This window comes from Aeromonas sp. R9-2, assembly GCF_040908025.1.
GTDB lineage: Bacteria > Pseudomonadota > Gammaproteobacteria > Enterobacterales > Aeromonadaceae > Aeromonas > Aeromonas veronii.
This window is the reverse complement of record NZ_JBFOCX010000024.1, coordinates 1-115,343: the sequence shown is the minus strand read 5'-3', so window position 1 is coordinate 115,343 and position 115,343 is coordinate 1. Positions and strand designations below refer to the sequence as shown.

Annotated in this window: 106 protein-coding genes, 2 tRNA genes and 1 riboswitch (1 of these 109 running past the window's edge); of the genes, 48 read left to right on the top strand and 60 right to left on the bottom strand. The window is 59.1% G+C overall.

What is annotated here, in order from left to right; genetic code table 11:
* The 3 genes from recR to AB5Y71_RS09665 all read right to left on the bottom strand — a co-directional run.
* On the bottom strand, positions 1-514 hold the 5' portion of the coding sequence (gene recR, locus AB5Y71_RS09675; protein ID WP_139494219.1) for a recombination mediator RecR. The gene continues 89 nt to the left of window position 1, outside the view; 514 of the gene's 603 nt are visible here — the first part of the coding sequence; its start codon is at positions 512-514; its stop codon lies off the left edge, out of view.
* Between the two features lie 184 nt (positions 515-698).
* Positions 699-786: transfer RNA gene (locus tag AB5Y71_RS09670), tRNA-Ser, on the bottom strand.
* A 134-nt stretch (positions 787-920) separates the two neighbouring features.
* Entirely contained in the window at positions 921-1,376 is a 456-nt protein-coding gene (locus AB5Y71_RS09665) for a YbjN domain-containing protein (protein WP_005337119.1), read from the bottom strand.
* Between the two features lie 157 nt (positions 1,377-1,533).
* On the opposite strand from AB5Y71_RS09665, the gene AB5Y71_RS09660 reads away from it, so the two are divergent.
* Positions 1,534-2,871, top strand: coding sequence for a flavohemoglobin expression-modulating QEGLA motif protein (locus tag AB5Y71_RS09660; protein WP_307896662.1), 1,338 nt, complete (start codon positions 1,534-1,536; stop codon positions 2,869-2,871).
* 80 nt (positions 2,872-2,951) lie between these two features.
* Here AB5Y71_RS09660 and AB5Y71_RS09655 read toward each other — a convergent pair whose 3' ends face one another.
* Positions 2,952-3,533, bottom strand: coding sequence for a thymidine kinase (locus AB5Y71_RS09655; RefSeq protein ID WP_368171465.1), 582 nt, complete (start codon positions 3,531-3,533; stop codon positions 2,952-2,954).
* A 91-nt stretch (positions 3,534-3,624) separates the two neighbouring features.
* Positions 3,625-5,205 (bottom strand): Na+/H+ antiporter NhaC family protein, encoded by a 1,581-nt coding sequence (locus AB5Y71_RS09650; protein ID WP_005351177.1) that lies wholly within the window; start codon positions 5,203-5,205, stop codon positions 3,625-3,627.
* 88 nt (positions 5,206-5,293) lie between these two features.
* A riboswitch (Lysine riboswitch) is annotated at positions 5,294-5,465 on the bottom strand.
* A 302-nt stretch (positions 5,466-5,767) separates the two neighbouring features.
* On the opposite strand from AB5Y71_RS09650, the gene AB5Y71_RS09645 reads away from it, so the two are divergent.
* Positions 5,768-6,172, top strand: coding sequence for an H-NS family nucleoid-associated regulatory protein (locus AB5Y71_RS09645; RefSeq protein ID WP_338454985.1), 405 nt, complete (start codon positions 5,768-5,770; stop codon positions 6,170-6,172).
* 69 nt (positions 6,173-6,241) lie between these two features.
* Here the strand turns inward: AB5Y71_RS09645 and AB5Y71_RS09640 are convergent, their stop codons facing one another.
* The 5 genes from AB5Y71_RS09640 to AB5Y71_RS09620 all read right to left on the bottom strand — a co-directional run bounded on the left by AB5Y71_RS09640 (position 6,242) and on the right by AB5Y71_RS09620 (position 9,130).
* Entirely contained in the window at positions 6,242-6,817 is a 576-nt protein-coding gene (locus AB5Y71_RS09640; protein WP_368171464.1) for a cob(I)yrinic acid a,c-diamide adenosyltransferase, read from the bottom strand.
* A complete protein-coding gene (locus tag AB5Y71_RS09635) occupies positions 6,814-7,044 on the bottom strand; it encodes a DUF3820 family protein (protein ID WP_005337126.1) in 231 nt (76 codons plus the stop codon). The genes AB5Y71_RS09640 and AB5Y71_RS09635 overlap by 4 nt, the downstream gene beginning before the upstream one ends.
* Before the next feature lies 1 nt (position 7,045).
* Complete coding sequence (gene queE, locus AB5Y71_RS09630) at positions 7,046-7,717, bottom strand: 7-carboxy-7-deazaguanine synthase QueE (protein WP_019444695.1); 672 nt, start codon at positions 7,715-7,717, stop codon at positions 7,046-7,048.
* A gap of 61 nt (positions 7,718-7,778) precedes the next feature.
* Positions 7,779-8,486: a 7-cyano-7-deazaguanine synthase QueC gene (gene queC, locus AB5Y71_RS09625; RefSeq protein ID WP_042013218.1), complete on the bottom strand. Its 708-nt coding sequence runs from the start codon at positions 8,484-8,486 to the stop codon at positions 7,779-7,781.
* Positions 8,487-8,506: 20 nt separating this feature from the next.
* Complete coding sequence (locus AB5Y71_RS09620) at positions 8,507-9,130, bottom strand: tRNA-uridine aminocarboxypropyltransferase (RefSeq protein WP_307896659.1); 624 nt, start codon at positions 9,128-9,130, stop codon at positions 8,507-8,509.
* Here AB5Y71_RS09620 and rrtA point away from each other — a divergent pair.
* A complete protein-coding gene (rrtA, locus tag AB5Y71_RS09615) occupies positions 9,129-9,722 on the top strand; it encodes a rhombosortase (RefSeq protein WP_307896658.1) in 594 nt (197 codons plus the stop codon). The two genes, AB5Y71_RS09620 and rrtA, sit on opposite strands and share 2 nt — an antisense overlap.
* On the opposite strand, the gene pyrF is transcribed toward rrtA, so the two are convergent.
* From pyrF to cmk, 6 genes are all read right to left on the bottom strand, one after another.
* Complete coding sequence (gene pyrF / locus AB5Y71_RS09610) at positions 9,697-10,398, bottom strand: orotidine-5'-phosphate decarboxylase (protein WP_255910451.1); 702 nt, start codon at positions 10,396-10,398, stop codon at positions 9,697-9,699. The two genes, rrtA and pyrF, sit on opposite strands and share 26 nt — an antisense overlap.
* Before the next feature lie 18 nt (positions 10,399-10,416).
* Positions 10,417-11,583 carry a lipopolysaccharide assembly protein LapB gene (gene lapB, locus AB5Y71_RS09605; protein WP_307896656.1) on the bottom strand — a complete coding sequence of 389 codons (1,167 nt, stop codon included), beginning with the start codon at positions 11,581-11,583 and terminating at the stop codon, positions 10,417-10,419.
* Between the two features lie 9 nt (positions 11,584-11,592).
* Positions 11,593-11,877 (bottom strand): LapA family protein, encoded by a 285-nt coding sequence (locus AB5Y71_RS09600; RefSeq protein ID WP_005337143.1) that lies wholly within the window; start codon positions 11,875-11,877, stop codon positions 11,593-11,595.
* 158 nt (positions 11,878-12,035) lie between these two features.
* Positions 12,036-12,320 (bottom strand): integration host factor subunit beta, encoded by a 285-nt coding sequence (ihfB, locus tag AB5Y71_RS09595; protein WP_005337145.1) that lies wholly within the window; start codon positions 12,318-12,320, stop codon positions 12,036-12,038.
* Between the two features lie 92 nt (positions 12,321-12,412).
* Complete coding sequence (gene rpsA / locus AB5Y71_RS09590; RefSeq protein WP_005337148.1) at positions 12,413-14,083, bottom strand: 30S ribosomal protein S1; 1,671 nt, start codon at positions 14,081-14,083, stop codon at positions 12,413-12,415.
* A 94-nt stretch (positions 14,084-14,177) separates the two neighbouring features.
* On the bottom strand, positions 14,178-14,870 hold the full coding sequence (cmk, locus tag AB5Y71_RS09585; protein WP_019444698.1) for a (d)CMP kinase: 693 nt from the start codon (positions 14,868-14,870) through the stop codon (positions 14,178-14,180).
* 249 nt (positions 14,871-15,119) lie between these two features.
* Here cmk and ribA point away from each other — a divergent pair, with 249 nt between their 5' ends.
* Positions 15,120-15,713, top strand: a complete 594-nt coding sequence (ribA, locus tag AB5Y71_RS09580; RefSeq protein ID WP_005337152.1) for a GTP cyclohydrolase II — start codon at positions 15,120-15,122, stop codon at positions 15,711-15,713.
* A gap of 70 nt (positions 15,714-15,783) precedes the next feature.
* Here the strand turns inward: ribA and AB5Y71_RS09575 are convergent, their stop codons facing one another.
* Both AB5Y71_RS09575 and AB5Y71_RS09570 read right to left on the bottom strand, forming a co-directional pair.
* Positions 15,784-16,740 (bottom strand): LysR substrate-binding domain-containing protein, encoded by a 957-nt coding sequence (locus AB5Y71_RS09575; RefSeq protein WP_368171463.1) that lies wholly within the window; start codon positions 16,738-16,740, stop codon positions 15,784-15,786.
* A gap of 63 nt (positions 16,741-16,803) precedes the next feature.
* Entirely contained in the window at positions 16,804-17,679 is an 876-nt protein-coding gene (locus AB5Y71_RS09570) for a LysR family transcriptional regulator (protein ID WP_005337156.1), read from the bottom strand.
* A gap of 95 nt (positions 17,680-17,774) precedes the next feature.
* Here AB5Y71_RS09570 and AB5Y71_RS09565 point away from each other — a divergent pair, with 95 nt between their 5' ends.
* Positions 17,775-18,998, top strand: a complete 1,224-nt coding sequence (locus AB5Y71_RS09565) for an MFS transporter (protein WP_236292618.1) — start codon at positions 17,775-17,777, stop codon at positions 18,996-18,998.
* A 145-nt stretch (positions 18,999-19,143) separates the two neighbouring features.
* Here AB5Y71_RS09565 and AB5Y71_RS09560 read toward each other — a convergent pair whose 3' ends face one another.
* The 5 genes from AB5Y71_RS09560 to AB5Y71_RS09540 form a co-directional block, all read right to left on the bottom strand.
* The gene (locus AB5Y71_RS09560; protein WP_236292620.1) at positions 19,144-19,698 is read right to left on the bottom strand and encodes a VOC family protein; all 555 of its coding nucleotides are present in this window, start codon (positions 19,696-19,698) and stop codon (positions 19,144-19,146) included.
* Entirely contained in the window at positions 19,692-20,456 is a 765-nt protein-coding gene (locus AB5Y71_RS09555; protein WP_005337161.1) for a hypothetical protein, read from the bottom strand. The genes AB5Y71_RS09560 and AB5Y71_RS09555 overlap by 7 nt, the downstream gene beginning before the upstream one ends.
* A 191-nt stretch (positions 20,457-20,647) precedes the next feature.
* A complete protein-coding gene (gene nfsA, locus AB5Y71_RS09550; RefSeq protein ID WP_005351148.1) occupies positions 20,648-21,373 on the bottom strand; it encodes an oxygen-insensitive NADPH nitroreductase in 726 nt (241 codons plus the stop codon).
* Positions 21,374-21,444: 71 nt separating this feature from the next.
* Positions 21,445-23,010, bottom strand: coding sequence for an AbgT family transporter (locus tag AB5Y71_RS09545; protein ID WP_040069319.1), 1,566 nt, complete (start codon positions 23,008-23,010; stop codon positions 21,445-21,447).
* A gap of 143 nt (positions 23,011-23,153) precedes the next feature.
* Positions 23,154-25,106: a bifunctional diguanylate cyclase/phosphodiesterase gene (locus AB5Y71_RS09540; protein ID WP_013723827.1), complete on the bottom strand. Its 1,953-nt coding sequence runs from the start codon at positions 25,104-25,106 to the stop codon at positions 23,154-23,156.
* An 861-nt stretch (positions 25,107-25,967) separates the two neighbouring features.
* Between AB5Y71_RS09540 and AB5Y71_RS09535 the strand changes: the two genes are divergently transcribed.
* Genes AB5Y71_RS09535 through AB5Y71_RS09525 form a run of 3 tightly spaced genes read left to right on the top strand, consistent with a single transcriptional unit; the run spans position 25,968 to position 28,423 of the window.
* Positions 25,968-26,906, top strand: a complete 939-nt coding sequence (locus AB5Y71_RS09535) for a LysR family transcriptional regulator (protein ID WP_005337171.1) — start codon at positions 25,968-25,970, stop codon at positions 26,904-26,906.
* Positions 26,907-26,960: 54 nt separating this feature from the next.
* Positions 26,961-27,983, top strand: coding sequence for a response regulator (locus AB5Y71_RS09530; protein ID WP_335819690.1), 1,023 nt, complete (start codon positions 26,961-26,963; stop codon positions 27,981-27,983).
* 8 nt (positions 27,984-27,991) lie between these two features.
* Entirely contained in the window at positions 27,992-28,423 is a 432-nt protein-coding gene (locus AB5Y71_RS09525) for a hypothetical protein (protein WP_346211972.1), read from the top strand.
* Between the two features lie 89 nt (positions 28,424-28,512).
* On the opposite strand, the gene ltaE is transcribed toward AB5Y71_RS09525, so the two are convergent.
* From ltaE to AB5Y71_RS09510, 3 genes are all read right to left on the bottom strand, one after another.
* The gene (gene ltaE, locus AB5Y71_RS09520) at positions 28,513-29,532 is read right to left on the bottom strand and encodes a low-specificity L-threonine aldolase (RefSeq protein WP_069527969.1); all 1,020 of its coding nucleotides are present in this window, start codon (positions 29,530-29,532) and stop codon (positions 28,513-28,515) included.
* A 112-nt stretch (positions 29,533-29,644) separates the two neighbouring features.
* On the bottom strand, positions 29,645-30,346 hold the full coding sequence (locus tag AB5Y71_RS09515; RefSeq protein WP_307896650.1) for a short-chain dehydrogenase: 702 nt from the start codon (positions 30,344-30,346) through the stop codon (positions 29,645-29,647).
* An 87-nt stretch (positions 30,347-30,433) separates the two neighbouring features.
* Positions 30,434-30,841, bottom strand: a complete 408-nt coding sequence (locus AB5Y71_RS09510; protein WP_005351138.1) for a helix-turn-helix transcriptional regulator — start codon at positions 30,839-30,841, stop codon at positions 30,434-30,436.
* A gap of 147 nt (positions 30,842-30,988) precedes the next feature.
* Here AB5Y71_RS09510 and AB5Y71_RS09505 point away from each other — a divergent pair, with 147 nt between their 5' ends.
* Positions 30,989-31,888: an aldo/keto reductase family oxidoreductase gene (locus AB5Y71_RS09505; protein WP_368171462.1), complete on the top strand. Its 900-nt coding sequence runs from the start codon at positions 30,989-30,991 to the stop codon at positions 31,886-31,888.
* Between the two features lie 71 nt (positions 31,889-31,959).
* Here the strand turns inward: AB5Y71_RS09505 and AB5Y71_RS09500 are convergent, their stop codons facing one another.
* Positions 31,960-32,241, bottom strand: a complete 282-nt coding sequence (locus tag AB5Y71_RS09500; protein ID WP_005337180.1) for an RNA-binding protein — start codon at positions 32,239-32,241, stop codon at positions 31,960-31,962.
* A gap of 216 nt (positions 32,242-32,457) precedes the next feature.
* Positions 32,458-33,000 carry a hypothetical protein gene (locus AB5Y71_RS09495; RefSeq protein WP_058057416.1) on the bottom strand — a complete coding sequence of 181 codons (543 nt, stop codon included), beginning with the start codon at positions 32,998-33,000 and terminating at the stop codon, positions 32,458-32,460.
* A gap of 106 nt (positions 33,001-33,106) precedes the next feature.
* Here AB5Y71_RS09495 and AB5Y71_RS09490 point away from each other — a divergent pair, with 106 nt between their 5' ends.
* The 32 genes from AB5Y71_RS09490 to AB5Y71_RS09335 all read left to right on the top strand — a co-directional run bounded on the left by AB5Y71_RS09490 (position 33,107) and on the right by AB5Y71_RS09335 (position 70,022).
* Complete coding sequence (locus AB5Y71_RS09490) at positions 33,107-33,877, top strand: amino acid ABC transporter ATP-binding protein (RefSeq protein ID WP_368171461.1); 771 nt, start codon at positions 33,107-33,109, stop codon at positions 33,875-33,877.
* On the top strand, positions 33,870-34,667 hold the full coding sequence (locus tag AB5Y71_RS09485; protein ID WP_368171460.1) for an amino acid ABC transporter permease: 798 nt from the start codon (positions 33,870-33,872) through the stop codon (positions 34,665-34,667). Before AB5Y71_RS09490 ends, AB5Y71_RS09485 begins: the two co-directional genes overlap by 8 nt.
* A 2-nt stretch (positions 34,668-34,669) precedes the next feature.
* Entirely contained in the window at positions 34,670-35,491 is an 822-nt protein-coding gene (locus AB5Y71_RS09480; RefSeq protein WP_368171459.1) for a transporter substrate-binding domain-containing protein, read from the top strand.
* Positions 35,491-36,396 (top strand): amino acid ABC transporter permease, encoded by a 906-nt coding sequence (locus AB5Y71_RS09475; RefSeq protein ID WP_206876978.1) that lies wholly within the window; start codon positions 35,491-35,493, stop codon positions 36,394-36,396. Before AB5Y71_RS09480 ends, AB5Y71_RS09475 begins: the two co-directional genes overlap by 1 nt.
* On the top strand, positions 36,390-37,127 hold the full coding sequence (gene mepA / locus AB5Y71_RS09470; protein WP_123172884.1) for a penicillin-insensitive murein endopeptidase: 738 nt from the start codon (positions 36,390-36,392) through the stop codon (positions 37,125-37,127). The genes AB5Y71_RS09475 and mepA overlap by 7 nt, the downstream gene beginning before the upstream one ends.
* An 85-nt stretch (positions 37,128-37,212) precedes the next feature.
* Positions 37,213-37,803: a LemA family protein gene (locus AB5Y71_RS09465; protein WP_005346564.1), complete on the top strand. Its 591-nt coding sequence runs from the start codon at positions 37,213-37,215 to the stop codon at positions 37,801-37,803.
* Positions 37,800-38,525 (top strand): YgcG family protein, encoded by a 726-nt coding sequence (locus AB5Y71_RS09460; RefSeq protein WP_368171458.1) that lies wholly within the window; start codon positions 37,800-37,802, stop codon positions 38,523-38,525. Before AB5Y71_RS09465 ends, AB5Y71_RS09460 begins: the two co-directional genes overlap by 4 nt.
* A gap of 20 nt (positions 38,526-38,545) precedes the next feature.
* Entirely contained in the window at positions 38,546-39,163 is a 618-nt protein-coding gene (locus AB5Y71_RS09455) for a TPM domain-containing protein (protein ID WP_005337196.1), read from the top strand.
* A gap of 145 nt (positions 39,164-39,308) precedes the next feature.
* A tRNA-Ser gene (locus AB5Y71_RS09450) sits at positions 39,309-39,396 on the top strand.
* A 387-nt stretch (positions 39,397-39,783) separates the two neighbouring features.
* Complete coding sequence (locus AB5Y71_RS09445) at positions 39,784-40,542, top strand: flagellar motor protein (RefSeq protein ID WP_042056089.1); 759 nt, start codon at positions 39,784-39,786, stop codon at positions 40,540-40,542.
* Entirely contained in the window at positions 40,520-41,395 is an 876-nt protein-coding gene (locus AB5Y71_RS09440; protein ID WP_194496089.1) for a flagellar motor protein MotB, read from the top strand. The genes AB5Y71_RS09445 and AB5Y71_RS09440 overlap by 23 nt, the downstream gene beginning before the upstream one ends.
* 155 nt (positions 41,396-41,550) lie before the next feature.
* A complete protein-coding gene (locus AB5Y71_RS09435) occupies positions 41,551-43,689 on the top strand; it encodes a TonB-dependent hemoglobin/transferrin/lactoferrin family receptor (protein ID WP_307896645.1) in 2,139 nt (712 codons plus the stop codon).
* Positions 43,689-45,695, top strand: a complete 2,007-nt coding sequence (locus AB5Y71_RS09430; RefSeq protein ID WP_368171457.1) for a prolyl oligopeptidase family serine peptidase — start codon at positions 43,689-43,691, stop codon at positions 45,693-45,695. Before AB5Y71_RS09435 ends, AB5Y71_RS09430 begins: the two co-directional genes overlap by 1 nt.
* Positions 45,692-48,139 (top strand): proprotein convertase P-domain-containing protein, encoded by a 2,448-nt coding sequence (locus AB5Y71_RS09425; protein ID WP_368171456.1) that lies wholly within the window; start codon positions 45,692-45,694, stop codon positions 48,137-48,139. The genes AB5Y71_RS09430 and AB5Y71_RS09425 overlap by 4 nt, the downstream gene beginning before the upstream one ends.
* A 59-nt stretch (positions 48,140-48,198) precedes the next feature.
* Positions 48,199-49,638, top strand: a complete 1,440-nt coding sequence (locus AB5Y71_RS09420; protein WP_368171455.1) for a DUF1566 domain-containing protein — start codon at positions 48,199-48,201, stop codon at positions 49,636-49,638.
* Positions 49,639-49,651: 13 nt separating this feature from the next.
* The gene (locus tag AB5Y71_RS09415) at positions 49,652-50,221 is read left to right on the top strand and encodes a DUF1566 domain-containing protein (RefSeq protein ID WP_005351118.1); all 570 of its coding nucleotides are present in this window, start codon (positions 49,652-49,654) and stop codon (positions 50,219-50,221) included.
* A gap of 380 nt (positions 50,222-50,601) precedes the next feature.
* Positions 50,602-51,006 carry an NADH-quinone oxidoreductase subunit A gene (locus tag AB5Y71_RS09410; RefSeq protein WP_005344919.1) on the top strand — a complete coding sequence of 135 codons (405 nt, stop codon included), beginning with the start codon at positions 50,602-50,604 and terminating at the stop codon, positions 51,004-51,006.
* A 29-nt stretch (positions 51,007-51,035) separates the two neighbouring features.
* On the top strand, positions 51,036-51,710 hold the full coding sequence (locus AB5Y71_RS09405; RefSeq protein ID WP_005344917.1) for an NADH-quinone oxidoreductase subunit B family protein: 675 nt from the start codon (positions 51,036-51,038) through the stop codon (positions 51,708-51,710).
* A gap of 2 nt (positions 51,711-51,712) precedes the next feature.
* On the top strand, positions 51,713-53,518 hold the full coding sequence (gene nuoC / locus AB5Y71_RS09400) for an NADH-quinone oxidoreductase subunit C/D (protein ID WP_307896641.1): 1,806 nt from the start codon (positions 51,713-51,715) through the stop codon (positions 53,516-53,518).
* Positions 53,519-53,598: 80 nt separating this feature from the next.
* Complete coding sequence (nuoE, locus tag AB5Y71_RS09395) at positions 53,599-54,141, top strand: NADH-quinone oxidoreductase subunit NuoE (RefSeq protein ID WP_236563533.1); 543 nt, start codon at positions 53,599-53,601, stop codon at positions 54,139-54,141.
* Entirely contained in the window at positions 54,138-55,523 is a 1,386-nt protein-coding gene (gene nuoF, locus AB5Y71_RS09390; RefSeq protein WP_368171454.1) for an NADH-quinone oxidoreductase subunit NuoF, read from the top strand. Before nuoE ends, nuoF begins: the two co-directional genes overlap by 4 nt.
* Positions 55,524-55,564: 41 nt before the next feature.
* Entirely contained in the window at positions 55,565-58,321 is a 2,757-nt protein-coding gene (nuoG, locus tag AB5Y71_RS09385; RefSeq protein WP_368171453.1) for an NADH-quinone oxidoreductase subunit NuoG, read from the top strand.
* Positions 58,318-59,286: an NADH-quinone oxidoreductase subunit NuoH gene (gene nuoH / locus AB5Y71_RS09380; protein WP_005337244.1), complete on the top strand. Its 969-nt coding sequence runs from the start codon at positions 58,318-58,320 to the stop codon at positions 59,284-59,286. Before nuoG ends, nuoH begins: the two co-directional genes overlap by 4 nt.
* 10 nt (positions 59,287-59,296) lie before the next feature.
* Positions 59,297-59,839, top strand: coding sequence for an NADH-quinone oxidoreductase subunit NuoI (gene nuoI / locus AB5Y71_RS09375; protein ID WP_368171452.1), 543 nt, complete (start codon positions 59,297-59,299; stop codon positions 59,837-59,839).
* Positions 59,840-59,849: 10 nt separating this feature from the next.
* Entirely contained in the window at positions 59,850-60,401 is a 552-nt protein-coding gene (gene nuoJ / locus AB5Y71_RS09370; protein ID WP_005359828.1) for an NADH-quinone oxidoreductase subunit J, read from the top strand.
* Positions 60,398-60,706, top strand: coding sequence for an NADH-quinone oxidoreductase subunit NuoK (nuoK, locus tag AB5Y71_RS09365; RefSeq protein WP_005337247.1), 309 nt, complete (start codon positions 60,398-60,400; stop codon positions 60,704-60,706). The genes nuoJ and nuoK overlap by 4 nt, the downstream gene beginning before the upstream one ends.
* The gene (nuoL, locus tag AB5Y71_RS09360) at positions 60,703-62,550 is read left to right on the top strand and encodes an NADH-quinone oxidoreductase subunit L (RefSeq protein WP_368171451.1); all 1,848 of its coding nucleotides are present in this window, start codon (positions 60,703-60,705) and stop codon (positions 62,548-62,550) included. The genes nuoK and nuoL overlap by 4 nt, the downstream gene beginning before the upstream one ends.
* Before the next feature lie 98 nt (positions 62,551-62,648).
* A complete protein-coding gene (gene nuoM, locus AB5Y71_RS09355) occupies positions 62,649-64,193 on the top strand; it encodes an NADH-quinone oxidoreductase subunit M (RefSeq protein WP_005337249.1) in 1,545 nt (514 codons plus the stop codon).
* A complete protein-coding gene (nuoN, locus tag AB5Y71_RS09350; RefSeq protein ID WP_368171450.1) occupies positions 64,190-65,653 on the top strand; it encodes an NADH-quinone oxidoreductase subunit NuoN in 1,464 nt (487 codons plus the stop codon). Before nuoM ends, nuoN begins: the two co-directional genes overlap by 4 nt.
* Before the next feature lie 232 nt (positions 65,654-65,885).
* Positions 65,886-67,022: an FIST signal transduction protein gene (locus AB5Y71_RS09345; RefSeq protein ID WP_058058433.1), complete on the top strand. Its 1,137-nt coding sequence runs from the start codon at positions 65,886-65,888 to the stop codon at positions 67,020-67,022.
* Complete coding sequence (locus tag AB5Y71_RS09340) at positions 67,019-68,476, top strand: HD domain-containing phosphohydrolase (protein ID WP_368171449.1); 1,458 nt, start codon at positions 67,019-67,021, stop codon at positions 68,474-68,476. The genes AB5Y71_RS09345 and AB5Y71_RS09340 overlap by 4 nt, the downstream gene beginning before the upstream one ends.
* Position 68,477: 1 nt before the next feature.
* The gene (locus AB5Y71_RS09335) at positions 68,478-70,022 is read left to right on the top strand and encodes an HD domain-containing phosphohydrolase (RefSeq protein WP_368171448.1); all 1,545 of its coding nucleotides are present in this window, start codon (positions 68,478-68,480) and stop codon (positions 70,020-70,022) included.
* Positions 70,023-70,086: 64 nt separating this feature from the next.
* On the opposite strand, the gene purL is transcribed toward AB5Y71_RS09335, so the two are convergent.
* Positions 70,087-74,010: a phosphoribosylformylglycinamidine synthase gene (gene purL, locus AB5Y71_RS09330; RefSeq protein ID WP_368171447.1), complete on the bottom strand. Its 3,924-nt coding sequence runs from the start codon at positions 74,008-74,010 to the stop codon at positions 70,087-70,089.
* Positions 74,011-74,159: 149 nt separating this feature from the next.
* Between purL and mltF the strand changes: the two genes are divergently transcribed.
* Positions 74,160-75,644, top strand: coding sequence for a membrane-bound lytic murein transglycosylase MltF (gene mltF / locus AB5Y71_RS09325; RefSeq protein WP_005344877.1), 1,485 nt, complete (start codon positions 74,160-74,162; stop codon positions 75,642-75,644).
* A gap of 373 nt (positions 75,645-76,017) precedes the next feature.
* Here mltF and AB5Y71_RS09320 read toward each other — a convergent pair whose 3' ends face one another.
* The 20 genes from AB5Y71_RS09320 to trmJ form a co-directional block, all read right to left on the bottom strand.
* Positions 76,018-76,242, bottom strand: a complete 225-nt coding sequence (locus AB5Y71_RS09320) for a zinc ribbon domain-containing protein (RefSeq protein ID WP_005344872.1) — start codon at positions 76,240-76,242, stop codon at positions 76,018-76,020.
* A 124-nt stretch (positions 76,243-76,366) separates the two neighbouring features.
* Positions 76,367-77,863, bottom strand: coding sequence for a ribosome biogenesis GTPase Der (der, locus tag AB5Y71_RS09315; protein WP_005333794.1), 1,497 nt, complete (start codon positions 77,861-77,863; stop codon positions 76,367-76,369).
* 74 nt (positions 77,864-77,937) lie between these two features.
* Complete coding sequence (bamB, locus tag AB5Y71_RS09310; RefSeq protein ID WP_005333796.1) at positions 77,938-79,122, bottom strand: outer membrane protein assembly factor BamB; 1,185 nt, start codon at positions 79,120-79,122, stop codon at positions 77,938-77,940.
* A complete protein-coding gene (locus AB5Y71_RS09305) occupies positions 79,115-79,765 on the bottom strand; it encodes a tetratricopeptide repeat protein (protein ID WP_021229680.1) in 651 nt (216 codons plus the stop codon). Before AB5Y71_RS09305 ends, bamB begins: the two co-directional genes overlap by 8 nt.
* A gap of 3 nt (positions 79,766-79,768) precedes the next feature.
* A complete protein-coding gene (gene hisS, locus AB5Y71_RS09300) occupies positions 79,769-81,046 on the bottom strand; it encodes a histidine--tRNA ligase (protein ID WP_005351051.1) in 1,278 nt (425 codons plus the stop codon).
* Between the two features lie 138 nt (positions 81,047-81,184).
* Positions 81,185-82,300, bottom strand: a complete 1,116-nt coding sequence (gene ispG / locus AB5Y71_RS09295) for a flavodoxin-dependent (E)-4-hydroxy-3-methylbut-2-enyl-diphosphate synthase (protein ID WP_005333801.1) — start codon at positions 82,298-82,300, stop codon at positions 81,185-81,187.
* 10 nt (positions 82,301-82,310) lie between these two features.
* The gene (rodZ, locus tag AB5Y71_RS09290; protein WP_368171446.1) at positions 82,311-83,279 is read right to left on the bottom strand and encodes a cytoskeleton protein RodZ; all 969 of its coding nucleotides are present in this window, start codon (positions 83,277-83,279) and stop codon (positions 82,311-82,313) included.
* Positions 83,269-84,060, bottom strand: coding sequence for a PilW family type IVa pilus biogenesis/stability lipoprotein TapF (gene tapF, locus AB5Y71_RS09285; protein WP_368171445.1), 792 nt, complete (start codon positions 84,058-84,060; stop codon positions 83,269-83,271). Before tapF ends, rodZ begins: the two co-directional genes overlap by 11 nt.
* 11 nt (positions 84,061-84,071) lie before the next feature.
* Positions 84,072-85,175, bottom strand: coding sequence for a bifunctional tRNA (adenosine(37)-C2)-methyltransferase TrmG/ribosomal RNA large subunit methyltransferase RlmN (locus tag AB5Y71_RS09280; RefSeq protein WP_005344856.1), 1,104 nt, complete (start codon positions 85,173-85,175; stop codon positions 84,072-84,074).
* Positions 85,176-85,342: 167 nt separating this feature from the next.
* Positions 85,343-85,771 (bottom strand): nucleoside-diphosphate kinase, encoded by a 429-nt coding sequence (gene ndk, locus AB5Y71_RS09275; protein ID WP_005333805.1) that lies wholly within the window; start codon positions 85,769-85,771, stop codon positions 85,343-85,345.
* Positions 85,772-86,038: 267 nt separating this feature from the next.
* Positions 86,039-87,322 carry an aminopeptidase PepB gene (gene pepB / locus AB5Y71_RS09270; RefSeq protein WP_368171444.1) on the bottom strand — a complete coding sequence of 428 codons (1,284 nt, stop codon included), beginning with the start codon at positions 87,320-87,322 and terminating at the stop codon, positions 86,039-86,041.
* Positions 87,319-88,623, bottom strand: coding sequence for an aminopeptidase PepB (gene pepB / locus AB5Y71_RS09265; RefSeq protein WP_368171443.1), 1,305 nt, complete (start codon positions 88,621-88,623; stop codon positions 87,319-87,321). Before pepB (AB5Y71_RS09265) ends, pepB (AB5Y71_RS09270) begins: the two co-directional genes overlap by 4 nt.
* 173 nt (positions 88,624-88,796) lie before the next feature.
* Entirely contained in the window at positions 88,797-89,135 is a 339-nt protein-coding gene (fdx, locus tag AB5Y71_RS09260) for an ISC system 2Fe-2S type ferredoxin (protein WP_005333808.1), read from the bottom strand.
* Between the two features lies 1 nt (position 89,136).
* Positions 89,137-90,984 (bottom strand): Fe-S protein assembly chaperone HscA, encoded by a 1,848-nt coding sequence (gene hscA / locus AB5Y71_RS09255; protein ID WP_307896628.1) that lies wholly within the window; start codon positions 90,982-90,984, stop codon positions 89,137-89,139.
* A gap of 28 nt (positions 90,985-91,012) precedes the next feature.
* The gene (gene hscB / locus AB5Y71_RS09250) at positions 91,013-91,531 is read right to left on the bottom strand and encodes a co-chaperone HscB (RefSeq protein WP_167569478.1); all 519 of its coding nucleotides are present in this window, start codon (positions 91,529-91,531) and stop codon (positions 91,013-91,015) included.
* A 118-nt stretch (positions 91,532-91,649) separates the two neighbouring features.
* Entirely contained in the window at positions 91,650-91,973 is a 324-nt protein-coding gene (iscA, locus tag AB5Y71_RS09245; protein ID WP_005333812.1) for an iron-sulfur cluster assembly protein IscA, read from the bottom strand.
* A gap of 15 nt (positions 91,974-91,988) precedes the next feature.
* On the bottom strand, positions 91,989-92,372 hold the full coding sequence (gene iscU / locus AB5Y71_RS09240; RefSeq protein WP_005333813.1) for a Fe-S cluster assembly scaffold IscU: 384 nt from the start codon (positions 92,370-92,372) through the stop codon (positions 91,989-91,991).
* Positions 92,373-92,413: 41 nt separating this feature from the next.
* Positions 92,414-93,628: an IscS subfamily cysteine desulfurase gene (locus tag AB5Y71_RS09235; RefSeq protein WP_021229687.1), complete on the bottom strand. Its 1,215-nt coding sequence runs from the start codon at positions 93,626-93,628 to the stop codon at positions 92,414-92,416.
* 53 nt (positions 93,629-93,681) lie between these two features.
* Positions 93,682-94,185 (bottom strand): Fe-S cluster assembly transcriptional regulator IscR, encoded by a 504-nt coding sequence (iscR, locus tag AB5Y71_RS09230; protein ID WP_026035025.1) that lies wholly within the window; start codon positions 94,183-94,185, stop codon positions 93,682-93,684.
* 92 nt (positions 94,186-94,277) lie between these two features.
* Positions 94,278-95,000: a tRNA (cytosine(32)/uridine(32)-2'-O)-methyltransferase TrmJ gene (gene trmJ, locus AB5Y71_RS09225; protein WP_005359790.1), complete on the bottom strand. Its 723-nt coding sequence runs from the start codon at positions 94,998-95,000 to the stop codon at positions 94,278-94,280.
* Between the two features lie 187 nt (positions 95,001-95,187).
* Between trmJ and AB5Y71_RS09220 the strand changes: the two genes are divergently transcribed.
* Positions 95,188-95,604 carry a hypothetical protein gene (locus tag AB5Y71_RS09220; RefSeq protein WP_307896626.1) on the top strand — a complete coding sequence of 139 codons (417 nt, stop codon included), beginning with the start codon at positions 95,188-95,190 and terminating at the stop codon, positions 95,602-95,604.
* On the opposite strand, the gene AB5Y71_RS09215 is transcribed toward AB5Y71_RS09220, so the two are convergent.
* A complete protein-coding gene (locus AB5Y71_RS09215) occupies positions 95,557-96,090 on the bottom strand; it encodes an SCP2 domain-containing protein (RefSeq protein WP_139746632.1) in 534 nt (177 codons plus the stop codon). The genes AB5Y71_RS09220 and AB5Y71_RS09215 overlap by 48 nt on opposite strands.
* Before the next feature lie 189 nt (positions 96,091-96,279).
* Between AB5Y71_RS09215 and AB5Y71_RS09210 the strand changes: the two genes are divergently transcribed.
* The gene (locus AB5Y71_RS09210; protein WP_307896625.1) at positions 96,280-97,275 is read left to right on the top strand and encodes a peptidase U32 family protein; all 996 of its coding nucleotides are present in this window, start codon (positions 96,280-96,282) and stop codon (positions 97,273-97,275) included.
* A gap of 11 nt (positions 97,276-97,286) precedes the next feature.
* Positions 97,287-98,159, top strand: a complete 873-nt coding sequence (locus tag AB5Y71_RS09205) for a U32 family peptidase (RefSeq protein ID WP_368171442.1) — start codon at positions 97,287-97,289, stop codon at positions 98,157-98,159.
* A gap of 65 nt (positions 98,160-98,224) precedes the next feature.
* Here AB5Y71_RS09205 and nlpI read toward each other — a convergent pair whose 3' ends face one another.
* The 7 genes from nlpI to queA all read right to left on the bottom strand — a co-directional run bounded on the left by nlpI (position 98,225) and on the right by queA (position 105,194).
* Positions 98,225-99,169, bottom strand: a complete 945-nt coding sequence (nlpI, locus tag AB5Y71_RS09200) for a lipoprotein NlpI (protein ID WP_005351017.1) — start codon at positions 99,167-99,169, stop codon at positions 98,225-98,227.
* A 90-nt stretch (positions 99,170-99,259) separates the two neighbouring features.
* Positions 99,260-99,628, bottom strand: coding sequence for a rhodanese-like domain-containing protein (locus AB5Y71_RS09195; RefSeq protein WP_005351016.1), 369 nt, complete (start codon positions 99,626-99,628; stop codon positions 99,260-99,262).
* An 84-nt stretch (positions 99,629-99,712) separates the two neighbouring features.
* Positions 99,713-100,660 carry a protein translocase subunit SecF gene (secF, locus tag AB5Y71_RS09190; protein WP_005337322.1) on the bottom strand — a complete coding sequence of 316 codons (948 nt, stop codon included), beginning with the start codon at positions 100,658-100,660 and terminating at the stop codon, positions 99,713-99,715.
* Between the two features lie 10 nt (positions 100,661-100,670).
* Complete coding sequence (secD, locus tag AB5Y71_RS09185) at positions 100,671-102,524, bottom strand: protein translocase subunit SecD (protein WP_005337324.1); 1,854 nt, start codon at positions 102,522-102,524, stop codon at positions 100,671-100,673.
* An 18-nt stretch (positions 102,525-102,542) separates the two neighbouring features.
* A complete protein-coding gene (gene yajC / locus AB5Y71_RS09180; protein WP_005337327.1) occupies positions 102,543-102,878 on the bottom strand; it encodes a preprotein translocase subunit YajC in 336 nt (111 codons plus the stop codon).
* Between the two features lie 52 nt (positions 102,879-102,930).
* Complete coding sequence (gene tgt, locus AB5Y71_RS09175; protein WP_368171441.1) at positions 102,931-104,067, bottom strand: tRNA guanosine(34) transglycosylase Tgt; 1,137 nt, start codon at positions 104,065-104,067, stop codon at positions 102,931-102,933.
* Between the two features lie 74 nt (positions 104,068-104,141).
* A complete protein-coding gene (gene queA, locus AB5Y71_RS09170) occupies positions 104,142-105,194 on the bottom strand; it encodes a tRNA preQ1(34) S-adenosylmethionine ribosyltransferase-isomerase QueA (RefSeq protein WP_005344678.1) in 1,053 nt (350 codons plus the stop codon).
* Between the two features lie 212 nt (positions 105,195-105,406).
* Here queA and AB5Y71_RS09165 point away from each other — a divergent pair, with 212 nt between their 5' ends.
* The 3 genes from AB5Y71_RS09165 (at position 105,407) to ahpF (ending at position 108,816) form a co-directional block, all read left to right on the top strand.
* Positions 105,407-105,853 carry a CBS domain-containing protein gene (locus AB5Y71_RS09165; protein WP_013723842.1) on the top strand — a complete coding sequence of 149 codons (447 nt, stop codon included), beginning with the start codon at positions 105,407-105,409 and terminating at the stop codon, positions 105,851-105,853.
* 692 nt (positions 105,854-106,545) lie between these two features.
* Positions 106,546-107,112, top strand: a complete 567-nt coding sequence (ahpC, locus tag AB5Y71_RS09160; RefSeq protein WP_005337335.1) for an alkyl hydroperoxide reductase subunit C — start codon at positions 106,546-106,548, stop codon at positions 107,110-107,112.
* Between the two features lie 123 nt (positions 107,113-107,235).
* On the top strand, positions 107,236-108,816 hold the full coding sequence (ahpF, locus tag AB5Y71_RS09155) for an alkyl hydroperoxide reductase subunit F (protein WP_368171440.1): 1,581 nt from the start codon (positions 107,236-107,238) through the stop codon (positions 108,814-108,816).
* A gap of 136 nt (positions 108,817-108,952) precedes the next feature.
* Here ahpF and AB5Y71_RS09150 read toward each other — a convergent pair whose 3' ends face one another.
* From AB5Y71_RS09150 to AB5Y71_RS09140, 3 genes are all read right to left on the bottom strand, one after another.
* Positions 108,953-109,669 (bottom strand): SIMPL domain-containing protein, encoded by a 717-nt coding sequence (locus AB5Y71_RS09150; RefSeq protein ID WP_323917248.1) that lies wholly within the window; start codon positions 109,667-109,669, stop codon positions 108,953-108,955.
* Positions 109,670-109,725: 56 nt separating this feature from the next.
* Positions 109,726-110,286 carry a hypothetical protein gene (locus AB5Y71_RS09145; protein ID WP_368171439.1) on the bottom strand — a complete coding sequence of 187 codons (561 nt, stop codon included), beginning with the start codon at positions 110,284-110,286 and terminating at the stop codon, positions 109,726-109,728.
* Between the two features lie 86 nt (positions 110,287-110,372).
* Positions 110,373-115,322: a DUF5801 repeats-in-toxin domain-containing protein gene (locus tag AB5Y71_RS09140; protein WP_368171438.1), complete on the bottom strand. Its 4,950-nt coding sequence runs from the start codon at positions 115,320-115,322 to the stop codon at positions 110,373-110,375.
* Positions 115,323-115,343: the final 21 nt, after the last annotated feature.

Below are 115,343 nucleotides of genomic sequence, written 5' to 3'. Positions count from 1 at the left end.
CGATGCGGCTCACCTCCACCCCTGCATGACGGGCCATATCGGCGATATACCAGGCGGTGGCATCTCCTTCAATGGTGGGGTTGGTGGCGAGGATCAGTTCGCTGATCGCCTCATCTTTCAAGCGGCGCTCCAGAATATCGAGTCCCAGCTCCTCCGGGCCGATACCGTCCAGCGGCGACAGATGGCCCATCAGCACAAAGTAGCGACCGGAAAACTGGCCGGTCTGCTCGATGGCGGCCACGTCCGCCGGACTCTCCACCACGCAGAGCAGACCGTTCTCTTCCCGCTTGGGATTGGCGCAAATATCGCAGCGATCGTTCTCGGTAAAGGTGCGGCAGTGGCTGCAGTGGCCAATCTCGGTCAGGGCGCGAGAGAGCAGTTGGGCCAACCGCAAGCCGCCGCTGCGCTCACGCTCGAGCAGGGTAAAAGCCATCCGCTGGGCAGACTTGGGCCCCACCCCCGGCAATACCTGCAGGGCTTTCATCATCTCATCGAGCAGGGGACTGAACTTCATAACACTCCTTACACGGGCCTGCCCCTCGCCACCACCAGGGCCACGACGGGTCAGCAAAACAGGATAACGCCATTGGCGCAGGACTATACCCGAGCCCGCCGTCCATCGCCATCGGCTTGCCTACAGCGCTCGCAAAAACGCGGATAGCAAAAAGCCCTGATGTTTCCATCAGGGCTTTGCAATGTGGCGGTGAGGGAGGGATTCGAACCCTCGATACGTTGCCGTATACACACTTTCCAGGCGTGCTCCTTCAGCCACTCGGACACCTCACCAAATTTTGGTCTGTGGTTTAACGTGTTCAGCCAACACGGTGTTCGCTACGCTGTTGCGCTGGAACGGGGCGTAATTTAGGGGAAAGCCCCGCCCGCGTCAACGGCTTTTTTCACCTGGCGAACCGTTCGAACACTTAATGCACAGATTCCGGTGCAACCTGGATTTCCGGCAGGTTGAGGAAGCCGGAACGTTCGCATTCGGCAACCAGTTCGTGGGTGGCAGCGATGGTGCTTTGCACGAACAGCAGGAACTGCTCGACGCTGAGTCCGGCCTTGGTAAAGACGGTGTGGCCGACCACCAGCCGCGGCAGGTTGTCATCGATGATATCGAGGAACACCTTGAGGGAGGGGTACTGCATATTGAGTCGGCCCAGTTCGGCAACCAGCGGCAGCATTGCGGAGGGGCGCACTTCCAGCTCGGAGGAGAACAGCAGGCCTTCCTCTTCCACGAAGATCCGGCTCTCCTGAATACCATCGACCGACTGCAAAGAGACAATGTGGATACCGTGACACTGGTCGCAGACATAGTGCTCGATACGAGCCTGTTGCAACCAACGCATTATCATTTCGGAGCTGGGGATATTCATCATTTCCACGACAAGATTGGGATCAAGGGGCGCAGTCTAAACCAATTTGCTATCAACAAAAAGCACGCCAACCCGATAACCCTGCGGCTCGCTTCTTTTTGGCAAGCGCTATGCATATACTCAGCCAAATCCACGATGACGCTTGCCCCACAGGGGGCCCATGACTATCCAAGAAAAGTATCGCCTTCATCTGAAATTACTCTCGGATGAGCTGCTCACCCTGCAAAAACCCATCCGCATTCTGGATGCCATCAAATGGCCACGCCATCTGCAGGATCGCTTTCTGGTAAGCGGTGGCAGGGAGCTGCCCGCTATCGACAGGCACTTCTATGATGCCCTCCCCCTCGGCTTCGATCCGCGCAACAAGTATCTGGAGCTCAAGGAGCTGCGGGACCGGATCCGCAGAAAACTGGGGCCACAGGACGATCTTGGCCGGATCCTGCAAGAGACGGTCGATCAGTACATGGTGGTGATCGAGATGCTGCGCCAGCGGGGCCAACCCGATTTTCAGCGTTACAGCCAGCTGCTTTATGGCTCTGCCAGCGATCACCTGCGCGGGGATCGCAAGACTCTCAAGGAGCTGGGCGCCCGCCTGTGCGATATCTTCTCCCTGCCCGGCGCCCGCCATCTGGTGCGCCCCTACCCCAAGGAGTTCGAAGGAGAAGCCGCGGTCGCCAAACTGCAGGGCAAGCTGTCGAGCTACTTCAGTGACGGCACTGTGCAGGTGAAGCTGAGCGATGGCATCGTCTCCGATGCCGCGGCTGGTGGCGACTACATCAAGCTCAACTCCCACGCCCGTTTCTCCGAGCTGGACTTGCAGGTACTGGAGGTACACGAGGGGTGGGTCCATGTCGGCACCACCCTCAACGGTCGCCAGCAGCCTTATGCCACCTGGCTGAGCGCCGGTTCACCGCGGATCACCGCCTGTCAGGAGGGGCTGGCCGTTCTGATAGAGACCCTCACCTTCAGCTCCTTTCCGGATCGGGCCAAGCGCATTTCCGATCGGGTGATGGCCATCGACATGGCCGAGCGCGGCGCCGATTTTATCGAGGTGTTTCAGCACTTCGTACAGCAGGGCACCAGCGAGCACGACGCCTACAAGATCACCCAGCGGGTCTTTCGTGGCGGCATGGTGGGCGGCGGCGCCTGCTTTACCAAGGATCTCTCCTACGTGCGTGGCTATGTGGAGACGGTCAACTTTATCCGCAGCGCCGTGCTGGAAGGGGTGCCCGAGATCCTGCCGATGCTGTTTGTCGGCAAGGTGACGCTGGATGACATTCCGGTGCTCTATCAGCACTATCTGGAGGGGCTGATCGCCGCTCCCCGCTATTTGCCGCCGATGTTTCGCGATCTCACCGGCCTCTATGTCTGGTTCGGCTTTGCCTCCGGCATGTCACTGGTCGATATAGGCCGGGTACAGCACCATTTTCGCCAGCTGTTTCAACGCCTGCCGGTGGCCGACCCCATCATTGCGCCGGTGGATATCGAGATCGACTGAACCACAGCGATACAAGTTGGGGAATATAAAAAGGGCGCCAGATTGGCGCCCTTCTCGACGATTCAAATATCGCAGCCGAATTACTTGTAGGCCTGACCTTCGAGATAGTGTTTGCGACAGAGCGACACATAGCGATCGTTGCCGCCGATCTCCACCTGTTCGCCATCACGCATCACCTGCCCCGCTTCGTTGACCCGGGAGTTCATGTGAGCCTTGTTGCCACACCAGCAGATACTCTTCAGCTCTTCAAACTTGTCGGCCAGACAGAGCAGATGGTAGGAACCGGGGAACAGCTCGCCGCGAAAATCGGTCTTGAGGCCATAGGCCATCACCGGAATATCCTGCTCATCGACGATCCGGGCCAGCTGGTAGACCTGCTCACGGGTCAGGAACTGGGCCTCGTCCACGATGAAAACATCGATATGTTTCTTCGCATGGCGCGCTTTCACCATTTCAAACAGATCGCAGCTGTCGCTGAACACGTCCACCTTCAGTTCAAGGCCAACCCGGGCACTGATCACCCCGACCCCGAAACGGTCATCGATGGCTGGCGTCATCGCCAGAGGATGCATGCCCCGCTCCAGATAGTTGAAGTGCGCCTGAATGAGCTGGGTGGATTTGCCTGAATTCATGGTGGCAAATTTGTAGTGCAGTGAAGCCATGATACTGTTCCGAAACTGAATTTATGGGGCGCATGCTAACCAAAGCCCCTGACAAAACCAAGGGGCCCGCGGGCCCCTTGCTCTATAAATGTTACGCGGTGGCCAACACTGGCCGCGCTTTGGCCTTTTTCAGGTGATAGCCGGTAAAGAGCACGAACCAGAGGGCACTGACACTGAAACCGGCCAGGCTGGAGTGCATCAAGCCCATCGCCAGGTAACCGATGGCCGCGCCGAAGGCGATGGCCAGTGCATAGGGCAGCTGGGTCATCACGTGATCGATGTGATGGCAACCGGCACCGGTGGCAGAGAGGATGCTGGTGCTGGAGATGGGTGAGCTGTGATCCCCGAACACCGAGCCAGCCAGTACCGCAGCCAGCATCGGCAGCATCAGGCTGATGTCGCTGGCGGCGGCCATGTCACCGGCCAGCGGCAGCATGATGCCGAAGGTACCCCAGCTGGTACCTGTGGCAAACGCCATGGCACAGGAGAGGATAAAGACCACGGCAGGCAGCACTTCGATCGGCAGGTTGCCGTTAGCCAGCGAAGCCAGGTACTTGCCGGTCTCCACATCACGCACCACAGCACCGATGGTCCAGGCGAACAGCAGGATGTTGATGGCCGGCAGCATGGCCATGACACCTTGCGGCGCGGCCTTGATCCAGTTCTTGGCTCCCAGCTTCAGGCGCATCGCCAGACCGATGGAGACCACCAGACTGCACAGGGCACCGTAGACCAGCGAAGAGCCGACGTTGGTATTTTCGAACGAACCGAGCACGCTGAACGGCAGCCCTTTCTCGCTCAGCACCGCAGCACCGGAATCGATCATGAAATAGATGGTGGCAGCGGTCAGGGTCAGGATCGGCAATACCATATCGATCATGCCGCCGTTGCTCTCTTCGGGGCTCTCCATATCCAGACCGATGGGGCGGCCCTTGGACTCATCCCACAGCTTGCCTTCCAGCGCCCACGCTTCGTGTTGACGCATCGGGCCGATATCCAGCTGACAGGCGATCACCACCAGCACCATGATCAGGGTGAAGACGGCGTAGAGGTTCATCGGGATCATCTCGACAAATGCCGCGATGGGGCTCTGTTCAGTCAGACCGTGTGCCGCCATGATGCCGCCAACCAGAGCGATGATATAGGCGCCCCAAGAGGAGATGGGCATCAGCACGCAGACCGGCGCCGCGGTGGAGTCCAGCAGATAGGCCAATTTGGCACGGGAGATCTGGAAGCGGTCGGTCACCGGACGGCAGATGGCCCCCACCGACAGGCTGTGGAAGAAGTCATCGATAAAGAAGGCAAACACCATCATGCCAGTCAGGGCTTTGGCGCCCTTGCGAGTCTTGGCACGACGCTCGGCCCACTCGGCAAAGGCACGGGTCGCCCCGGAGACGCTCATCAGGCTGATGAGGCCACCCAGCAGCAGCATAAACAGGATCATGTTGACGTTGTCACGATTGAGCGCGCCATCGACCCAGAAGATCTTGAGCACGGTATTCAACATGTAATGCAGGGATTCGAGGGGTGAAAACTGATTGAGCAGCAAACTGCCGGTGACGATGCCCACACCAAGGGACAGCAGCACGCGGCGGGTCATGATCGCCAGCGCGACAGCCAACAGGGGGGGAAGAACGGACCAACCGGAGTCGGCGAAATGACTAATGTCCATGATCTCTTTGCACCTAAAGATTACAGGTGGAGATCTACCGAGAGGATCTAAAGAAACAAAACCTATGGGGAGGTTATACTCCTCAGCCCCTTCAGGTAGCGCTCCATAGTGGATGACTATGGCAGTCCTGCACCTATTAGATGCAGAACCAGCAGCCCGGTATGATGGCCTGGCCACTTCGGCGCTGACTCCTTTCCTTGTGCATCACAGGCATCACCCTCCGCACAAATACTCATAGGCAGCGCGCCTCTACTTAAAGGTATTCGCCGCACATTTTATCGAGATGGCAACTTATAGCAAGTTTTTTGATTAAATAATCATAATAAACAGATCAAGGTCGGAAAATGGTAGTCAAATGATGCAACAACGCCAGCTTTGACGCTATTTTCACCTACTGCGGTTTCATTGGCATCCAATCACCAAGCCTATTGCTGGCCATATTAAATATCTGTATTGATGTTCCCCACGGATATAATATTTAACCCGGCTTGACTTATTTAAATCACCAAGCAAGAATCAGCTGGAACATAATATTTTTCTCTGACTCGACGTGGTAACTCCTATGAATGAATTTTTAAAGGTACTGCTTAATATCCGCAGTCTGCGTGCGACCTGCCGCGAGCTTTCTCTGGAACAACTGGAAGAGGCACTGGAAAAACTCTCTACTATCGTTGCTGAACGTCAGCAGGATGAAGCTGCCGAGCGTCAGGCCCGTGAAGAGCATCTGCGGAAAATTAACGAATATAGCGAAATGCTGAAAGCCGCCGGTATTGACCCGGCAGAATTGGTAAGCGCTGTCGCTACCCCCCCCGGCAAATCAGAAAAAGCCAAGCGGGCGCCACGTCCTGCCAAATATCGCTATCAGGATAATGGCGTAGAGAAAACCTGGACCGGCCAGGGCCGTATGCCTTCGGCTATTGCCAGCGCAGTGGCAGCAGGCAAATCACTGGAAGACTTTGCTATCTGATCTCAATCTCGTTGCTAATAAAAAACCTCGCCAAGGCGAGGTTTTTTATTGCCGCTTAAATGTGACATATCAGATAGCCGATTGCGGGCGTTCTGCTGCCTTGACCCACAGCACTTCACGATCCCCTGCTACGCAGATGAGATAGCGGGCAACGGTAAAGAACCAGTCACTCATCCGGTTCAGATAGGGCAGCACCTCGGGATTGACCCGCTCTTCCCGGCTCAATGTCAGCAGCAAGCGCTCGCAATGACGCACCAGAGTACGCACCACATGTGCTTGCGCCGCGGCACGGGAACCACCGGGCAATATAAATTGGCGCAGCGGTGGCAATGGCTCACTATAACGATCTATCTGCTGTTCAAGGCGAGTGGTCCAAGCGGCATTAACCTGCCAAATCGATTCATTCTGGGCGTCACTGGAGAATGCCAACTCCCCCCCCAGATCAAACAACTCCTGTTGCAACAGCTGTAAATCAGCCAATAAACCGATCTCTTGCGACGGCACGTCACAAATCAGCAAGCCAATATGGGAGTTGAGCTCATCGATATAACCGTAGGTCTCGACCCGCAAATGATCCTTTGGCAACTGGATACCATCGGCCAGCCGGGTCATGCCCTTATCGCCCTGCCTCGTATATATTCTCATACCGACATCCTGTTAATAATGGGAATAATCATGGACTCAAGTCCATTGAGTTTGATTTCGTAAGCCAACGCCAGCGTCTGGCCCAATTTACCCGCCGGAAAACCGCTGCGCGCCATCCACACCAGATAGGGCTCTGGAATATCGATGATACGCCGCCCCTGATATTTACCGTAAGGCATCTTGTTGGTCAGGGTCAGCAGTACCTGTTCGTCGGATAGCCAATCCATATTAATCGATATCCAGATATTTATGAGTCTGGATTGAGAGTCGCCAGTTACGCGCGATACAGGTATCCATCGCCAATTGGGTGGCCCTTGGCTTCTGGCTGATCGGCTGCAAGGCAATGACCACATCAGGGCGCAGGGTAGCAGTAGCGAGCAGCGTATCCAGCTCTTCAATATGGTGCTCGGTGGCCACCGGATGCTTGATCTCGTTGGCCCGCTCCAGCGCCGAGACCAGCACAGGCAGCCCCCCTTTCATGCCAATTTTGGGGGAGACGGTCACCCAGGTCTGCTCATGGGTCTTGATCTCGCTGGTGCCACTGGTTTCAATCTGCACCTGATAACCCGCCGCCAGCAGGGCTGACGAGAGTTCGTGCAGATCGTAGAGGCAGGGCTCGCCACCGGTGATCACCACATGGCGCGCCTGATAACCCAGGTCGGTAAAGCTCTTGATAATCTGCGCGGTGCTAAGTTGGCTCCAACAATCGGATTCGTTGGAGCGATCCAGCACCGCAGCCTTGCCCACTTCACGAGCCGGATCAACAACCCAGGTATGACGGGTATCGCACCAGGGGCAGCCCACCGGGCAACCCTGCAGGCGAACAAAGATGGCGGGCAGGCCGGTAAAGATGCCCTCCCCCTGGATGGTCTGGAAAATCTCGTTGATTGGGTAGTGCATCTCGATCACGGCTTGTTGCAAAAGTCGCGGATTATACCCCAAGCCACGGCAAGACGCAGGCTCACTCTGCGCTTTTCTCACCCAGCCCGGTTTTCTCAAACAGTCTGGCCATGATGCCCGCCTTGTCGGCCAGATAGTTGTTCAGGCCGCGACTGCGCAGTTCACACGCAGGACACGTGCCGCAACCGTCACCGGCAATGCCGTTGTAGCAGGTCAGGGTCTGCTGGCGCACCGTGTCGAGGTGACCATAGTGATCCGCCAGAGCCCAGGTCTCGGCCTTGTCGAGCCACATCAAGGGAGTTTCAAAACGGATGCCGCGATCCAACCCCAGCGACACCGCCTGATTGAGGGCCTTGACGAACTCGTCACGGCAATCGGGATAGCCGGAGAAGTCGGTCTCGCAGACACCGGTGATCACCGCTTCGGCGCCCACCTGATAGGCATAGATGGAAGCCAGGGTCAGGAACAGGATATTGCGACCCGGCACGAAGGTGTTGGGCAGGCCATTATCCTGCAGCTCGCAGCTGACCGGGATGTCGTCACGGGTCAGGGCAGAGACCGCCAGCTCATTGAGCAGCGTCACATCCATCACCTTGTGGGCGGCGATCCCTAGAGCACTGCCCAGACGACGCGCGGTGTCGATCTCTTCCCGATGGCGCTGGCCATAGTCGAAGGTGATGGCGTGCACTTCATCATACTGAGCCAATGCCTGTACCAGACAGGTGGTGCTGTCCTGACCGCCACTGAAAACCACGACTGCTTTTTTCATCTTGATAACTCCTTGAATTGTCACGCGCGGCGGCCTTCGGCAAAGTCCTGCCACTGGGTATTCAACCGGTTAAACAGGGTCAGCAAGGGCGCATAGTGCTCCGGCCTCCCCTCCCACCGGGACAAGAGGTGATAGCCCGCCTCTATGGTAGAGAGGGCATCGGGAAAGGGTTTCTTGCGAATGGCATATTGACCGGCAATGGCACCAATGCCGATGCGGGGCAAGCGGGCCAGTGCCGGGTTGCTCTGCAACATGCGATAGGCTTTGCGCCAGGTGCCGTCGAGCAAGATAAAGGCGATGGACATTTTGCCAGAGGGTTCACTCTCCCGCTGTTGGCGAAGATCGGTCAGCGAAATGGCATCCTCATCCGGCCAGAGTAGATAGCAGCGGCGGGAAGGCTCTGCGAGTAACCCATTGAGCCACTCATCGCGGGAAAAGTCCTCCCCCACATGGATCTCGCACTGTTGCAAAGAGGCCGCCAGCAGCGCCGCAGTCCCCTTGGGATGTGCCACCTCGTTGGGGTGCTGCAAGATGTAGAGGGGCGTGTGATTGTCAACCGGCACAATATAATCGCACAGGCAGGCTTTGAGGGCTCGGGTGCAACGTGTACAGTATCGACTGTTCTTGTCGTTGGACTGTTTCATGTTGTCAGACAAATCTGGATTGCTCTGGGTTATCACGCTCTCTCTCACCAGCTTGCTACTCTTCTTTACCGTTCCCAATCTTCAGCTCTCCTTCGATCGGCCCTTGATCGCCGGGGGCGAAGGGTGGCGGATCATAACAGGCAATCTGGCTCATACCAATCAGTGGCACCTGCTGCTCAATCTGGGCGGCCTCGCCATCCTCTATAGCCTGTTTCGCGACTATTTGGGTGGGGCTCGCCTGCCGCTGCTGATGTTGCTGCTCTGGTTGGCAGTGGGCTTGGGGATCTGGTGGTGGTGCCCGCAGACCCAGTGGTACATGGGGCTATCTGGCTCGCTGCATGGCCTGTTTGTCTGGGGGGCAATGCAGGATATTCGCCACGGACGCCGCACATCGGGCTGGCTACTGTTGGCAGGGATGGGGCTCAAGCTGGCGATGGACTTCTACAATGCAGGAGAGAGCCCGATATCCACCCTGATCAATGCCAGGGTACACATCGGCTCTCATCTTATCGGGGCCGGTGCAGGCCTGTTGCTCGGCCTGCACCGTGTATCACTGAGTGAGCCTGTTACGCACCAACCAGCTCGGCATTGATGCTGGCCAGCATGGCGGCCGGATCGGCAGCCTGCGTAATGGGGCGACCGATAACCAGATAATCGGACCCCGCCTCGACCGCCGCTTTCGGTGTCATCACCCGGCGCTGATCCCCGGCCGCTGAACCGGTCGGGCGAATACCCGGGGTCACCAGCTTGAACTCATCACCCAGCAAGGCTTTAAGCTCATGGGCCTCGTTGGCGGAACAGACCACCCCATCCAGACCGGATGTTTTGGTCAAGGTAGCCAGCCGGATCACCTGCTCGGCGGGGCTTACATCCAGACCAAGAGGGATCATGTCGGACTGCTCCATGCTGGTCAGCACGGTCACGCCGATAAGCAGGGGGGCCTTGTCACCATAAGGCAGAAGCGCCTCTTTGGCGGCACGCATCATCCGCTCACCACCACTGGCATGCACGTTGACCATCCAGACACCGAGCTCGGCACTGGCTGCCACGGCTTTGGCAACGGTATTGGGAATATCGTGAAACTTCAGATCCAGAAAGACATCGAATCCCTTGGCCACCAGCTGGCGTACAAACTGCGGGCCAAACAGGGTAAACATCTCCTTGCCTACCTTGAGACGGCACTGGGCCGGAGAGATACGTTCAACGAACGCTAAGGCATCTGCCTCGTGCTGATAATCCAGCGCTACCAGTACTTTGGGATCTTGCATCTCACATCCTATTGCTTGTTATTCACCGTCCAGACCGCGGATCGGCTTGATGGAACCCCACTGGCGACAAGACGGGCACTGCCAGAACAACGAGTGAGTGGCAAAGCCGCACTGCCGACACTTGTGGGTTGACTTGATTTTGATCTGCTCGCCGACCAGCTGTTGCAGCAGTTCGAGGCTCTCCTTGGCAGGCCCCTCTTCCGCACTGGCCAGCTGAAAACCCACCAGCTGGTAAAAACCTTTCATCGACGGATGACGACGCAGCTGACGCAACACGAGGGAACGGGCCTGGCTCAGGCCATCACGCTCTTCAACCAGCTTGGCAAGGGCCAGGGTCACGCTGACACCGGCGTGATCTTCCACTGCCTTCTCAAGCAGCGGGATCAACGCAGGCGTGCGGCCCAACTGCTGATAGCACTCGAGCAATTTGGGCATTGCCTCGGAGGCAAAGTCGATATCCTGCTCGAACACCCGCAGCAGCTCCTTGCTGGCCTGCTCATACTCCCCCTCAGCCATGGCGAGCTCAGCGAGGCGCAAACTGGCCCGGGCACATGCCGGATTGATATTGAGCGCCCGTTTGAGCTTGACCAGCCCCTCCCCTTTATTGCCCTCACGCAGCGCGATTTCGGCCTGTTCGCAATAGAAATGGGAGATGGGGTCGGCAAGCTTCTTGCCCTGGAATTTTTGCAGACGAACTGCCACATCGATGGCCTTGTCCCAATCCCGCAACTGCTGATGGATAATCAACAGCTGTGCCAGCGCCGTCTCTTCAAAATCGCTGTCGTCACACAGCTCATTCCAGAGCGCTTCCGCCCGGTCGAGCAGACCTGCAGCAAGAAAGTCGCGAGCCAGCTCCTGCAGAGCAAGCTGGCGCTGCTCTCGGGTCAGTTGGCGGGTTACCAGGTTCTGGTGGATCTTGATGGCACGATCGACCTCCCCACGCTGGCGAAACAGGTTGCCGAGGGAGAGGTGTGTTTCGATGGTTTCACTGTCCACCTCAAGCAGCTGGATAAAGAGATCCACCGCCTTGTCGGATTCATCGGACAGCAAATAGTTGAGGCCCGCCACATACTGGCGGGAAAACTGGTTACTCTGTTTTTGGGTGTCCTGGCGAACACTCCTGCGACCCATGTACCAACCATAACCGGCGGCGATGGGCAACAGCAGGAAAAGCAGTTCAAGCATTGAGGAACATTATTCCTTACCCGGTGACCGGGCCAGCTCCAACTCGCGGGATTGACGACGCATGGTGCGGTTGAGGGTGCGGTTTTGCATTTTCAGGCGCAGGAACAGCAGGCCGAATACCAGCCAGCCCAGCAAAAAGCCGCCAGCAAAGAAGAAGCCCAACAGCATGGCAAGTGAAAACTCACCCTGAGCGATCAGGTAATTGAACTGAACCAGCTGGCCATTTTGTGAGCCCAGCGCCAGGGTCAGAACAAACACCAGCACCAGCGGAATGAGGGCCAAAATACGCTTCATAAGAGCTCCCTGTCAGTATCTAATGAGAGGCTGATTATCCTTAAAATCGCAGGCAGACTCTAGAGTGAATGGGAAAAGAGTTTAAGAAACAAGACGATTGGCACAGGAATCGGCGCTAAAAACAAAAAAGGCATACCCGAGGTATGCCCATTTCTGCATTATTCAACGATGTTGACGCGCTCGCGCAACTCTTTACCAGGTTTGAAGTGCGGGACATATTTCCCGGTCAGTTCAACCTTGTCCCCAGTCTTGGGGTTGCGGCCCACACGGGGCGCACGATAGTGCAGTGAAAAACTGCCAAATCCGCGGATTTCAATCCGGTCGCCGTTTTGCAAGGTCGACGCCATCTGCTCAAGGATCTCCTTGATGGCGGCTTCGACATCCTTGGCCGGCATATGCATGCGGCTGGCTGCCAGTTGTTCGATGAGATCTGATTTGGTCATAACGTTAAATCTCCTTCCCCGATCACATGCAATATTCATTTTGCCAGGATAAAAAAGGGCGGCGCAATGCCGCCCTTTTCTTGCATCAAGGATTACTCACCCTTGGCGGCTTTGAACGCTTCCATCATAGCATTGCTGAACACAACTTCTTCTTGCTGGTTCAGGTTATCGATAGCAACACGCTCATCAGCCTCGTCCTTAGCACGGACAGACAGGCTTACGGTGCGGTTCTTACGATCAACGCCCATGAATTTAGCTTCAACTTCGTCACCAACAGACAGCACCAGAGTGGCGTCTTCTACACGGTCACGAGCAGCGTCGGAGGCACGCAGGTAGCCTTCTACGCCATCAGCCAGTTCGATAACGGCACCTTTGGCATCAACCTCGGTAACCTTACCTTTCACGATAGCACCTTTCTTGTTGTCAGCCAGGTACTTGTTGAACGGGTCTTCTTCGATCTGCTTGACACCCAGGGAGATGCGCTCACGCTCCGGATCCACTTGCAGAACAACGGCTTCGATCTCGTCGCCTTTCTTGAATTCACGCACGGCTTCTTCGCCCTGGTTGTTCCAGGAGATGTCAGACAGGTGAACCAGACCGTCGATGCCGCCATCCAGACCGATGAAGATACCGAAGTCAGTGATGGACTTGATCTTGCCGGAAACACGGTCGCCTTTGGCGTGAGTTTCGGCAAACAGCTGCCACGGGTTGGATTTGCACTGCTTCAGACCCAGGGAGATACGACGACGCTCTTCGTCGATGTCCAGAACCATCACATCAACCACGTCACCAACGTTAACAACTTTGGACGGGTGGATGTTCTTGTTGGTCCAATCCATCTCGGATACGTGTACCAGGCCTTCAACGCCTTCTTCGATTTCAACGAAGCAGCCGTAGTCGGTCAGGTTGGTCACGCGGCCAGACAGACGGGTGGTCTCCGGGTAACGCTTGGCGATAGCAACCCAGGGATCTTCGCCCAGCTGCTTCAGACCCAGGGATACACGGGTACGCTCGCGGTCGAACTTCAGAACCTTGACAGCGATCTCGTCGCCAACGTTGACGATTTCGGAAGGATGCTTAACGCGCTTCCACGCCATGTCGGTGATGTGCAGCAGGCCGTCAACACCGCCCAGATCTACGAATGCACCGTAGTCGGTCAGGTTCTTGACGATACCCTTAACTTCTTGACCTTCTTGCAGGTTAGCCAGCAGGCTTTCGCGCTCGGAGGTGTTCTCGGTCTCGATCACGGCACGACGGGAAACAACAACGTTGTTGCGCTTCTGGTCCAGCTTGATGACTTTGAACTCGAGTTCTTTGTTTTCCAGGTGAGCGGTGTCACGGATCGGACGCACGTCAACCAGAGAACCCGGCAGGAAGGCACGGATGCCGTTCAGTTCAACGGTGAAACCACCCTTGACCTTGCCGTTGATGATACCGATAACGGTAGCTTGCTCTTCGTAAGCCTTCTCAAGCTGCAGCCAGGCTTCGTGGCGCTTGGCTTTTTCGCGGGACAGCTTGGTTTCGCCGAAACCATCTTCGATAGAGTCCAGAGCCACGTCAACGGTGTCGCCGACGTTGATTTCCAGCTCGCCCATGGCGTTCTTGAATTCTTCAGCCGGGATAGCGGACTCGGATTTCAGACCGGCGTCAACCAGTACGAAACCGTTCTCGATAGCAACGACAGTACCCTTGACGATGGAACCTTGACGGGTTTCAACGGCGTTCAGGGACTCTTCAAAGAGTTGAGCAAAAGATTCGATCATTGTTTATGTCACAAATGAAACATCCACTTGCAATCCGGCACAAGCGGGGCTGTTTTAAATAATCTGCGCCATCCTTGGTGCAGACGACCGGATGTCAGCTTGCGCTGGCATCACCAAGTTGTTGCTCTGCATAGGCGAGTACTGTTGCCAGCACTTCATCTATGGTCATGGCGGTAGAGTCTACCACCAGAGCATCTTCTGCCGGTTTCAGGGGTGCAGTAGCGCGATTTCTGTCGCGATCGTCACGTTCCCGAATCTCGGTTAAAAGACGCTCAAAGTTAACATCAAAGCCCTTATCTTGCAACTGCTTATAGCGACGCTGGGCCCGTTCTTCGGCACTTGCGTCGAGGAAAATCTTCACCTCGGCCTCGGGGAAAACAACTGTGCCCATGTCACGACCATCGGCAATCAGACCCGGGGCCTGACGAAATGCCCGCTGACGGCGCAGCAAGGCTTCGCGCACCCGGGGGAAGGCGGCGATTTTACTGGCAGCATTACCCACTTCTTCGGTGCGGATGGTGCGGGAGACATCTTCCCCTTCCAGGATCACCTTGACCAGATCGCCCTCAACCTGAAATTGCACATCCAGATTGGCAGCCAGTGGCACCAGTGAGGCTTCACTGTCCAGCTCTACATCGTGATGCAGGGCGGCCAGGGACAACACCCGATAGATGGCGCCCGAGTCCAGCAAGTGCCAACCCAGCTTCTCAGCAAGCAGCTGACACAAGGTGCCTTTACCTGCACCACTGGGGCCATCAATTGTCATTACGGGGGCCATCTGAGGCATAACTTCTCTCCTGCACTGTGTTGCTCCCATCCCGAAGGGGTGGGTTAATGGGCGCCGATTATACCCGAATGTGGTGAGCCTGGCAGTCATCAATCCGCACAAAGGGCCAAAACCCCGCCGGACAGCTGTGCTTGTATCTCATTTGGAGATTTCATTAAGCAATGCAGGGACTTGTTCTTATGGTCGTTCCTGACAAGGCGCGCTAAACTGGCCCCCCTTTTTTGAGCCGTTAGTAGTAAGGAGCAACCTATGAGCAGCGTTACCCTCGTGGCCAAATCCAAATTGCCAACCCCCTGGGGCACCTTCACGCTGGTAGGTTTTCAGGAAACCGGCACAGGCAAAGATCACGCCGCACTGGTGATGGGCGACATTACCGGTGAAGAGCCCGTGCTGGGCCGGATCCACTCAGAGTGCCTGACCGGCGACGCCCTGTTCAGCCTGCGTTGTGACTGCGGTTTCCAGTTGCAAGCGGCCATGGAAAATATCGCCAAAGCCGGTCGTGGCGTGTTGCTGTATGTGCGTCAAGAGGGCCGTGGCATCGGCTTGCTCAACAAGATCCGCGCCTATCACCTGCAGGATCAGGGGGCCGATACCGTGGAAGCCAACGTGGCCCTTGGTTTCGCCGCCGATATGCGCGACTACACCATCTGCGCCGATATGCTCAAGCAGCTTGAGGTCAAGTCTCTCAAACTGATGACCAACAACCCGCGCAAGATGAAAGCGATGGAATCCTTCGGTATTCCGGTGGCCGAACGGGTACCGTTGCAGGAAGGGCGCAATCCCCACAACGAGTTCTATCTGTCGACCAAGGCCAACAAGCTGGATCATATGCTGAAGAAGTGAGCCTGCATTGACGAATGTCAGATAGTCAAACGCCTCCCGAACGGAGGCGTTTTTCTTGGGACGACCCTAGCTATCGCTGTGGTACGGTCAGATTGGCCAGCAGAGCTTCAAGCTCTTCGCCAGTGCGGGCAGCACAGTATTGTTCGACCCGCTCGCGGGTCAATTGCGGCGCGAGACGTTCAATCAGATTGTAGAGATAGCCGCATAAAAATGCCCCTCTGCGCAACCCGATAGCAGCTACACCGCCTGGTAGCCAGGGCGCCGTTTTGAGCACCAGATCCCCATCGCGCTGGGGCTCCCAGGCAAAGGTTGCCATCACCCCTATACCCATCCCTTGTCTGACATAGGTCTTGAGCACATCGCTGTCGCTCGCACAACAGGCGATCCGGCTCTCGGCATGAGCGCAATCAGTGACCTGAGTAGTGGAGAGAGCCCTTCCGTCAGTCACCATTGCAAACTCCACCAGCTCGGCCGGGGTCAGCGATGTCGCTTTGGCCAACGGATGATCCTTTGGCAACACCAAGCCCCGTTGCCACTGAAAACAGGGGAGCATGAGCAGATCGCTCCCCTCCTCCGGTTCATCCACCAGCAGCAGATCGGCAGCGCCATCATGCACGGCTGCGCGGCACTGCGCCGCACTCCCCTGCATCACAGTTACGGCAACTTTGGGAAAGCGGGCCATGAAGCCCTTGAGGATGGCGGGCAGAATATAACGGGCTTGCAGATGAGTAGCGGCAATGGTGAGGGTTCCCTGCTCCGGATGCACATGCTGCCTGGCCATTACCTTGATGGTGGCGACCTTGTCCAGCACCTCGGCGGCCACTTTGATCACATCCCGACCGATGGGAGTGATCTGGGTCAGGTGTTTACCGCTGCGCTCGAAGATCTGGATCCCCAGCTCATCCTCCAGCATCCGCACCTGTTTGCTGATCCCGGGCTGGGAGGTAAAGAGGCTCTCGGCGGTGGCCGACAGATTCAGCCTGTGGTTCGCCACCTCGACGATATAGCGCAATTGCTGCAGTTTCATGGTGTAGCCCTCAAGCGAACCCACCGTTAATAGTAACAAACTTTCAGCAATGACCCGCCGCCATCAGGCCGGGCGCTCCTTGAGTAGGAAATCACGCAAGGCACGGTTGGCCATGGAGAGCGGATCGCCACGCCGCCACGCCACACAGAGGTCGAGGTAGATGGGCGGGTCGAAGGGCACGCCACTCAGATCCGGCTCCTCTTCCAGCACCATCCGCAAGAAGGTTGTCACCGCAAAACCTTGCCGCACCACCGCCTTGAGCAGAGGGATAAGATTGCTCTCGAAGGCGATATCGGGTTCAACGCCAAGGCTCTGGGCCAGCGCCTCCATATGCTCCCGGTGATAAAAGCCGCGGCGAAACAGCGCCAGCTCCTGAGCAAAGAACTGCGAGAGGGTGACGGCTGGTTCACCGCGCAGGGGGTGATCGTCCCCCACCACCATCAACATCTCTTCACTCAGCAGATGTGCCCCCTCGATGGCGGGGGGGAGATCACTGGTGATGAGAATGGCCAGATCGAGGGAGCCATCCACCATCCGGCTGAGCAGCTCACGGGTGCCGGCCTCTTCGACCCGGATCTTGAGGCCGGGATAGCGATGCTTGAAGGCCATCAGACGAGGGGGGAAATAGTAGGAGCCCATCATATAGGGGATCCCGATCCGCACTTCCCCCCGCTCCAGCCCCTTGAGCTCGGCCATCTCGGCCTCGGCCTGATGCATCTGCAGCAACAGACGCTCGGCATGGCGACAGAGCACCTCTCCCTCTGGGGTGAGCCGTACCGCCCGGTCCTGCCGATCAAACAGCCGCAATTCGAGCTGCTGCTCCAGCTTGGCGATGGCCATGCTGATGGCCGGTTGTGCCACATGCAGACTGTTGGCTGCCTTGGTAAATGAGCCGGCATCCCTGACCGCCAGCAGATAGGTGAGCTGTTTCAGATCCATGTATCAATTCATCTTATGAGACGGATAACTTAAATATATTATATTTATAACAGAAAGGACTCTACCCTGACCAAAAGTAGTCAGGACAATACGCAATGATTGAAGTTGGCAGTCGCGAGTGGATACGTGCAACCCTGGCCCTCAGCTTGGGCTCTTTTCTGGTATTTCTGAACCTCTACCAGACCCATCCCCTGTTACCCCTGATTGCCGAGGTCTTCTCGGTCAACTCCCTCTCTGCCAGCTGGACCCTGGCAGGATGCACTGCTGGCCTCGCCGCCTCCCTGCTGATCTGCGCCAGACTGGCGGATCGCCATGGCCGTCGGCAGGTCATGCTGGGTACACTCACCCTGGCGATCCTGCTCTCACTGTTGATCCCGATGGTTGAGCAGTTTGGCACCCTGCTGCTGCTACGCATCCTGCAGGGCGCGCTGCTGGCAGGACTGCCCGCGACCGCGATTGCCTATATGGGGGAAGAGTTCAGCAAACGGGCGCTCCTCTCGGCGGTGGGGGTCTATATTGCCGCCAACTCCCTCGGTGGCATTGCCGGTCGGGTGGTCGGCGGTCTGTTGGCGGGCTGGTTTGGCGACTGGCAGCATACCTTTCTGGGGATTGGTGTGATCAGCCTGTCACTGCTGCCGCTGGTCTTCTGGCTGCTGCCCCATCAGACCCGCTTTGTGGCGAGCGCCCCCGTTCGCGGCCAATTTGCTCGCGCCTTGCAACAACACCTGACCAATCCCTTGCTGGTAGGGGCCTATCTGATTGGCGGCCTCAACTTTATGGTGTTTCTGAACCAGTTCAGCTACCTCACCTTCTTGCTGGCCAAGCCCCCCTTCTCCCTGCCCACCCAGTGGCTCGGCATGCTGTTTCTCACCTATCTCTCGGGGACGGTGGCCTCCTCCTTGAGCGGCCGCTTTGCCAACCGCTGGGGGGCACAACGGATGCTGCTAGTGGGGATCGCGCTGATGGCTATCGGCAGTCTGTGGCTGCTGCAGGGCAGTCTGCTCGGGATCCTGAGCGGCTTGCTGGTCTCCAGCTTCGGTTTTTTCCTGGCTCACGCCTGTGCCAGTGCCTGGGTAGGTCATCATGTCGAACACAACCGGGCCCTCGCCTCCTCCCTCTATCTGGTGGCCTACTATCTGGGGGCGAGTCTGGGGGGACTTTACCTGCACCCCTTCTGGGAGCAAGGCGAGCTGGGCGGTCTGGTCATGGGAATTGAACTGGTCCTCATCCTGACGGCAGGCTTGAGCCTCTGGCTCGGCCGTCTCAAGCAGCGAAGCCAATCGCCACTGCCCGCCCAGCAACCCCACCGACACGGGTAACAGGCTCAGCGCAAACAGGGTCACCCACGAGCAGATGGCGATCTCGCAACCCAGCACCGCCAGATAACAAAAGGGGTCACACCGGTGACCCCTTTTGCTGCGTTATTCAAGAGCCTGTCAGGCCCGCTCGGCATTGTGCGCAGGATCACTCCTGATCGAAATAATCCGCAGGCACCGCGACCACAGCGTCGGTCGCCACCTCTTCGGCGATCACCTCAGCCAGCGGGCGCAGATGAAACTTGATCTGGCCGGAAGGCAACATCAGGCCAATATCGGGGTTGCGGGTATCCTGCATGTTGCCGGTTTTGAATGGCAGCTCGGGATAGCACGCTACCAGATCTTGCAGTGAAGTGACCACCAGCTCGATATGTTCCAGCCCCGCCTGATGGACGCGACCCGGTTTCGGTGCAGCCAGCTCGATACAGGGTACCTGTACCTCACCAGCCAACAGCGGCTGATGCAACTGATAAGTGGCGATGGGACGTCCGCCAATCATACCCTCCACCAGCAAGGTACCTGCCTCAGCCAGCACAGCACATAGCGCGCGGTACTCCTGCAGGGTAGCCGCCCGATAACAGAGGTGATCGACCGTTGGCCGGGAAATTGTGACGCCACTGGCGGCCAGTTCGGCCAACAGCTGAGAAACAAATGGGGCCATTGGCCCCAGTGTGGAATCGAGTGGGTGGGACATGCTTACCATTTCTTCTTGGGTTGAAACAGGACATCAAGCTCGTCGGCTTCCTTGTCCTTGATGTTTTGCAGATCCTGCGCGCTGTTTTGCTGCTGCAGCTCTTCAAGCTCCTTGAGCCCCTGACGCATATCTTCTTCACGGGCCAGCAGATAGGGATCCTTGTCGCCCACGCTCGCCATGGCAGAGAGTCCCTTGGTATAGAGCTGGCGGCAAGTACCATATTGGCCCTGAATGCGGGCATCCATCGCCCGCTTGACCAGATTGGAGATGTTGATCTTGAGCTGCATCAGCTCAAGGCGGCGCTCTTCTTGGGCAAACCCCTGAGGGTCAATCTTGCCCTTGTTGTGCTCTACCCGCAGCACGGCCCGCATCTTCTTGACCAGCTGCAGCATCTGGATCGCCTGACGATCGGACTCCGGGGTCTTGAACTGACCCTCATCCTGCACGCTGTAGTTCTCCTGCACATTCTTGATCTGGGTCTGTACATCAACGATGCGCTGCTTGATCTGATTGTTCGGCATCACCTGGGCGATGGCGCGATAGGCATCGAGGATCCGGTGCTGCAACAGCAACACCATGTTCTTGGAGAAAGGCACCAGATTGACGTTCAGCAACACCTCTTCGGTCTCGTCAGCCACCGTCTTGTGTCTGGCAACGGCGTGACGCTTGTCCGCCTCTGCCTTCTGCTTATATTGCTGCACCACGTTATAGGCGATAACCAAAAACAGGAGTGCGCCAATAGACAGCAATACCAAAGTTAAAATCATAGGATGTCCAAACCCCTGTTCCTATCCAATTGCGTGATCCTACAACAGCTTACCCACTTAAGGTAGCCTGCAGATCCCCCCTTGCCCACGATTTGTCACCAAGCTGTGCCCCCGGTCTCAGGGAGAGATTGCAGGATCAGGGGATGATGACCATGACGGTCACCTCCCCATAGTATCGCCCATCAGCGCCATTACTTGAGGTTAAAGCCCCGCGATTGCAGGAATCCCAGCATGAAAGGGCGGGACTCCTTGCCCAGAATGGCGCGGATCTGTCCGCTCCAGGTCTGCTGCTTGTTATTGCTGCTGCGGGCCTGATAGTAGTCCGCGATCTGCTGATCGTACCGGGCCAGCAGGTCGCGATCCAGCTCGTGCTGGTAGCGCTCCTGATGCACCACCAATCCCCTGGGCAGACGGGGTTTCTGCTCCGGCTGCTGGGCAGGATGACCAAGGCAGAGGCCAAACAGCGGGATCACCTGATGGGGCAAGCCCAGCAGCTCGCTCACCTCGGCCGGATGGTTGCGAATGCCGCCGATATAGACCCCGCCCAGCCCCAGCGACTGGGCCGCCAGCAAGGCGTTTTGCGCCATCAGGGCGCCGTCGATGGCACCGATCAGCAACTGCTCCGCATAGCCGGTCTGGGCCTCGGGCACGATCTGGGTGTGGCGGTGGTAATCGGCGCAGAACACCAGAAACTCGGCCGCCTGCACCACATAGGGTTGATTGCCCGCCAGCATGGCCAACTGCTGACGCGCCTCGGGCTCGCAGACTCGCACAATACTGGTCACCTGCAAAAAGCTCGAGGTCGAGGCTGACTGGGCGGCGGCGAGTATGGCATCCAGCTGCTGCGGTGCGATCGGCTCGGCAGTGAACTGACGAATGGAGCGATGGGAAAGGATAAGATCGATGGTCTGATTCATGGCACCTCCAAAATGAGGTAACACCATAGCGAAAAAAACGAGGGAGCCCAAGGCTCCCTCGCACACCCAGCTTAAGGGGCCGGATAGACGTAAGGGGCTTGCAACCCGAGCGGGAAGCCGAGCGCCCAGTAGAGCAGCAGGAAAATCGTCCAGCTCACCAGGAAGGCCAGCGAGTACGGCAGCATCATGGAGACCAGGGTACCGATCCCGGTGCTCTTCACATACTGCTGGCAATAGACCACCACCAGCGGGAAGAAGACCATCAGCGGGGTAATGATATTGGAAGCAGAGTCCCCGACCCGATAGGCCGCCTGGGTCAGCTCGGGGGAGATCCCCACCGCCATCAGCATGGGTACCAGGATCGGGCTGATCAGCGCCCACTTGGCGGAGGCCGAGCCGACTACCAGATTGACGGTGGCGGTGAGCAGGATCATCCCGACGATAGTCACCTCACCGGGCAGCGCCAGCGCATGGAGCACTTCGGCACCAGAGAGGGCCAGCAGGGTGCCCAGATTGGAGTCACCAAACGCCTTGATAAAGAGCGCGCAGAAGAAGGCCATCACCATGTAGGAGCCCATCTTGTTCATGGTGGCCGACATGGCATCGATCACATCCTTGCCACTCTTGAAGCTGCCTGCGACAAAGCCGTAGACAATCCCGGGCAGGATAAAGAGCAGGAAGATGAGCGGCACTATGGACTTCATCACCGGTGCGGCGAAGGTGGTCAGGGAGCCATCGGCAGCACGCAGCGGTGAATCGCTCGGGGAGAGCGCCAGCGCCAGCAGCACGATAGCCGCCAGCATGGCAAACCCGGCCCAGTTGAAGGCCCGGCTCTCTTGCGCGCTGTAGCGCCCCATCTCGTCGGCACTCTCCAGATCCTCGTTGAGCGCCACATGCTTGAGGCGCGGCTCCACCACCTTTTCGGTGACGAACCAGCCGACGCAGATGATCAGCAACGAAGAGGCACCGGTAAAGATGATGTTGCACAGGGTGTTGACCATGTAGTCAGGATCGAGCAACTGAGCGGCGGACTGGGTAAAACCCTGCAGCAGCGCATCCCCGCCGGAGGGCAGGAAGTTGGCGGCAAAACCGCCGGAGACACCGGCAAAGGCAGCTGCGATCCCCGCCAGCGGATGGCGTCCGGCAGCGTGGAAGATGATGCCACCGATGGGGATCACCAGCACATAACCCGCATCTGCGGCGGTGTGGCTGACGATCGCCACCAGGATCAGCATGGGAGTGAGAAAACGGGCAGGCGTCACTTTCAGCAACTTTTTCAGACCGGTATTGATAAAACCGGACTGCTCGGCCACCCCGACCCCGAGCATGGCCACCAGCACGATCCCCAGCGGGGCAAAGCCGGTAAAGGTGGTCACCATGGTGGAGAGAAACTCGGCCAGACCGGCACCGGTCAGCAGGTTGTTGACCACTACCGCCTCCCCGGTACGGGGATTGACCAGATCAAACTGGAATTGTGACAACACCCAGGAGCCGACCCAGACGATCAGCAAGGCGTAGAGGAACAGCATGGCGGGGTCGGGTAATTTGTTCCCGGCTTTCTCGACGCCATTGAGGAAACGGTTCAGCCAACCTTTGGGAGGGCTGGCCGGACGGTCATTGACAGCAGCATGACTCATTATTGCGATACTCCTTTCCCTAGAAACGAGGTCGCATGCTAGCAATTCCAGCCAATCCGTCTCATGACCGATCGCAAAAGAATGATTAATTTTGATTAAATATTGCGGAATAAAATCCCAAGTTGTGGCCTAACGCACACTTGTTACTCTGCCATCACGGCATCTAGCAGTGGATAACGCCCAACCTGGCACTCCACCACGAAACCGCTCGCCTCGACTTGCGCCACAGTCAGCGGCTTGCTGAACAGATATCCCTGGAACACATGGCACCCCTGGGTCTGCAGTGCGGCCAGCTCGTGGGGCTCCTCCACCCCTTCCGCCATGATCCCCAATCCCAAATTGGTGGCCATGGCTGCAGTCGCCCGGATCACCGGCAAGTTGAGGCCGACCACGAAGGAGCGATCCAGCTTGATGTTGTTGATCGGCAACCGGTTGAGATAGGCCAGCGAGGAGTAGCCGGTACCGAAATCATCGATGGCAATCTTGATCCCCTGTTCGCTCAAATCGTCGAGAATGCCGAGGCACCCCTTCATATCGAGCATCAGCACGGTTTCGGTCAGCTCCAGCGTCAACAGGGAGGCATCCACCCCGTGCAGCTCCAGCTGCTGGCGAACTTGCCCGGGCAGCGCCGACGAGAGCTGGAAACCGGAGAGGTTGACGGAGACCGGCACCCGCTGATGGAAGCGCTTCTGCCAGCTGGCTACCTGTGCCAGCGCGGTGGAGAGCACCCAGCTGCCGATCTCGCGGATCAGCCCCATCTCTTCGGCCAGCGGGATAAATTCCACCGGCGAGACATGGCCGAGCACCGGGTTGTACCAGCGCAGCAGTGCCTCGTAACCGATCAGACGCCGTTTGGCGGCATCGACCTGCGGCTGGTAACAGAGGCTCAGCTCCTGACGGCCGATGGCCTTGGCCAGAAACTGTTTGAGATTGAGCTTGCGCTGCAGGGTCTGCTGCATGCTGGGGGTGAAACGCTGCCAGCGCAGCCGCCCCATCTGCTTGGCCTGATACATGGCCATATCGGCACGGGTGATGAGGTTGTCCCCGTCATCCGCATCATCGGGATAGATGGCGATACCGATACTGCCGCCGATGGTCACCTCCGGCAGCCCGCTCAGTTGCAGCGGCTTGGTCATCTGGGAGAGCATCTGATCGGCCACCTCTTGCGCCCGATCCCCCTGATTGCCCAGCGGCACCAGTGCTGTGAATTCATCGCCACCTAGGCGAGCCAGCTCCACATCCCGCGGGCAAATCTGTTTGAGGCGACCGGCGACCCGCTCCAGCAGGCGATCTCCCGCCTTGTGGCCGTAGTTGTCGTTGACCAGCTTGAAGTTGTCCAGATCCATGAACACCAGCGCGAAACGCTCCCCCAGCCCGCAATAGGCCTCAAGGGATTTCATCAAGCCATACCGATTGAGCAGGCCGGTCAGGGAGTCGTGCCAGGCAAGGTGGCGATGCTCCAGCTCTTCGAGTTTGCGATCGGTAATATCGCGCATGGTGAGCAGAATGCGGGCCCCCTGCTGGATATAGCGGAACTGATACTGGAACCAGCGCATCCCCTTGAGGGTACGGCACTCCCCCTCGGTCACCACTTCATCGAGACGGGAGAGCTTCTGGTAGAAGCTGTCATCATTGCCGGAGAAAACCTGGGAGAGCTTGGCGATCTGGTGGCCGAAACACATTTCGAAGTGATAGTTGCCACTCTCGAATACACCATGGCTATCGAACAGGCAGGCAAGGGTATCGCCGGTTGCCAGCGAGGACTCCTGATAGAGGGTATCGGAGTCGAGCACCGCTTCGGTCATCATCATCAGCCGGCCAGCCAGTTGAATACCGGAGAGGCGCAGATAGATCTGCTTCTTGACCCCCTTTGGGGAGAGGGTCCACCACTCGTTGTAACTACGCCCCTGCTGAAAATCACCCAGATAGCGCTGCAGCAGCAGATCGATGGCGGTTGCCATATCGGCAGAGAAGTCGCGGGAGCAGAGTTCGTCGAGAGACGTCGCCTCCCACACGGAGAGCGCGGCGCTGTTTGCCCAGAAAATATGGTGATGCTCGATGTCATAAACCCAGATCGGGGTATGCAGAACATCCATCGTCTTCAGTAACCGTTCGTCAAGCGTATTCATCTGGTCAAGGTCATTCATGCTGGATGGTCACTGGTTAACCGGAAAACAGATCTGGCAAACCGCTAGCTGCAGAATGCAAGGTGCAAATACCTCTCGGCCATTATCCCTTTTCACATAGCCAAGAGCGGACAAAACTATTTCAGATATCAACAACAGGGCAGCCTGTGCGGCAATACTACAAAGGACTCAGCCAAGGACCCTGTTAATCCAGGCAAATCATATAGTCGATTTTTAACTTTTTTCCCCAGTAAAAACAAGCACTAAGAGCTATCCACTCGAGACCTTGAAAGATCAATTGCATATTTGCCGCGATAAATTTGTTATTAACATTTAAATCAATGGTGGAAATAGTCATCACTCTCTGTCACAAAGCTTCCATTAATTAACCAAGCGGATGGATAAACAGCCAAAAAAACGCCAAAACGGACAAAAATAGTTCACTAAGGCGGAATTGATATACCCCAAATTCATTTTTCAACAGGCAATGAGCAAAACCCGAATATATGATCTGCATCACATTGACTGGGGATGGCAAACCACCCCGGCTGAGCACGCAGAGCAACCCTGCGTACTTCCATCAGGTTGCAATATCGGCCTTCGCCTGCGGTTATAGCGGAACACATCAGGGAATATGGCAAACATCACTGCCGCAGTACCATTTGGCATCGTGCCGAAATAATCACCAGCTCGGGGAAACTGAGATGACGGGCGGGTGGATAACTGGTATCAACAGAAATCGAATCCAGATCAATTAAACGCTGAATTACCCTTGCCAACCCGGAACGCTCTTTTTATGGTTGCCCCCTTGTTACACCCAGAACAGCGTTTATGAAGCACATCGAAGAGTTCTACCTGTTCGTCAAGGTGGTGCAAGAGGGAGGATTCTCCCACGCTGCAGCCGCACTGGGCATGCCAACAGGCACCATCAGTCGACGCATTTCCCAGCTGGAAGAGCAACTGGGTTGCTCCCTGCTACATCGCTCTACCCGCAAGCTCCGCCTTACCGATGATGGCCTCAGATACTATGAACGTCTCTGCACGCCACTCGCGCAAATCGAGCAGGCCACCAGCGAGATCCAGGGTCAAGAGGCCGATATCACCGGGCTTATCCGGATAGCTGCGCCCATCGCACTCTCCAACACCATCCTCATCGATATGCTGGCCGAATTCGGGCTGCACTATCCCGAGGTACAGTTCGATATCACCCAGACTAATGATCACCAGCACCTGTTCGACAATGATCGGGATCTGGTGTTCTTCAACGGTGAGCTGCCCCAGTCGCTGCCAAATGCGATCTGTCTCGGTCATATCGAGTACGGCCTGTTTGCCTCACCACTCTATTTGACCAAGAAAGGCACCCCCTCCCATCCCAACCAGCTGGAAGAGCACGATCTCATCTACTGCTGGCCTCACCAGCACTGGCAGCTGACCGACAAGGATGGCCAGAGCGTCTGCATCAAACGCAGCGCCAAACTGACCGTCAACCAGACCCAGGCCGCGGTACGCGCAGCCCGACGTCATCTGGGGATCGTCAACGCCCCACTGCATTATCTGAGCAGCTTCCTCCATGACGAGCAGCTGGTGCCGGTACTGACCGACTGGCAAACCGGCAATCGCCCCTTCTACATGTTGTGTTGCCAGCACCAGTTCGCTCCGTTGCGTGTTAAGATGTTCGTTGAATTCGTTGAAAAATACTCAGCACGCTATCGCAATCGGCAGTGGGACAATCAATTTTCACAAGGTGATAGCCTCACCCATTGCATCTGACCGTTAGCGGGCCACACTTATAGCATCCCTTGCCAACAGAGCCTGCCTAACGCCATGAATGTATTGATATGTGATGACTCCGGGTTCGCCCGCAAACAGCTGGCGCGGGCGCTCCCGGCCGACTGGAAAGTCGATTTGCACTACGCAGCCAATGGTCTCGAAGGGATCGAACAGGTGCTGATGGGTCATGGCGATCTCATCTTCCTCGATCTGACCATGCCGGAAATGGACGGTTACGGCGTACTGGAGACCCTCCAACGGGAGGGTCTGCGCAACAAGGTGATCGTGGTCTCCGGGGATATCCAGCCAGAGGCCTATCAACGGGTCATGGGGCTGGGGGCGCTCGATTTCATCAAGAAACCCGCGGCCCCCGAGACCCTGCTCGCCCTGCTCAAAAAGCATGATTTCTGGAGTGCCGCCCCGAGCGGTCAACCAAGCACCCCCGAGCAGCTGACAAGCGGCGTGGTAGCCGATGCAGGCGTCAAGATCACCCCCGAAATCCGCGATGTCTATCAGGAGCTGGCCAACGTCTCCATGGGTCAGGCGGCCGACTTGCTGGCTCGTCTGCTCAACGCCTTCGTGGTACTGCCTATCCCCAACGTCAACGTACTGGAAGTATCAGAGTTGCATATGGCCCTCTCGGCCGCTGCGGATTCAGATACCCTCTCCGCCGTCTGTCAGGGGTTTATCGGAGCGGGGATCGCCGGTGAAGCGCTGATCCTGTTCCATGACTCCAGCTTCAAAGATTTGGCCAAGCTGATGAACCATCAGGGGACGCTGGATCGCACCGCCGAACTGGAGCTGTTGATGGATACCGCCAACGTGCTGATCGGCGCCTTCCTGCGCGGCTACGCCAACCAGCTCGACACCCCCTTCAGTCAGGGCCACCCGGTGGTGCTCGGCCAGCACAGACCCATCAACGAGCTGATCAACACTAACAAGAGTCGCTGGCGCCGCACGCTCGCCATCGAGATCAACTACCGGATCCAGGATTACGCGGTGCAGTGTGATCTGCTGCTGCTGTTTACCGAAGATTCCATCGCCACCATGAACAACAAAATCATGCACATGCTCTAGGAGTGACTATGGAAATCCGTGAATTTCATTGGTTGATGAACATAGTCCAGAACCTGGACGTAGGCCTGGTAGTGCTCGACAAGGAGTACAAGGTACAGGTGTGGAACGGCTTTATGGAGAGCCACAGCGGCCGACTGGCCAGTGACGTGCGCGATGGCGTACTGTTCGAGCTCTTCCCCGATGTGGACAGAACCTGGTTCGAGCGCAAGGCCAACATGGTCTTCAAGCTCAACAACCGCGCCTTCAGCACCTGGGAGCAGAAGCCCTATCTGCTGCGTTTCTCCAACTATCGCCCCATTACCGGCTCGGCCCCCCATATGTTCCAGAACCTGACGCTGGTGCCACTGGCCGATTTCGGCGGTCAGGTGACCCACATCGCGGTGATGATCTACGACGCCACCGATGAGGCCATGCTGATGAGCGGCCAGCGGCAGGCTTGAGCTTGCTGCAAATAACAGAGGGCGCCGCGGCGCCCTCTGTTATTTCGGTATAAACAGGTATCGGTATAACCTCTACCTGACCAGCCGTCTCAACGCGCTCCGAGATACTCGGTGAAGGCGTCGATCACCTCTTCAATATCGTCATCGTTGATTTGCAGATGGGTCACCAGCCGCAGCTCGCCGTAACCGGAGAAGAGGATCCCCCGCTCCTTCATAAAAGCGAGCAGAGGGGCCGATTCCCCCTCATGCAGCCGCAGGAACACCATGTTGCTCTGCACCAGCGAGAGGTCGAGCTCGATGCCCGGCAGTGCAGCCAATCCTTCGGCCAGCCGTTTGGCACGGCGGTGATCATCGGCCAGACGGGTCACGTGCTGCTCGAGGGCAAACAGACCGGCTTGCGCCAGAATCCCCGCCTGACGCATGCCACCTCCCAGCATCTTGCGTAGGCGGCGCGCACGGGCGATGAAATCGTGGCTGCCCACCAGCAGCGAGCCCACCGGTGCGCCCAACCCCTTGGAGAGACAAATCGAGATACTGTCAAACGGTGCAGCGATCACCTCGACCGGGGTCTCGCTGGCCACGGCGGCGTTAAAGAGCCGGGCGCCATCGAGATGAAGCTTCAAACCGCGCTCGGCAACGAATGCCCCCATCTCCTGCAGATAGGAGAGCGGCAGCACCTTGCCGTTGTGGGTGTTCTCAAGGCAGATCAGGCGAGTCTGGACGAAGTGGGCATCATCAGGGGCCAGCGCAGCTTTGATATCATCGAATGCCAGCGTGCCATCGCGCTGCATCGGCAAGGGTTGCAGGGCTACAGAGCCCAGCACGGCACTCCCCTGCGCTTCATAGCGATAGATGTGAGCGGCGTTGCCGAGGATGGCCCCCTCACCGCGCTGACAGTGGCTCATCACCGCCAACAGATTGGACATGGTGCCGGACGGCACAAACAGCGCCGCCTGTTTGCCCAGCAATCTGGCCCCAAAGGCCTCCAGCGCGTTGACGCCCGGATCTTCACCATAGACATCGTCACCGACTTCGGCGTGGAGCATGGCTTGACGCATGGCGTCAGTAGGCTGGGTGACGGTGTCACTTCGTAAATCGATATAGCGCATGAGATCCCTCCTGAAACAGGAGAGTGACGTTAGCCATGCGCCCCTCGCTTGGCAAGGGGCGCATGAGCAGAATGTGAAGCCAATAGACGTCCATAGAACCCGCAGGCGGGATTTACCAAGGCAGCGGCTGACCGTTGAGATCCAGTAGCTGACCCGATTGGGTCAACGATAACCCCTTGATGAGATTGAGCAGTTTCACCGCCACCTCGGCAGGATCCTGCAATTGATCCGCGGGCAACTCGCTCAGAAAGGGGGTATTCATCGGGGAGTCCATCAAGCCGGGCGCAACGGCTACCACCCCTGCTTGCGGGAAACGCTGCGCCCACTCGAGGGCCAGAGTTTTCACCCCCATGTCGAGGGCCGCCTTGCTCATCCGGTAGCTGTAACGCCCCCCCTCCAGATTGGAGGTGATGGAGCCCGCCAGATCAGAGATGGCACAGAGCCACAGTGGATGGTCATTACCCATCAACCGGCTGAAACGGGCAGCCAGCGCCAGCGTTGGCCAGGCATTGGCAAGCAGGCTGTCGCACAGCCACTTGGGGTGCACCTCTTCGACCCGTCGCTCCGGCATAAAGCTGACATCGTGCAACACGCCGATGGTGTTGATCACCACAGTGGGGAGCGGATCGGTGTCGTAGAGGGTAAACAGGGCGTCGAACGAGATGGCGTCCACCTCTTGCAGCGGGAAGAAGGCCCCCATCTCGATCCCTTTTGGATAGGTGCGCCCGGCCAGAAGGAAGGACTCCCCCCTTGCCATCAGCTCTCTTGCCAGCGCCGAGCCCAGCGCACCGCTTCCGAGGATCAAGTAGCTCATCGCCCATTCCATGGAGAGTTATCTTGCTTAGAGCGTATCAGAATAATCAACCGGCCGTGACACGACCAAAGGGTAATATGCCCCTCATCACGCTTCCCCCAGATGGCGACCAAACTCCCGCGCCAGCGCCAAGTCGAGAAAACCGTCAGCTTTCTTGTGGGTGCGCAAAAACTGGTAATAGGCGAGCAGGGTGACCAGTGCCTCCTCATCGGGCAGCCCCACCCCGGGTTGCTGCTCGCCCAGCAGTAGCTGCGCCGCTGCCAGCGCCTCCCTGTCTACCACTTCCGCCTGACGGTAGAGATAACCGCAGCCGGTTGCCAGCCACTCCAGCGAGCAGTTGGCCCCCATGGCGATCTGGTTGGCCCGCGCCAGGCCAGGCTCGGCTCCCTTCAAATATTTGCGGATCAGCGCTTCACTGAGCCCCACCTTGCGGGCAAACGCGCTCACGCTCATCTCCCCGATCAGGCTCTGCAAGCGCTCGGCAAATCCTTCCATCCAACTCTCTCTCCTACTCTGCGATCAGAACCAAAGTTCGAATCATGCCACTGCCCATTATTGCTTTGCCAGCCACATGAGGCCAAGATGCCCGCAGTCATCTATGTTGCACATCGTTTTCGCATCGTGTTTTTCAAGGAGTCAACCATGTCTGTATCCCGTGTCGCCCTGCATCCGCAAGGCCCCACCTTCTCTCGCCTCATCATGGGTTACTGGCGCCTGATGGAGTGGCAGCTCTCTCCGGCCGCTCTGCTCGATCTGATGAAATATCATCTGGATCTGGGGGTCACCACCATCGATCACGCCGATATCTATGGTGGCTACCAGTGCGAAGAGGCCTTTGGTCACGCCCTGCGCCTCGAGCCTTCCCTGCGCAGCCGGATGGAGATCGTCACCAAGTGCGGTATCGCCCTCACCGCCAAGCCGGAGCATGCTCTCAACCACTACAACACCGGCAAGGACCATATCATCGCCAGCGCCGAGGCCTCGCTGCGCAAGCTCGGCACCGACCATCTGGACCTGCTGCTGATCCACCGCCCGGATCCCCTGATGAACGCCGATGAAGTGGCCGACGCCTTTATCACCCTGAAACAGACGGGCAAGATCAAGCAAGCCGGGGTATCCAACTTCACCGCCCGTCAGTTCGAGCTACTGCAATCGCGCCTCCCCTTCCCGCTGGTCACCAACCAGCTGGAGATCTCGCCGCTTCATCAGGAAGGGACCCTCGATGGTACCCTGGATCAGTGCCAGCAGCTTGGCATCAAGCCGATGGCCTGGTCATGTCTCGGCGGCGGCCGACTGTTCAGCGATGACGCCTATGCCCCGCTGCGTGCCGAACTGGAGCAGATCCGTCAGGAAGTGGGCGCCCAGACTATCGAGCAGGTGGTCTACGCCTGGGTAATGATGCTGCCAAGCCAGCCGCTGCCATTAATTGGCTCCGGCAAACGGGAGCGGATTGCTGCCGCCGTGGCCGCCGAATCCATCGTCCTCAATCGCCAGCAGTGGTTCCGCATCCGCAAGGCGGCGCTCGGTTACGACGTCCCCTGATCACAGCAAAACGTCCAGAAACAAAAACGGCATGGGGGAAACCCATGCCGTTTTTTTATTGCCGAGGTACCTTAGCGGTGGCGCTGTTGCGGGCGACCACGGGGAGCATCTGTCTTCGGTTTGGCCTGGTTGACGGTGATGGTACGGCCACCGACTTCTGTGCCATGCAGACCAGCGATGGCCTTCTCGGCATCACCATTGACCGGCATTTCAATAAAACCAAACCCCTTTGACTGGCCGGTATCGCGGTCGATGATGATATCAACCTTGTCGACCTGTCCAAACTGGCTGAACAGGGTTTTCAGTTCGTCGGCCGTCATCCGGTACGACAGATTTCCTACGTAAATCTTCATGCCATCCACTCTCGATTCAAGGTGCCTTCTCTATGCAATTCCCAGCATAACGGTAAGGGCACAACCCCTATGCCGGACCTGCCATGGCTTCATGCCGTGGCCTTCTCCACACTGTCGTCAAGTGATTGATCTCTTGGGTTAACAGTGCAGACAAGATCAATTCGAGTCACTGGCAGTATCTGAGCTTTGCCGGGAATTGTCGAGAAAATAGTCGACTCAGGCCGATTGCAGATCTGACAACCGTTGCGCCAGCATCCGGCGACCGTGCCAGGCCCGTTTAAAGCCGAAGCGATAGACAGACGGGCTCACCAGATGCAGCTCCCCCGCCTTGAGATCCAGCAAGGCCATGGCCGCCGCCAGCTCCTCTTCACTCAGTTGCAGATCGAGGCTGAAGTCGAGCCACTGGCCGTCGTGGCCCACTCGCCGCTCCCGTTCAAGCGCCACCAGCTGGTTGCGGGGCAGCGCCAGCGCCTCATCCTTGTTGCCATTGAGCAGATAGATATGCTGTTCGTCCCACCCCAGCTCCGCCAGGCGCCAAGGCTGCCAGCTGCGGGGCAGCGACACCATGATCCCGGTGATGCCACCAAAGACCACGCCCACCCAGTTGAGCAGCGCCATGGCGCCCCAACCATCCCACAAGGAGGCCGCCACCACGCCCCAACTCACCAGCAACAGCAGAAAAATGACGCAGCGATAGCGAACCGCTGGCGGCATCAACAGCTGCACCTGCGAACCGGCAAGCAAGGATGTAATACGCATGAAAAGCTCCTGTCATCACGAAATGGCGCCATTGTGAATAGCCATCAGGATGCTGACAAGGGGGTTTTCTTTGTCATCCCCCTATAAAATCAATACCATGGCGTAAATGATTCTCAGTGGAACCTGCTTCTTGACCAGCTCGCAACCCTGTGTACGCTTTTGTGGCGTCGACAAATTCTATGGCGACTTTCAGGCTCTTCATCACATCGAACTCACCATTGAACGGGGAGAGAAGTGGGTCATCTGTGGCCCGTCAGGCTCGGGAAAATCGACCCTGATCCGCACCATCAACGGGCTGGAGGGGATCGATGGCGGCCAGCTATTCCTGTTTGGCGAGCCGGTGACCCCTTCCTACCTGCGTCGCCTGCAAGGTCGGGTCGGCATGGTGTTTCAGCAGTTCAACCTCTTCCCCCATATGACGGTGCTGGAGAACCTGATGGTGGCACCGGTGCATACCCTGGGGTTGCGCCCTCAGGAGGCCAAAGCCCGGGCGCTCGGACTGCTCGAGCGGGTGCGCATTCAGGCACAGGCTGACAAGTACCCCCACCAGCTCTCCGGCGGCCAGCAGCAGCGGGTCGCCATCGCCCGCTCCCTCTGCATGCAACCCGAGCTGATGCTGTTTGACGAGCCCACCTCCGCCCTCGACCCCGAGATGATCCGCGAAGTGCTCGATGTGATCCGCGAGCTGGCTGACGAGGGGATGACCCTGATCTGCGTTACCCACGAGATGGGCTTTGCCCGTCAAGTGGCGGATCGGGTGCTCTTTATGGATGAGGGGAAGATCATCGAGTCGGCCCCGCCCGCCCAGCTGTTCAACGCCCCCCGGCACCCGCGAACCCAGGCCTTCCTCGAACAGGTGCTCAGCTATCATGGCTAGGCTCAATCGTTCCCGCCTGCTTGGCTGGCTGTCTGGCACTGTGATGCTCTCTGCGCTACTGGGCTGGGCGCTCTATAGCGGCGCTCGCCAGATGGGCTATGAGTGGCAGTGGCCGCGGGTGTTGCCCTTTCTCGGCGAATGGGATGAGGGAACCTTTTATGCCGGCCCCTTGCTAAACGGCCTGCTGGTCACTTTGCAGGTGGCGCTGCTCAGTCTGTTGGGCACGATGGCGGTCGGGGTGTGCGTGGTCAGCCTGCGGCTGCTTCCCTCCAGACTCGGCCCCTGGCTCGCCATCACCTATCTGGCGCTGGTGCGCACCACGCCCCAGCTGGTGCAACTTTATATTCTCTATTTCTTGCTGGGCCCCATGCTAGGATTGCCCCCCCTTGCCTGCGCCGTGTTGAGCCTCTCCCTCTATCAGGGGGCCTTCACCGCCGAAGTGCTGCGTGCAGGCGTACAGGCCATTCCCAAAGGACAGTGGGAGGCAGCCCAGTCGCTTGGCTTGTCACGGGCCATCACCCTGCGCAAGGTGATCCTGCCCCAGCTGGTGCGCATCACCTTGCCGCCGCTGACCAACGAGCTGGTCTCCCTTATCAAACATTCGGCGCTGGTGAGTGTGATCGCCATCTTCGATCTGACCAACGAAGGGCGTACTCTGGTTGCCGATACGTTTCTGACCTTTGAGGTGTGGTTTACCGTGGCTGCCCTCTATTTGCTGTTAACCCTGACGCTGTCAGCCTGTTCGCGGGCGCTGGCCCGTCACCTGAATCCGGATCAACAAGGACGCTAACCATGACTCTGTCATTCAAGACCACCCTGTCGGGCGCAGCCCTGCTGCTGGCAAGCCTGCTCACTCCGGCACTGGCAGAAACTGCCCCCTCCGACACCCAGGCACAGATCGAGCAGAGCGGTACCCTGCGGGTCGGCATGTCCACCTTCGCCCCCTGGGCGATGCGCGACAAGCAGGGGGCCCTGATCGGTTTCGAGATTGACGTGGCCCGTCGCCTCGCCACAGATAACGGCTGGCAGGTAGAGTTCGTGCCTACCGCTTGGGATGGCATCATCCCCTCCCTGCTGGCGAAAAAATATGACGTCATCATCGGCGGCCTCACCATCACCCCCGAGCGGGAGAAGAGCGTGCGCTTCACCCAGGCCTACTCCCATTCGGGGGTGCAGCTGGCCGCCTCCAGCACCATGGCCAAAGAGAAGAAAACCGTGGCGGACTTCAACCAGCGCGGGGTGATCCTGGCGGTACGCCGTGGCGCCTCACCGGTACAGGTGACAAAAGAACACTTCCCCAAGGCCACCCTGCGCCAGTTTGATGACGAGTCACAGGTATTTCAGGAGGTGCTGAACGGCCGCGCTCACGGCGCCCTCTCCTCTTCCCCGAAACCCGAACAAGAGGCGCTGCGCCACCCGGATGCCCTCTTTATGCCGTTTGCCGAGCCGTTGGCACAAGGCGATGAAGGCTTTGCCCTGCGCAAGGGGGATGATGCCCTGGCTGAGCAGTTCAACGAGTGGATCGCCGCCCGTCAGGCCGATGGCTGGCTCAAGGCGCGCCATGACTACTGGTTCAAGTCGCTGGCGTGGGAAGCGCAGGTCGCCAACCCCTGATGCTGATTGCTCTAAAAGAGACCATCCGGCGCATCGTCCGTGGGGCATGTCGGAACATCAACTGGCTGGATGGGGCGATCGCCCTGATCCTGCTGCTGGCTGGCCTCTGGCTGGCCAGCCGCCTGCACATCGGGGTAGCCTATCAGTGGCGCTGGCATGAAGCCTTCGATCTGCTGTTCACCCCTGGCCCTCACGGCGAGTTGCCCTACTTTTTCAGCGGTCTGCTCACCACCTTGCGCATCGCCCTGCTCGGCATGGTGCTGGCGCTGCTGCTCGGCACTGCGCTGGGGGTAGCCGCCTTCAGCCGCCGCCCCTGGCTGGTGATGCCCGCGACCCTGTTTATCCAGCTGATCCGCAATCTGCCGCCGCTGGTCTTTATCTTCATCTTCTACTTCTTTATCGCCAACCAGCTGCTGCCTTCGAGCGGCCTCTCCCGCTGGCTCGGCACCGTATCACTCTCCCCGTGGCAAGAGGCGCTGTTTGGCCCACCAGCCCGCTGGGAAAACCTCATCTCAGGCACCCTCTGCGTTGGCATGATCAGCGCAGCCTTCGTCGCCGAGATCGTCCGCGCCGGGCTGGCCGCCATCCCCCGTGGCCAGTGGGAGGCGGCGCAGAGCCTCGGGCTCTCCCCCTGGGTGCGGCTGCGCCATGTGATCCTGCCGCAGGCCATGCTACTGATGCTCCCCCCCCTCACCGGCCAGCTCATCGCGCTGGTGAAGGATACCGCCATCGTTTCCCTTATCTCGGTGCAGGAGCTCACCTTCGTCGGCACCGAGATGGCCAACTCCAGCGGACTGGTCTACGAGATCTGGCTGCTGGTGGCCGCGGCCTATTTATTTATATGTTTGAGTCTGTTCGTATTGCTGAGCCGACTCGAAGCAAGACAAGGAGCACGCACATGCTGACGTCCCTGTTGCTGGCGACTGTATTGCAAGCGGAAGCCATCGGCGGTTATGCCGCCGGTTGCCTGAAAAACGGCGTATCCCTGCCCCTTGAAGGGCCGGGTTATCAGGTGATCCGCACCAAACGGCTGCGCTACTACGGCCACCCCGACCTCATCCACTATCTGCAAGCGCTGGCCAACCAGACCCGCATGGCCGGGCTGCCGGATCTCTATATCGCCGATCTGGCGATGGCCCGTGGCGGCCCCTTTACCTCTGGCCATCGCAGCCACCAGACTGGCCTTGATGCCGATATCTGGTTTCGTATGGCCAACCGCCCCATCAGCAAGTGGGAGCAGGATGCCCCCAAGGAGTGGGCACTGATCGACGAACCCAGCTACAAGATGTTGCCGGGTCGCTTTGGCCCCCAGCAGCTCACCCTGCTGCGGCTGGCGGCCAGCAAACCCGAAGTCGCCCGCGTCTTCGTCAATCCAGTGATCAAATCCGCAGTCTGCCAGCAGGCAGGTAGCGAGCCCTGGGTCGCCAAGCTACGCCCCTGGGTGGGCCACTTCAGCCACTTCCACGTACGGCTGCGCTGCCCGGTAGGCAGCCCCGATTGCGAACCACAGGCTCCCATTCCGCCCGGCAATGGTTGCGGGGAAGAGCTGGCATCCTGGCTCAAAGACAAGCCCCAGCTGCCCAAGGTATCCGGCATCAACAAGCGACCTGAGCTACCTGCGCGTTGTGGCAACTGACCCCAAGCTGGTATGGTGATGCACGCTTGGTCGTACACCATCCATGGCGCACTATCGACTCGAAATACCAAAGGAGAACAACAAGATGGCCACATCACTCTGGCGCAGAACCACGCAGAGCCTGTTGACCCTGACCCTGCTGCTCGGCCTGACCGGCTGCGGCATGAACAACATTCCGACCCTGGATGAGCAGGTCAAGGCGAGCTGGGGACAGGTGGAAAACCAGTATCAGCGCCGTGCCGATCTCATTCCCAATCTGGTGGCAACCGTCAAGGGCTACGCCAGCCATGAGCAGGAGACCCTAAAGGCGGTCACCGATGCCCGTGCCCGGGTCGGCAGCGTACAGGTGAGCGATCCTGCCCAGCTCAAGGAGTTTGAAGCGGCGCAGAACCAGCTCTCAAGCGCCCTCTCCCGCCTGATGGTGGTGGTAGAACGCTACCCCGAGCTGAAAGCGGATCAGCAGTTCCTTGCCCTGCAGGCACAGCTGGAAGGAACCGAGAACCGCATCTCGGTGGCTCGCCGCGACTATATCGAGGCGGTGCGCCAGTTCAATACCGAGATCCGCACTTTCCCCGGCGTTATCTGGTCCAAGCTGCTCTACTCGGATCTGGAAGCCAAACCCAGTTTCAGTGCCAAACCCGGTGCCGATGAGGCGCCCAAGGTCAGCTTCCAATGAAGATGATGCTGCGCTGGTTTCTTCCCTGTCTACTGCTCTGGGCCAGTGCCCTGCAAGCGGCACCGGACTTCCCGACGCTGAGCGGACGGGTGGTGGATGAAGCCAGTCTGATGTCCCGCAAACAGGCCCATCAACTGACCCAACAGCTGGCCGCCTTTGAAAAGCGCAGCGGTATCCAGCTGGTGGTGGTCTCCGTCGACAGCCTCGATGGGGAGACTATCGAGGAGTACGGCTACCAGCTCGGTCGCCACTGGGGGATCGGCCAGAAAGGCAAGAACAATGGCGTGCTGTTGCTGATCGCCCAGGATGAGCGCAAGGTTCGCATCGAGGTAGGCTATGGATTGGAAGGCGCCCTGCCCGACGCCATCGCCGCCAACATCATCCATGGCCGCATCCTGCCCGCCTTCAAGCGCGGCGATATGGTGGCCGGGATCATGGCGGGCAGCCAGAGCATCATGAAGGCACTCGCCGGAGAATATCAGCCGGTCGAGCAGCCAAAGAGTGACAACGGTGACGGCCCCTGGCTGTTTATTCTGGTGGTGATTGCGATGATCGTGCTCCACAACCTGCGCGGCGGTGGTGGCGGTGGGCCGGGAGGACGACGTCGGTCGGCCTACATGGCCGGTGGATTGGGTGCCGGCTCCTTTGGTGGTCGCGCCGGCGGCGGATTCAGCGGTGGCGGCGGCAGTTTTGGCGGCGGCGGAGCCTCCGGTGGCTGGTAACAGGAGTAAAGAGACAAATCATGATTTCTAAACAGTTCTTCCACACGCTTCAGGCCAAGGTGCGCGAAGCGGAGCTAGAGACTGATGCTGAACTGGTCACCGTGCTGGCCCCGGCCAGCGATGGCTATCGCTACATTCCCACCCTCTGGGCGGCGCTGCTGGCGATGCTCACCCCGCTGCTGGTGTTCCAGCTCGGCTTCTGGCTCGGCTGGTACGAAATCCTGCTGGTGCAGTGGTCGGTCTGGCTGCTGCTGAGCCTGCTGTTCCACTGGACCCCCATCAAGATGCGGCTCATCCCGAAGAAGGTTCGCCAGCACCGGGCTGCGCTGATGGCTCGCCTGCAATTTGTCGAGCAAGGGCTGCACCGCACCCGCGACCGGCTCGGGGTGCTGATCTTCGTCTCAGCCGCCGAGCACTATGTAGAAATACTGGTGGATGACGGCATCGCCCAGCATATCGACAATGGCCAGTGGCAGGAGATCATCGACGACTTCGTGGCTCGAGTGCGCAACAAGGAGATCGAACAGGGTTTTCTGGAGTGCGTAGAGCGCGTTAGCGCCATTCTGACCGACGCCTTCCCGGCCACCCGGGATCAAAACGAGCTGCCGGACAGCCTGATCATCCTCGACAAGCCCTGATCCGGTTTAAAAAACCGGCATTCTGCACAAGGGTTAGGCATTCGGAAAAGATTATGAAAAATAAGGGGAAAAGAGGTTGACCCACACAGCCCTTTCCCCTAAATTACGCCCCGTTCCAGCGCAACAGCGCAGCGAACGAAAATTTGGTGAGGTGTCCGAGTGGCTGAAGGAGCACGCCTGGAAAGTGTGTATACGGCAACGTATCGAGGGTTCGAATCCCTCCCTCACCGCCAAATTTAAAAAAACCGACCTCAGGGTCGGTTTTTTGCTTTCCGGCAAACGCAAACACCTATGCCGACAAGTGAGCCAGAACCACGCAGTGGCGGATCATCCACGCTCTCCCCCTCGGTTTGCAAAACCCTGATGGTACATCACAGCTTTTCGCATTGCCAGCTCCCGCCCCCTACCTTGCTTTTGTGATTGCCCCACCCGACAAGCGTTCCTTCCAGTCACAACAGGAGCAACAAGATGATTGCAATGCCATCTTATGGCCGCAACACGCCTTCTTTTATGGACGTTACCCAGCGCCCATTAATTGCTCAGCGATTGGATATCATTTTGAAAAACTGATACTTAAGTAGCTACACTAGCGATTATCAACATGCAGGGATGTGTAAAAAATGAGCTTGATTGGCTTGGTACTGGCGTTGATCGCCATCCTTGGCGGCAACATGATCGAGGGTGGTCATCCCAGCGCACTGCTCGATCTGCCCGCATTTCTTATCGTGATCGGCGGTACCATAGGTGCTGCGCTGACCCAGTTCCCCTTCTCCGTCGTCGGCAGCACCATGAAGCGTTTCAAATGGCTGCTCTCCCCCCTCAAGCTCGACATGCATGAACAGGCCCAGTTACTGGAGACCCTGGCAGGCAACGCCCGCCGCAGCGGCATGCTGGCGCTGGAAGGGATGATCGACGAGATCAAGGATCCCTTCCTGAAGAAAGGGGTGCAGATGATGGTTGATGGTTACGAGAAAACCAAGATACACGAGGTGCTGGAGAACGAGATCGAATTTGAACAGGAAGATCTCGAACAGACGGTCAAATTCTATGAAGCCATGGGCGGCTACTGCCCGACCATGGGGATCGTCGGGGCGGTATTTGGCCTGATCCACGCCATGGGTCTGCTAGATGCCCCCGACAAGCTGGGCGGCGCCATCGCGGTGGCCTTTATCGCTACCATCTACGGGGTATCCGCAGCCAACCTGATCTTCTTGCCGTTCGGCAACCGCTACAAGGGGTTTGCCCACCAGATCCGCCACTACAAGGAGATGACCCTGACCGGCATTCTCTGCATCGTTGATGGCGAATCCCAAGCGCGCCTGCAAGTTACCCTCGAACCTTATCTGGGAGGTCACGGTGGCCAAAAAGAAAAAGGCTGAAGCACCGGAGAACCATGAACGCTGGCTGGTCTCCTATGCCGACTTCATGACCCTGCTGTTCGCCCTGTTTGTGGTGCTCTACTCCTTTGCCATGGCCAAGCAGTCCGAAACCCGGGTGCTTATCCAGGGCTTTATCGAGTCTCTGGGTAAAATCGGCCTCATCTCCCCGCCTGCCGGCTCACCCTTGATGCAGGGGGGCACAGGGATTCTCGAGCCGGAATCAAAAACCACGCCGAGCAGCCCGAAAGAGGAGACTGTGCTGGAGAAAGATGCCCCCATGGCGGCATCGGACCCCTTCAACGAGACCATAGGTGCCTCGGAAAAACCGAGCGCCACCGAAGCCTGGCCCCACAAGACCCAGGAGCAGGAGTGGGTGCAGGTGACCAAGCAGAAGCTGGAGCAGCAGCTAAAGGCCCAGATCGAATCGAAGGATCTCGAGGTCGAGCAGCTTGGCAGCCAGCTAGTGATCCGCATCGGCGAGAAGGCGCTATTCCCCTCTGATTCGGCGTTCCTGCAGCCCCAGTTCATCCCGCTGGTCAACAAGATCGCCGGCATTTTGGCCAACATCCCGGGGCAGGTAGTGGTCACCGGTCATACCGACAACTCCCAGGCGCCGGTGGAGCTCTATCGCAACAACTGGGAGCTCTCGGTGCTGCGGGCCTCTTCCATCGTGCAAACAATGCTGACCAACCCCCAGCTGGATGCCAGACGAGTCATCGCTCAGGGTGTTGCCGACACCCAACCCCGCTTTGCCAATGACACCCCCGAACATCGCCAGGCGAATCGCCGGGTCGATATCACCCTCTCTCAAGGCAAGGCAGCAGAAGAGTCGCTGCAACTGCTCAAGCCCTGACTCCCGCTTCGCGCGGGAGCCTCTTTTTTAAAAACAAATAACTCAATAATATCAACACCATAAGTTCTTAATGATAATGATTGCCATTTATTGTCAAGTGGTCAGGCCTCTGCAATAATGCCGCCCTTCAGGCTTAAATAAAAACAATTATCATTATGAACAAACTGCTTCAGGCATGGCCGGCACTCCTGTGTGCCTCCGCTGGCGCGGCCGATCTTCCCCCTGTGGAGAAGGCTCGCAGCGACGACACCATCATTGTCACCGGGCAACGGGTACAACAGAAACTCTCCGATGTTTCCGGCTCCATTACCGTCATCACCCAGGAAGAGCTGGACCGTCAGGTCGCCAGCGAGCTGACCCATGTGTTTCGCAAGATCCCCGGTGTCTCGGTCACCGGCTCTGCTGGACGACCGCAAAACATCAGCGTGCGCGGCATCGGTGGCAACCGCATCCTGCTGATCAAGGATGGAGTGCGCGTCAGCGACGGCTTTGGCGCCGACAACATCAATGACAAGGTGGGTCGCTTCAACTTCGATCTCGACGACATCAAGCAGATTGAGGTGGCCAAGGGGGCCGGTTCCTCCCTGCATGGCTCCGATGCCATCGGCGGCACCGTGGTGATGAATACCAAGCAGCCGGAAGATTATCTGCAACAGCAAGATAGCTATCTGGCGGCCAAAACCCTCTACGGTGGCGACAGCAACAAGAAGAAGCTCAGCATGACCGGCGCTGTGCGGGCGTTGGAGAGCGAACATCTGTTGCGCCTCTCCGGCTGGCGCGGCAACGAAACCGCCAACTTTGAAGAGAGCCGCATTCCGGCGGATCTGGATGGCATGAGTGCCTCCACCAGCAGCCGCCTCCCCCTCAATGCCCATCACGCTCTGCGGCTGGAGCTGGACTACTACGAGGATCACGCCAAACGCCAGATGGGCCCAAAGGCGGTGCCCCAACCCGATGGCAGCTGGGACGTGATCGGTTTTCAGGAAGATGGCGATCAGCGCACCCAGGGCGGCAAGTTCAGCTGGGAAGCCAGCGATCTGGGCATGGTCGATACCCTCAACTGGAGCCTGTTTGGCAATCAGTCACGCAACGAAGCCAACCAGCGCCAGCTGCTGCGCAACGATGCCCTGAGCGGCTATCCCAGATATCGCAGCCAGCGCACCCTCTCCACATTCGAGGAGCTGCGCCTTGGCAGTGAGCTGGAGCTGCAGAGCAAGCTGAGCACCGGCTCGCTGGATCACACCTTCAGCTACGGTGTGGAGCTGGAGCAGGCCAACCACGAGCGGCCGGTCAACAATCTGACCCTGGAAGATGGCATCACCACCCAGGGACAGAAAGCCCCCTTCAGCAAGGCCGAGACCCGCCGCGATGGCATCTGGCTGAGCGATGTGATCGATCTGGGCAGCTGGCAGTTTACCCCGACCCTGCGCTTTGACCGCCAGCGCCTGCGCGCACCGGACAGCAATCTGGCCGAGAACCACAGCGACCACATCTCCCCCAGTGTGGCAGCCAGTTACCGCTTCAACGAGACATGGCGCAGCTGGCTCAGCTATGCCAACGGCTTCCGCGCCCCCGCTTACGATCAGGTTTACGGCAACATTCCTCACTACTTTGCCATGCCGCCATTCGAGATCATTGCCAACCCCAACCTCAAGGAGGAGACCAGCCACAGTCTGGAGTGGGGAGTGAATGGCCAAAGCGACAACTGGAGCGTCAAACCGGCCGTTTTCTACAACCGCTACTACAACTTCATCGACTGGCGCCAGACCGGTTTTCGCCTCGATGACGGTGTCTTCCTGCGCCAATATCGCAACGTTGCCAAAGCAGAAACCTGGGGCGCCGAGCTGGCCGCCAGCCTCTGGCTGAGCGACGAGTGGGAGCTTTCGACCAATCTGGCCTGGATGGATGGCAAGGATCACCGCGGTGAGCCGCTGCGCACCCAGACACCGCTGGAAGGCAACACCACCCTGCGCTGGCAACAGCTCGACTGGGGGGTTGAGCTCAGTGGCAACTATGCCGCCGCCATGACCAAGGTGCCCCAGTGCGCCAATGCGCAGACTGGCTACAACGGTGCCTGCCAGAGCAGCGCAGGCTGGTTCAGCCTGGACCTCACCGGCGACTGGCAGATCACCGAGGCGCTCAAGGTCAATGCCACCATCGGCAACCTGCTCGATACCCGCTACGTCCGCTATCAGGATGTGGCCGGACTCCCGGCTGGCAGCGACACCTCCCTCTACAGCCAGAGCGGCCGCTACCTGTCAGCCAGCCTCAGCTACCGTTTCGTGGGGATGTGATGAAACATCATGCAATCATGGCGGCCCTGTTAGCCGTCCCGTTGGCGTGGGCGCAAGAGGCCCTGCCACCGCCGATCCCGTCCCAGCCACACCTGATTTCAGGCAATCCCGTACGCCAGGATCCCTACTTCTGGTTGCGGGACGAGAGCCGCAGCAACACGGCCATTCTCGCCCTGCTCAAGCAGCAAAATCGCTGGAGCGAGCAGCAACTCGCCGCGCAGCAGCCGCTGGAAGCAACCTTGCGCGCCGAGTTTGCCCGTCATCCGGCGGGGGAATCTGTGCCAGACAACTGGCTTGTCCGCGGCGATCAGGCATGGCAACTGCGCCCGGATGGCTCACTCTGGCAACGCCACGGGGGCAAGGTGCAGCAGCGGCTTCCCACCAGAGCGGGTGAGGGCTATTACGAAGCGGGCGGCTGGGCCCTGAGCCCGGATAACCGCACGCTGGCCATCGCCGAAGACAGGCGCGGCGATCTCGACTATCAGGTCACCCTGCTCGATCTCCAGAGCGGCAAGGCGCTGGCCAGTTTGGCGCAGCGCAGCGCTGATCTCGCCTGGTCACAAGATGGTCGCACCCTCTACACCATCGCCAACGAGCGCAACACCCTGCGCCCCTGGCAACTGCGCGGCTGGCAGGATGGCCAGGAGCAGACTCTCTATGAGGAGCAGGATCCCGCCTGGCTGCTCAGCCTCTATCGCACCACGGATGGCCAGCATCTGGTGTTGCAGGGCAACAACCACGACAGCTCGGAGCAATACCTGCTCGACTCGGGCAAGCCGCAGCAGGTCAAACCCCGCCAGCGCGGGGTGGAATACTATCTGGACAGTCAATCCGGCTGGGTGATCAAGAGCAACCGGGAGGGGGCATTTGCCCTCTACTCAGCCAACACGCCGCTCGGTGAGTGGCAGCGCCTGTGGCCCGCCAAAGGGGAGGATCTCGGCGATCCCGAAAAGTGGCGACTGTTTGATCGCCATCTGGTGGTGCAGTTTCGCCAACAGGGGGAGGATTGGCTCGCCCTGCTCGATCGCAACGGCCATGAACGCCAGCGCCTGCCGCTGGCCAGTGGCGCAGGAACCGGCTGGCTGCAAGGAGAACATGACCCAGCCAGCGACCGTATTCTGGTGCGCAGTCAGGGCTTGAGCCAGCCCCCCGGCCAACGCTGGCTGGATTTGACCAGCGGCCAGTGGATCAACGACCAGCACACCGCAGGCAATAAAGCATTGCCCTATCAGAGCGAGCGGCGCTGGATCACCTCTGCCGATGGCACCCGGGTGCCTGTCTCGCTGGTGTGGCGCAAGGATCTGGCCCCCCACGCCGTGCTGCTCTACGGCTATGGCGCCTATGGCACGCCGATGCGCCCCTACTACCAGAAAGAGCTGTTAAGCCTGCTGGATCGGGGTTTTGTCTACGCCATCGCCCATGTGCGCGGCGGCGGCATGCTGGGGGAGCAGTGGACCCGCGACGGACGGGGCATCCACAAGCAGAACGGCATCAGCGACTTTATCGCAGCCGGTCACGCCCTGCGCCACTGGTCGCCCGACTCTGCTCCCCTGCCCCTGTTTGCCATGGGGGGCAGCGCGGGGGGCACGCTGGTTGCTGCGGCCCTCAACCAGCAACCTACACTCTTTAGTGGCGCAGTGTTGCAGGTTCCCTTCGTCGATATGCTCGGCACCATGAGCGATCCTGCCCTCCCCTTGACCCGTCAGGAGTATCAGGAGTGGGGCAACCCGGCCAAGCCCGCAGAGTATCAGGCGATGCGCCGCATCAGCCCCTACGACAACCTGCACCGCGCCCCCTACCCGCCCCTGCTGGTCACTACCGCCCTGCACGATAGCCAGGTGCCCTACTGGGAGCCGGTCAAGTGGCTGGCCCGCCTGCGGGAGCACAGCACGGGCTCCGGCCCCTACCTGCTGCTGACCGAACTGGAGGGAGGCCACCGCGCCGGTGGTGGCGATCGGGCTCGTGAATTTGCCTTCTTGTTGCATCTGGCGGGGATAAATCAATGACCCTGCCGCTGATTGGGAGTACCACTATGAAACCCCTGTTGCCCGCCCTCTTGCTGGGGCTGGCTGGCTTTGCCACTCAGGCCGCCGAACTGCGTTTTGTCGAACAGGACGCCCCGGCCGATACCCGCCTCTGGCTCGAACAGCAGCTCGGCGTCACCCTGAGTGATGCCCCGGCCTATCAGCGCCAAGGCAAGCTGGGCCACTATCTGCATTATCGTCAGCAGCTCAATGGCGCACCGATCGCCGGCCTGATGGCCGCCGTCAGTCTCGATGAGCAGGGTCGCCCGTGGCGCCTTTATCACAATACCCGGCTGATGCAGGCACAGGCGACGCCATGTGATGAAGCAAGCCGCGCCGGGGTGGATGCCTATACCGCCACGCTGGATGGTACGGTGTGGAAATTCGCTGGCAGTGACGAAGCCCAGCCTTGGTACTGGCAGGATGGCGACACACTGACTGCGGCCTGGCGTCTGCTGGCGGTGGAAAGCCAGCCGGGCAACAGCAAGAGCAGCTACTGGCAACTGTTTGTCACCTGCGATGGCAGCGCCCTGCTGGGGCGCACGCTGCAAGAGGCCAACACCCGTGCCGAAGCGATCCCGCTGGCAGGGGAAGCGGCTACGGTGCAGGCCCGCATCTTTGCCCTCGACCCACGCACCCAACTGCAAGATGGCAACCTGCTGTGGCGCCACGATCTGGTGCTGGACAACCGGGCCTATCGCACCGTGCAGCTCACGGTACAAAAGGTGGATGACACCTACCAGCTAAATGGCCCACGCGCCCGGGTCGTGGACGGCACGGCGCCGGAAACTGCCCCCTTTAGCAGCCCTGATGCCGATGGCTTCCAGCTGGATCACCAGCAGCCCGCCTTCCTCGATATCAATGGCTACTACCATCTGGATCTGGCCCAGCGCCATGTGGAATCCCTTGGCTACCCAACGCTGATGGGCGGCCCCCTGGCCATCGATACCGATGCCGGGGAGCAGGACAACTCCCTCTATGACCCCTTCCTGCGCCGGTTGGAAATTGGCCGGATAGGGGTGCCCGACGCGGAAGATCCCATGGTGATCTGGCACGAGTTTGGCCATGCGGTGCAGCACCATATCCTGCCCGACATGGGAGAAGAGGGTGACTGGGGCGCCATCGGCGAGGGCTTTAGCGACTATCTGGCCGCCAGCTGGCGCCAGCGTAGTCCAGAGGCTCGCCAGTTCGAGCCTTTCATGGTCTTCAACTGGGATGCCAGGATCAGCGGCCGGACGCCCCGTCAGCTCGATGATCTGCGGGCGCGCTATCATCCGGGCTTCCTCTATCCGGCTCACCTCACCATCAACGGCAGCAACGGCGATCAGCTGTGGGGCACCCCGCTCTTCACCGCGCTGCGCCAGGCCGTTGAACAATATGGCGAGGTAGCCCGTGACGAGTTCGATACCCTGCTGATTGAATCCCACTTCGGCCTCGGCCCGCAGGTGCGGATGCCCCAGCTGGCGCGGGTCACCGTGGATACCGCCAACCGCCTCTATCCGGACCGCAGCTATGGCAAGCTGCTGGAGCAGGCCTTCCGCCACCACGCCCTGCTGCCCACTCCCATCGCGGCCCGCCTTGCCGATGACAGCTACCTGCTGCCCGGGGAGAAAAAGAGCCTAGCCATCGAATTGACCAACCAGAGCGGCCGCCCCCTGACCGTGGCTGACGCCAGCCTGCTCCCGACCAAGGGGCTCATGGGTGACGGTCACTGGCAGGGAGCGCTCAACGCCGATGGCACCGCCCGCTGGACCCTGCCGCTGGAAGCAGCGAGCAACCTGACCTGTGGCGAGGCAGTCACCTTGCCGCTGCAGTTCCAGCTCACCCTGCCCAGCCCCACCGAGCGCCAGACCAGCCTTGACCTGCAACTGCCGATCGGTGAACCGCTCTGGCAGCGGGCCATCGGCCAGGGTGGCCAGATCAAAGATGCGGTGAGCGGTGAGCGGCACGGCCTGTCCCGCTTCACTCTCACCCTGCCCGAGAGCAAGGCCCGCATCGACAGCGGATTCGTGGTTGCCCTCGATCTGGAGCACAGCAAGCTGGAGCAGCTGGAGATCTGGCTCACCTCCCCTTACGGCACCCGGATCAGCCTGTGGAACAAGGGTTACGCCAGCCATACCCGGCTCAAGGGGGAGTTCCCCCGTGAACTGGTACCGTTCGAATCACTCGATAAGCTGCACGGCGAACCGCTCGCTGGCCGCTGGCTGCTGGAGATCAACGACACCAGCGCCGGTGACACCGGTCAGTTGCGCAACTGGCGGGTAGCCCAGCAAGTCGGCGCCCGCTGTGACAAGGATGAAGCCCTGCCCAACACCGGCATCATTCCCCTTGAGCAGGATGAAGGGGGTGGCGGCACGACTTCCCCCCTGCTGCTGTTGCTGGCCCTCTGGCACCGCCTCTGGCGTCGGAGCACCCCGCGCCGTTGAATCCTGTACCACGGGGGTTACCGCCCCCGTGAACCTGTGACCGAATCAAGGAATGTGAAGTGAAACCATCCGTACTGGTTATTGCAACCCTCTCAGCCCTGCTCAGCGCCTGTGGCGGCGGGGAAGATAACGCACCACTGGCGCTCCCGGACTACCGGGTCGATGTCGCCCTGCCGACTGCCGGTACCCTGTGCGCCGATCTGGATCAGAACTGGCAATGTGATCCCGCCGATCCTGCCGTCAGCGGCGAAGGCGCTGTGGCCCTGGTCAGCCGTTCGGCCAACATCGTCAACTCGCCCCTGCTTTTCGTACCGAGGAGCGGAGGCCTGCTGCTGGCACATCCGGCCGCCAAAGGGGATCCACAACGGCTGCAACCGACCCTGCTCAGTACCCTGTGGCAGAGCCGCATTGCCGAAGGGGTGGCCGCCGATCGCGCACTGGCGCAGCTGTTGGCCGATCTCGCGCCGCTGCAACCGGGCAGCGACCGCGCGGCCCTCGCGGGTCTCGGCCAGTTTGATCAGGCGCTGCAGCAGGTGGCGATCAGCTTGCAGCAACAGGCCCGCGCACGACTTGCCAACGCCAAGGAGACCCAGTTGCTCACCACCAGCTATCGCGCCATCAGCCTGATGCTGGAGCAATTGGCTCAGGAGTGGCAGCGCAACGGCCAGTTTGCCGAAGAGACCCAAAGCGAGCTGCTGACCCTGCTGGTGCAACAGCAGCCACGCAACCTGCTGACCGTCACCGGCGTCACCACCTTCAGCGATGGCAACGATCCGCTGCTGGAACAGGAGCCCGACGACTATCCGGGACAAGATGCCAGCTGGAATCGCACTCGTCCCCAACTTGCCTATCGCAAGCTCGATGATCGTGGTCAGATTCTCCCCGACAACGCGCCGAGCTGGCAGTGCGTCAAGGATCTCAATACCGGTCTGGTGTGGGAGGTCAAATCGGATGATCCCTTGAGCCCGGCCTGGAAAAGCAGACCCTTTGCCTATGAGGATGAGCAGTTCAAGGCGACCGCAGGCGAGCAGCAAGCGGCCTACCAGCATATTCATAAGAGGATCGAACAGCTCACCGCCGAAGGAGATCTGGCGGCCCTCGCCCGGGCACAGGCGCTGACCTCCATGCTGACCACCCGCGCGTATCAGCAGTGGCTCAATGGCGAGCAGCACTGCGGCATCAGCCAGTGGCGGCTGCCCACCATGGGTGAGCTGATGTCACTGATGCACTACGGTAGCCTGGCCAAGGACCCGCTGGGTCAGCGCATCATCGTGGATACCCGTTACTTCCCGGATATCGCCTCCTCGGAAGATGACACCTACCATGGCTACTACTGGAGCGCCACCAGCAACACCGCCCAGCGCTTCTCCGGTGGCCCCATCAGCAAACGCACAGTCCTGCTCCTGGGAGAAGATGCGGGCACCACCTATCCCGCATTGGTGCAGCAAGATACCTATATCGAGCTGATGCAGGTACGACTGGTCGCCACTCCCCAATAATCCGAGGAATATCATGAGCCTTTATCGCTTTTCATTCGCCATGCTGGCACTGCTGGCCCCCCTGGCCCACGGTGCTGCCATTTGTGATGACACTATGGATCGCACCGCCCCCTCTGCCCGTTTTCTTGACCATGGCAACGGCACCGTCACGGATCAACACACCGGCCTCACCTGGATGCGCTGCAAACTGGGACAGACATGGAGTGGCAGCAGTTGCCTGGGGGAACCGACCGTTTACTACTGGCAGCAGGGGCTGCAAGTGGCGGAGCGGATCCGCAGTGACAGCAGCCATGCTCTCTATCACTTCGGCGGTATCAGCCAGTGGCGTCTGCCCGACATCAAGGAGCTGGCGACCCTGGTCGAGCACGCCTGCTACAAGCCCTCTCTCAATGAAGCCATTTTCCCGCGCGCCATGGCGGGGGGCGGTAAAGAGGTCAATGAGGGCTATGTCTATCTGATGAGCAGCACGGTAACCTCCGCCAATGGTCAGCGGGCGTATCTGGATATTACCTCGGGAGATATCGGTCTTCGCTCCATTGGCGCCTACCCGGATCAGGTCTTGTTGGTCGCCAATAAACCCTGACCGCCCCACGCTCGAAACCGGAGCGCGATGACAGGAGAGGCTTGAAAGCCTCTCTTTTTATTGCTCTTGCCGCCCCCTCTACCTCACCCGCCATCACGCTCTTCTCCCGCCTGTGCCCCCTGCACGTGATATCGACCTGATCCGGCTTCGCCCGCGGCATTTACCCCTTTCAGGTGATGACGAGGAGCAGCTCTCTGCGCTTTCCAGGCCTTTCCCACCCGCCATAACCAGCAAAAAAGTGCGCTTCTTAACAAAATTTAATTACCGGTTAACCGATTAATAATTAACCCGTAAAAATGACATGTAAATCAGTGCGAAAGTGTCATAATGCGTAACATTATTGTTAAGTCGCTTGATTAATTTGGTTAGGAAAAACCTCTATGTTTGCTGATATTTCTGCTCAACATTGGGCTTTTGCCATTTATGTCATCGGTGCCATCACCATCTGTCTGGTGATGATAGGCCTCGCCGCCCTGCTGGGAGGTCGTGCCTACGGCCGCACCAAGAACAAGCCATTTGAATCTGGTGTCGACTCGGTCGGCAGTGCCCGCCTGCGTTTTTCCGCCAAGTTCTATCTGGTCGCCATGTTCTTCGTCATCTTCGACGTCGAGGCGCTCTACCTGTTTGCCTGGTCTGTCTCCGTGCGGGAGAGCGGCTGGGTCGGCTTTATTGAAGCCACCATTTTCATCGGACTGCTGCTTATCGGCCTGATCTACCTCTGGCGCATCGGCGCACTGGACTGGTCACCGCGCAAACCGCAGCTGAACAACAAAAACAGTGATTGAACCACAGACCCTTTCCTTGAGGTTGCACCATGAAGTACACCCTGACCCGGATTGACCCGGATGCACCCGTTGAGCGCTACCCCCAGGAGCAGCGCCAGACCGTCGATGACCCACTGGCGCAAGAAGCGACGCGCGGCATCATGATGGGCCGCCTCGAGGAGGTGCTGCAAGACACAGTCAACTGGGGCCGCAAAAACTCCCTCTGGCCTTACAACTTCGGCATCTCCTGCTGCTACGTGGAGATGTGTACCGCCTTCACCTCCCCCCACGATGTGGCCCGCTTCGGCGCCGAAGTTATCCGCGCTTCGCCCCGTCAGGCCGATTTCATGGTGATTGCAGGGACTCCCTTCATCAAGATGGCGCCAGTCATCCAGCGCCTGTATGAACAGCTGCTCGAACCCAAGTGGGTGATCTCCATGGGGGCCTGTGCCAACTCCGGCGGCATGTATGACATCTATTCCGTGGTGCAGGGGGTGGACAAGTTCCTGCCGGTCGACGTCTACATTCCGGGTTGCCCGCCCCGTCCCGAAGCCTTTTTGCAAGCCCTGATGCTGCTGCAGGATTCCATCGGCAAAGAGCGCCGCCCCCTCTCCTGGGTGGTGGGCGATCAGGGGATCTACCGTCCCCAGATGCAGGCCGAAAAAGAGCGCAAGCGCGGCGAACGGATCAATGTGACCAACCTGCGCACGCCGGATGAGATCTGACCATGAAACTGACTCGTGATTTTCCCAGCAATTACGCCATGGCCCAGTGGCAGCCCAGCGACCACAAGGATGCCAAAGTCATTGGCGAACTGTTTGCCCACTTCGGGGCCGAGCACTTCACCGTGCAGACCACGCGCACCGGCGTGCCGGTGGTCTGGCTTCCCCGCGAACTGCTTCAGGATGTGATGGGCTTTTTGCGCAAGGTGCCCTCCCCGTTTGTGATGCTGTTTGATCTCAGCGCCACCGACGAGCGGCTGCGCAGCCATCGCGACGGTCTGCCCCAGAGCGATTTCACCGTCTTCTATCACCTCATCTCCATCGACCGTAACGCCGATGTGATGTTGAAAGTTGCGCTGGCCGAGAGTGACCTGCATCTGCCCACCATCACCAACCACTTCCCCAATGCCAACTGGTACGAGCGGGAAGTGTGGGATCTGATGGGAATCACCTTCGATGGCCATCCCCATCTGACCCGGATCATGATGCCCAAGAGCTGGCAGGGTCACCCGCTGCGCAAGGATTACCCGGCGCGCGCTACCGAATTCGATCCCTTCATGCTCGATGCAGCCAAACAGGACATGGAGCAGGAGAACCTGCTGTTCAAACCGGAAGAGTGGGGGCTGGCCCGCGGCAACGAGAATGAGGACTACATGTTCTTGAACCTCGGCCCCAACCACCCCTCTGCCCACGGCGCCTTCCGGTTGGTGTTGCAGCTCGATGGCGAGGAGATCCGCAACTGCGTGCCCGACATCGGCTACCACCATCGCGGTGCCGAGAAGATGGGCGAGCGCCAATCCTGGCACAGTTACATCCCCTATACCGACCGGGTCGAGTATCTGGGCGGGGTGATGAACAACCTCCCCTATGTGCTGGCGGTCGAGAAGCTGGCCGGCATCAAGGTGCCGCAGCGGGTCGACATGATCCGGGTAATGATGGCGGAGCTGTTCCGCATCCAGAGCCACCTCTTGTTCCTCGGTACCTATATTCAGGACGTGGGGGCCATGACCCCGGTCTTCTTCACCTTCACCGATCGGCAGAAGATCTACACCATCATCGAAGCGATCACCGGTGCCCGCATGCACCCGGCCTGGTTCCGTATCGGCGGTGTGGCCCACGACCTGCCGAAGGGATGGCAACGGCTGGTGCAGGACAACCTGTTGAGCTGGTTGCCCAAGCGCTTGATGGATTACGAAAAAGCGGCGATGCGCAACAGCATTCTGCGCGGTCGAACCATAGGCGTCTCTGCCTACACCACCGAGCAGGCGTTGTCCTGGGGCACCACGGGGGCCGGATTGCGCGCCACCGGCCTCAACTTCGACGTGCGCAAGTGGCGCCCCTACTCCGGTTACGATCAGTTCGACTTTGAAGTGCCGGTCGGCAGCAATGGCGATGCCTACGACAGAGCCACCGTGCGGATCGAGGAGATCCGCCAGAGCATGTCGATCATCGAGCAGTGCATGAAAAACATGCCGGAGGGCCCCTTCAAGGCGGATCACCCCCTCACCACCCCGCCGCCCAAAGAGCGCACCCTGCAGCACATCGAGACCCTGATCAACCACTTCCTGCAAGTGTCTTGGGGCCCGGTGATGCCCGCTGCCGAGTCGTTCCAGATGATTGAGGCGACCAAGGGGGTCAACAGTTACTACCTGACCAGTGACGGCTCCACCATGAGCTACCGGACCCGGATCCGCACCCCGAGCTTTGCTCACCTGCAGCAGATCCCCTCGGTGATCAAGGGCAACATGGTGTCGGACCTCATCGTCTATCTGGGCAGTATCGATTTTGTTATGTCGGATGTGGACCGTTAAGTGATCCGCCCTCCCGGCCATGGCCGGGAATTGGGATCGCCGGACGAGCAGTAAAAGGACAAGCCACCAAAGGTCAAGTCATGAGCCAGCAATGTCAGTGTCACAATAATCAGACCCCACAGGGGCAAGGGGCATGCAGCAGCAAACAGGACGACTTCGTTCTGAGCCAGGCTGAACGCGATGCCATCGAACACGAGAAACACCACTACGAAGATCCCCGCGCCGCCAGCATCGAAGCGCTCAAGATCGTGCAGCAGGCCAGAGGCTGGGTACCCGACGGTGCCATTCACGCCATCGCGGCCGAGCTCGGCATTCCCGCCAGCGACGTGGAGGGGGTCGCCACCTTCTATAGCCAGATCTTCCGCCAGCCGGTGGGGCGCCACATCATTCGCGTCTGCGACAGCATGGTCTGCTACATCAATGGCCATGAAGATCTGCTGGCCGGTCTCAAGGAGGTGATGAACCTCGGCCCCGGTCAAACCTCCCCGGATGGCCGCTTCACCCTGCTGCCGGTCTGCTGCCTTGGCAACTGCGACAAGGGGCCAGCGATCATGATCGATGACGACACCTATGGCGGCCTCGATCCGGTGACCTTGCTGAAAACGCTGGAGGCTTACCCATGAGCCTGCCGCAGAACAAGATCCTCGCCTCTCTTGGCACCGCCAATCGCACCCCGCGTGCCCCCGAGACCCACCCGCTCACCTGGCGGCTGCGGGATGACGGCCAGCCGGTGTGGCTGGAGGAGTATCAGGCCAAACAGGGCTATGAAGCCGCCCACAAGGCGCTCGGCCAGATGAGCCCGGACGAGATCGTCAGCACCGTCAAGGATGCCGGCCTCAAGGGGCGTGGCGGCGCGGGCTTCCCCACTGGCGTGAAGTGGGGGCTGATGCCCAAAGACGAGAGCATGAACATCCGTTACCTGCTCTGCAACGCCGACGAGATGGAACCCAACACCTGGAAAGATCGCCTGCTGATGGAGCAACTGCCCCACCTGCTGATCGAGGGGATGATCATCAGTGCCCGGGCGCTCAAGGCCTATCGCGGCTATATCTTCCTGCGCGGCGAGTATGTGGATGCTGCCATCCACCTGCGCCGTGCGGTGGAAGAGGCCAAGGCCGCCGGTCTACTGGGCAAGAACATTCTGGGATCCGGTTTTGACTTCGAGCTGTTCGTCCACACCGGCGCCGGTCGCTACATCTGTGGTGAAGAGACGGCCCTTATCAACTCGCTGGAAGGGCGCCGCGCCAACCCGCGTGCCAAACCCCCCTTCCCCGCCGTCTCCGGCGTCTGGGGCAAGCCCACCTGCGTCAACAACGTCGAGACCCTCTGCAACGTGCCCGCCATCATCGGCAACGGGGTGGCCTGGTATCACGGACTGGCGCTGCCGGGCTCGGAAGATCACGGCACCAAGCTGATGGGCTTCTCCGGCAAGGTGAACAACCCCGGCGTCTGGGAGCTGCCGTTTGGCATCACCGCCCGCGAGCTGTTTGAAAACTACGCCGGCGGAATGAAGAGCGGCTATCGCCTGAAAGCCTGGCAACCGGGCGGCGCGGGCACCGGCTTCCTGCTGCCGGAGCACCTCGATGCCCAGATGTATACCGCCGGTATCGGCAAGGTAGGTACCCGGATGGGGACTGGCCTCGCCATGGCGGTGGATGACTCCATCAGCATGGTCTCCCTGCTGCGCAACATGGAGGAGTTCTTCGCCCGCGAGTCGTGTGGCTGGTGCACGCCCTGCCGCGACGGCCTGCCCTGGAGCGTCAAGCTGCTGCGGGCACTGGAACGTGGCGAAGGGCAATCCGGCGATCTGGCGACCCTGGAGCAACTCTGCGGTTTCCTTGGCCCGGGCAAGACATTCTGCGCCCACGCACCGGGCGCCGTCGAGCCGCTCGCCAGCGCCATCAAATATTTCCGCTCCGAATTCGAGGCAGGGATCAAAGGCAGCGGTGATAACCGCAAGCCGGTCAAAGGGATCCAGCCCAATCTGCTGGGCGAGCGCTGGTAACGACACCACAGATTTCACAAAACAGGTTTCAGGGAAGTTGTATGGCAACCATTTATGTAGACGGCAAAGAGTACGAGGTAGACGGGGCAGATAACCTGCTGCAAGCCTGTCTGTCGCTGGGTCTGGACGTCCCCTATTTCTGCTGGCATCCGGCGCTGGGTAGCGTTGGCGCCTGCCGCCAGTGTGCGGTGAAACAGTATCAGAATGCCGATGACAAGCGCGGCCGTCTGGTCATGTCCTGCATGACCCCGGCCACCGATGGCAGCTACATCGCCATCGAGGATGAAGAGGCTAAAGAATTTCGCAAGAGCGTGGTGGAGTGGCTGATGACCAACCACCCCCACGACTGCCCGGTGTGTGAAGAGGGCGGCGCCTGCCACCTGCAGGATATGACGGTGATGACAGGCCACAACAGCCGTCGCTACCGCTTCACTAAACGCACCCACCAGAATCAGGAGCTGGGCCCCTTCATCGGTCACGAGATGAACCGCTGCATCGCCTGCTACCGCTGCGTCCGTTACTACAAGGATTATGCCGGTGGCGAGGATCTCGGGGTCTATGGTGCCCACGACAACGTCTATTTCGGGCGGGTCGAGGATGGCACCCTGGAGAGTGAATTTTCCGGCAACCTGGTGGAGGTCTGCCCCACCGGCGTCTTCACCGACAAGACCCACTCCGAGCGTTACAACCGCAAGTGGGACATGCAATTTGCCCCGAGCGTCTGCCAGCAATGTTCCGTGGGCTGCAACATCAGCCCGGGTGAGCGTTATGGCGAGCTGCGCCGCATCGAAAACCGCTTCCACGGCAGCGTCAACCACTACTTCCTCTGTGACCGTGGCCGCTTTGGCTATGGCTACGTCAATCTGGCGGACCGCCCGCGCCAACCGCTGCTCAAAGATGGCAACGACCAGCTGACCATCACAGTCGATGGCGCCCTCAACCGCGCCGCCGATGCCCTGCGCACGGCCCGTGGCCTCATCGGCATCGGCTCGCCCCGCGCCTCGCTGGAGAGCAACTTTGCCCTGCGCGAGCTGGTGGGGGCAGACAACTTCTACGCTGGTGTCGAGCAGGCCGAGTGGGCCTGTCAGCTGAAGATGCTGCAGATCCTGCAACAGGGCGGCGTGCCGACTCCGAGCCTGCGGGACATGGAAGAGGCTGACGCCATTCTGGTGCTCGGCGAAGATGTCACCATGAGTGCCGCCCGTATCGCGTTGGCGCTGCGCCAAGCCGTCAAGGGCAAGGCTCGCGAGCTGGCCCGCAAGATGAAGGTCGATCTGTGGCAAGTCGCCGCCGTTCAGACCCTGGGTCAGAACGAGCGCTACCCGCTGCTCATCACCAGTCTCGACACCACCCGTCTTGACGATGTGGCGGCCGACAAGCTGCACGCCCCCTATGCCGATCAGGCGCGCCTTGGCTTTGCCATCGCCAACCTGCTCGACCCAGTAGCACCGGCCGTGAGCGACCTCTGCCCCGAGCTGCAGGCACAAGCGACTCGCTGGGCCGAGCTGCTCGGCAACGCCAAGAAGCCGCTCATCATTGCAGGCTCCAGTGCCCGCGATGTGGCGCTGCTTGAGGCGGCCAGCAACATTGCCCGCGCCCTGAAAGGCCGAGGTCTGGAAGCCAGCATCGCGCTGGTTGGCCAGGAGGCCAACTCGCTGGGTCTGGCCATGCTGGGCGCTCAAACCTTGTCAGACAAGCCACTCGAAGCCGCCCTTGCGCGTATCGAGTCAGAAGAGGGGTTGGCGCTGGTCACCCTGGAGAACGATCTCTACCGCCGCGCGCCGCGCAACCGGGTGGATACTGCACTGGCACGGCTGCAGCACCTGCTGGTCATCGACCATCAGGCGACCCCGACCGCCAACAAGGCTGATCTGGTGCTGCCAGCGGCCAGTTTTGCCGAAGCCGATGGCACGCTGGTGAACATGGAAGGGCGCGCCCAGCGCTTCTTCCAGGTCTATGCACCCGCCTTTTACAACGCCGATATTCAGGTGCGTGAAGGGTGGCGCTGGCTGGCGGCGCTGCAAGGGGCGATCGGACGCAAGCCGCTGCGCTGGCAGAACTTCGACCAGGTCAACCATGACTGTGCCACCAGCAATCCGCTGCTGGCTACCATGCTGGAAGCGGCGCCCAATGCAGGCTTGCGGATCCGTGGCATGCGACTGGCCCGTGAGCCGCATCGTTACAGCGGTCGCACCTCCATGCTGGCGGATCAGAACGTCAGCGAGCCGCGGGTAGCGCAAGATCCCGACTCCCCCTTCAACTTCTCCATGGAAGGGTATGCCGGAGCCCGTCAGCCACTGCCGCAAGTGCCGTTCGCCTGGGCGCCGGGCTGGAACTCTCCCTCCGCCTGGAACAAGTTCCAGGATGAAGTGGGTGGCAAACTGCGTGCTGGCGATCCGGGTCGCCGTCTGCTGGAAGCAACAAACCCGCAGGCAGAAGGCAAGGAGCTGCTCGGCTGGTTCACCACCATCCCCGCCCCCTTCAAGGCCGCAGAGGCGCTGCAAGTGGTCAATTATGCCCAGCTGTTTGGCGGCGAGGAGCTCTCCGCTCGCAGCCCGGTCATTCAGGCCCGGATGAACGAACCCGAGCTGGTGCTCAATCCCCTTGATGCGCAGCGTCTGGCCCTCCACGGGGGCAGTCAGGTCTCCTTCTCCTGGGGCGGTAGCCACTGGCAACTGCGTCTGCGGCTTAGCGAGCAGCTGAGCGCCGGTCTGGTGGGGCTCCCCCTTGGGGTGAACGGCCTGCCGACGGCCCTGCAACAAGCCTCAATCACTAACCTGCAGGAGGTGATCGCATGAGCGAGTCGCTGATCGATCTGTTGCTGGAGGTGGGCAAGGCACTGATCGTGCTGGTGGGGATCGTGGGGGCTGGCGCCTTCATGAGCTTCATCGAGCGCCGTCTGCTGGCCCTGTGGCAGGATCGCTACGGCCCCAACCGGGTGGGGCCGTTTGGTCTGCTCCAGCTGGCCGCCGACATGATCAAGATGTTCTTCAAGGAGGACTGGATCCCGCCGTTCGCTGATCGGCGGATCTTTATCCTGGCCCCCATCATCGCCTTCACAGCCTTTATTCTGGCGTTTGCGGTGGTGCCCATCACCCCCACCTGGGGCGTGGCGGATCTCAATGTGGGGCTGCTCTACATCCTGGCCATCGCGGGGCTGGCGGTCTATGCGGTGCTGTTCGCCGGCTGGTCGAGCAACAACAAATACTCATTGCTCGGCAGCTTGCGCGCCTCGGCCCAGACTCTCTCCTACGAGGTGTTTCTCGGGCTATCCCTGATGGGGATTGTGATCCAGACCGGCAGTTTCAACCTGCGGGATATCGTCGAGGCACAGGCAGACTTGTGGAACGTGGTGCCCCAGATCCTGGGCTTTGTCACCTTCCTGTTTGCCGGTGTCGCCGTCACCCACCGTCACCCATTCGATCAGCCAGAAGCCGAGCAGGAGCTCGCCGACGGCTATCACATCGAGTATGCGGGGATGAAGTGGGGTCTCTTCTTCGTGGGCGAATATATCGGCATCGTGCTGATCTCCTCGCTCATCGTGACCCTCTTCTTCGGTGGCTGGCACGGCCCCTGGCTGCCCCCCTTCATCTGGTTTGCCCTGAAGACCGCCTGTTTCATGGTGTTCTTCATCCTGCTGCGGGCCTCCCTGCCTCGCCCGCGCTTTGACCAGGTGATGTCGTTTGGCTGGAAAGTCTGCTTGCCGCTGACCCTGATCAATATGCTGGTCACCGCGGCAGTTGTACTGATAAGTACGCAGTGAGGCACTCAATATGAAAATTGTTAGCATTATTCAGGGTGTCGGCACCCAGTTACGCAGCCTGGCCATGGTCTTCTCCCATGCCTGGCGGCCCCGTGAAACCATCAACTATCCGGAGCAGGCAGTCTATGCGGCCCCCCGCTACCGCGGTCGCATCGTGCTGACCCGCGACCCCGACGGGGACGAGCGCTGCGTGGCCTGCAACCTCTGCGCTGTTGCCTGCCCGGTCGGCTGCATCTCGCTGCAAAAATCCGAGCGGGAAGATGGTCGCTGGTATCCGGAGTTCTTTCGCATCAACTTCTCTCGCTGCATCTTCTGCGGCCTGTGTGAAGAGGCTTGCCCCACTACCGCCATCCAGCTGACACCGGATTTCGAGATGGGTGAGTATCGCCGCCAGGATCTGGTGTACGAGAAGGAAGATCTGCTGATCAGCGGGCCCGGCAAATACCCGGACTACAACTTCTATCGCATGAGCGGGATGGCCATCGACGGCAAGCCGAAAGGGGATGCCGAAAACGAAGCCAAGCCCATCGATGTCAAGAGCCTGCTGCCCTGAGGAGTCAATCATGGAACTGGCATTTTATGCCTCGGCCCTGGTGGCCATTTACAGCACGCTGCGGGTGATCAGCACCAGCAATCCCATGCATGCGCTGCTCAATCTCATCATCTCCCTCATCGCCGTGGCCATGATCTTCTTCTGCCTGGGTGCCGCCTTTGCGGGCGCCCTGCAGGTGATCGTCTACGCCGGCGCCATCATGGTGCTGTTCGTGTTCGTGGTGATGATGCTGAACCTGGGGAGTGCCCAGGCACAGGAGAAAAAGTGGCTCACCCCCATGACCTGGGGGGGCCCAGCCCTGCTCTCGCTGATCCTGCTGGGCTTTCTGGCCCACGGCATTCTCGGGGTGACCGGGGGCCTGATCGGAGTGACCGAGGTGACCGCTAAGCAGGTGGGTGTCGAGCTCTTTGGTCCCTATGTACTGGCGGTGGAGCTTGCCTCCATCCTGCTGCTGGCGGGTCTGGTAACAGCCTATCACCTGGGTCGGGAAGAGAAGAGCGGTGAAGTGCTCTCCGTCCCCCGCACAGCATCCCGCTCTGCACAAGAAGGAGGTCAGCAATGAATGGAATCCCTATGGAGCACGGCCTCCTGCTGGCCGCGGTGCTCTTCTGCATCGGCTTGTGCGGTCTGCTGATCCGCCGCAACCTGCTCTACATCCTGATGAGTATCGAAATCATGATGAATGCCTCGGCACTGGCGTTTGTGGTGGCGGGTAGCCGCTGGGCCCAGGCCGATGGCCAGATCATGTATATCCTGGTGATTTCTCTGGCGGCAGCGGAGGCCAGTATCGGCCTTGCCCTGTTACTGCTGCTCTATCGTCGTTACCACACCCTGAACGTGGACACTGTGAGCGAGATGCGCGGATGAGCCTCTTATATCTGACTTTTCTATTTCCGCTGCTGGGATGGCTGGTGCTGGCCTTCTCCCTCGGCCGGTTTGGCGAGCGTACCTCTGCAATGATCGGGGTAGGCTCCATTGGCCTGTCGGCCCTCACTACCCTGTGGGTGGGCATCGACTTTCTGGGCAACCCGCCCGAGGGGGGCGTCTATGTCCAGCGCCTGTGGCAATGGATGGCGGTAGGCAACTTTACCCCGAGCTTCTCGCTGGCACTGGATGGCCTGTCGCTGACCATGCTGGGGGTGGTGACCGGGGTGGGTTTCTTTATACACCTGTTCGCCTCCTGGTATATGCGCGGTGAAGAGGGCTACTCCCGCTTCTTTACCTACACCAACCTCTTTATCGCCAGCATGCTGTTTCTGGTGCTGGCCGATGACCTGCTGTTTGTCTACCTCGGCTGGGAAGGGGTGGGGCTGTGCAGCTACCTGCTGATCGGCTTCTACTACAAGGATCCCAAGAACGGCGCAGCGGCCCTCAAGGCATTTGTCGTGACCCGGGTGGGTGATGTCTTCCTCGCCATCGGCCTGTTTATCCTCTATCGGGAGCTGGGCACCCTCAATATCCACGAGCTGCTGGTTCGTGCCCCGACCCTGTTTGCCGAGGGCTCCCCTGCCCTGTCGCTGGCCTGCCTGATGCTCTTGGGCGGCGCGGTCGGCAAATCGGCACAGCTGCCGCTGCAAACCTGGCTGGCGGATGCGATGGCAGGCCCGACCCCTGTCTCAGCGCTGATCCACGCCGCCACCATGGTGACCGCCGGTGTCTACCTGATTGCCCGTACCCACGGCCTGTTCCTGCTGGCGCCAGAGATCCTCCATCTGGTCGGGCTGGTTGGCGCTATCACCCTAGTGCTGGCAGGCTTTGCCGCGCTGGTTCAGACCGATATCAAGCGGATCCTCGCCTACTCCACCATGAGCCAGATTGGCTACATGTTTCTGGCACTGGGTGTCGGCGCATGGGAAGGGGCCATCTTCCACCTGATGACCCACGCCTTCTTCAAGGCGCTGCTGTTCCTCTCCGCCGGTGCCGTCATCGTCGCGACCCACCACGAGCAGAACATCTTCAAGATGGGGGGCCTGCGCAAGAGTTTGCCGCTGGTCTATGCCTGCTTCCTGGTGGGGGGCTCTGCGCTGGCGGCGTTGCCGCTGGTCACTTCCGGTTTCTACAGTAAGGACGCCATCCTGTGGCAAGTAGAAGCCTCTGGCCAAAGCGCGCTACTGTGGGCAGGTCTGCTAGGGGCATTCCTCACCTCGCTCTACACCTTCCGGCTGATCTTTATCGCCTTCCATGGCAAAGAGCAGACCAAAGCACATGCGGGCCACGGTCTGGCTCACCATCTGCCGCTGCTGGTATTGCTGGTGCTCTCCACCGGCATAGGCGCGCTGATCACCCCGCCACTGGCAGGTGTACTACCCGCAGGCCCGGGGGACCATATCGAAGAGGGTCGCCATGCGCTGGAGGTAGCCTCCGGCATCATTGCCATTGCTGGCATTGTGCTGGCCGCGTTTCTGTTCCTTGGTGAGCGCCGTCTGGCCACCTCCATTGCCAACAGCGCGCCGGGCCGCCTGCTCAGCACCCTCTGGTTCAACGCCTGGGGCTTTGACTGGCTCTACGACCAGCTGTGGGTCAAACCCTATCTGCTGGCGACCCGGCTGCTGGCCCGAGACCCGCTGGACTGGATGATGGGCCTGCCCGCCTGGTTTGCCCTGCGTGGCAACCAGCTGCTGGCCTGGACCGTGACCGGCAAGTTGCGCTGGTATGCCGCCTCCATGGGGATCGGCGCCGTGCTGGTGCTGGCGCTGTTGCTGCTGGGGTAACGCGATGAACAACCGGACAATCATACAGCCAGGCTGTTTGCTCTCCCTGATGGAACAGGGAGCGCAATCTCATATGAACTTGAACGAGAGCTGATACCGTGACCTTACTCTGGATCTTGCTAATTCCTTTTATCGGCGGCTTGCTCTGCTGGCAGATGGAGCGTCTCGGCGGGCAGTTTGTCCGCTGGGTTGCCCTGCTCTCCATGAGCGCCAGCCTGCTGCTCTCCTGTGCCATCTGGCTAAGTGGTGATTTCTCCCTTGCCACGACCGGCCTCGACAGCGCGGGCGTCTCCGGTGCTGCCTCCGCCTGGGCCGCCGAGTGGCGCCTGCCGTGGATCCCCCGCTTCGGCATCTCTTTGCATCTGGCGGTGGATGGCCTGTCGCTCTTGATGGTGATCCTCACCTGCTTTATCGGAGTACTGGCCATTCTCTGTTCGTGGAAAGAGATCGTGCAGCGCATCGGCTTCTTCCATCTGAACCTGCTCTGGATCCTGGGTGGCGTGCTCGGGGTCTTTATGGCGCTGGATCTGTTCCTCTTCTTCTTCTTCTGGGAGATGATGCTGGTTCCCATGTACTTCCTGATTGCGCTCTGGGGCCACTCGGTCACTGACGGCAAATCACGGATCAACGCCGCAACCAAGTTCTTCATCTACACCCAGGTGAGCGGCCTTATCATGCTGGTGGCCATCATCGGGCTGGTGCTGACCCACCAGCATGCCACCGGAGTCTTCACCTTCAACTATCTGGAGCTGCTCAATACCCCGATGAGCAAGGGCGTTCAGTGGCTGCTGATGCTGGGATTCTTTATCGCCTTCGCGGTCAAGATGCCGCTGGTACCGCTGCACGGCTGGCTGCCGGATGCCCACAGTCAGGCGCCGACCGCAGGTTCGGTGGATCTCGCCGGTATTTTGCTGAAAACCGCCGCCTACGGTCTGCTGCGCTTTGCCTTGCCGCTCTTCCCCGAAGCGTCCGCCGAATTTGCTCCCTACGCCATGGTGCTTGGCCTGATCGGGATCGTCTACGGTGCCATCGTGGCCTTTGCCCAGACCGACATCAAACGGCTGGTAGCCTACACCAGCATCTCCCACATGGGTTTTGTGATGATCGCTATCTACTCGGGTAGCGAGCTGGCCCTGCAGGGCGCCGTGGTGCAGATGATCGCCCACGGTCTCTCGGCTGCCGGCCTCTTTATCCTCTGCGGTCAGCTCTACGAGCGGTTGCACACCCGGGATCTGCGCCAGATGGGCGGCCTGTGGGGACGCCTGCGCTATCTGCCCGGCGTGATGCTCTTCTTCTCGGTGGCGTCGCTCGGCATGCCGGGCACCGGCAACTTTGTCGGCGAGTTCCTGATCCTGGTCGGCAGCTTCCAGGTTGCCCCTGTCATCACGGCAGTCGCCACCTTCGGTCTGGTACTGGCCTCGGTCTACTCTCTCATCATGTTGCAGCGCGCCTGCTTTGGCCCCGCCAAGGATGAGAGCATGCTCAAGGGACTGGATCGCCGCGAGCTGACCATGATGATGGTGATCGCGGGCCTGCTGGTTCTGCTTGGCCTCTATCCCCAACCCGTGATTGACACCGCCAGCAGCAGCCTTATCAACGTGCTGCACTGGTATCTGCTGCCGACTGCTGGAGCCCTGCAATGACTTTCTCCGCTTCCCAACTGCTGGCACTGCTTCCCCTGCTGTTGACCACCGGGGCCATGGCGGCCCTGATGCTGGCCATCGCCTGGCGCCGCTGTGTCACCACCGCCTTTACCGTGACCATTGTTGGCCTCAACCTTGCTCTGTTCTCGCTGCCCATCGTGATGGCGCAGGGGGATCAGGGGGTCACCCCGCTGCTGCAAGTGGACAGTTACGCCGTCTTCTACATGGGACTGGTGCTCATCGGCGCCCTGGCCACCTGTACCTTCGGTCAATCTTGGCTGAAAACCTACCCGGACAACCGGGAGGAGTTCTTCCTGCTGCTGCTGATCGCCACCGCTGGTGGTCTGGTGCTAGCCAGCTCCCGTCACCTCGCCTCTCTCTTTATCGGGATCGAGATGCTGACCCTGCCAATGTTCGGTCTGGTGGGTTACGCCTACCGCGAGCGCCACTCGCTGGAAGCCGCGGTGAAATACATGGTGCTCTCTGCCGCCGCCACCGCCTTCCTGTTGTTTGGCATGGCGCTGCTCTATGCGCAGGCAGGCAGCCTGAGCTTTGCAGCCCTGGGGCAGACCCTGGCCGAGAGCCCGGCTCACCATCCGCTGCTGATGGGCGGTTTGGGGTTAATGCTGGTCGGCTTTGCCTTTAAACTCTCCCTGGCCCCCTTCCATCTCTGGACCCCGGATGTCTACGAAGGTGCCCCGGCACCGGTCGCCACTTTCCTCGCCACCGTCAGCAAGGTGGCGGTCTTTGCCGTGCTGCTGCGCTTCTATCTGGCGGTACCAGCGGCGAGCGATCCCATGATCCACTGGCTGCTGGCAGCCATGGCGGTCATCTCCATCATGGTCGGCAACCTACTGGCCCTGGTGCAGACCAACGTCAAACGGATGCTGGGTTACTCCTCCATCTCCCACTTCGGTTACCTGCTGGCGGTGATCGTGGCGAGCCGATTCGGCCAGATGCCGGTGGAAGCAGCCGGGGTCTACCTGCTGATGTATCTGTTCACCAGCCTGGGTGCCTTTGGGGTGGTGAGCATGATGTCGAGCCCCTATCGCGGCAAGGATGCAGACTCCCTGCACAGCTATCGCGGCCTGTTCTGGAAGCGCCCCTATCTGACTGCCGTACTGACGGTGATGATGTTGTCACTCGCGGGCATCCCGATGACCCTCGGCTTTATCGGCAAGTTCTACCTTATCGGGGTGACGGTCGAAGCCCAGCTCTGGTGGCTCTCCGGTGCCATCGTGCTCGGCAGCGCACTGGGTCTCTACTACTACCTCAAGGTGATGGTGACCCTCTATCTGCGCGAACCGAGTATGCAGCAGCGCGATGCCAGCGCCGACTGGGCTCTCTCCTCCGGTGGTGTGGTAGTGCTGCTCTCTGCCGTGCTGGTGGTGTTGCTGGGGCTCTATCCCCAGCCGGTCATCAGCCTGGTACAAGGGTTCCAGCACGTGGTATTGCAGTAACCTTTACCGTCGCTACCCCTCATTACCCGCAAAACCGGCAGCCTTGGCTGCCGGTTTTCTATTTGCGGGCCGACAGCATCGCGCACTCCGCGAGCCAGCAAATGACAGATCAATCAGCGAGGGTGATGCCCATCATGGTTTTTGCCATACAACCAGAACCGGGCGAGATCCTCATACCCTCTTGAATTCCTTATTGATATATTGGTTATATTCTGGAATGGAGTTCAGATTGATGAAGCAACACTACGTTTGCCAATTTAACCCGACAGAACTGGCTGCCACGCTGGCACCCTTGCAAGGAGGCAAGCTGACCATACTGCTGGCCGAACAGGATTGCGCTCAGGTCCCCCTGTTGCAGCAGTTGTGCCGCGACTTCAACATCGCCCTGGATGGCGCCATCTTCCCCCAGCTGATCGGTGCGCAAGGATTGTTGCCGCAAGGGGCCTGGCTACTGCCCAGAGCCAACCCCTATCACGCCACACTGCTGCCCCTGACACCGCAGGCCAGCGCAGCATCCCTTGCCCAACTGATTGCGGAACAGGTGGAGAGCATGCTGGCCACCTGGCCAACCCCTTCGCAGCCACCAACCCTGTTTCTGACCTTCGACAACCTCATTCCCAATATCGCCTCCATTCTGGATGCGCTTTATCTGCAACTGGCCAATCGCGTCAACTATGCCGGCGCCAATGCAGGCAGCAGCAGCTTCACCCCCCTTGCCTGCCTGTTCGACAATCAACGGCAACTTGCCTACGGGGTCACCTGCACGCTGCTGCCCAGCAACAGCTTTCCCTTTCTGGAACATGGTTACCAACTCTCGGCCCAACCGATGCTGGCCACCAGCAGTGAAGCGAACAAGATTGCCTACATCGACTGGCAACCGGCCTTTCAAAAATATCAGGGGCTGATCAGCCAGCAATTCCAGCACACTATGGTGCGCGAGGAGCTCTACCGTTTCGTGGTGCACATGCCACTGGGCCTGTTGCGGGCCAACGGGGATGTGATTGTCAGGATCCCCGTCGAGGCAAACGATGACGGCGCCCTGCTCTGCGCCGGCGAGGTCGCAGAGCACAGCATCCTCACTCTGCTGAAGGCGCCGGAGAGTGCCACCGAACATGCCTGCTCACTGGCCAGGCGCCTCAACCAGCAACAAACCCTCACCCGGGCACACTTGTTGGAGGTCTACTACTGCGCGGGACGCCAACTGCACTTCGACCAGCAGACGGTGACCGAGCTGCGCACCCTGCTGACCCACTCGGGGGCCGGCGATCTGGCAGGAGCCCTCTCCCTTGGCGAAATTGGCAGCGTGCGACATGGGGATTACCCCCAATTTCATAACGGCGCCATTCTCTGTAACGGGGCAGTGGTATGAACAACGACCACGCCATGGCCATCGTCTGCGATCTGGCGCTCTGCATCGGGCGTGAAGTCACGTTGGATGCGCTGCTCACAAAGGTACTGCAACGTTTTATGCATCACTGCGCCACGCCGGTTGGCGCGGTATTGCAGCAACAACGGGAGGGATACAAGCTGCTCAAGGTGATCGGCGACGAGCAGCTGCGCCAGCACACCGGCACCACCCTGCCCCTGCCTGGGTGGGTCAGCGAGGAGGAACACTGCCTGCTGCAACAGACGATCCCCCTGCCGGGCAGCCGCCCCTACCAGTTTGCCTATCGGCTCAAGGTTGAAGGGGGTTATCTCATCTTGCTGCTCGCCCCCCAGCCACATCAGCAGATCGTACCCGTCTGCCATCTGTTCAGCCCGGTGCTCGGCAACCTGGCCCGCGCCATTTCCCTCTGCAAAGACAGCGAGCTGCTCGCCCTGCGTCAGCAGGCCGAACTGAAGGATCTGAAACACTTCAACGAATCCCTGCTCAAGGCCATCCCGATCCCGGTGTTCTACAAAGATATCGAAGGGCGATTTCTGGGCTGCAACCAGGCCTTCAATCAGGTGATCGGCCTCGGCAAGGAGGCGCTGCTGGGTCGACGGGTCGAGGAGCTGCTGCCAGTCGGGCTTGCCGAGGCCTACAGCATGCGGGAAGCCGAATTGCTGCGAAGTCGCCAGCCCCAGTGCATCGAACAGCAGTTGCATGACCGCAATGGCATGCGCTATCAGGTCATCTGTTTCAAGGATCTCTTCTATGACCATCAGGGGATGGTTGCCGGCATCATCGGCACCCTGGTCGACATCACCCGCCTCAAGGAGAGCGAGCGCCACCAGCGTGACCTGCTGTTCCAGACCATCAGTGCCCTCGCCAGCGCCATCAGCCACAAGGATCGCAACAGTGTGGGCCATGAGCTGAGGGTGCGCGATTTGGCACTGGCCATCGGGCAGGCCATGCAACTGCGGCAAGAGCGGCTGGATGCGCTGGGACTGGCGGCCATGGTGCACAATATCGGCCTGCTGCAGATCCCCACCGAGATCATCACCCGCCCACGTGAATTACGGCCGGTGGAGTTCGAACTGATCAAGCAGCACCCCCAGGCCGGCCACGATATTCTCAAACAGATCGACTTCCCCTGGCCCATCGCCACCATAGTGCTGCAGCACCACGAAAACCTCGATGGCAGCGGCTATCCGCAGGGGCTGGCGGGCAACGCAATTATCCTGGAGGCGCGCATTATCCGGGTGGCCGACTCGCTGATCGCCATGACCTCCCATCGCCCGTTTCGCCGGGCCATGCCTCTGAGTGACGCCATTGCCGAACTGACCCGCTATGCCGGGATCCATTACGATGAAAAAGTGGTCAACAGCTGTATCGTACTCTGGCAGACCGGCTACCACTTCGGCCCTCCCATCAGTCAACTTGCAGACAAGGCGGGATAAGATGTCCGAACTCCTCACCTCCTGTGCACTCCCCCACCCACTGACCGATGCGCTCCCCTCCTCGGCGCTGTTGCTGACCCAGGTGATGGATCAGCTTCCCTATCGGGTGCTGCTCAAAGACACCCGATTCAGCTACATTGCGGGCAACCGCCTGCTGGCGGCGGATCTCGCCCTCTCACCAGAGGCACTGGTGGGCAAGAATGACTGCGACTTCTTTCCCCCCGAACTGGTACAACGCTATCGGGAGGATGACGCCCGAGTCATGCGCGAGGGGATACACCAGCACATCGAAGAGCCCTATCTGAAGGGGGGAGAAGCCCGCTGGCTCAGCACCACCAAGTTTCCCCTGCGTGATGAGGCGGGGGTCATCGTGGGGGTCGGCGTCTTCTTCGAAGACATTACCGAGCAGAAGTGGCAGCAGGAGAAACTGCAACAGTACACCTGGACCCAGCAGGCGATCAGCCGCGCCCACCACGCCCTGCTCAAACCGGGCGATGAGCCACAACTGCTGCAGGATATCTGCGATGCCATCGCCGTCGATGACCGTTTTCCGCTGGTCGCAGTGCTGCAAGGCCAGCCCGAACTCGCCCAACCGCCGAGGATCGTGGCGCAGGCAGGCAGTGCCGATGCATCGGAACAAACGCTGTGGTTGAACGATGAGGCCCTCACCCAGGCCATCCTCCACCAGCGGCGTCTCAATCAGGTGATCTTCCACGAGCGGCCCCATACCGGCCACCACCCGTTGCGTTCCCGCCTGCTGATCCCCTTGCCACTGCAGGAGGATCTGGCCGGTGCGCTGATCATTCACAGCGACCAGCCACGGTTGTTCAGCCAGGAGGAGGAGCAGCTCTTCATCCAGCTGACCGACTACCTCACCTATGGCCTGCAGGCGCGCCATACCCAGCAGGCTTATCTGCGCTCGCAACAGGAGAAGATCTTCCATGCCCGCCAGCTGGAGCTGGCACTGGAAGATGCACTGGGTGCCATCGCCGCCGTGCTGGAGCAGCGCGATCCCTATACCGCTGGCCATCAGAAACATGTGGCCAAGCTGGCCCAAGCCATCGGCCGGGAGCTCAGGCTGGAAGAGAAGCGGCTGCGGGGGATCTATCTGGGCGCCATGGTGCACGATATCGGCAAGATCCAGGTACCGGCCGAAATTCTCACCAAACCGGAGCGCCTCACGCCACTGGAGTTCGAGCTGGTCAAGGAGCACCCCGCCATCGGCTATCTGGTGCTCAAGGATATCGACTTCCCCTGGCCCATCGCCCGGATGATCCACCAGCACCACGAGTATCTCGATGGCTCCGGCTATCCGCTGGGACTCAAGGGGGATGAGATCCTGCTGGAGGCCCGCATCCTCACCGTCGCCGATATCGTCGAATCCATGTCCTCTGATCGCCCCTATCGCGCCGCCCTCGGCATTCCCCAGGCTAGGGAGCAGATCATCCAGATGCGCGGCCATCAGCTCGATGAGGATGTGGTGGATGCCTGTCTGCGGATCCTCGACCGGGGAGACTTTATCCCCCAACCGCTCGGCAAGCCGTAACGACACGGATAAAAAAACCGGCCAATTGGCCGGTTTCTGTTTTTATGCGCTGGTGCTGTCTCTATTAACCCAGACGAACCCGGGCGTTGCGGAACATCCGCATCCAGGCACCATCCTCGCCCCAGTTGTCAGGGTGCCAGGAGTTGGCCACGGTGCGGAACACCCGCTCCGGGTGCGGCATCATGATGGTGGCGCGGCCATCGGTGGTGGTCACGGCGGTGATACCATCCGGCGAGCCGTTCGGGTTGGCCGGGTACTGCTCGGTCACGCTGCCGCGATTGTCGACAAAGCTCAGCCCTACCAGACCGCTCTGCTGCAGTGCATTCAGGTGAGCGGCATCTCGCACCTCGACACGCCCTTCCCCGTGGGAAACGGCAATCGGCATCACCGAGCCTGCCATGCCAGCGAAGAAGGCCGATGGGGACTCCTGCACCTCAACCAGACTGAAGCGGGCCTCGAAGCGCTCGGAGCGGTTGCGTACAAAGCGCGGCCAGAGATCGGCACCCGGGATGAGGTCTCGCAGGTTGGACATCATCTGGCAACCGTTGCAGACACCCAGAGAGAGGGTATCGCCGCGCTCGAAGAAGCGCTGGAACTGCTCACGGGCGTTGTCATTGAACAGGATGGACTTGGCCCAGCCTTCCCCCGCCCCCAGCACGTCACCGTAGGAGAAACCGCCACAGGCCACCAGGGTCTGGAACTCCTCCAGCTTGATGCGACCGGAGAGAATGTCGCTCATATGGACATCGACCGCCGCGAAACCGGCACGATCGAACGCCGCCGCCATCTCCACATGGGAGTTGACTCCCTGCTCGCGCAGCACCGCCAGACGGGGGGAGACCCCACGGGCGATATAGGGAGCAGCCACATCCTCGGACGGGTTGTAAGTCAGCTTGGCATGCAGACCCGGATCGGTGGCGTCCTGACGGGCCGCGTGCTCACTGTCGGCGCACTCGGGGTTGTCGCGCAGGCGCTGCATCTGCCAGCTGGTCTCGCCCCAAATGGTGCGAAGGGCGGTGCGGCTGGCACGATAGACCTCCTGACCGCCCCGCTGCAAGGTGATGAGATCCCCTTCGCGCACGGTACCGAGCACATGGGAGCAGGCCGCCAGACCGTGACCGGCCAGCAGGGTCATCACCGCTTCCTTGTCTTCACGACGCACCTGGATGACGGCGCCCAGCTCTTCGTTGAACAGCGCCGGTAGCAGCTCGCCACCGATGCGATCGAGCTGGATGTCGAGGCCGCAGTGGCCGGCAAACGCCATTTCGGTCAGGGTGACGAACAGGCCGCCGTCGGAGCGGTCGTGGTAGGCGATCAGTTTGCGATCAGCCACCAGCGCCTGAATGGCGTTGAAGAAGCCCTTGAGCTGGACCGGATTGTCGAGATCCGGCGCCTTGTCACCCAGCTGGCGATAGACCTGCGCCAACGCCGAGGCGCCGAGGCGCTGCTTGCCATTGCCAAGGTCGATGAGGATAAGGTCGGTTTCACCGAGATCGGTACGCAGTTGCGGCGTGACTGTGTTGCGCACATCCTCGACCCGGGCAAAGGCGGAGATGAGCAGGGAGAGCGGCGAGGTGACGCTGTGCTCCTTGCCATTCTGCTGCCAGCGGGTCTTCATGGACATGGAGTCCTTGCCCACCGGAATGGTGATACCAAGAGCCGGGCAGAGCTCCTCGCCCACCGCTTTGACCGCCTCATAGAGACCGGCATCTTCCCCCGGGTGACCGGCAGCGGCCATCCAGTTGGCGGAGAGCTTGACCCGCTTCAGCGACCCGATGTGAGCCGGCGCCAGGTTGGTGAGCGCTTCCGCTACCGCCATGCGAGCGGAGGCGGCGTGGGAGAGCAGCGCCACCGGGGTACGCTCGCCCATGGACATGGCTTCGCCGTGATAGCTGTCGTAGGTGGCTGCGGTGACGGCGCAGTCAGCCACCGGGACCTGCCAGGGGCCAACCATCTGATCGCGATTGACCAAGCCAGTCACGCTGCGATCGCCGATGGTGATAAGGAAGGACTTCTCCGCTACGGTCGGCAGACGCAGAACCCGCTCGGCCGCGTCACTCAAAGTGATGCCATCGAGCTGGAGCGCTTTGCCCTGTGCTGGGAGGGTCACCACGTCACGGTGCATCTTGGGCGCCTTGCCGAGCAGCACGTCCAGCGGCAGATCGATGGGCTGATTGTCAAAGTGGCTGTCAGAGAGGGTCAGATGCTTCTCTTCGGTCGCGGTGCCGATGACGGCATAGGGTGCGCGCTCACGCTCGCACAGGGCCTTGAACAGCGGCAACTTGTCCTGCGCCACTGCCAGTACGTAACGCTCCTGGGATTCGTTGCACCAGATCTCCAGCGGGCTCATGCCCGGCTCGTCGCTCTGAATGGCGCGCAAATCGAAACGACCGCCACGCTCACCGTCGTTGACCAGCTCCGGCATGGCGTTGGAGAGACCACCCGCCCCCACATCGTGGATAAAGACGATAGGGTTGTCGTCACCCAGCTGCCAGCAGCGATCGATCACCTCCTGGCAACGGCGCTCCATCTCGGGGTTGTCACGCTGCACCGAGGCAAAGTCGAGATCTTCGGCCGACTGGCCGGAGGCCATGGAGGATGCGGCACCACCGCCCAGACCGATGTTCATCGCCGGGCCGCCCAGCACGATCAGCGCCGCGCCGACCGGGATCTCCCCTTTCTGGACATGTTCGGTGCGGATGTTGCCGATGCCGCCTGCCAGCATGATGGGCTTGTGGTAGCCACGCACCTCGACGCCGTTGTGGCTCGGCACCTCCTCTTCGAAGGTACGGAAGTAGCCGAGAATGGCCGGACGGCCGAACTCGTTGTTAAACGCGGCGCCGCCGAGCGGCCCCTCCTGCATGATGTCGAAGGCACTGACGATACGGCTCGGCTTGCCGAAATCCTGCTCCCAGGGCTGCTCGAAGCCGGGAATGCGCAGGTTGGAGACGGAGAAACCGACCAGACCCGCCTTGGGCTTGGCACCGCGACCGGTGGCCCCCTCATCGCGGATCTCGCCGCCGGAGCCGGTGGCTGCGCCCGGGAACGGGGAGATGGCGGTCGGGTGGTTGTGGGTCTCCACCTTCATCAGGATGTCGACCTGTTCCTGGTGATACTGGTATTCGCCGTTGGCCGGGCTCGGGAAGAAGCGGCCCCCCTGGCTCCCTTCCATCACGGCGGCGTTGTCTTTATAGGCAGAGAGGACATGATCCGGCGTCTGCTCGAAGGTGTTCTTGATCATCTTGAACAGCGACTTGGGCTGCTGTTCGCCATCGATGGTCCAGTCGGCATTGAAGATCTTGTGACGGCAGTGTTCGGAGTTCGCCTGGGCGAACATGTAGAGCTCGATGTCGTTGGGGTTGCGACCCAACTTGGTGAAGTTCTCCACCAGATAGTCGATTTCGTCGTCGGCCAGCGCCAGACCGAGCGCCACGTTGGCTTCGGCCAGAGCTGCGCGACCACCGCCCAGCACATCCACCTGGGTGAAGGGGCGCGGCTCGTGGTGAGCAAACAGGGCGGCAGCTTCGCTCATCTCGGCAAACACCACTTCCATCATCCGATCATGGAGCACGGCGGCAATGGCGCTGCGCTGGGCGGCACTCAGCTCACCCTGCCCCTTGATGGTCAGGTAATAGGCAATACCACGCTCCAGCCGCTTGACCTGTTTCAGGCCGCAGTTGTGGGCGATGTCGGTTGCTTTGGAAGACCAGGGGGAGATAGTGCCGGGGCGGGGGGTAACAAGAAACAGCTGACCGCTGGGGGTGTGTTCGGGGATAGTCGGGCCGTAGCGCAAGAGCTGGCCCAAGGTCGCTCGCTCGGGGGGAGAGAGGGGGCTTGTCAGCTCGGCAAAGTGCACATACTCGGCATAGACATCCTCTATCTCTACTCCGCTCTCTACTCCACTCTCGTTTCTCATCTGTGCGAAGCGTTGCAGCAGTTTTTGGACACGAAAATCAGACAGTGCTGGGGCACCACGCAAGATATCCATATGACCTTTCTCACCAAGTTTTAAAGTGGGGGGGAATTGAGACGCGCGTATTATAGGGATCTGGCTCACAGCGGACAAACGTTTTTCTCACTTCGAGCAGTGTGACTCTGCGCACACTCTCTGGTATAAAGGTGCCTCTTTTTTGACAAATGCCGATTTTTTCAACAAAGGTACTCACCTACTTGCGCTGCATTTTTCGACTGTTTATCGGGCTGTTGTTGACGCTGACGCTGGTTGGCTGCGACTTCTATAGCCCCTCCAGCCAGCTGGAGCAGATCCGCCAGCGAGGCGAGATCCGGGTTGGCACCATCTATGGTCCCACCTCCTATTACCAGCGTGACGACCTCGCCCAGGGGTTCGATTACGAGCTGGCGCAAAATTATGCCGACTGGTTGGGGGTGAAACTCACCATCATCCCGGTCGACACCACTGACCAACTGGTCACCCTGCTGAAAAAGGGCAAACTCGATCTGGCGGCTGCAGCCATCATGGTCACCCCAGAGCGACGCGAGCTGTTTCGCTTCGGCCCGGGCTTCTATCAGGTCTCTCCCAAACTGGTCTACCGCAACGGCAAACCCAAGCCTGCCTCATTGAACGATATCAAGGGCAAGCTGGTGGTGGCCGCCGGCTCCACCGGTGAAGATCTGCTCAAAGAGATGAGCAAAGAAAATCCGAAACTAGCCTGGAGCACCAGCGACAACGCCGATGTGGAGGAGCTGCTCAAGCAGGTGGTGGATGGCAAGATTGACTACACGGTGGTGCAGGATACCGTGCTGGCCCGTACCCAGCGCTACTACCCGGAGCTCACCGAGGGGCTGACCCTGGCCCAGAAGCAGACCGTTGCCTGGGCCATGAGCAAGCTGCCCGATGACAGCCTCTATGCCAGCGTGATCGACTTCTTCGGTCAGCGCTTTATGGATGGTGCCATCGCCAAGCTGGACGAGAAGTACTTCGGCCACGTGCAGAACTTCGACTTTGTCGATACCCGCACCTTCCTCAAGCGCGCCAAGAGCCTGCTGCCCAAGTACCAGCCGCTGTTCCAGACTCACGCCAAGAATATCGACTGGCGTCTGCTCGCCGCCATCAGCTATCAGGAGTCTCACTGGGACCCGCAGGCCCGCTCCTACACCGGCGTGCGCGGCATGATGATGCTGACCGAGCCCACTGCCAAGGCAATGGGAGTCAACGACCGGCTTCATCCGGAAGAGAGCATCAAGGGTGGCTCCCTCTATCTGCAACAGATGATGGAGAAGGTGCCGGATTCGGTGCCCGATGACGAGAAGGTGTGGTTTGCCCTCACCGCCTACAACATAGGTTACGGCCACATGATGGATGCCCGCCGCCTGACCAAAGAGCTCGGCAAGAATCCCGACGCCTGGAGCGACGTGAAAGAGGTGCTGCCGCTGCTGCAACAGGCGCGCTGGCACCGCAAGGTACGTTACGGCTATGCCCGTGGCAGCGAGGCGCGCAACTATGTCAACAACGTGCGCCAGTATTACCAGAGTCTGCTCTGGCTCGACAACGAGCAACAGAAGGCACATCAGCGGGAGAGTCTCGACAACGACAGCGAGCCCGAGCTGGCCGAGCGCCCCACCGCCATCGCCGAAGTGGTCAATCAGATCACCATGCGCTAACCAGCCATTATTCGGCTGTTTTCACGCAAACTTCTCTGTTACCATCGATTCACATCGGAGCCTATCCGAAATCGCATTGTTTTCATTATGTTGAGAGATTAAATAACAGCAATTTCGGATGGGCTCCATCAATGACCCAAGGCCGGGATGGCCACCTGAGTTGGGAGGAGACCAAGATGCAAAAACGTAGAAAAATCAGTCTGGTCAGAAAAGCGAAGTGCAGCTGGAGCCCCAGACGCAAACTCAAGCTTAATGACATCAAGCGCAACCTGTGGCGCAGAAATCGATCCTATACCCTGCTTATTGCAGAGCACACAGCATAAACCCGGCATTAGCCGGGTTTTTTTATCTTCTTTCTCACCTGAATATCGTCTTACACCAGCGCCGCCTTGAACTGTACCGTCCGCTTGGAGATCAGCGAGTTGCAGTGGTTGCAGAAGTAATCCACTGCGCCGCACGCCTTGAGACGCTCCAGCTCCTGCTGGCAGGTGGGGCAGATGGCCGTAACCCGAACAGGGGCCTGGCACTGACCACAGGTTTGCTCCTTGCTGCGGGTATCCAGTTCAGCCTGGCATGATGGACAAAGCAGGGCTTCCATAATCAACTCCTCGAAAAGTGGATCTGCCATGGTCTTGTTCCATGGCAGATCCCCCTCCCCTTATTCCTCACCTTAACATGGCGAGGATAACAAAGCGGCTGCCGGTGAGGGCAGCCGCAAGGACTTATTTCTTCTTCATCTTCAGCAGGCGTTTGCGCTGACGTTCCTGACTCAGGGTCATGGTGTTCTTCTTGCCTTCAAACGGGTTGACCGACTCCTGGAACTCGACCCGGATCGGCGAGCCCATGATCTTGAGGGACTTGCGGAAGTAGTTGATCAGATACCGCTTGTAGGAGTCCGGCAAGTCGTTCAGCTGGTTGCCGTGGATCACGATGCGCGGCGGGTTGTAGCCACCGGCGTGGGCATACTTGAGCTTGACGCGGCGACCATTGACCATCGGCGGCTGGTGATCTTCCTGCGCCATCTGCATGATGCGGGTCAGCATGGCCGTGCTGGTACGACGGGTGGCGGACTGGTAAGCCTCCTGAATGGATTCAAACAGATGGCCGACACCGCTGCCGTGCAGGGCGGAGATGAAGTGAACGCGAGCGAAGTCGATGAAGCCCAAGCGACGATCCAGCTCGTTCTTCACATCCTCTTTCACCTTCTGATCCAGACCATCCCACTTGTTGACCACCAGCACCACGGAGCGGCCGGCGTGGAGCACATAACCAAGGATGCTCAAGTCCTGATCGGTGATGGTCTCCTGGGCGTCGATCACCAGCAGGCAAACGTTGGCATCTTCGATGGCTTTCAGGGTCTTGATAACGGAGAACTTCTCCACCGTCTCGTGCACCTTGCCACGACGACGCACACCGGCGGTGTCGATGACCACATACTTCTGCTCGTCACGCTCCATCGGAATGTAAACGGAGTCACGGGTGGTGCCGGGCATGTCATAGACAATGACCCGATCTTCACCCAGCATGCGGTTGGTCAGGGTAGATTTACCGACGTTGGGACGACCAACGATGGCGAACTTGATGGGCAGGTCGGCGAACGGGGTCTCCTTGGTGTCCTCTTTGGTATCGAGTTCACCGGCAGCCACCATGCGCAGCAGGGCTTCTTCGTCGAAGTCCTCCTCTTCCTCATCCTGCGCATCTTCATCGGTAGCGGAATCGACCAGGGTCTCCAGATGGGGAGCCAGGGCCAGTTCCAGCAGGCTCAGCACGCCACGACCGTGGGCGGCCGCGATCTGGTAGACCTCACCCAGCGCCAGACCATAGAACTCGGAGACCGCGGAATCACCATCGATACCGTCGGTCTTGTTGGCCACCAGAAATACCTTCTTGTGGGCCTTGCGCAGGTGCTCGGCAATGGCTTGATCCGCCGCGGTCAGACCGGCACGGGCATCCACCATGAACAGCACGACGTCCGCTTCTTCGATGGCCAGCAGGGATTGCTCGGCCATCTTCAGCTCGATCCCCTCTTCAGTGCCATCGATACCGCCGGTATCGACCACGATAAATTCCAGCTCGCCCAACTTCGCCTGACCGTATTTACGGTCCCGGGTCAGACCGGGAAAATCGGCAACCAGGGCATCCCGAGTACGGGTCAAGCGGTTAAACAGGGTGGATTTCCCCACGTTGGGGCGGCCCACCAGGGCTACTACAGGAGTCATAAAAGCCTCATTCTCAAGACGACAAAGGCTCCGGGTCCGAAGACCAGGAGCCGGATATTCACATTATCGGACGATCAAGGACGCTTGAGGGCGTACAACTTGCCGTCACGGCTCTGCACATACAGGGTCTCGCCATCCACCAGCGGGGCGGCATAGAGACCACTGCTATCGAGCTGCTGCATCGCCTTGATGGTACCGTCGGTACGATCAAGCCAATACAGGTATCCTTCCACATCACCCACCACCACATAGTCACCGAAGATGACAGGTGCAGTGACGGTACGATTTTCCAGCTGGGTGTTGGACCACAGCTCCAGACCGTTGCGACGGTCGATGGCAAACAGGTGGCTGCGACTGTCGGTCAGCACGATGGCATTGCCGGTCATCGCCAGATCGCGATAGCCGGAATACTTGCGCTTCCACACTTCATCGCCGGTCATCAGCTTGCGCGCCATCAGCTGACCGTTGTAGGCGATGGCGTAGAGCTCATCACCGGCAATCAGCGGGCTGGCATCGACGTCAACCATGCGGTCCAGCTCGGTGGCACCGCGCGGATCAGCCACCTTGGACTGGCGCACCGGCTGGCCGTTGCTCAGCAGGGCGATGCCCACCTTGCCATCGGCACGACCGTAAATCACGGCGCCGTTGGTGATCACCGGTGCACCGGCACTGCGCAGGGTCAGCGGCGGCTGCTCTTCGGAGAGCGACCACTGCATCTTGCCTTCATCAGTGTCGAGGGCGATCAGGCGACCGGAGGTGGTCAACACCACCACGCGGCCATCTTCCACCGCGGGGCTCGCCACCACTTCGCCGGGCACATTGGTCTGCCACAGCACTTCGCCATTCTCTTCGTTCAGGGCGTAGACCACCCCGTTCTCGGAGCCGAGGAACAGCTTGCCGTAACGGGAGACCAGACCACCAGAAAGGCGGGCACTGCGCTTGTCGGCGTTGACCGGCAGGTCGGCCAGATCGACAGTCCAGAGGCGATCGCCACTGGCACGGTCAAAAGCGCTGACATCGCCGTCGCGGGCCGCCGCGTAGATGCGATCCTCTTCCACCACCGGCTTGAGCTGGGAGTAGAAGTCACCGATGCCATCACCCACAGTAGATGACCATGCGGTGTCGGCAGTGAAGGCAGATTCAACCTTGGGCAACGGCGCCATCGGGTTGAGATCCTCTTCGGAACTGAACAGGGAGCACCCCTGCAGAGCGAAGGAGACCGCAGCCCCCAGCGCCACCATCTTGAATAGATTACGCATCCGGTGCCTCACCAGTCGCAACGGCCGGCAGGGCCAGATCGTCCATTTTCAGCTTGAGCTCGGCGCTACCCTGCAGGCCGCCGGCATCCGCCGCCGCCTGATAGGCATCACGAGCCTCTTCGGTCTTGCCCTGCTTTTGCAGCACATCACCACGGGCTTCGGCTACCTGCGCCTTGAAGGCCTCATTCTGGATGGTTGCCAGCTTGGCCAGCGCTTCATCTGCCTTGCCCTGATCATTCAGCACACGGGCCAGACGCAGCGCCGCGATGGGACGAATGCTCTCGTCACCCGTGGTCGCCACCAGCTCCAGCTGCTCGGCAGCCAGATCCAGCTTGCCCGCCTTGACGGCAGCGGCAGCCAGTTGCAACGCGGCCAGTTCACCGTAGGAGTCACCCTTGTTGGCGGTGACAAACTGCTGTGCCTGCTCGAAACCGGCGGCATCGCCCTTGGCCAGCTGCTCAATCACCTGGTTGTAAGAGTGGGAGGAGGCCTCCATGGTCTCTTGCTGGTGCTGGTTGTAATAGCGCCAACCGAACAGACCGACCAGACCGATCACGGTCCCGGCAATCACCGAGGTTCCGTTCTCTTTCCACCACTCCTTGATAACCTCAACCTGTTGTTCTTCGGTGGTATAGACTTCCACAGCTTACTCTCCTTTGGCTGCCAGCAGGGCAATGGCGGCGTCAACCTTGACGGTCTGTTGCTCGGCCTGACCACGCAGATATTTGATAGTGATCTCCCCGTTTTGCACCTCGGTCTCACCAAGGATCAGGGCGATTGCCGCGCCGCTCTTGTCGGCACGTTTGAGTTGTTTCTTGAAGTTGCCACCACCGCAGTGGCTCATCAGGCGCAGGTCCGGCAGGGCATCGCGCAGACGCTCGGCCAGCTGGAAGCCAGCCTGTTCGGTCCCCTCGCCCACCATCGCCAGATAGACATCCACCGCCGGGCGGATATCGGCGTTGAGCTCGAGAGTTTCCAGCATCAGCACCAGACGCTCCATACCCATGGCAAAGCCCACGGCCGGGGTCGGTTGACCGCCCAGCTGCTCTACCAGACCATCGTAGCGGCCACCGGCACAGACGGTGCCCTGGGCACCCAGACTGCTGGTGACCCACTCGAACACGGTCAGGTTGTAGTAGTCAAGACCACGCACCAGACGCTCGTTCACTTCGTATTTGATACCGGCAGACTCGAGCAGGCGCTTGAGCCCCTCGAAGTGGGCCAGGCTCTCTTCGCCCAGATGGTCGAACAGACGCGGGGCACCCGCCAAAATGGCCTGCACCTTTTCATCCTTGGAGTCGAGCACCCGCAGCGGGTTACTGTACATGCGGCGCTGGCTCTCTTCGTCCAGCTGCTCCTTGTACTGCTCCAGATAGGCCACCAGCGCATCGCGGTAAGCGGCACGCTCGGCGCTCTGACCCAAGGTGTTGAGCTGCAGAGTGACATGCTCGCTGATGCCAAACAGACGCCACAGACGGTGGGTCAGCATGATCAGCTCAGCGTCGATGTCCGGCCCGTTGATGCCAAACAGCTCGACACCGAACTGGTGGAACTGGCGATAACGGCCCTTCTGGGGACGCTCGTGACGGAACATGGGGCCCATGTACCACATCCGGCGTTCCTGGTTGTAGAGCAGACCGTGTTCAATACCGGCACGGACGCAGCTGGCGGTCCCTTCCGGACGCAGGCTCAGGCTGTCGCCGTTGCGATCTTCAAAGGTGTACATCTCTTTTTCGACCACGTCGGTCACTTCACCGATGGCGCGCTTGAACAGATGAGTCTGCTCGACAATCGGCATGCGCACTTCGCTGTAGCCATAGCTGGCAACGACCTGGCGCAGGATCTGTTCAACCTTCTGCCATACCGGGCTCTGCTCCGGCAGGCAATCATTCATACCGCGAATAGCTTGGATCTGTTTTGCCACGTTGATACTCGAGAAAAAGAGGTAAAATTTGGCCGCATTATAGGGATTTTCCCCCCCAAGGTAAAATCAGGGAATCCGGATGCGGGATTTAAAATCAGTCACCTGGAAAAAGGGCCACCCAATGTGGCCCTGTTTCGCTCACTCCTTGTCCATCGGGATCCGGTTGGCGGGATCCAGCATGGCGGCGCGGGCGCGAATGCGGCGCTCCAGAGTTGGAATGAGATCCTTGTTGTCGAGCCGATCGACCCGCTGGCCCCCTTCATAGAAGGCACTCTTGTTGGCGGCACCCGCCAGACCAAGGTCGGAGACCAGCGCTTCACCCGGCCCATTCACCACACAGCCGATGATGGAAACATCCATCGGGGTGATGATGTCTTCGAGCCGCTCTTCCAGCGCATTGACGGTGGCGATCACATCGAACTCCTGCCGTGAGCAGGATGGGCAAGCGATAAAGTTGATGCCACGGGAGCGAATACGCAGGGATTTGAGGATATCGAAACCGACCTTCACCTCCTCCACCGGATCCGCCGCCAGCGAGATCCGCAGGGTATCGCCGATGCCGTCGGTAAGCAGCATGCCCAGACCGATGGCAGACTTCACCGCGCCGGCACGGAAACCGCCCGCTTCGGTGATGCCAAGGTGCAGCGGCTGTTCAATCTGCTTGGCCAGCAGGCGATAGGCACCGACTGCCAGGAACACATCGGAGGCCTTGACGCTCACCTTGAAGTCCTGGAAATCGAGACGATCGAGATAGTCCACGTGACGCATGGCGGACTCCACCAGCGCCTCTGGGGTCGGCTCGCCGTACTTCTCCTGGATATCTTTCTCCAGCGACCCGCCATTGACCCCGATACGGATCGGGATATTGAGGTCGCGCGCGCAATCGACCACCGAGCGCACCCGCTGCTCATTGCCGATGTTGCCCGGGTTGATACGCAGGCAGTCGGCACCGTACTCGGCCACTTTCAGGGCGATGCGATAGTCGAAGTGGATATCGGCAACGATGGGGATGCGGGTTTGCTGTTTGATGAGCCGGAAGGCTTCCGCCGCTTCCATGGTGGGCACGGAGACACGGACGATATCGGCACCGACCCGCTCGATCCGCTGGATCTGCTCGATGGTGGCGGCGACATCTGTGGTCTTGGTATTGGTCATGGTCTGCACGGTAATGGGGGCATCGCCCCCAACCGGTACATTACCAACCATGATCTGTCTGGATTTACGACGAATGATGGGTGATTCGTGAGAAGACATGGGAAACAGATTACTCCTGCGGCAGTGAGAAGCGGGCTGTACGACCGTTGTTGTAACGGCTCATATCAAACGACTGACCCTTGTAGTCAAGCTTGACGGCCATGGGCGCGCCAATGATGAACTTCAGGGGCTCGGCGCCTTCCAGCACCAGCTCGTCGTTGGCCTTCTTCAGACCACTGAACAGGGTCTTGCCGTTGGCATCCTTCACATCCAGCCAGCAATCGGCGGTGAAGCTCATCTTCAGTTGCGGCGCAGTCGCCGGATCAACGACAGCCTCTTCAGATTCAGTGCCATTGGCACCGGATACTGCAGCATCGGTCGCAGTGCCAACAGCCGCACTGACATCGGTCGGGGCAACAGCCGCAGAAGCAGGCGCCAGGGTAGCCGTCGCATCGGAGACCACCGCAGGGGCAATCACGTCCGTGGCTGCCGGTGCGTTGGCTGCGCCTTCCACCGGAGCGGTGTTAATTGCATCGGGCGGCGTGATAGCCGGTTCAGCCGGAGTCGAACCGGTTGCACTCATCTCGGTGGCTGCCAGCGCTTCATCACCGGCGGAGCGGCGTGAAGTACTCTGCCACCACCAGGCGACCGAGAGCGCAATCAACACCAGGATCACCAGCCAGGTCACCACCTTGAGCCGACTGTCGTTGGCTTGCTGGCGGGAGCGACGGGAGAAGCTCTGCATGTCGATATTGTCGGGAGGAGTCAGACCCAGCTTGTCGTAAGCAGCCAGAATGGTCTCGTCGGGGATCCCGACCAGCTTGGCATAGGTACGCAGATAGCCCCGAATAAAGGTATGGGAGGTGTGCTTGTCGTAGGTATCCGATTCGATAGCGGCGATCAGGGTCAGACGAAGGTGAATGCGGGACGCAACCTGTTCTCGTGTCCAGCCAAGCTGTTCACGGGCGTTGCGCAGCAATTGGCCTGGGCCTACTGCCTGGGAGTCGTCTTGGAAATCGTGTTGCTGTTCAATAGTCATTGGCTAAATAACGCTTGGCTTGTTGCGAAGTGGGATATTGCCTTACCAGCTCAGTCCCGAATTGGTGAAGTAATGCCGGCTTGTCCATCGCCTGTGCCAGCCGAAGTCTCAACCAGAGACTCTCCTCGTTCTCGTCTGACACATCGGCAAAACGGGCGAGGTAGGACTGCACATCAGGCAGCTTGCCATCTTTCATGGAAAGCTCGGCCAAGTCCAGCAATAACCCTGGATTGCGGGGATTATACCCCAAGGCCAGGCGATAGTACTCGCCTGCTTTATCATTTCTGCGATTTTGCAGCGCACAAAGTGCCGCATTTTCATAGGTATCGGCAATTTTTACGTAGCCTGGCTGAATTACAGCCTGGTTGAACGCCTGATCTGCCTCGACATACCTGCCGCGATCACAGAGAAAGGCACCATAGTTGTTCATTGCGTCAGCATTGGACGGCTCCATGGCAAGGGCGTTCTTGTAATGGGTCTCGGCTGCCTTGAAATCTCCTACCTTCTGGTAAAAGTAGGCAAAACCGATCTGGATCTGGGGGTTGGAGGGGTCATACTGGAGGGCGCGGTCAAGATTGAACTTGGCCTGCTCGGCATTGCCCTGACGCAGGTACTGTATACCCAGGTCGAGGCGGGTTTGGGCAGCCGCCTTGAGGTCAGGACCCACTTCACGCTGGGTCGAGTTCTGGCCAGCGTAAGTGGTCTCGGTCACACAGCCTGGCAGCGCGCAGAGCGCTGCCACTACGATCAATGTACGTGTATCCATTCCCTGTCTATACAATGGCTTAGCATTTAAACCATTTTGACGGAAATCCCATCCTGTTGCATCCGATTTTTGATAGTTCGCTTGGTACGGTCAATCACGTCACCCACCAGCTGACCACAGGCAGCATCGATGTCATCACCACGGGTCTTGCGGACAATCACGGTGAAACCGTACTCCATCAACACCTTGGAGAAGCGATCGATACGGCTGTTGCTCGGCTTGCCATAAGGGTTGCCCGGGAAGGGGTTGAACGGGATCAGGTTGATCTTGCTCGGAGTGTCCTTGAGCACCTTGGCCAGCTCGTGAGCATGCTGCATATCGTCATTGATATGATCGAGCAGCACATACTCGACGGTCACCCGACCACCGTTGGCATTGGATTTGGCCAGGTAACGACGGACACCGGCGAGGAACTCCTCGATGTTGTACTTGTCGTTGATCGGCATGATCTCTGAACGCAGCTTGTCGTTCGGGGCGTGCAGGGAAATAGCCAGCGCCACGTCGATCTGGTCACCCAGCTTGTCCAGCGCAGGTACCACGCCAGAGGTGGAGATGGTCACCCGGCGCTTGGAGATGCCAAAGCCGTAGTCATCCATCATCAGACGCATGGCGGGCACCACGTTGGCGAGGTTGAGCAGCGGCTCGCCCATCCCCATCATCACCACGTTGGTGATGGGACGCTTGCCACCGACCACGCGGGCCGCACGCCACACCTGACCGATGATCTCGGAGACTTTCAGGTTGCGGTTGAAGCCTTGTTGGGCGGTAGAGCAGAACTTGCACTCCAGCGCACAGCCAACTTGAGAGGAGACGCAGAGGGTCGCGCGGTCATCTTCCGGGATGTAAACGGTCTCGACCTCCTGATCGCCCACCTGCAGAGCCCACTTGATGGTGCCATCGGCAGAGCGCTGCTCGCGGCTGATCTCGGGCGCCTTGATCTCGGCGATCGCCTTGAGGCGCTCTTTGAGCACCTTGTTGACGTTGGTCATCTGATCGAAATCATCACACCCAAAGTGATAGATCCACTTCATGACCTGATCTGCCCGGAATGGCTTCTCGCCCAGTTCGACGAAAAAGGCACGCATGGCATCCCGATCAAGATCCAGCAGGTTGATTTTTGTTTCGCTCATCAATGGCCTCAGTTCAAACACTTCATCAATTATTGGCTGACGACGTCAGGGGGCGGCATTGTACAAATAATGGGTCTGGCTTTCCACCTGGAGAATAGAGGGATATTGCGTAAACGGCGAAAACAACAAAGGGAGCCGAGGCTCCCTTGGGTCATCATCCACAAAAATCAGCCGCGCGGGCAAATCTCGTTATCAGAGAAGAAGTAGGCAATTTCGCGGGCAGCGGATGCCGGTGCATCGGAGCCATGTACTGCGTTGCGATCGATGCTCTCGGCATAACAGGCACGCAAGGTACCAGCCAGCGCCTCTTTCGGGTTGGTAGCACCCATGATCTCGCGATTGCGACGGATGGCGTCTTCCCCTTCCAGCACCTGCACCATGACAGGGCCAGAGGTCATGAAGCTGACCAGATTGTCATAAAAAGGCTTGCCCTGATGCTCGGCATAGAAACCGGCAGCCTGTTCACTGCTCATGTGCAGCATTTTGGATGCCACCACTTTCAAGCCTGCGCTTTCGAAACGGCTATAGATGGCACCGATCAGGTTCTTGCTGACAGCATCCGGTTTAACGATAGAGAAGGTACGTTCGATGGCCATTGATATCTTTCCTTAACTACAGAGTTTTATTGTTAGAATCCATGTTCGCTGGCGATTATACGTAAACAAAAACCGGAAAAACACACAAAAAAGCAACTTTTTATTAAACATCACTCCCTTGCAATCAACATCCACACTCATCTTGACCGAGCAGAGCCGGAAAATATGTGCGCTTGCGCACGATAGTTACCTTAAGCCGCCAAAACCCCATCTTTTGTTCACAATTCGAACAGCATGAAAAAGGCACCCGAAGGTGCCTTGTCTCGCCTATTTGGCTTCCGCCAGCAGGGCCCGCGCTATGGTGCGCATCCCCAGGGTATTGGCCCCCGGCGCCCAGAGGGCATCGCCGTTGTCACTGAAGCAGGCTGCCAGATCGATATGCAACCAGCCCATCCCTTCATTGGCAACGAAACGGGAGAGGAAACCCGCCGCGTTGGAGGCGCCACCCGGCCCGCCCCCCTTCACCGGACGGCTGTTGGCAGTGTCGGCGTAATGGGAGGGGCACTGCTGGCGGTGCCAGGGCTCCAGCGGCAGCGGCCAGGCAGGCTCATGCTCGGCATCGGCATAGGTCATGGCCCGGCTTACCAGCCCTTTATCGAGGCCAAACAGGGCATTGTAGCGCCCACCCAGCGCCATCACGGCTGCGCCAGTCAGGGTTGCGGCATCGATGATCAGCGGTGCGCCGGACTCGCTCGCCAGTTGCAAGCCATCGGCCAGCACCAGCCGCCCTTCGGCATCGGTATTCACAATCTCGACAGTAGTGCCGTTCTTGTAGGTGAGGATGTCGCCCAGCTTGTAGGCGTGGCCGGAGACCAGGTTCTCGGCGCAACAGAGGATCAGCTTCACCCGCTTGTCGAGCCCGCGCAGCATAGCCAGCGCCAGCGCACCGGTGACAATCGCCGCACCACCCATGTCGCACTTCATGGTGAGCATCCCCTCGGAGCTCTTCATGGAGTAGCCGCCGGAGTCAAAGGTGATCCCCTTGCCCACCAGCGCTGCCGCTACCGACGCCTTGGGGTCACGCCCCGGGTTGAAGTCGAGCTCCAGCAATACCGGTTCGCGCGCACTGCCGCGGCCCACCTGATAGAGGCCGACCCAGCCCGCCTGTTGCAGCGCTTCGCCTTTCAAAATGCGATGACTCACCTTGTCCGGCGCCAGCTCGGTAATAAAGGAGGCCGCTTCCACCGCCAGCTCCAGCGGGCCCAACTGCTCCGGGGTGGCATTGGTCATCTCGCGCACCCAGCGGCCGCAGAGCCAACGCGCTTCCAGCTCCTCTCTGTCCTCTTCCGAGGACATGGCCCACTGCAGTTGCACCTCCGCCTTGGGGGTTTGCAGCCCTTGGGCAAAAGCCCACTGCTGTTCACGCTCCCAGTGACCAGCCAGGGTCACTTTCTGGATCCCCTGCTGGCAGAGGCGACGGGCCGCCTGCTGGATATCGAGCAGCGGATTGGCCGTTACCAGATGGATCACCATGCCGTCGGCGCGGTGAGAGAGCAGCGCACCCTCCCCCCACTCGGCCGGTGCAAATTCACGACTTAACCAGACATTCATGCGGTCACCTCCTGCAGCCAGCGGGCGATGGTACGCAGACCGTGCCCCTTGGCGCCGGTCGCCCAGAGATCGTTGCCCGATTTCTGATAAGAGGCTGCCAGATCCAGGTGCACCCAACCCTTGCCCTCATCACGCACGAAGCGGGAAAGGAACGCAGCAGCCGTGGTGGCACCGGCCGTGCCTTCTGCCGAGGCGACGTTGCCCAGATCGGCAAAGGCCGAGGTGAGCTGGCTGGCATGCCAGGGTTCCAGCGGAAGCGCCCACGCCTGTTCGTTTTCCACCTTGGCAGCGGCCAGCGCACGCAGCTGTTCGGTCTCATCGAGGGCAAACACCGCATTGTAGTCGCGCCCCAGCGCCATCTTGGCGGCGCCGGTCAGGGTGGCTGCGTCAAGGATATAAGCTGCACCGCTGTCGGAGGCCGCCATCAGGCCATCGGCCAGCACCAGACGCCCTTCCGCATCGGTGTTCTGGATCTCGACCGAAACCGCGTTCTTGTAGGTAAGGATGTCGCCCAGCTTGAAGGCGTGGCCGGAGACCAGGTTCTCGGCGCAGCAGAGAATGAGCTTCACCCGCTGGTTCAGACCGCGGCTGATAGCCAGCGCCAGCGCGCCGGTCACCATGGCCGCACCGCCCATATCGGACTTCATCGGCAGCATGTTGTCAGAGGACTTCATGGAGTAGCCACCGGAATCAAAAGTGATCCCCTTGCCCACCAGCGCCGCCACCACGGGCGCATTGCGATCACCGGTCGGGTTGTAGTCGAGCTCCAGCAGCACAGGCTCGCGCTCGCTGCCACGGCCAACCGACCAGATCCCGATATGGCCGGACTCGCGCAGCGCTTCACCGGCGGTGATGCGAGCTGTAACCTGATCCCCGGCCAGACCACGAATGAGCAACAGGGCCGATTCCGCCAGACTCATGGGGTAGATCTCTTCCGGACAGCCATTGGTGATGTCACGTACCCAGCGAGCCGCCTTGAGCAGCGCATCCAGTTCACGGGCTTCCGCGTCGCTCTGCTGGCCGAAATCCAGTTCACGCGCACCCTTGGCGGCGTAGAACCCCTGGGCGAACGCGTAGCGACGCTCCAGATCCCACCCCTCACCAGCCAGCGTCACCCGCTTGATCCCGCTCGATTCGAGGCGACGGGCGGCGCGCTGAACGGTACGCAGAACATCCTTCTCCTGACCGGCGGCACCAAGATGGATCAGTGCCTCGTCGCCATTGAAACTGAGCTGGGCGCCCTCGCCCCAATAAGCGGCCGCAGCCTGGGTGGATAACGCTACCTTCATCATGTCAGCCATCGTGTTTGCTTCCTTTTTACTGGCACTATGTATAAGCACTCTTTATGGGAAAGAGCTTATTGGCAAAGAGAGAATAACGAATACAAAAAAGGCCGTGCCCCCGAGGGTCACGGCCTTCCACCATATCACTGAAGCACCACAGGATGCTGCACGTGCAATTCACTCATGTGTAATTAATGGCGTTCAGAGGCAAGGTTCAGGGTGTACTTGGGCAATTCCACCACCAGATCCTCGTCCGCCAGTTTTGCCTGGCAGCTGAGGCGCGATTCCGGCTCCAACCCCCACGCCTTGTCCAGCATGTCGTCTTCCAGCTCGTCACTTGGCTCGAGCGAGTCAAAGCCCTCGCGCACCACGCAGTGGCAGGTGGTGCAGGCACAGGATTTCTCGCAGGCGTGCTCGATTTCGATGCCGTTGCGCAGCGCCACATCCAGAATGGTCTCGCCGCTTTGCCCCTCGAGGGCGGCGCCATCCGGACAGAGTACGGGATGAGGAAGAATGATCAGTTTTGGCATATTACACCTTGTTGACGTTTTGTCCGGTCAGCACCTTGCGGATGGAGGCGTCCATCCGGCGGGCTGCAAACTCGCCACTGACAGCATCGGCTGCCTCAATGGCTTCTTTGATTTGATGGGTTGCGCCGCTGTTGCGCATGGTCAGCAGATGGGCGATGGCGGCATCAATCTCGGCACGCTCGGCAGCATTGAGCAGGGCATCGCCATCGGCGGCCAGCGCCGCATTGAGACTCTCGACCACCCGGTCGGCTTCAACCTGCTGCTCGGCCAGCATGCGGGCATCCATATCCTGCTGGGCATTCTCGATGGAGGCACTCAGCATGTTGAGGATATCCTGCTCCGCCAGCCCGTAAGAGGGCTTGACCTGGATCTCGGCCTGCACGCCGGAGGATTTCTCCATGGCGCTGACCGAGAGCAGACCATCCGCATCCACCTGGAAGGTGACGCGAATATGGGCGGCGCCGGCTGCCATCGGCGGAATGCCGGTCAGGGTAAAGCGGGCCAGGGAGCGGCAATCGGCTACCAGCTCCCGCTCGCCCTGCACCACGTGAATGGCCATGGCGGTCTGACCATCCTTGAAGGTGGTGAACTCCTGGGCGCGGGCAACCGGAATGGTAGTGTTGCGCGGGATCACTTTCTCGGCGAGGCCACCCATGGTCTCCAGACCCAGCGACAAGGGGATAACGTCCAGCAGCAGCATCTCGGCATCGGGCTTGTTGCCCACCAGAATATCGGCCTGGATGGCGGCGCCAATGGCGACCACCTTGTCCGGATCGATGCTGGTCAGCGGCGTACGCTGGAAGAACTCACCCACCAGTTCACGCACCAGCGGCACCCGGGTGGAGCCACCGACCATCACCACTTCCAGCACTTCCACCTGCTCGAGACCGGCATCGCGCAGGGCGCGGCGACAAGCCAGCAAGGTCCGTTTCACCAGCGGGGTGATGAGTTCATCAAACTGGCTACGGCTCACTGAACCCTGCCAGCCAGCAAAGGTGCACGCCACCTGCTCGGCATCGGTCAGGCCGTGTTTGACGACAGCGGCCACATCCAGCAGCTCGCGCTGCAGATGGGCATCCAGCTCGCCGGAGAGGCCCGCTTGCTCCTTGATCCAGTCCGCCAGCAGGTGATCAAAATCATCACCGCCGAGGGCCGAATCGCCGCCGGTCGCCATCACTTCAAACACACCGCGGTGCAGACGCAGGATGGAGATATCGAAGGTGCCGCCCCCCAGATCGTAAACCGCGATCACCCCTTCCTGACCGGAGTCAAGGCCATAGGCAATCGCAGCCGCGGTCGGCTCGTTGAGCAGACGCAGCACGTGCAGACCGGCCAGACGGGCCGCATCCTTGGTACCCTGACGCTGGGCATCATCGAAATAGGCGGGCACAGTAATGACCACGCCGTCGAGATCGCCCCCGAGAGTCTGGGCGCCACGCTCGGCCAGCTTTTTGAGAATTTCGGCCGAGACCTGTACCGGATTGACCAGCCCCTGACGGGTTTGCAGTTGCGGCATGCCATTGTCGGCGGCAACAAACTGGTAGGGCTGCTGGCGGGTATCGATATCGGCCAGTGCCTTGCCCATCATCCGTTTGACCGAGACGATGGTGTTGTGAGGATCGAGCGCCGCTTCGCGCTTGGCATCTATTCCGACTCGAATGGCGTCGCTTTGATAGTGCACCACTGACGGGAGCAGGTCGCGCCCTTGCTCATCGCAAAGGGTATCGGCGTGACCGCTGCGAACCGCAGCGACGAGAGAGTTGGTGGTGCCGAGATCGATGCCGACGGCACGTTTGTGCTGATGAGGAACAGCGCTCTGGCCGGGTTCGGCGATTTGCAGTAATGCCATGGGTAATGAAACTTCCAGCGTTAAAGGATCAAGACTCGAGAAGCGAGTCTTCGAATCGTTCCAGCTCTTCGAGGAGCTTGTCGACAAACTTGAGTTTGCGAACGCAATCAGCGGCAACGAGATCTTTACCGGCGGCAAGAGACTCGGTCAGCTGCTGCATCAACATCTGGTGATCATGCCTGATCTCGCTGCGAAAATCCTTGATGGCGCGCTCAGGGTCGGCGTCATCTTTCAGATCGGCCAGACGCTCGCGCCACTCCAGCTGCTGCATCAGAAACGCGCTATCTTGCAGGGTCTGCTGTTCACCACGGATATCAGTGCCACGCAGGGAGAGCAGATATTCTGCACGGCGCAGCGGCGCCTTGAGGGTGGTGAATGCTTCGTTGATCTGGGCGGCACGTTGCACCGCAGCCAGCTGCTCCCGTTCGGGGGCGGTGGCAAAACGATCAGGATGGAATTGGGTTTGCAGCTGGCGGTAGGTATCAGCCAACTGACGGGTATCGAGCTCGAAGCCTTCAACCAGCCCAAACAGCTCGAAATGATTCATGCAAACCTCTTGGAAACGTTCGCCACAACCTCACTCGCCCCTGGCAAATGAGATATGGTTGAACGGGTCATGGGCGACCCGCTCAACCACAGACGAAGGATCATTGACGTCAAACATCTCAGACACTGAAGCTTTCGCCGCAACCACACTCGCCTTTGGCGTTGGGATTATTGAACTGGAAGCCCTCGTTGAGGCCCTCCTTGACGAAATCCAGCTCGGTGCCATCCAGATGGATCAGACTCTTGGCATCGACAATGATCTTGACGCCCTGCTGCTCGAACACCTGATCCTCATCGGTCAGTTCATCAACGAACTCAAGCACGTAGGCAAGACCGGAGCAGCCGGTGGTTTTGACGCCGAGGCGCAGGCCAATGCCCTTGCCCCGGTTAGCCAGAAAAGAGGAAACCCGTGCCGCGGCGGCATCTGTCATGGTAATAGCCATACTGCTCTCCGGCGCTTAGAGACCTTTCTTCTGCTTGTAATCGGCGATGGCGGCCTTGATGGCGTCCTCAGCCAGAATGGAGCAGTGGATCTTCACCGGTGGCAGGGCCAACTCTTCAGCGATATCGGTGTTCTTGATGCCAGCCGCTTCGTCCAGGGTCTTGCCCTTGACCCATTCGGTCACCAGGGAGCTGGAGGCGATGGCGGAACCGCAGCCGTAGGTCTTGAACTTGGCATCTTCGATGATGCCTTCATCGCTGATCTTCAATTGCAGCTTCATCACGTCGCCACAGGCGGGCGCACCGACCATGCCGGTTGCAACGCTGGGATCATTCTTGTCGAAACCACCGACGTTGCGAGGATTCTCGTAGTGGTCGATTACTTTTTCACTGTAAGCCATATCTCACTCCTGCTAATTCTGTTGCTCACTGACCAGATAGATCAGTGATGAGCCCATTCGACCGTGTTCAGATCGACGCCGTCTTTGTACATCTCCCACAGAGGGGACATCTCGCGCAGACGACCGATGGAGTCACGAATAAGCTTGACCGCGTAGTCAATCTCTTCCTCGGTGGTGAAGCGACCCATGCTGAAACGGATGGAGCTGTGTGCCAGCTCGTCGTTCAGACCCAGTGCGCGCAGCACATAGGAAGGTTCCAGGCTGGCGGAGGTACAGGCCGAACCGGAAGAGACCGCCAAATCTTTCAGCGCCATGATGAGGGATTCCCCTTCCACATAGGCAAAGCTGACGTTGAGGTTGCCCGGAACACGCTGATCCAGGTCGCCATTGATGTAGACGGCTTCAATATCCTTGATGCCATTCCACAGACGCTGGCGCAGAGCCAAGATACGCTCGCCTTCACTCACCATCTCTTCTTTGGCGATGCGGAAAGCTTCGCCCATCCCGACGATCTGGTGGGTCGGCAGAGTACCGGAACGCATGCCGCGCTCGTGGCCGCCACCGTGCATCTGGGCTTCCAGACGAACGCGGGGTTTGCGGCGAACAAACAGTGCACCGATCCCTTTCGGACCATACACCTTGTGCGCAGAGACCGAGAGTAGATCCACTTTCAGTGCTTCCACATCTACCGGGATCTTGCCCACGCTCTGAACGGCATCCACGTGCAGCAGGATCTTGCGGGAACGGCACAACTCGCCGATGGCGGCAATGTTCTGAACCACGCCGATTTCGTTGTTCACATGCATGATGCTGACCAAGATGGTGTCATCACGCATGGCATTCTCGATCATCTCGATAGTGAACAGGCCGTTTGGCATCGGCTCAAGATAGGTCACCTCGAACCCTTCACGCTCCAGCTGGCGACAGGTATCGAGCACCGCCTTGTGTTCGGTCTTGGAGGTGATGATGTGCTTGCCCTTGCTGGCATAGAAGTGGGCAACACCCTTGATGGCCAGGTTATTGGATTCGGTCGCACCGGAAGTGAAGACGATCTCGCGGGGATCTGCACCGATCAGATCTGCCACTTGATTACGGGCCAGATCCACCGCCTCTTCGGCTTGCCAGCCAAAACGGTGAGAACGGGAAGCCGGATTGCCGAACAGGCCATCCATGGTGAGACACTGCATCATTTTTTCTGCGACACGCGGGTCCACCGGACAGGTTGCCGAATAATCAAGGTAAATAGGCAGTTTCATGTTTTTCTCCGTCACAGTCCGGGTCATACAGAGTCCCGCTGTGGAAAGCACGTTTATAGTTGGACTTTCAAGCTCACATCGCCGTGTTCTGCCCGATCGACCAGGGACAACACGGTCTTCATTTGTTCATCTTGCTTGCCGGCAATCCGGCGTACATCGGCCTGGCGTACCAGCTCGGCCAGGGTGATATCCCCGAGGAAGCTGGAGATCCGCTCACTCAGATCACGCCACAGGGAGTGAGTCAGGCACTGGGTACCGCCGTGGCAGCCGCCCTTGCCGAGGCACTTGGTAGCATCGACCGACTCATCGACCGCGGTGATCACCTGACCAACCGAAATCTCGCCTGGGGCCAAACCGAGGCGATAACCACCGCCCGGGCCACGCACACTGCTCACCAGACCATGTTTGCGCAGGCGGGCAAAGAGCTGCTCGAGATAGGACAACGAGATGCCCTGGCGCTCGGAAATATCGGCAAGGGGGACGGGCCCCTGCTCTGCATGCAGCGCCACGTCGAGCATGGCGGTTACAGCGTAACGTCCTTTTGAAGTCAGTCTCATGTGCCTTACCGTCTTGCGAAGCAATTTAATGGGGCACATGGTCACATACCTGACCAAATCAGTCAAGTATATGGTTGAGTAAATCAGTCGGATTAATCCGGTACGCGCGCTTTCTGCACCGAGGTCAGAATACCGCGCAGAATGTTGAGCTCCGCCGCTTCCGGCCGAGCTCGATTGAACAGGCGACGCAGCTTGCTCATCACATGACCCGGATGATCATCAGCAATAAAACCGGTCTTCATCAGGGTTTGTTCCAGGTGCTGATAAAACCCTTCCAGCTGGGCGGCACTCGGATAGGCCATCTCATCTTCAGGCTCGGCGGCCTGCCCCTGCAGCCAGCGCATCCGCACTTCGTAACAGAGGGTCTGCACCGCCATGGCCAGATTGAGAGAGCTGTAATCAGGATTGGCCGGAATGGCCACGTGGTAGTGGCACTTTTGCAATTCGTCGTTGGTGAGACCGGTGCGTTCACGGCCAAACACCAGCGCGACCGGGTGCTGCATCCCCTCAACCACCGACTTTTCGCCGGCTTCACGGGGATCGAGCATGGGCCAGCTCAGGGTTCGAGAGCGGGCGCTGGTGCCAATCACCAAACCACAATCGGCGATCGCGTCATCCAGAGTCGGGACGATACGGGCATTGGCAAGCACATCGCTGGCACCAGCCGCCAGGGCGAAGGCATTGTCATCCGGCAAGGCTTGCGGATCAACCAATACCAGCTGGGTCAACCCCATGGTCTTCATGGCGCGTGCCGCAGACCCCATGTTGCCGGTATGAGAGGTGTTTACCAAAACGATACGAATCTGATCCAACATGCCCAGTCAATCTTCAGTCAAAAATGGCGCGCAATTGTAACATAAGAGAACACGATGTTGGCACCGTAAAAGCCGAGCCATTTCAGAACAAAACCACCCGTTTGTATAACAAACCAGCATGAGGGAAGTGAGAGGGGGGGACTAAACTTGATGGATATCCGATAAACGGCACAGGAGACACCACGCCATGCTTCCTCCCTTTATCTATGAGAGATTGCCCAGCCTCTACCTGCTGGCAGCCATTGCCATTATTACGTTGAGTGAACAGCCCCTGCTCTGGTTTGCAGGCGCCTTGCTGTTTATCGCCGGAGCGGTGACCTGGATGATGCGCTCCAGCTACCGGCGTACCGATCTGATTATCTTTCCGAGCAAACGCTGGCTACAGCCGGAGTGGCTGTATGAAGCGCAACCCTTTATCTGGCTGGCTGCGGGGCTGGCCATGTCACAGCTGCCCGCCCCTGCAGCACTCATCGCCTTGGTGCCCTGTCTGTGGGCCTGTCGTTGCCTCTGGGCACGGCACCATTATCGTCGCCATGCCCATGGGGTGATTGTCCACTTAAGACGGGATCCCTCCCGGCGCCGTCTGCACCGAAGCCTGCGCTGACTCGGTGCGGGCGCGTTCGATAAACGTCGCCAGATCCATCAGGGGATACTTCATCAGGCTTGGCAAGCCATCGAGATCCAGACTGTCCATCAGGTTTTTCACCTCAAGGCCCAGTTCGGTATCCCCTTCTATCTTCAGCTTGCGCTGGAAAAAGAGCGAATCCGGATCCTCTTTGCGACCAGCGATAAGGATCAGGTCGTTGGCGGTACCGCTGAAGCAGACATCGGCCTTGTCACACTCGCGAGCCACCACCAGCTGGCCATTCTGCTCACTGATAAACCAGCACAGCTCCAGATCAGAGACTTCGACTTTCAGCCACTTGTCTGCCAGAAACTCGAAATCGCCATCTTCGATAGCCTCTTTGAAAACCCGGGCCAGCAAACTCTCCATCAGCTGCTTTTGCAGATTGAACGGAACCAGCTTGAGGGGATGGCGCAAGAAGCGCGGAGCCTGTTCGACCAGGCGGCGTTGCAGTTGTTGAAACACGATAGACTCCCTTTTTTGCGCATTCAAACACAGGGAGAGTGGCAAGATCCTGTTGGAAATCAAACTTGTGCAGGGTTACCTCAAGAAGGGTAAAGCCACACAAAGCTGCCTCAGGTCAAAAAGTGGGAGTGCATGGCTGCATACAATCAGGGCTCGTTTGCCCTTCATATGCACTCTCGGAGCGTACCAATGGAATTACTCTGTCCGGCAGGCAGTTTGCCGGCACTGAAAACCGCCGTGGATAACGGGGCCGATGCCGTTTATATCGGTTTCAAGGATGACACCAATGCCCGCCACTTTGCCGGTCTCAACTTTACCGACAGCAAACTGGAGAAGGCGGTGGATTATGTGCATCAACATGGTCGCAAACTGCATATTGCCATCAATACCTTTGCTCATCCCGGGACCGATGCACGATGGAAACAGGCGGTTGATCGCGGGGTGGCCCTCGGCGCCGATGCGTTAATCATCGCCGATCTCGCCGTGCTGGAATATGCCAGCCGCCACTACCCCGAGATGGAACTCCATGTCTCGGTGCAGGCCAGCGCCACCAATGCCGCCGCCATTCGCTTCTATCAGCAGCAATTCAATGTCACACGGGTGGTGCTGCCTCGGGTGCTCTCCATGCATCAGGTCAAGCAGCTGGCCCGCGAGACCGATGTTGGCCTTGAGGTATTCGCCTTTGGCAGCCTCTGCATCATGGCCGAGGGGCGCTGCTATCTCTCCTCCTACATGACTGGCGAGAGCCCCAACACCGTCGGCGCCTGCTCACCGGCCAAGTTCGTCCGTTGGGAAGAGACCCCGAATGGTCTCGAGTCGCGACTCAACGAGGTGCTGATCGACCGCTATGGCCCGGGCGAAAATGCCGGTTACCCGACCCTGTGCAAGGGGCGTTTCGACGTGGATGGCCAGACCTACCACGCGCTGGAAGAGCCCACCAGTCTCAATACCCTGGGTCTCCTGCCCGAGCTGTTCAAGACCGGGATCCAGTCGGTCAAGATTGAAGGGCGCCAGCGCAGCCCCGCCTACGTAGAGCAAGTGACCCGGGTCTGGCGTGCGGCCATTGATGCCTATCAGGCCAATCCCGAGGCCTATCAGGTCAAAGCTGAGTGGGATGCCCAGCTCGCCCGCGTCTCCGAAGGTAGTCAGACTACCCTCGGCGCCTACCATCGTCAGTGGCAATAAGGAGTCCACCCATGCAATTTTCTCTCGGGCCTCTGCTCTTCTACTGGCCCAAAGCCGATACCGAAGCCTTTTACCATGCCGCCGCCGACAGTCAGGCCGACATCATCTATCTGGGGGAGACCGTCTGCAGCAAGCGGCGCGAACTCAAAGTCGATGACTGGATTGCGCTGGCCCGTCAGATGGCCTGCTCCGGCAAGCAGGTGGTGCTCTCGACCCTCGCCCTTATCTCCGCCCCCTCCGAACTCAAGGAGGTGAAGCGGCTGGTCGACAACGGCGATCTTATGGTCGAAGCCAACGATCTCGGTACGGTGCAACTCGCCAGGGAGGCAGGGATCCCCTTCGTCTGTGGCCCCGCCATCAACGCCTATAACGCAGATGTGCTGCGCATGTTGCTCAAACAGGGGATGAAACGCTGGGTCATGCCGGTGGAGCTCTCCCGTGACTGGCTGATCCAGCTCAATCAGGATCTGGGCCCCCTGCGCGACCAATTTGAGGTGGAGGTGTTTGCCTACGGCCATCTGCCGCTCGCCTACTCGGCGCGCTGCTTTACCGCCCGATCCCTCGACAAACCCAAGGACAACTGCGAGCTCGCCTGTATCAACTACCCCACCGGACGACTGGCCAACAGCCGCGAGGGGCAGCGGGTGTTCAATCTCAACGGGATCCAGACCCAGTCCGGTTACTGCTACAACCTGGGTAACGAGCTGGCTGGTATGGAAGGTCTGGTAGATGTGGTCAGGCTTTCGCCGCAAGGGATGGAGACGCTGGAGATGCTGGCCCGCTTCAAAGCCAACCGGCAGGGCCAGGCTCCCCTCTCCTTGCGGCAAGGAAGCGATTGCAACGGCTACTGGCGCCAGATCCCCGGCATGAGCCTGGTGGAGTAAACCCGCCATTTGCCCAACAAAAAGGCCTCATCGCGAGGCCTTTTTTAACACTATCTGGCAGTGGTTCAGGAGGGCTGATCACCCTTGTTACGAGCGCTCTGGGCACCTGGCGGCAAGGGCTTGCGCGCCATCAACTCCAGCTCCAGCAACGCATAGCGGTGCTCGATGAAGTCATAGACGTTGTTAGATAAGGCCAGCTTGAAGTAACTGATGGCTTCCTTGCGGTTGCCTTTGCCCAGCTCGAACTTGCCCAGATAGAAGTAGGTTTCACACAGGCGCTCGGCAAGCTCCCGGTTATCCTTCACCCCTTTCACCACGTTGCCCATCAGCTGGGAAGCGTTGATCTCGCCGGTATAGAGGCGAACCAGATCCCAGTTCCAGGCATCGTCATCGTACTTGTTGAGACGCTCGCGCATCCGGCTCATGGCGGCCGACGGGTCGAGTTTCTGCTCGGCCAGATAGAGCCAGATCACCCGATAGGGGTCTTCCGGCTGCGCCTCGTAGAAACGCTTCATATCGGCCGCGGCCAGTTCGGGACGGTTACCGTAATAGAGGGCGATGCCACGGTTGAGATAGGCATAGTCATAGTCCGGCGCCAGTTCAAGGGCAGAATCGAAGGCATCATAGGCTTCGTCGTAATTCTGCTGCTGTACCAGATAGACGCCGATGAAGTTGTAGGCCTCGGCGAAATCCGGCTTCTCCCGCAGGGCACGGTTGAAATCGAGCCGCGCGAGGGAACGCAGACCAACCCGATCAAACACCACGGCACGCTCATAGAACAACTCTGCCCGTTGCTCGGTGGTCAGTTCCATTTCACTGAGCATCTGCCCGAGTCGGGCGAGCGCCAGCTCACTCTGGTAGGAGACCTGCAGGGGGGTCGCCAACACCAGTGAAGCAGGCTGCGGCTTGGGAACCTTGGGGGTGTTAACCTGACTGCTACTGCTGCAACCCCACATGGGAAGCAACAACAGGATACCGAGGAGGTATCCAATCCCTTTCCTGACGTTCAATGAACACTCCGACGCTTACGCTTGACCCCGCATATGGTAAAGGTCAACTGCCGCTTTGTCATGTAGCTGTGCCCCTCTACCTCAAATAAATCAGGATTCGACAGGGTATCCGGCATCGCACCAACCGCGAAAGCCGCCGTCGACGCTGATCACCTTGCGATAACCCATCTGTTGCAGGTTGTCCGCAGCCAGAATGGAGCGAAAACCACCACCACAATAGAGGTAGAGCTCGGTCTCAAGATCCGGGAACTGGGTCTCGATATCCCGCTCAATCACGCCACGCCCCAGATATCGGGCACCGGGCAGATGGCCCCTGGCCCACTCGCTCTCTTCCCGCACGTCGATCAGGTGAAACGTGCGCCCTTCGTCCTGCCAGCGCTTGATCTGGTGAACATCGGTTTCGGTGATGCGGGAGCGGATCCCGTCAACCAGCGCCAAAAAACGGGGATTGTGATGCATGACAAACTCCTGTTGTTTAAATCATGTGCGTCAGCAAACGACACGCAGAGATAAGAAAAGAGCGCCATGAGGCGCTCTTCACTGTTACGGCAGGATTTCCTGTTGGTCCGCACCCTCTTTCTCTACCTGGGTTGGCAGCATGTGCTCGCGCTTGACGCCGAGGAACATGGCAAACGCACTCGCCACATAGATGGAAGAGTAGGTACCGAACGCCACACCGATCACCATGGCCACGGCAAAACCGTGGATCAGCGCACCGCCCTTGAGCAGCAGCGCCAGCACCACGATAAAGGTAAGGCCGGAGGTGATGATGGTACGACTCAGGGTCTCGGTCATGGAGAGATCCAGAATGTACTCGGTATCCCCTTTACGCACCTTGCGGAAGTTCTCCCGCAAGCGGTCGAACACCACGATGGTATCGTTCAGGGAGTAACCCACCAGGGTCATCAGTGCCGCCAGTACAGTCAGGTCGAACTCGTACTGGAAGTAGGCAAAGACACCCAGCGTGATCACCACGTCGTGCACCAGGGAGAGAATGCCCCCCAGCGCCAGACGCCATTCGAAACGCACTGCCACGTAGGCCAGGATACAGAGGATGGAGGCCAGCATGGCCAACGCACCGTCTGTCGCCAGTTCATCACCCACGGAAGGGCCGACAAACTCGACGCGTTTGAGCACTGCGCCCTCGTCGAGCTGCTTGGCCGCCGCCAGCACTTCGTTACCCTGTTGTTCTACCTTGACCCCCTCTTTCGGGGTCAGGCGGAACAGCACGTCACGGCTGGAGCCAAAGTGTTGCAGGGTTGCCCCTTCAATCTTCTGCTCTTCCAGAGCGTCATGGATCTTGTCCAGGCTCACCGACTGCTGGAACCCCACCTCGATAGTGGTACCACCGGTAAAGTCCAGACCCCAGTTCAGCCCCCGATCAAACAGGAAGAACAGGGCTACCACCATCAGCACGGAAGAGAAAACCACACCCGGCTTGGCATAGCGCATAAACGGGATCGGTTTTTCAAAATGTAGAATCTGAAACATCTCTCTATCCTCAGATGGGCAGCTTGTCGATACGCCGTCCACCCCAAGCCAGGTTGATAATGGCACGGGAAACTGTGATGGCAGTAAACATGGAGGCGGTCAGACCAATGCCCAGCGTCAGGGCAAAGCCCTTGATGGCGCCAGTACCGATACCGAACAGGATCACGCAGGTGATCAGCGAGGTCACGTTGGAGTCGGCGATGGTGGAGAATGCTCGATCAAAGCCCAGATGGATGGCTTGCTGAACACCCCGACCGTTGCGGATCTCTTCACGAATACGCTCGTAGATCAGTACGTTGGCATCCACCGCCATACCCAGCGTCAAGACGATACCGGCGATACCCGGCAGTGTCATGGTGGCCCCCGGGATCATCGACATGATGCCGACAATCAACACCAGGTTCATACAGAGCGCCAGGTTGGCAACCCAGCCGAACGCACGGTAGTAGATCCCCATGAACAGCACGATCACCAGCATGGCCCAGCCGATGGCTTCCATACCGCTGTCGATGTTCTGTTGACCCAGGCTCGGGCCAATGGTGCGCTCTTCCACGATCTGGATCGGGGCGATCAGGGCACCGGCACGCAGCAGCAGCGCCAGATTGTGGGCTTCGTTGGCGTTGTCGATACCTGTGATACGGAACTGGCTGCCAAGACGCGACTGGATGGTGGCGACGTTGATCACCTCCTCCTGCTTGCGGAACTTGCGCTTGCCATCCGGACCCGGTTGACCGACCGGCTTGTACTCGATGAAGACGGTCGCCATCCCTTTACCGACGTTGTCCTTGGTAAAGTTGGCCATCTTGTTGCCACCCTGGCCATCCAGCTTGATGTTGACCTGGGGACGGCTGTACTCGTCGAAACCGGACTGGGCACCCACGATGTGGTCACCGGTCAGGATCACCCGCTTTTGCAGCACCACGGGACGACCATTGCGATCGTTGTAGACCTTGGAGCTGGGCGGGACACGGCCATCGGCCGCAGCCTGGATGTCGGCAGTCTCATCGACCATGTGGAATTCCAGGGTCGCAGTCGCACCCAGGATCTCCTTGGCGCGGGCGGTATCCTGAATACCGGGCAGTTCAACGACAATGCGCTCGGCGCCTTGCTGTTGTACCAGCGGCTCGGCCACGCCCAGTTCGTTGACCCGGTTACGGATGATGGTGATGTTCTGCTCGAGGGCGTACTTCTTCACTTCCTTGATCTTGGCTTCGCTCAGACCAGCCAGCAGGATGAACTCATCCCCTTTCTGCTCGGTAGTGAAGGTCAAATCAGGGTTCTGACGACGCAGATGAGAAACGGCGCGTTCCTGATCGGCTTCGTCACGGAAGATCACCTGCACCTGATCACCGACCCGGCGCACGCCGGAGTAACGGATCTTCTGGGTGCGCAGCTCAGAGCGGAAATCCTGCACCATCTGCTCTTGCTGCTTGGTCAGTGCTTCGGCCATGTCCACTTCCATCAGGAAGTGCACACCACCGCGCAGATCAAGACCCAGCTTCAGAGGCGCCGCCCCGATGGCTTCGAGCCAGGCGGGAGTGGAAGGTGCCAGGTTGAGTGCGGTAATGAAGTTGTCGCCCAGCTTGTTGGCAACGATATCGCGCGCCTTCAGCTGGTCTTCGGTGTTCTTGAAACGGATCAGGATAAAACCGTGCTCGAATGCAGCATGTTTGACCGGGATCTTGGCCGCTTCAAGGGTCTCTTTCACCAGATCAAGAGTATCTAGCTTGACTTCGGCACCACGGCTGGCAGAAACCTGCAAAGCCGGATCTTCGCCGTAAAGATTGGGGGCTGCATATAGAAAACCGATGGCGATCACCAGGATCACCATCAGGTATTTCCACAGCGGATAGCGATTCAACACGCTGTGCTCCTTGGGAGATTAAAGGGACTGGATAGAACCCTTGGGCAGAACGGCAGAGACGAAGTCCTTTTTGATGGTGACTTGAGTCTGGTCGTTCAGGGCGATCACCAGGTAATCGCTGTCTGCAGCCACTTTGGCAATTTTGCCAACCAGGCCACCGGAAGTGAGCACTTCATCACCCTTGGACAATGAGCTCATCAGATTGCGGTGATCCTTGGCACGCTTGGCCTGGGGACGATAGATCATGAAGTAGAAGATCAGGCCGAATACGGCCAGCATGATGATCATTTCCATACCACCACCCTGTGCACCCGGTGCTGCGCCTTCTGCATACGCCTTGGAGATAATGCTCATTTAACAACCTCTTATTGATGTAGATTTAAAAAAACAAAATTATATGTTGTTGTTATTTAACGTCATTTTCAGCTAACGGAGGCACAGGCTTCCCTTGCCGACGGTAAAACTCTGTTACAAAGTCGTCTAATTTACCCTGCTCGATCGCGTCCCGCAAACCCTGCATCACGCGTTGGTAATAACGCAGGTTATGAATCGTATTCAGACGGGCACCGAGGATCTCGTTGCACTTGTCCAGATGGTGCAGGTAGCTGCGGCTGTAGTTCTTGCAGGTGTAGCAATCGCATTCGGCATCCAGGGTGCTGGTGTCGTTGCGGTGCTGGGCATTGCGGATCTTCACTACGCCATCGGTGGTGAACAGGTGGCCGTTGCGGGCGTTGCGGGTCGGCATGACGCAGTCGAACATGTCGATACCACGGCGCACCCCTTCCACCAGATCTTCCGGCTTGCCGACACCCATCAGGTAGCGCGGCTTGTCAGCCGGAATTTTCGGGCATACGTGCTCGAGGATGCGGTGCATGTCCTCTTTGGGTTCGCCCACGGCCAGACCACCGACCGCATAACCGTCGAAACCGATCTCCAGCAGCCCCTTGAGGGAGACATCACGCAGATCTTCGTAGACCGAGCCCTGGATGATGCCGAACAGGGCGTTCTTGTTGCCCAGCGCATCAAACTTGTCGCGGGAGCGCTTGCCCCAGCGCAGGGACATCTCCATCGACTTGCGCGCTTCTTCATAAGTAGCCGGGTACGGGGTGCACTCGTCGAAGATCATCACGATGTCGGAGCCCAGATCGAACTGGATCTCCATGGACTTCTCGGGGTCGAGGAAGATCTTCTCGCCATTGATGGGGTGACGGAAGTGGACGCCCGCTTCGGTGATCTTGCGAATATGGCCCAGGCTGAACACCTGGAAACCACCGGAGTCGGTCAGGATCGGGCCCTGCCAGTTCATGAAGTCATGCAGATCGCCGTGAGCACGCATCACTTCCTGACCCGGGCGCAGCCAGAGGTGGAAGGTGTTACCCAGCAGGATCTGGGCGCCGGTTTCACGCACTTCTTCCGGGGTCATCCCCTTGACGGTGCCGTAAGTCCCGACCGGCATAAAGGCCGGCGTTTGTACCACACCACGTTCGAAGACCAGTTGACCGCGACGGGCACGGCCGTCGGTGGTTTTCAGTTCAAATTTCATTGCTACCTCGGCTGCGTCAGATAAACAGTCTGACAATAGGAGGGCCACTCACGGCCCGGTAAATAAGCTGAAGCTTATGCTTCAACCTGGCGACGGGTGACGAACATGGCGTCCCCGTAGCTGAAGAAACGGTACTGCCCGGCCACGGCTGCCTGATAGGCCGCCATCACGTTGTCATAACCGGCAAAGGCGCTGACCAGCATGATCAGGGTCGACTCCGGCAGATGGAAGTTGGTGACCATGGCATCGACAATCTGGAACTGGTAGCCAGGGAAGATGAAAATATCGGTGTCACTAAAGAAGGGCGCCAGCGGTTTGCCCTGCGCCAGGGTGACCTTGGCCGCGCTCTCCAGCGAACGCACCGATGTGGTCCCCACCGCAATCACCCGACCACCACGGGCCCGGGTGGCCGCGATGGCATCTACCACCTCTTGCGGCACTTCCGCATACTCGGAGTGCATATGGTGATCTTCAATCTTCTCAACCCGCACCGGCTGGAAGGTCCCCGCCCCTACATGCAGGGTGACGAAGGCCGTTTCAACCCCTTTGGCCCGAATTTTCTCAAGCAGCGGCTCATCAAAGTGCAGACCAGCGGTCGGCGCCGCGACGGCGCCCGGCTTTTGATTGTAAACGGTCTGGTAGCGCTCCTTGTCGGCATCCTCGTCGGGACGGTCGATATAGGGGGGCAGCGGCATGTGGCCGATGGCCTCCAAAATCTCCAGCACCGGACGCGGGTCGAGGAAGTGGATCTCGAACAGGGCGTCGTGGCGGGCGCGCATCTCGGCTTCAACACCACCATCCATGATCATCCGGGTGCCGGGCTTGGGCGCCTTGGAGGCACGGACATGGGCCAGCACGCTGTGCTCGTCCAGAATGCGCTCGACCAGTACCTCCAGCTTGCCGCCGCTGGCCTTCTGGCCAAACATGCGCGCCGGAATGACACGGGTGTTATTGAATACCAGCAGGTCACCCGGATTGAGCTGATCCAGCACATCCACAAATTGACCGTGGCGCAGGGCGCCAGTCTGACCATCGAGCTGCAACAGGCGGCTGGCGGTACGCTCTGCCATCGGATAGCGGGCAATCAGCTCGTCTGGCAGATCAAAATGAAAATCGGATACTTGCATCTTTCACCTCGGGGGGAATCGGCGGCTAGTCTAGTTATCCCCATCTTCCAAGGCAACCCAAAAGACCAAAAACCCAAGAGAGACAAGGGGTAGCGAGCAATATTGAGACACACATCCGGTTAATGATTCTTTAATGTTCTGTATTGACCCTGATCATGTTTTGCCAGTTGGGGCTGGGCTAGGGTGAAAGCAGATACACAAGGAGGCCCACCATGATGACCCTATCCGAAATCATGACCGAACACCCCTTCACTCTGGGTCCGTCAAACAGTGTCAAACAGGCGATGGACCTGATGCAGCAGGAGCGGATCCGCCACATTCCCATCGTCGATGAGCAGCATCACCTGCTGGGGTTGGTAACCCTCACCGATATCCTGGCCACCCGGGAATCCAAGCTGCTGCTCATCAGCCCGGAGCGGGAAGCAGAATTTACCGACAGCGTGCAACTCGACGAGATCATGACACGGCAAGTGGCGAGCGTAGATCCTCACGCCGGCATCAAGGAGGCGGCACTTTACCTACAGCGGCACAGATATGGCTGCCTGCCGGTACTCAAAGGACGCAAGCTGATCGGCATTGTCACCGAGTCGGACTTTATTGCAGTGGCCATCAACCTGCTGGAATTGATGGAAGAGCAGGAACCACCTACCGACTTTTGACAGCCCTGACTGTAATTAAATTACAATAAAAGCGTTTTCAGCCGTCAAAACAAGCTGAAATGATGAAACACTTTCATTTTGACTGAAAAATTACACCAAATGCTTGCCTTGTGATCTGCGTCACACTATCATCCCTCTCATGCAATAGTTGCCGAGGGGGAGACGAGGGATTGTGCACCCATTATCTTCCTCTCATATGTCTGCAAGTTTGCACACCCCGTAGTTAGTCTTTGCTGTAAAGCATTTGTTTATATAGCCATTCCTTGTTTGATGACCCGGCCCTGTCGTTGCGATAGCGCCGGGATTTTTTTATCTGTGCTTTTCGGCTTCCCCCTTACCAGCACATCCCCCATCGCTGCGAGCAGCGGCCTCAACCTCCTGCGCCACCCGTTTGCACCACCGTTTATCTCATCGCGTCATCGTGGATCTGCACACCCCTTCTTATGCCTTGAAAAGGCGATGTAGCGCACAGATATTGAACCACGACAAGGAGTTATCTCAGTAGGCCTGAGATATTCATGTTAGGTACAGCCATAGTGAGTTATCTAATAAGTAGATTTAAGCGATTCAAAATTGCGGCTTTTATCGATTAGCGGAAGCCCCTATGATGAATCTATCGAAAGTTAAGCGCCTCGTCTGGCAAGACTCTTCAACACCAGACCGGCATATGTACATCACCAAGGAGCAATTACATGTCTACCTACATCAACACTGAAATCAAGCCGTTCAATGCTACCGCCTACCACAATGGCAAATTCGTTCAGGTGTCTGACGCTGACCTGAAAGGCAAGTGGTCCGTGGTCTTCTTCTACCCGGCTGACTTCACCTTCGTTTGCCCGACCGAGCTGGGCGACCTGGCTGACAACTACGCTGAATTCCAGAAGCTGGGCGTCGAGATCTACTCTGTCTCTACCGATACCCACTTCACTCACAAAGCATGGCACGACACTTCTGACACCATTCAGAAGATCCAGTACCCGATGATTGGTGACCCGACTGGTACCATCACCCGCAACTTCGGCGTGATGATCGAAGAAGCTGGTCTGGCTGACCGCGGTACCTTCGTAATTGACCCGCAGGGCATCATCCAGATCGTCGAGATCAACGCCGGCGGCATCGGCCGTGACGCACTGGAACTGCTGCGCAAAGTCAAAGCAGCCCAGTACGTTGCCTCCCACCCGGGTGAAGTGTGCCCGGCTAAATGGAAAGAAGGCGAAGCCACTCTGGCCCCGTCCCTGGATCTGGTAGGCAAGATCTAAGCCTCCCGCTTCCAAGACCGGCCCGCATAAGGGCCGGTCTGCTTTCCGGCATTGCCAAATAGGCCTGAAAGCAGACCGACTCACATTTAATGCCAACTCGCCATTACAAGAAGGAATTCGACCATGTTGGATACCAACCTCAAACAACAGCTGAACACCTATCTGCAGTACATCGTCAATCCCATCGAGATCAGCGTGTCCGGCAACGACAGCGACAAATCTGCAGAGCTGCTGGCACTGGCCAGCGAGATCGCCGAGATGTCCCCCAAGATCACCCAGACCTCTGGCACTGCCGTTCGCAAGCCTTCCATGAGCGTCGCGCCGCAGGGCCAAGCCCCGCGCGTTCACTTTGCCGGCATCCCCATGGGTCATGAATTTACCTCTCTGGTGCTCGCCCTGCTGCAAAGCGGCGGCCACCCCTCCAAGGCCGATGCGGCTGTGCAGGAGCAGATCCGCAATCTCAAGGGTGAGTTCCACTTCGAGACCTATATCTCCCTCTCCTGCCACAACTGCCCGGACGTAGTACAGGCCCTCAACCTGATGGCGACCCTGAACCCCGGCATCACCCACACCATGATCGACGGCGCCCTGTTCCAGGAAGAGGTCAATGAGCGTCAAATCATGGCGGTACCGAATGTTTACCTGAACGGTCAACCGTTCAGCCAGGGCCGCATCTCGCTCGAAGAGATTGTCGCCAAACTCGACACCGGCGCCGCAGAGCGCAAAGCTGCCGAGCTGAATGAGAAAGATCCCTACGACGTACTGGTCGTGGGCGGTGGCCCGGCCGGCGCCGCAGCGGCCATCTATGCCGCTCGTAAAGGCATTCGCACCGCCATCGTTGCCGAACGTTTCGGTGGTCAGGTGATGGACACCGTCGGCATCGAGAACTTTATCTCCGTGCCCTATACCGAAGGCCCCAAACTGGCCGCCAGCCTGGAGCAGCACGTCAAACAGTACGGCGTTGAAGTGATCACCGAGCAGCGCGCCGCCGCCATCAGCAAAAATGGGTATGTGAACGTGGATCTCGCCTCTGGCGCCACCTTGAAGAGCCGCGCCGTGATCCTGGCTACCGGTGCCCGCTGGCGCGACCTGAACGTACCAGGCGAGCTTGAGTACCGCACCAAGGGCGTGGCCTACTGCCCGCACTGCGATGGTCCCTTCTTCAAGGGCAAGCGAGTAGCTGTGATCGGTGGCGGTAACTCCGGCATCGAGGCAGCGATCGACTTGGCTGGCATCGTCGAGCATGTGACAGTGGTGGAGTTCGCCGACACCCTGCGAGCCGATGAAGTGCTGCAGAAGAAGGCTCGCTCCATGGGCAATATCGACATCATCATGAGCGCTCGCACCACCGAAGTGATCGGTGATGGCAGCAAGGTGGTCGGTATGGACTACGAAGATCGCACCACAGGTGAGATCAAACACTTGGCGGTGGCGGGTATCTTCGTCCAGATCGGCCTGGTACCGAACACCGAGTTCCTTAAAGGGAGCGAGATTGCCCTGACCCGCTTTGGCGAGATCGAGATCGATACCAAAGGGGCGACCTCCCTGCCCGGCGTCTACGCAGCAGGAGATGCCACCACGGTACCGTTCAAGCAGATCATCATCTCCATGGGTGCTGGCGCCACCGCCGCACTGGGTGCGTTTGATTACCTCATCCGCAACCCTGCTCCTGAAGCGACCAAGGCTGATGCTGTGACCGCCTGATAAACCCAGCGCAACAAAAAGCCGATGCTCGATTTAGTAAACACGAGCGTCGGCTTTTTTATATCTGCATCGATGCGCAATAGAAACCCCGCCGCAAATGGCGGGGGTGTTCATGACTGGACTTAAACGACGGGCATCACTCCAGCAAGAAAACAGCCTCGATATTATCACTTACCGTGATCTGCTGTTGTTGATAGCTGTTGTCCGCCATATCCGCCGCAGGTGCAGCCATCGCCATGGCCTGCACTACCTTCAGGTTGCGGCTGTAGGCGGTAATGGGCGAAGCATTGCGGTACTCCACACTGTAGATCTTGCCAAGCTTCATCCCGAACGCCTTGGCCAGAGATTCAGCCTTGGTTTTGGCATCCTCAACGGCATTCAGACGGGCCTGCTCCTTGATGACCTGCGGCGATTTCAACCCGTACTCAATCTGGGATACGGACTCCAGCCCGGCTTTGAGTGCGGTATCCATCAGGGGGCTCAACTTGTCGAGCTGATAGAGCTTCACCGCCAATTGTCGCTGAGCACGGTATCCCAACAATACCGGCTTCTTGTTCTCGCCATACTGATATTCCGGAGAGACCATCAGGTTGCCAGCCTCAACATCGCTGCGCTTGATCCCCAACCCTTCCAGTTGGCTGAAAAAGGCTGCGACCTTGGTATCGACCTGCTGCTTGGCCTTGAGGCCCTGCTTATCAAGTGCACTCACCGCCACATTGAGGGTGAGCATATCGGGTTCGGTCTTTTGCTCGGCATAACCGCTCACCACCAGATGGGGCGCTTGCGGCACTTCAATCGCCAGCAGCGGAGCACTGACAACCAGAGCGGAAAGAGTAAGAAGGGGACGCCACATAGAAAAAAACCTCAGTCGGAAAGATTGAGGCCATTATGCCCGTGCAGCTACGGGATTCATATATCGTGCAAGGGGGGGAGCTGATCCAGTATCTGATTGGTCAGATCGAGGCTAATGGTGACCATGCTGCCGGGATCCTGGCTCTGGTTTGCCATATCCAGCGCAGGAGCCGCGCCACAGACCAACACCTCATCATCGAAATGGAACGAGTCCCACGACAGAACGTGTCCTTGCACCGCCTGTCCGATATTGGTGCCACCACTATCCTCCTCCATCGCAGACCAAGGGATGGTATCAGATGGCCCTAGCAAATCTTGCAACAACGGAGAGTGAAAACTGGCCAGCGGATACTCCTGCTGCCCCTGATGATGGCCAACCAGAATCATGTTATGGGCAGACTCTGTATCCATGACCGGCACATAAGTGATAGAGGCCGTAGCGAAGTCAACATAGAGCGAGCCCGCTACATCACCGGCCTCATTCTCAATCTCCATCCCATCCAGCCGACCCCCCGCGATCGAGGCCTGATAGCCAAACTGGCCTGCGCAGGTAATGTTCCCCTGCCCATCCCAGCTATAACGGATGCCATCAATGTCGACCCAGTTGAATGACTGCATGATTACCCCTCTCCTCTACTACCGCTATCTTATCCATCCCCTTAGGGAAAAAACAGGGGCCAGGCAAGCCCGGCCCCAAGACAAGGTTACGGATCAACCTTCAAGTTACCGTCATCCAGCAACTTCTGAATAATCTGCAAGTCACTGTTACCCAGGGTCGTCAAGTCAATACTGTCAAATTTTATGACGTGGGTGGTTCCTCCATTCGTACCATCCAAATCAATAGTCAATGTTGATTTGTTTGTGCCTGGCCCATCACTACTGAAATTGAGGTACGCATCAAGCGAACCAGAGTTGGCATGTTCGCCAGTGAGCAGCTCGCTTATATCCAGTACATCTCCGCCAGTGCCGGTGGTGAAGTCTTTGATGACATCCACACCACCGATATCACCCGCCCCCCACTTGAAGGTATCGCTGCCAAAGCCACCTACAAGAGTATCCGAGCCTAATCCACCGATCAGGATGTCATTACCTAATCCACCGATAAGCTGATCATCTCCGCCCAACCCCTTGAGTGTATCGTTATCGGCACTGCCATGTATGATGTCAGCCATAGCTGTGCCGGTGAACACATTGCCAGCTTCGATGGTGACATGCAGATTCACGCTCGAAGTGGCATCGTTGTCGGCATCCTGCACTACCACCTGGAAGTCGAGGTCCGCATCCACGGTGGTGGTCTGGGTCTTGATAAAGCCGATATCGGAGACCTTGACCACATCGTTGTCGCTTTGGTTGGCAAAGCTGGTGAGACCATCGAAACCATCATTGAAGTCGCGGTCATAGTTGAGCGCGACGCTGGTGGTGATGTCTTCGACCGACGTCAGGATCTGCGCCCCGTAGACCTGCCAGCTCTCACCGGCGGCGTTGTAGTCATTGCTCTCGATGACGATCGCACCATCGTTGTTGTCCAGGGTGATGCCATAGACGGCCAGGGCAGCCAGCGCCGTTGCACCGCTGAAATTGCGGTAGATGTCGCTGTTGCTGACCACCAGCGCCCTAGTGGTCGTAACACCTCCGGCACCGACCAGCTTCAGCACGATAACCAAATCCTCATTGTTGATGCCATCGAACTTCAGGTAGACGCCATCAGCACGGCCGGTCGGGGTCAGCCCCAGGTTGCCGGTGGGGTTGGAGGTATAGAAGTTCAGGTCCAGCACTTCGCCCTTGCCAATGGTGTCGCCCGCCACCCCGTTCTCGCTGTTGGACAGAGAGACGTAGGAACTCGTCTGGGTGAAGGTCTCACCATTGACGAAGACGTTGGTGTTCGTGCCTCCCGTCTGCAGATTGTTGCTACCGGTGCCACCACCGGTCTCGGCGTAGCTCCTGAACTGCACGAAGAAGTCAGTGGCCAGCTGAGAAACCGCCACCTCCGGATTGGTGGTATCCAGCGTGCTTCCACCCGGCACATAGCCCGTGATACCCAGCGAAGCGCTGGTTTTCAGCACCTGGAAGCCCTCGATCGGCCCGTCCAGCGTCACCGTGTAGGTGCCGTTCACCTTGTCGAAGGTCAGGGTACCGGTAGCCTCTTCCTTGACGCCGGGGTTGGCCGGGTTCGGCGCGTAGTCGAACTCGATATCGAAGGTCGCGGTGGTAGCGCTCTCCGACACCCAGGTCACCGATTGCGCGCTGATCGCCGTGCCACCGACATTGCCCGTCAGCATGATGGACTTGAAGTCCGAGTCCGCCGCACTGAAGGGACCACTGCCACGAGTATCGGCACCGGTGCTGTAGTCGAACACGCCGGTAGCTCCGCCCGGGTTGCCACTGTTGGAGTACACCAGGTTCGAGGTTGCCAGGATCGCCGGCACGTCGTCCTCGACCTGGATCAGCAGATCACCGGCCAGCGGCACCGGATTTCCGCCGTTGGTGGCCTTGACTGCCTCGGTCAGGTTCAGCGTGAGGATTTCGTTGTCGTTGCCGTTGGCCAGCGGGTGATCCAGCGGACCGCTGAGCGTGAAGGTGTAAGCGCCATTGGCCTGCACCACCAGGGTGAAGATAGTGGCCGCGCCCGCCATCGCCGTCAGGGTATTACCGACGACGTTGTAGGTGACAGCCACACCATCAGAGGTCAGGGTCGGCAGGGACGCCGGCGAACTCTGCAGGCTGAAGGTGGCAGGACCGTTGCCGATCAGCAGCTCGGTCAGGCTGCCGGTGGCAACCGTGGTCTGCAGATCGTTATCGGTAATACCACCGGGCAGTTCGTCCTCGTCCACCCTGCCGATCACCGGTGCAGCATCCTCGATATTGACCGTCAGCGTGGCCTGCGACGGGTCGCCGTCCTTGTCGATGATCACGTAGTCGAAGCTCTCGCTGGTATCCGACGCAACGCTCTGCGGCGCAACGTAGCTCCAGGTGCCGTTGGTAAAGTTGAAGCTCAGTTTGCCGCCCAGACCGGTGACGATGTTGCTCAACTGGCTACCGGCGATGCTACCGCCCGTACTCACCGCAATGGTGCCCACGCCGTTCCAGGTGAAGGTAACCCCATCGATCTCGATCGACAGCACCCGACCGGCGCCATCGGCGCCAAAGGCATCGTCGTCACCGCCACCCACGACATTATTGTTGCCGAGCAGGACGTTGCCGCTGACCGTGTTGCCCGATATCTGAGAGAGCAGCGCGTCGATCAGATCATCGAAGTCGGTCACCAGAATCGGCGAGCCGCTGCCATCCAGGTCGACATCCTGCAGCCGCGGCCCGTTGATGCCGTCACCCACCCCAATGGTAGTGACGTTGATGCCGTTACTGTCGATGAAGTTGTTCCAATCCGTCGCCGTGCCACTTTCCAGCGAGTTGTTGACACCGGTATCGACATTCGGATTGCCGTCGCTGATGAAGAATACCTGGTTGCTCCAACCCGGTATCGGGTTGTAGACATCCATGGTTTGCTCAACTGCCGCCGTGAAGTTGGTATTGCCGTTGAAGGGACGGTTGGCCAGGATGCTGTCAATCAGCGACTCGAAGGCCGCCAGCGAACTGATCGCAGTGTAAGAAGTAGCCCCGGTGGAAAACGCCACGATAGTGATCTGCACGGTACCGTCGGTGCCGTTGAACAGCGCCTGGCCTGCCGCCCGCACAGCCGCCATCATGGTGGCGAACTCGGTACCGTTGATACTGCCGCTGGAATCCAGCACGAACGCGACGTTGAAGTCCTTGCCGCTGGACTCGGCAACGATAGCCGTGTCGTTCTTCGCCACCGGCGTATCGTCATCGACATTGATAGCCAACGTGCCGGTCGCGGTATCGCCATCGCCATCCTTCACTTTATAGTTCAGGGTAAACGCCTGGTTGTTCTCCTGATCAGCATTCGCATGTTGAATAGGCGAATTCTGAGTCACGCTATACGCCCCAGTAGCCGAGTTCAGGGTTACTGTCAGCACTGTGGTCGCCCCCTGTTTGACCAACAGAGCGCCTGCGGGATTCGTTTCATAAGTAAATCCAGCCGGCGCCCCCGTAGTCAGCCATTGCACACTGCCAGCGCCGTCGGCACCGAAGCTGTGGCCCAGAATTCCGCTGACGTTGACCGCGTTCGGGTCGTCGCCCGAGCCGCCAGCTATGCCGCCCGCCAGGGCATCATCGTCCAGTTGCACTACTGCGTTGGCGCTGATACTCGGGCCATCGTCTTTGAAGCTGATAACTTTACCGATATCTAGTCGACCGCTAGTGTGGTCACCATCCTTATCGGTAACGGTCAGTGTCAAACTTATATGGCCAGAGCCGAGGAATTTGACTTCATCGGGATCAGAAGTCGGATGTTCAATAGCTCGTAATTGATCAAGAGTTACTTTACCGCTGCCGTCAACGCTAAGGTTAAACACCAACTGACCGGTGGTTATAGTACGCCCTTCAATCGTTGAGCCATTCATAACTAGTCTGATCTGTTCACCTGTTGTTGTATCAATCAAGCCTGAATTTACATTTTGTATGCTCAAGCTGTAGCTCTTGGATCCCAGACCATCTGCCCCCGGCTGTACGTTGAACACACCACTAAAGTCAGCTGTTGCATCATGATTGAGGTTGGACTCATCGACCTGCAACTGCACAGCACCGCCCCAAGTCACAGTGGTACTGACATCGTTGTAGTCATAATCCGAGTTGAGGGTCATATCCTCCCAATTTTGGTTGCCTGCGCTACCAGTATCCTGCAAATGTGAACCGCCAGGGTTGAGGCTCGCATCGCTGAACACGATGTTGGCACCATCGGCCCCACTCAACGCAGTGCTGCCAACGAATGCCTGCCACTTGCCATTAATAAACTGGAATGTGACGGCGGCACCATCGCCAAGACCGGGATTGGCACCTCCATTGGGGATAACAAAGAATCCGGTATGAGCAGGATCCAACGAACTGATATCTGTCTGGCTTCCCACACTCTGACTGTGAACATTTGCCCAGATGACTTTGCCGGACAACGGGGTGCCATCATCACCTTTGATGTAATAGCCATAGCTATTTGAATAACCGGCGTTGCTACCCAGGAAAGTGACTGAAGAAGTCAGGGACAGCTCACCCACCTGGATTGTCGGCGTATCATCGTTAATTGTGACTGCAAGTACGCCACTGGCACTATCCCCGTCACCATCTGTCACCTTGTAGCCCACATTGAGGGTGAGATTATCTTCGGTATCAACCCCGGTGTGCATCAAGGGCTGCAGAAGTTTCACCGAGTAGGCACCAGTGCTCGGGTCAGTAATGGTGACCGTCATCAAGAGACCGCGAGTGGAACTGATAGACAAGGTTCCACTTTGGGCATCCCACGTTGAGGTCACACTTTCACTTCCCAACGCAGTAGGCCCGGAGAGTTCAAGCGATTTGAGGCCATCAGCCCCGGCCTGATAAGCCAGATTGCCCGTGACGCTGGTATTGGCCCCTGCAACATCACCAGAACCGCCATTGATCCCGCCAACAAGGCCTTCATCGTCAAGTACCAAGGCAGCCTGAACATCGCTTGCTTTAGGGCCATCATCCTCAAAGCGGAACACACCGGTGGCGCCCAGGTCCACAGACGCGCTGGCCCGATCGCCATCGGCATCAGTCACGGTCTGCACCAGCGTCAGCAC

Bases quoted from the DNA above. Each gene is read 5' to 3' on its own strand.
- AB5Y71_RS09665 (WP_005337119.1), bottom strand. From the start codon at position 1,376: ATGATGAATATCCCCAGCTCCGAAATGATAATGCGTTGGTTGCAACAG.
- AB5Y71_RS09660 (WP_307896662.1), top strand. From the start codon at position 1,534: ATGACTATCCAAGAAAAGTATCGCCTTCATCTGAAATTACTCTCGGAT.
- AB5Y71_RS09655 (WP_368171465.1), bottom strand. From the start codon at position 3,533: ATGGCTTCACTGCACTACAAATTTGCCACCATGAATTCAGGCAAATCC.
- AB5Y71_RS09650 (WP_005351177.1), bottom strand. From the start codon at position 5,205: ATGGACATTAGTCATTTCGCCGACTCCGGTTGGTCCGTTCTTCCCCCC.
- AB5Y71_RS09645 (WP_338454985.1), top strand. From the start codon at position 5,768: ATGAATGAATTTTTAAAGGTACTGCTTAATATCCGCAGTCTGCGTGCG.
- AB5Y71_RS09640 (WP_368171464.1), bottom strand. From the start codon at position 6,817: ATGAGAATATATACGAGGCAGGGCGATAAGGGCATGACCCGGCTGGCC.
- AB5Y71_RS09635 (WP_005337126.1), bottom strand. From the start codon at position 7,044: ATGGATTGGCTATCCGACGAACAGGTACTGCTGACCCTGACCAACAAG.
- queE (WP_019444695.1), bottom strand. From the start codon at position 7,717: ATGCACTACCCAATCAACGAGATTTTCCAGACCATCCAGGGGGAGGGC.
- queC (WP_042013218.1), bottom strand. From the start codon at position 8,486: ATGAAAAAAGCAGTCGTGGTTTTCAGTGGCGGTCAGGACAGCACCACC.
- rrtA (WP_307896658.1), top strand. From the start codon at position 9,129: ATGTTGTCAGACAAATCTGGATTGCTCTGGGTTATCACGCTCTCTCTC.
- AB5Y71_RS09620 (WP_307896659.1), bottom strand. From the start codon at position 9,130: ATGAAACAGTCCAACGACAAGAACAGTCGATACTGTACACGTTGCACC.
- pyrF (WP_255910451.1), bottom strand. From the start codon at position 10,398: ATGCAAGATCCCAAAGTACTGGTAGCGCTGGATTATCAGCACGAGGCA.
- lapB (WP_307896656.1), bottom strand. From the start codon at position 11,583: ATGCTTGAACTGCTTTTCCTGCTGTTGCCCATCGCCGCCGGTTATGGT.
- AB5Y71_RS09600 (WP_005337143.1), bottom strand. From the start codon at position 11,877: ATGAAGCGTATTTTGGCCCTCATTCCGCTGGTGCTGGTGTTTGTTCTG.
- ihfB (WP_005337145.1), bottom strand. From the start codon at position 12,320: ATGACCAAATCAGATCTCATCGAACAACTGGCAGCCAGCCGCATGCAT.
- rpsA (WP_005337148.1), bottom strand. From the start codon at position 14,083: ATGATCGAATCTTTTGCTCAACTCTTTGAAGAGTCCCTGAACGCCGTT.
- cmk (WP_019444698.1), bottom strand. From the start codon at position 14,870: ATGCCTCAGATGGCCCCCGTAATGACAATTGATGGCCCCAGTGGTGCA.
- ribA (WP_005337152.1), top strand. From the start codon at position 15,120: ATGAGCAGCGTTACCCTCGTGGCCAAATCCAAATTGCCAACCCCCTGG.
- AB5Y71_RS09575 (WP_368171463.1), bottom strand. From the start codon at position 16,740: ATGAAACTGCAGCAATTGCGCTATATCGTCGAGGTGGCGAACCACAGG.
- AB5Y71_RS09570 (WP_005337156.1), bottom strand. From the start codon at position 17,679: ATGGATCTGAAACAGCTCACCTATCTGCTGGCGGTCAGGGATGCCGGC.
- AB5Y71_RS09565 (WP_236292618.1), top strand. From the start codon at position 17,775: ATGATTGAAGTTGGCAGTCGCGAGTGGATACGTGCAACCCTGGCCCTC.
- AB5Y71_RS09560 (WP_236292620.1), bottom strand. From the start codon at position 19,698: ATGGTAAGCATGTCCCACCCACTCGATTCCACACTGGGGCCAATGGCC.
- AB5Y71_RS09555 (WP_005337161.1), bottom strand. From the start codon at position 20,456: ATGATTTTAACTTTGGTATTGCTGTCTATTGGCGCACTCCTGTTTTTG.
- nfsA (WP_005351148.1), bottom strand. From the start codon at position 21,373: ATGAATCAGACCATCGATCTTATCCTTTCCCATCGCTCCATTCGTCAG.
- AB5Y71_RS09545 (WP_040069319.1), bottom strand. From the start codon at position 23,010: ATGAGTCATGCTGCTGTCAATGACCGTCCGGCCAGCCCTCCCAAAGGT.
- AB5Y71_RS09540 (WP_013723827.1), bottom strand. From the start codon at position 25,106: ATGGATGTTCTGCATACCCCGATCTGGGTTTATGACATCGAGCATCAC.
- AB5Y71_RS09535 (WP_005337171.1), top strand. From the start codon at position 25,968: ATGAAGCACATCGAAGAGTTCTACCTGTTCGTCAAGGTGGTGCAAGAG.
- AB5Y71_RS09530 (WP_335819690.1), top strand. From the start codon at position 26,961: ATGAATGTATTGATATGTGATGACTCCGGGTTCGCCCGCAAACAGCTG.
- AB5Y71_RS09525 (WP_346211972.1), top strand. From the start codon at position 27,992: ATGGAAATCCGTGAATTTCATTGGTTGATGAACATAGTCCAGAACCTG.
- ltaE (WP_069527969.1), bottom strand. From the start codon at position 29,532: ATGCGCTATATCGATTTACGAAGTGACACCGTCACCCAGCCTACTGAC.
- AB5Y71_RS09515 (WP_307896650.1), bottom strand. From the start codon at position 30,346: ATGAGCTACTTGATCCTCGGAAGCGGTGCGCTGGGCTCGGCGCTGGCA.
- AB5Y71_RS09510 (WP_005351138.1), bottom strand. From the start codon at position 30,841: ATGGAAGGATTTGCCGAGCGCTTGCAGAGCCTGATCGGGGAGATGAGC.
- AB5Y71_RS09505 (WP_368171462.1), top strand. From the start codon at position 30,989: ATGTCTGTATCCCGTGTCGCCCTGCATCCGCAAGGCCCCACCTTCTCT.
- AB5Y71_RS09500 (WP_005337180.1), bottom strand. From the start codon at position 32,241: ATGAAGATTTACGTAGGAAATCTGTCGTACCGGATGACGGCCGACGAA.
- AB5Y71_RS09495 (WP_058057416.1), bottom strand. From the start codon at position 33,000: ATGCGTATTACATCCTTGCTTGCCGGTTCGCAGGTGCAGCTGTTGATG.
- AB5Y71_RS09490 (WP_368171461.1), top strand. From the start codon at position 33,107: ATGATTCTCAGTGGAACCTGCTTCTTGACCAGCTCGCAACCCTGTGTA.
- AB5Y71_RS09485 (WP_368171460.1), top strand. From the start codon at position 33,870: ATGGCTAGGCTCAATCGTTCCCGCCTGCTTGGCTGGCTGTCTGGCACT.
- AB5Y71_RS09480 (WP_368171459.1), top strand. From the start codon at position 34,670: ATGACTCTGTCATTCAAGACCACCCTGTCGGGCGCAGCCCTGCTGCTG.
- AB5Y71_RS09475 (WP_206876978.1), top strand. From the start codon at position 35,491: ATGCTGATTGCTCTAAAAGAGACCATCCGGCGCATCGTCCGTGGGGCA.
- mepA (WP_123172884.1), top strand. From the start codon at position 36,390: ATGCTGACGTCCCTGTTGCTGGCGACTGTATTGCAAGCGGAAGCCATC.
- AB5Y71_RS09465 (WP_005346564.1), top strand. From the start codon at position 37,213: ATGGCCACATCACTCTGGCGCAGAACCACGCAGAGCCTGTTGACCCTG.
- AB5Y71_RS09460 (WP_368171458.1), top strand. From the start codon at position 37,800: ATGAAGATGATGCTGCGCTGGTTTCTTCCCTGTCTACTGCTCTGGGCC.
- AB5Y71_RS09455 (WP_005337196.1), top strand. From the start codon at position 38,546: ATGATTTCTAAACAGTTCTTCCACACGCTTCAGGCCAAGGTGCGCGAA.
- AB5Y71_RS09445 (WP_042056089.1), top strand. From the start codon at position 39,784: ATGAGCTTGATTGGCTTGGTACTGGCGTTGATCGCCATCCTTGGCGGC.
- AB5Y71_RS09435 (WP_307896645.1), top strand. From the start codon at position 41,551: ATGAACAAACTGCTTCAGGCATGGCCGGCACTCCTGTGTGCCTCCGCT.
- AB5Y71_RS09430 (WP_368171457.1), top strand. From the start codon at position 43,689: ATGAAACATCATGCAATCATGGCGGCCCTGTTAGCCGTCCCGTTGGCG.
- AB5Y71_RS09425 (WP_368171456.1), top strand. From the start codon at position 45,692: ATGACCCTGCCGCTGATTGGGAGTACCACTATGAAACCCCTGTTGCCC.
- AB5Y71_RS09415 (WP_005351118.1), top strand. From the start codon at position 49,652: ATGAGCCTTTATCGCTTTTCATTCGCCATGCTGGCACTGCTGGCCCCC.
- AB5Y71_RS09410 (WP_005344919.1), top strand. From the start codon at position 50,602: ATGTTTGCTGATATTTCTGCTCAACATTGGGCTTTTGCCATTTATGTC.
- AB5Y71_RS09405 (WP_005344917.1), top strand. From the start codon at position 51,036: ATGAAGTACACCCTGACCCGGATTGACCCGGATGCACCCGTTGAGCGC.
- nuoC (WP_307896641.1), top strand. From the start codon at position 51,713: ATGAAACTGACTCGTGATTTTCCCAGCAATTACGCCATGGCCCAGTGG.
- nuoE (WP_236563533.1), top strand. From the start codon at position 53,599: ATGAGCCAGCAATGTCAGTGTCACAATAATCAGACCCCACAGGGGCAA.
- nuoF (WP_368171454.1), top strand. From the start codon at position 54,138: ATGAGCCTGCCGCAGAACAAGATCCTCGCCTCTCTTGGCACCGCCAAT.
- nuoG (WP_368171453.1), top strand. From the start codon at position 55,565: ATGGCAACCATTTATGTAGACGGCAAAGAGTACGAGGTAGACGGGGCA.
- nuoH (WP_005337244.1), top strand. From the start codon at position 58,318: ATGAGCGAGTCGCTGATCGATCTGTTGCTGGAGGTGGGCAAGGCACTG.
- nuoI (WP_368171452.1), top strand. From the start codon at position 59,297: ATGAAAATTGTTAGCATTATTCAGGGTGTCGGCACCCAGTTACGCAGC.
- nuoJ (WP_005359828.1), top strand. From the start codon at position 59,850: ATGGAACTGGCATTTTATGCCTCGGCCCTGGTGGCCATTTACAGCACG.
- nuoK (WP_005337247.1), top strand. From the start codon at position 60,398: ATGAATGGAATCCCTATGGAGCACGGCCTCCTGCTGGCCGCGGTGCTC.
- nuoL (WP_368171451.1), top strand. From the start codon at position 60,703: ATGAGCCTCTTATATCTGACTTTTCTATTTCCGCTGCTGGGATGGCTG.
- nuoN (WP_368171450.1), top strand. From the start codon at position 64,190: ATGACTTTCTCCGCTTCCCAACTGCTGGCACTGCTTCCCCTGCTGTTG.
- AB5Y71_RS09345 (WP_058058433.1), top strand. From the start codon at position 65,886: ATGAAGCAACACTACGTTTGCCAATTTAACCCGACAGAACTGGCTGCC.
- AB5Y71_RS09340 (WP_368171449.1), top strand. From the start codon at position 67,019: ATGAACAACGACCACGCCATGGCCATCGTCTGCGATCTGGCGCTCTGC.
- AB5Y71_RS09335 (WP_368171448.1), top strand. From the start codon at position 68,478: ATGTCCGAACTCCTCACCTCCTGTGCACTCCCCCACCCACTGACCGAT.
- purL (WP_368171447.1), bottom strand. From the start codon at position 74,010: ATGGATATCTTGCGTGGTGCCCCAGCACTGTCTGATTTTCGTGTCCAA.
- mltF (WP_005344877.1), top strand. From the start codon at position 74,160: ATGCCGATTTTTTCAACAAAGGTACTCACCTACTTGCGCTGCATTTTT.
- AB5Y71_RS09320 (WP_005344872.1), bottom strand. From the start codon at position 76,242: ATGGAAGCCCTGCTTTGTCCATCATGCCAGGCTGAACTGGATACCCGC.
- der (WP_005333794.1), bottom strand. From the start codon at position 77,863: ATGACTCCTGTAGTAGCCCTGGTGGGCCGCCCCAACGTGGGGAAATCC.
- bamB (WP_005333796.1), bottom strand. From the start codon at position 79,122: ATGCGTAATCTATTCAAGATGGTGGCGCTGGGGGCTGCGGTCTCCTTC.
- ispG (WP_005333801.1), bottom strand. From the start codon at position 82,300: ATGTCTTCTCACGAATCACCCATCATTCGTCGTAAATCCAGACAGATC.
- rodZ (WP_368171446.1), bottom strand. From the start codon at position 83,279: ATGACTATTGAACAGCAACACGATTTCCAAGACGACTCCCAGGCAGTA.
- AB5Y71_RS09280 (WP_005344856.1), bottom strand. From the start codon at position 85,175: ATGAGCGAAACAAAAATCAACCTGCTGGATCTTGATCGGGATGCCATG.
- ndk (WP_005333805.1), bottom strand. From the start codon at position 85,771: ATGGCCATCGAACGTACCTTCTCTATCGTTAAACCGGATGCTGTCAGC.
- pepB (WP_368171444.1), bottom strand. From the start codon at position 87,322: ATGAATGTCTGGTTAAGTCGTGAATTTGCACCGGCCGAGTGGGGGGAG.
- pepB (WP_368171443.1), bottom strand. From the start codon at position 88,623: ATGGCTGACATGATGAAGGTAGCGTTATCCACCCAGGCTGCGGCCGCT.
- fdx (WP_005333808.1), bottom strand. From the start codon at position 89,135: ATGCCAAAACTGATCATTCTTCCTCATCCCGTACTCTGTCCGGATGGC.
- hscA (WP_307896628.1), bottom strand. From the start codon at position 90,984: ATGGCATTACTGCAAATCGCCGAACCCGGCCAGAGCGCTGTTCCTCAT.
- hscB (WP_167569478.1), bottom strand. From the start codon at position 91,531: ATGAATCATTTCGAGCTGTTTGGGCTGGTTGAAGGCTTCGAGCTCGAT.
- iscA (WP_005333812.1), bottom strand. From the start codon at position 91,973: ATGGCTATTACCATGACAGATGCCGCCGCGGCACGGGTTTCCTCTTTT.
- iscU (WP_005333813.1), bottom strand. From the start codon at position 92,372: ATGGCTTACAGTGAAAAAGTAATCGACCACTACGAGAATCCTCGCAAC.
- AB5Y71_RS09235 (WP_021229687.1), bottom strand. From the start codon at position 93,628: ATGAAACTGCCTATTTACCTTGATTATTCGGCAACCTGTCCGGTGGAC.
- iscR (WP_026035025.1), bottom strand. From the start codon at position 94,185: ATGAGACTGACTTCAAAAGGACGTTACGCTGTAACCGCCATGCTCGAC.
- trmJ (WP_005359790.1), bottom strand. From the start codon at position 95,000: ATGTTGGATCAGATTCGTATCGTTTTGGTAAACACCTCTCATACCGGC.
- AB5Y71_RS09220 (WP_307896626.1), top strand. From the start codon at position 95,188: ATGCTTCCTCCCTTTATCTATGAGAGATTGCCCAGCCTCTACCTGCTG.
- AB5Y71_RS09210 (WP_307896625.1), top strand. From the start codon at position 96,280: ATGGAATTACTCTGTCCGGCAGGCAGTTTGCCGGCACTGAAAACCGCC.
- AB5Y71_RS09205 (WP_368171442.1), top strand. From the start codon at position 97,287: ATGCAATTTTCTCTCGGGCCTCTGCTCTTCTACTGGCCCAAAGCCGAT.
- AB5Y71_RS09195 (WP_005351016.1), bottom strand. From the start codon at position 99,628: ATGCATCACAATCCCCGTTTTTTGGCGCTGGTTGACGGGATCCGCTCC.
- secF (WP_005337322.1), bottom strand. From the start codon at position 100,660: ATGTTTCAGATTCTACATTTTGAAAAACCGATCCCGTTTATGCGCTAT.
- yajC (WP_005337327.1), bottom strand. From the start codon at position 102,878: ATGAGCATTATCTCCAAGGCGTATGCAGAAGGCGCAGCACCGGGTGCA.
- tgt (WP_368171441.1), bottom strand. From the start codon at position 104,067: ATGAAATTTGAACTGAAAACCACCGACGGCCGTGCCCGTCGCGGTCAA.
- queA (WP_005344678.1), bottom strand. From the start codon at position 105,194: ATGCAAGTATCCGATTTTCATTTTGATCTGCCAGACGAGCTGATTGCC.
- AB5Y71_RS09165 (WP_013723842.1), top strand. From the start codon at position 105,407: ATGATGACCCTATCCGAAATCATGACCGAACACCCCTTCACTCTGGGT.
- ahpC (WP_005337335.1), top strand. From the start codon at position 106,546: ATGTCTACCTACATCAACACTGAAATCAAGCCGTTCAATGCTACCGCC.
- ahpF (WP_368171440.1), top strand. From the start codon at position 107,236: ATGTTGGATACCAACCTCAAACAACAGCTGAACACCTATCTGCAGTAC.
- AB5Y71_RS09150 (WP_323917248.1), bottom strand. From the start codon at position 109,669: ATGTGGCGTCCCCTTCTTACTCTTTCCGCTCTGGTTGTCAGTGCTCCG.
- AB5Y71_RS09145 (WP_368171439.1), bottom strand. From the start codon at position 110,286: ATGCAGTCATTCAACTGGGTCGACATTGATGGCATCCGTTATAGCTGG.